We start from the raw sequence: 112,151 nt of genomic DNA on the forward strand, positions 1-112,151 counted from the left end.
TGGCGACCTTGTCCTTCAGCAGCAGCTGCCAGAGGTTGGCGCGACCCGACGAGCGGGCTCCGCGCGCCTTCTGCGTGAGGACGGTGACGGTCGATGCGTTGTCAGACATTCGTCAGCACCTCTGCCTTCGTGTCGGAGAGTGCCCCGGGACCGCGGCGGCGGGCCTTGGCTCCCGAGGTCGGCCGCACGCGGGGATCCAGCAGCGCGTAACCGAGGTCGATGATGATGTTGAGGGCGAAGATCGCCAGAGCGGTGATCAGAACCGCGGCCTGCAGCACCGCGAAATCGCGCTGCAGGATCGAGTCGATCATGAGCTTGCCGATGCCCGGCCAGCCGAAGATCGACTCCACCACGACCGCGCCGTTGATGAGGCCGACGGTCAGGTCGCCGGCGACGGTCAGGGCAGGTGCTGCGGCGTTGCGCAGCGCGTGCTTCGAGACGATGTGCATCTGGCCGGCGCCGCGACTGCGGGCGACCTGGATGTACGGCTGCCCGAGCACGGTCACCATCGACCCGCGGATCACCTGGGCGAGCACCCCGACCGGTCGCAGCATGAGCGTCGCGACCGGCAGGATCCAGACGAGAGCGCCGGAGGTTCCGGAGGTCGGCAGCCAGCCGAGGGTGATCGCGAAGATCCAGATGCCGAGGATCGCCACCCAGAAATCGGGCACGCTCGCCGCCGTCATCGAGAAGAAGCTCACGATGCGGTCGGCGATGCCGTTCGGCTTCAGCGACGCCCAGCTGCCGAGCACGATGGCGATGACGATCGCGAGGATCATCGTCACCGCGGCGAGCTGCAGGGTGGCGGGGAAGGCGCGCAGCGCCATCTCGGCGGCAGGTTCCCCGGTGCGCAGCGACTGACCGAAGTCCAGCTGCAGGACACCGAGGAAGTAGTCGCCCATCTGCTTCCACAGCGGCTGGTCGAAGCCGTTGCGGGCGGCGAAGTCCTCGCGCATCTGGTCGGTGGCGTTCAGCGGAAGGTACAGCTGCGACGGATCGCCGGTGAGACGGGCGAGCACGAAGACACCCAGTACGACGGCGATCAGCGGCAGCGCGCTCTGCAGGATCCGTTTTCTCAGGTAGGTCCACATGGTCGCCCGCCTCTCACTCTCGCTCGCGGTCAGCCCGCGAGCGAGACCTCCTTGATGCGCAGCTCGTCGCCGGTCGACGAGTTGGGCTCGTACGTCACGCGGTCGGCGAGACCGAGCATGACCGTCTGGTGCGCGATCGGGGCGAGGGCCACGACGTTCTCGCGCTCGTAGGCGAACACGTCCTCGTAGGCCGCCTGACGCTCATCGCCGGTCAGAGTGCGTGCCGTGTTGATGAGCTCGTCCAGACCCGGGTCGCCGAACTCGGCCTGCGCACCGCCCGTGAGCATGTACTGCTCGACCGTGAACTGCGCGTCACCCGCCTGGTTGCCGTGCTGGATGAGCATCGAGATGGGGCCCTCGTTCGTGACGAACGGGCTCAGTTGGTACTGCAGGTGCTGCGTGGTGTCGACCATGCGGAGCTCGACGTTGAGGCCGGCGGCGGCGAGCTGCTCGCGCAGGACCTCGCCGAGCTCGCTGACCTTCGGGAACTGCGCGGTGCGCACCGGCATGAGGATCTTCGTGTCCGTCGGGACGCCGTCAGCCGCAGCCTCCTCGACGAGGGCCTTCGCCTTCTCGGGGTCGTACTCCCAGGGCTCGAGATCGGAGTTGAAGCCGACGATGCCCTCGGGGATCAGCTGCGCGGCGACCACGTCGCCGTCGGGGTAGAGGGAGGAGACGATGCCCTCGCGGTCGATCGCGTAGTTGATCGCCTGGCGGATGCGGATGTCGTCGAGCGGCGCCGTCTGCCCGGAGAAGCGCAGTGCGATCGTCTCGTTGTTCGGGTAGCTCACGCCGAAGTCGCCGATGCCGTCCTCGGCGCTGAGGCCGAGGGCGATGTCTGCCTCGCCGCTGGTGATCATCGCGGCACGGACGGTGCCCTCCGACCGCCACTGGTACTCGACCTCGGCGAACTGCGGAGCGTCGCCCCAGTAGTCGTCGTTGCGGTCGAGGGTGAGCTTCGTGCCGGCCTGCCAGTCGCCGATCGCGTAGGGGCCGGTGCCGATGGGCTCGCGCACGAACTCGGTGTTCGAGGTCTCGGGGGAGACGATCTCGATGAACGAGAGCTTCAGCGGGAGGATCGGGTCGGGGCTCGGGGTGGTCACGGTGAGGGTGGTGGCATCGGTGGCGGCGACCTCGAGGTCGTCGTCACCGAAGATGTAGCCCTCGACGTTGCAGCCGAGGTCACCGTTCACGGCGCGGTCGATCGAGTAGGCGGCCGCTTCGGCGTCGAAGGGGGTGCCGTCCTGGAATGTGACGTCATCGCGGACGGTGAACGTCCACTCGGTGTCGCCGGTCTGCTCCCACTCGGTGGCGAGCAGCGGCTCGAGCTCTCCGGTCGACGGGTTGCGCTCGACGAGCGGTTCGGTCACCGTGCTGCGCACGACCACACCGGTCGAGGTGAGGTTCGCGTCGCACGCCTCGAGCGTGGGCGGCTCCTGCGTGAGCACGACGCGGAGGGTGTCTTCGGTGCCACCCTCGCCGCCGCCTTGCGACTCCGAGTTCGCGACCGAGCAGGATGCGAGCAGTGCGATCGACGCGATTCCAGCGGTGACGGCGGATGCGCGGGCCGCTCTGCGTCGGGGGGAAGAAAGCTTCATCGGTTCCTCCAGGTAGGGGACGGCCGAGGCCCAGAGTGGTCGTCGGCTCGTTCAGAATGTCGCAGACCGCTTCCCGAGCGTCAACCGATGCGCGGCACGCATCGGCGGGCGGAACCGGGGCTCGGCGCCCGGCAGCGGTGGAGCGACATGCGGCGATCCGCGGGATTCCGGCGTTCTCGCCCGATGAATACAGCGGACGCATCAATCCATGCAACTTCGCTTATGGAACTGCATCGTTGACGGGTCGTAGTCTCGCGCCATGACGAACATCATCGATGCCCCCTCGCCCGTCGCCCCCGGCTCCGTCGCCCAGGCGGGGCCACTGCTCGACTCTCTCGAGCGGACGCTTCAGGACGAGTACTCCGTGGTGCGTCTTCCCGACGACCTCTCGACCCTCGATCCCGCGGATGCCGCGAAGGTGCGCGCTGTCGTCACGAGCGGTCGCAACGGTGTCCCGTCCGCTCTGATGGCCGCGCTCCCGAACCTCGAGATCGTGACCAACTTCGGGGTGGGCTACGACACGACCGATGTGGCCCAGGCGGTCGCACGTGGCATCCAGGTCACCCACACGCCCGATGTGCTCACCGACTGCGTCGCCGATACGGCGCTCGGGCTCATGCTCGACGTGTTCCGACGGTTCGGGGCATCCGAGAGGTTCCTGCGCGAGGGCCGCTGGGAGTCCGGCGGCTTCCCGCTGACGCGTCGGTTCTCGGGCAGCACGGTCGGCGTGCTCGGCCTCGGCCGCATCGGGCAGGCGATCGCCCGGCGCGCGGCAGCATTCGACGCGACGATCCTCTACACGACCCGACGGCCCGTCGAGGAGGTGCCGTGGGAGCACGTGGCCTCCGCCGTCGAACTCGCACGCCGATCGGACGTGCTCGTCATCGCGGTTCCCGGCGGCGCGGCGACCGAGGGGCTCGTGGATGCCGAGGTCATCCGGGCGCTGGGGCCGGAGGGGTTCCTGGTCAACATCGCCCGCGGCTCGGTCGTCGACGAGGACGCGCTGATCGCCGTTCTCGAGGCCGGTGAGATCGCGGGGGCGGGTCTCGACGTGTTCGCTCATGAGCCGCACGTGCCCGAGCGGTTGATCCGCGACGATGTCACGCTGCTGCCCCACGTCGGCAGCGGAACGCACGAGACCCGGCGCGACATGCGAGACCTCACGCTGGCGAACCTGCGGGCGTACCTCGCAGGCGAGCCGCTCCCGACGCCGGTGCCGGAGATGTCTGCGCTTTGATGCAGGCGGCGCATTGATCTATCCACCATTTGGTTTGTAGGCGCATCGTTTCCCGCATAGCGTGACGATTGTTCAGATCCGAGCCGGACACCGGCGCGACACCCCAGGAGTGCACCGTGGCACGATTCACGCCCACCGAGCTGGCCGACCACCTTCGCGAAGGTCTCCTCTCGTTCCCCGCGACGGCATTCACGCCGGAGCTCGAGTTCGATGAGAAGCGCTACCGCGAGCACGTCGAGTGGCAGGCCGGATTCGGCGTCGCCGGTCTGTTCGCCGCCGGCGGCACCGGCGAGGGCTTCAGTCTCGATGCCGCAGAGTCGGCCGCGGTCGTCCGCGCGGCCGTGCAGGCATCCCGACCCGAGGTGCCGGTGCTCGCGTCGGCCGGAGGCTGGACCCGCAACGCGATCGCGAACGCTCGCGCAGCCGAGGAGGCCGGTGCCGAGGGCATCCTCGTGCTGCCCCCGTATCTCACCGAGTGCGACCAGCCGGGTCTCGTCGAGCATGTCTCGGCGATCGCCGCAGCGACCCGTCTCGCGATCATCGTCTACAACCGGGGCAACGCGATCTACTCGGCCGAGACGATGGCGATCCTCGCCGACCGACACGAGAACGTCATCGGCTTCAAGGATGCGACGGCCGACATCGAGCACCTCGCCTCGGTCTACGTCCGCAACGGCGAGCGGCTGTTCTACCTGGGCGGGCTGCCGACGGCGGAGACGTATGCGCTGCCGCTGCTGCAGATGGGCATGAGCACCTATTCGTCCGCGATGTTCAACTTCGTTCCCGAGTTCGCCCTCGAGTTCTACCGTGACGTGCGTGCCCAGGACCGAGTCGCGGTGACCGAGAAGCTGGGACGCTTCGTGCTGCCGTACATCGCGATCCGCGATCGGGGCCGCGGCTTCGGCGTCTCGATCGTCAAGGCTGGGCTGCGTCTCACCGGACACGGCGTCGGACCGGTCCGCCCGCCGCTGCACGACCTGTCGGAGCAGGATGACGCCGACCTCCTGCAGCTTCTCGACCGCGCCGGGCTGCTCGAGTCCGTCCCCGTCTGATCCTCACCATCCCGACCCTCGACTCAAGGAGAGTGACATGACCGTTCCCGTCCTCACCGGGCATTCCTCGATCGCCGGGCGCTCCGTCGCCGGCACCGGCTCGGCACTGCACGCCATCGCGCCCGACACCGACGAGCAGCTCGATCCGCCCTACTCGCAGATCGACGTCGACCAGCTCCGCGAGGCGACGGCGGCCGCCGCAGAGGCGTTCGTGACGTTCTCGCGCCTCGAGCCCGAGGCCCACGCGGCCTTCCTCGAGACGGTTGCGGAGGAGATCGAGGCGATCGGCGACACACTGATCGAACGGGCGATGCAGGAGACCGGGTTGCCGCAGGCGCGTCTTCTCGGCGAGCGTGCGCGCACCACCGGGCAGCTGCGGCTGTTCGCCGAGGTCATCCGAGCCGGCGAGCACCGAGGCGTGCGCATCGATCCGGCGCAGCCCGACCGCACGCCGGTGCCCCGCGTCGACATCCGTCAGCGCAAGATCCCTCTCGGGCCGGTGGCGGTGTTCGGGGCGTCGAACTTCCCGTTCGCGTTCTCCACCGCCGGGGGAGACACCGCATCCGCCCTCGCAGCCGGCTGCCCGGTCGTGTTCAAGGCGCACAGCTCGCACCCCGGCACGAGCGAGCTCGTGGCGACGGCGATCGCGCGTGCCATCGACGCCCATGGACTCCACCCGGGAGTGTTCTCGCACATCTTCGGCCCGGGCCGCAGCGTCGGACAGGCGCTCGTCTCCGACCCCGAGATCCAGGCCGTCGGGTTCACCGGCTCCCGCGAAGGCGGTCTCGCCCTCGTGCGCGCCTCGCAGGCGCGGCCGGTGCCGATCCCCGTCTACGCCGAGATGAGCTCGGTGAACCCCGTGTTCATCCTGCCCGGCGCTCTGCGCGGCGATGTCGGAGCACTCGCCGCGGGGTACGTGCAGAGCGCGACCGGATCCAGCGGGCAGCTGTGCACGCAGCCCGGAATCGTCTTCGTCCCGCGGGGCGAGCAGGGCGACGCCTTCCTGCAGGCCGTATCCGAGGCGCTGCGCGCGGCCACAGGGCAGACCATGCTCTCGCCGAGCATCGCCGCCGCGTGGCGCGAGGGCGTCGAGACGAGGGACGCCAACGCCGAGATCCTCGCGCGGGGATCCGACGGAGAGGGTCCGCATGCTCCCGCGCCGGTGATCCACGCCGCCGACCTCGGATCGTTCGAGGAGAACCACGTGCTGCACGAGGAGATCTTCGGTGCGGCATCGCTGGTGGTGCGGTACGGCGATGTCGCCGAGCTGGTGCAGGCGGCGTCGCGTCTCGAGGGGCAGCTGACGGCCACGCTGCAGCTCAGCGCGGACGACAAGGAGCTCGCCGCGGCGCTGCTGCCGGTGCTCGAGCGCAAGGTCGGACGCATCCTCGCGAACGGCTGGCCGACCGGGGTCGAGGTCGGGCACGCCATGGTTCATGGCGGACCGTTCCCGGCGACGAGCGACTCGCGCACCACGAGCGTCGGGACCCTCGCGATCGAGCGCTTCCTGCGGCCCGTCGCCTATCAGAACATCCCCGACGAGCTGCTGCCCGAGGCGCTGCGCGACGCCAACCCGTGGCACGTCCCGCGCTTCATCGACGGGCGGCGCGAGGCGTCCGCATGAGCGCCGTTCCCACCGTCGACAGAGTCGAGGTCGTTCCGGTCGCCGGCCACGACTCGATGTTGTTGAACCTCTCGGGCGCGCACGGGCCGTTCTTCACCCGCAACATCGTCATCGTGACGGATTCGGACGGACGCGAGGGTCTCGGCGAGGTCCCCGGCGGAGAGCCGATCCGCCGCACCATCACCGAGGCCGGCGAGATGCTCTCGGGTCAGCCGGTCGGCCGATACCGTTCGCTGCTGCGGTCGATCGCTACGCGCTTCGCCGATCGCGACGCCGGTGGCCGCGGGCTGCAGACATTCGACCTGCGCACCACCGTGCACGCCGTCACCGGCATCGAGTCGGCGCTTCTCGACCTCCATGCGCAGCACCTCGGCGTGCCGGTCGCCGAACTGCTCGGCGACGGTCAGCAGCGCGACAGCGTGCCGATGCTGGGCTATCTGTTCTTCGTCGGCGATGCCGACAGGACCGACCTCCCCTATCTGCGCGAGAGCGGCGACAGCTGGGAGAGCGTGCGACGCGAAGAGGCGATGACGGCCGAGGGCGTCGTGCGCCTGGCCGAAGCCGCCCAGCAGCGCTACGGATTCTCGGACTTCAAGCTCAAGGGCGGCGTGCTCGACGGAGAGATCGAGGCCGACGTCGTGACCGCCCTCTCCCAGCGCTTTCCCGAGGCGCGCATCACGCTCGACCCGAACGGCGGGTGGTTGCTGGAGGATGCGGTGCGCATCGGTCGACGACTGCGCGACGTGCTCGCCTACGCCGAGGACCCCTGCGGTGCCGAGGGCCGGTTCTCGGGCCGCGAGGTGATGGCGGAGTTCCGGCGGCGCACCGGACTGCGGACCGCGACGAACATGATCGCGACCGACTGGCGCGAGATGGCGCACGCGATCCGATCGGACGCCGTCGACATCCCGCTCGCTGACCCGCACTTCTGGACGATGGCAGGGTCGGTGCGCGTCGCGCAGCTGTGCAACGACTTCGACCTCACATGGGGCTCGCACTCGAACAACCACTTCGACATCTCGCTGGCGATGTTCACGCAGGTCGGTGCGGCCGCGCCCGGCGAGATCACGGCACTCGACACGCACTGGATCTGGCAGGACGGTCAGCAGCTGACGGTCGATGCGCCGCAGATCCGCGACGGCGCGGTGCGCGTGCCCGACCGGCCGGGGCTCGGTGTGACGATCGACCGCGTGCGGCTCGCCGAGGCCCACGAGCTGTATGTCGAGCACGGGCTCGGCGCCCGTGACGACGCGATCGGCATGCAGTACCTCGTGCCCGACTGGCAGTTCGACAGCAAGCGGCCCGCCCTCGTGCGCTGAGGCGCGTCCGGGTGGATCGCTACTCGAACCCGCCGGTCAACCGTCCCCGCATCCGCTGACTGCTCTCGTTCATCCCGACGATCTCGACGCTCTTGCCGAGCGCTGCGTACTTCGTCTCGATCGCATCCAGGGCGGCGACGGTCGACGCATCCCAGATGTGCGATCCCGAGAGGTCGATCACGACATGCTCGGGGTCGTCGGGGTACTCGAAGAGGGTGGTCAGGTCATTGCTCGAGGCGAAGAACAGCTCGCCGTTCACAACGTAGCGCGCGACGTCGCCCGAGACCGAGCGGTCGACCGAGCGCTCGACCGACACGAAGTGCGCCACCCGCCGCACGAACAGCACGGATGCGACCAGCACCCCGCCGACGACGCCGACCGCGAGGTTGTGGGTGAGGAGCACGAGCACGACGGTCGCCACCATCACGAAGGTCTCGCTCTTCGGCATCCGCTTGAGGGTCGACGGCTTCACGCTGTGCCAGTCGAAGGCGCCGATCGCGACCATGATCATCACGGCGACGAGGGCGGCCATGGGGATCGTGCCGACGAAGTCGCCGAACACGACGACCAGCAGGAACAGGAAGATGCCGGCGCAGAACGTCGAGATGCGGGTGCGCGCCCCGGACGCCTTGACGCCGATCATGGTCTGGCCGATCACCGCGCATCCGCCCATGCCTCCGAAGATTCCGGAGAGCATGTTCGCCACGCCCTGCGCCCACGACTCGCGCGTCTTGTTCGAGTGGGTGTCGGTGATCTCGTCGACGAGCTTGGCGGTGAGCAGTGACTCCATGAGCCCGACCAGCGCGACCCCGAGGGCGAACGGAGCGATGATCGTGAACGTCTCCCAGGTGAGCGGCACGTTCGGGATGAACAGCTCGGGAAGGCTCTTCGGCAGCTCGCCCTGATCGCCGACCGTCGGCACGGTGATCGCGAACGCCAGCACGACACCGGTCACGATGATCACCGACACGAGCGGCGCGGGCACGACCCTGGTGATCCTCGGCATCACGATCATCACGACGATCCCCAGTGCGACCAGCGGATACACCAGCCACGGCACGTCGATCAGCTGCGGGAACTGCGAGCTGAACACGAAGATCGCGAGCGCGTTCACGAACCCGACCATGACGCTGCGTGGGATGAATCGCATCAGCTTCGCGACGCCCAGCACCCCGAGGAGCACCTGGAAGATGCCCGCGAGGATCACGGTCGCGATGAAGTAGTCCATCCCGTAGGTCGGAGCGACCGGTGCGATCACGAGCGCGACGGCTCCGGTCGCCGCGGTCACCATCGCGGGGCGCCCGCCGAGGAACGCGATCGACACCGCCATGATGAACGACGAGAACAGCCCGACCTTCGGGTCGACGCCCGCGATCACCGAGAACGCGATCGCCTCGGGGATCAGCGCGAGACCCACGACCAGGCCCGCGAGCACCTCGCGCGTCAGCATCCGCGGACTCTTCAGCGCCTGGAGGACAGTGGGATTCGCCCGATAGCGGGCGCGATCGTCGACCGCGAGTGCAGACATGGGGATGCTCCAGAGAAGGTGCCCGGGGATGGGGCAGACGTTCCAGCGTAAGACCTCGGTCTCGATGCGGAGGATTTCTGCAGTACGGAGGGCGGATGCCGGGAATCGGCCCTCCGTATCGAGGATCCCCTCCCGACGGTGGTGTCGCGGGAGGGTGGCGAGATCGAGAGGTCATTGCGAGCAGGGTTCTGCCTGTTCTGCGCAGCAGAGTGACAAGGGCTGGGCGCGTTCGGATTGTCAGTATGCTCCGAGATTTTGCGCGTACCCGGTCTCGGGCGGATACTCATCCCATCCGCGCCGCCCTTCTCGGCCGGGGAATCGACATGCACAGCACCCCTGTTCTCGCCCCTGACACGACCATCGCCATCGTCGGCGCCGGTCGTCTCGGCGGCGTTCTCGCCCGGGCCCTGCGTGCAGCGGGCTTCGGCGTCCTCGGCCCGCTTCGTCGCGACGACCGGATGCCGGATGCCGATCTCGCGCTGCTCTGCGTTCCCGATTCGGCGATCGCAGCCGTGGCCTTCGCCGCGCGACCGCATGCTCGACTCGTCGCGCATGTCTCAGGTGCGACGCCGCTCGCCGACGTCGACTTCAGCATCCACCCGCTGCAGACCTTCACCGGCACCGAGACGCCCGAGGTCTTCCGCGGAATCGGCGTCGCGGTCGACGCCCGCACACCAGAGGCGCTCGCGGTGGCCGAGCAGCTCGCCACAGCGCTCGGTGCGACACCCTTCCGCGTCGACGACGCCCACCGCGCGGCGTATCACGCGGCCGCATCCTTCGCCTCGAACTTCGTGCTCACGGTGCTCGACGCCGCCGAGCGCCTCGCGGCTCCCTCCGGGCTGGATCGCGCCCACCTCGCACCGCTCGTGCAGCAGACGGTCGACAACTGGGTGGCGTCCGGCGCGGCATCCGCCCTCACCGGTCCGATCGCTCGCGGCGACGAGGCGACCGTCGCGCGGCAGCGCGCAGCATCCGCCGACGTCGCCGACCTCTTCGATGCACTCGCCACCGCCACCCGAGCGGTCGCCGACAGAAAGCCCCGGTCATGAGAATCCTCCGTACGATCGCCGAGGTGCGCACCGCGGTTCGAGACGCCCGCGCTGACGGCGGGACTGTCGGGCTCGTCCCGACCATGGGCGCCTTCCACGAGGGGCACCTCTCGCTCATGCGCGCGGCGAGGGCGCAGAACGACCTCGTCGTCGTCTCGCTCTTCGTCAATCCGACCCAGTTCGCCGCGAACGAAGACCTCAGCACCTACCCGCGCGACGAAGCGCGTGACGCCGCGCTCGCCGAAGCCGAGGGTGTCGACATCCTCTTCGCCCCCGAGCCGGCCGAGATCTACCCCGACGGCTTCGCCACGAACATTCACGTGGCGGGCATCACCGAGGTGCTCGACGGCGCGAGCCGCGGCCCCCACCACTTCGACGGCGTCGCGACCGTCGTCACGAAGCTGTTCGGCATCGTGCAGCCCGACGTCGCGTACTTCGGGCAGAAGGATGCGCAGCAGGTGCTCGTCGTCCGCCGGGTCGTGCGTGACCTGAACCTCGATGTGCGCATCGAGGCGTGCCCCATCGTCCGCGAACCCGACGGACTCGCCATGAGCTCGCGCAACGTGTACCTCGACGCGGATGCACGCGCCCAGGCGACCGCGCTGAACCGCGCGCTCGACGCGGCGGATGCCGCGCACCGTTCGGGCGACGGCGATGGCGACGGCGATGGCGATGGCATCCTGTCCGCTGCCCGGGATGTTCTCGCCGAGGCGGGAATCGACGTCGAGTACCTGGAACTCCGGGATGCCGAGACGCTTCAGCCCGTCACCCGCATCGACCGCGACGCCCTGCTGCTCGTCGCCGCCCGTGTCGGCGCCGCCCGATTGATCGACAACCATCTGCTGAGAGGGTTCACGCCATGAGCGCCCACGCCGCCCCGACGAAGCGACTGACCCTGCGCGATCTCGACGCCAAGAAGCATGCCGGCGAGCCGATCGTCATGGTCACCGCGTACGACTTCCCGAGTGCGCAGATCGTCGAGGAGGCCAGCGTCGACCTGGTGCTCGTCGGCGATTCGGCCGCGATGACCGTGCTCGGCTACGACAGCACCGTGCCCGTCACGATCGACGAGATGCTGATGCTGACGAAAGCCGTGCGGCGCGGACTCACGAAGCCACTGCTCGTCGGCGACCTGCCCTTCGGTTCGTACGAGGCGTCGGATGAGCTCGCCCTCGCGACCGCGCAGCGCTTCATCAAGGAGGCCGGCGTCGACCTGGTCAAGATCGAGCGCGGCGGCACCACGGTCGACCGTGCTCGAGCGCTCGTGAATGCCGGCATCCCCGTCGTCGGCCATGTCGGACTCACGCCGCAGACTGCGACCTCGCTCGGCGGATACCGCGCCCAGGGACGCACCGCCGAGGCGGCGCTCGCCGTGATCGACGACGCCCTCGCGCTGCAGGATGCCGGAGTCTCGCTGCTCGTGATCGAAGCAGTGCCGTCCGAGGTCGCCGCCGCTCTCGCGCCCCTGCTGCGCATTCCGCTGATCGGCATCGGAGCCGGAGCGGATGCCGACGGCCAGGTGCTCGTCTTCCACGACCTGCTCGGCATCTACGCCGGCGGGGCCGCCAAGTTCGTCAAGCGCTACGCCGATGTGCGCGGTGTGTCCATCGCGGGGGTCGCGGCCTATGCCGACGAGGTGCGAGGCGGGCAGTACCCGGCGCCCGAGCACGGCTACGGGATGCCCGAGGGCGAGGCCGCGCGACTGCGCGACCTGCTCGCGCGGCGGTAGGCGTCGGCCTCCCGGGGCTCGGCGTCCGGGGCTCGGCATCAGGCACTGCTGTCCTTCTCTTGCTGACCTCGTCGATGCGGAGGAGATCTGCGATGCGGAGGGCCGAATCGACGATCCCATCCTCCGGTGCGCTGTTCTCCTCCGCACCGTAGGAGTGCGATGGCTGCCGTGTCGAGGTCTCGAAGCGCGCGCATCACGCATTGTGAAGGAGAAATGCGCTTCCGAAGGAGAGAATCCCGGGATCAGGCCTTCCGAAGCGCAGAACTCCTCCGTTGCGTGCGCATCCGGCTCTGCTGTCTTTCTCGTGCTGGCCATCGTCGATGCGGAGGGCCCTATCGACGATCCCATCCTCCGGTGCGCTGTTCTCCTCCGCACCGCAGGTGCGCTGCGGCCGTCGTGGCGGGGTGCCGCAGCCGTGCGGCCCGCGCGCTGCGAAGGAGAAATGCGCTTCCGAAGGAGGGAATCCCGGGATCAGGCCTTCCGAGGCGCAGAACTCCTCCGTTGGGTGGGTGCGTGGTTGCGTGGGTGTGTGGGTGTGTGGGTGCGTGGGTGCCGCGACGAAAGAGGTCCCCTCACGCCTCCCAGCGCAGGATGTCGCCAGGCTGGCATTCCAGCACTTCGCACAGTGCGTCGAGGGTCGAGAACCGCACGGCTTTCGCCCGCCCGTTCTTCAGCACGGCCAGGTTCGTCGGCGTGATCCCGATGCGCTCGGCCAGCTCGCCGACACCCATCTTGCGTCGCGCCATCATCACGTCGATGTCGACGACGACGGGCATCAGATGACCTCGTTGTCGAGCTCGGACCGCAGCGCCTGCGCCTCGACATCGCGGTCGATCGCCTGCCGCAGCAGCGCCTTCATCACCACGACCAGCAGGGCGACGCCGGCGAGCACCACGCCGGCTCCGCCGATGAGCGCGACGAGACCCGGAGCTGCCGAGCCCGGAGCGAGGATCGCCGCGAGGATCCACAGGAGAGCCGCGGCCACGAGGATCGCGCCGATGATCACGTCGATGTAGCGGAACGACGAGGTCGAGAAGATCGATCCGCGACGCACCTTCGTGAGCAGCAGCCACACGCAGATGCCGAAGACCTGCAGAGTGCCGACCCCGAGGACGACGATCGACACGAAGGCGATCCGTCCCCACAGCTCTTCGTCGGCGAGGTCGAGCCACAGCAGCGGCACGATGAGCGCCTGCACGGCCACGGATCCGACCAGCGCCAGCGCGATCACGACCCGCAGCACGATGATCGTCGACTTCGCCATGACTCCACCTCTCATCGAACAACAGCAGAAATCTATCGTTAATCGTTCGATTGAGCAAGGTGGATGTGCGGGGCGCGTTCGATGCGGAGGAGATCTGCGGAAGGGAGGATCAACTTCGCGAGTTCGTCCTCCGGTGCGCAGATCTCCTCCGTTACGCAGATCTGCTCCGGATGCCGGGGCCGGGCGCGCTCGGAAGGAGATCGCGCCTAGCGAAGGAGATATCGGCGACATCCCTCCTTCGAGGCGAGAGATTTCCCTCGCAGTGGGGGTGGGTGCCGGCGCCGCGCGCTCGGAAGGAGATCGCGCATAACGAAGGAGGTGTCGGCGGCATCCGTCCTTCGGGGCGAGAGATCTCCTTCGTACTGGGGGTGGATGCGGGAGGGCAGCGCGCGCTCGGAAGGAGATCGCGGCTACCGAAGGAGGTGTCGCCGTCATACCTCCTTCGAGGCAAGAGATTTCGCTCGCGGTGGGGGTGGATGCCGGAGGGCAGCACGCGCTCGGAAGGAGATCGCGTCTACCGAAGGAGGTGTCGGCGGTATCTCTCCTTCGGAGTGAGAGATCTCCTTCGCAGGCACTGTGATGCCGGAGGCAGCGCGCGCTCGGAAGGAGATCGCGTCTACCGAAGGAGGTGTCGGCGGCATCTGTCCTTCGGCGCGAGAGATCCCCTTCGGCGCGAGAGATCCCCTTCGCAGTGAGAGACCTCCTCCGGCGCGAGAGATCTCCTCCACACAGAGAGCAGCTACTCCGCCCGACGCACCCGCAGCACCAGTGCGATGAGCGCGAGCGCGATGACCGCGACGCCGTACCCGACGCACACGGCGCCGAGTCCGAAGACTCCGACGAGGATCCCTGCGACGACTGCGGGCACGCCGAAGGCGAGGTAGGCGAGCAGGTAGATCACGGCGAACGTGTCGGCGCGGTCGGTCGGGGGGATGCGGGGTGCGAGTGAGGCGACGACTCCCGAGAAGGCGGTGCCGAATCCCATGCCGGTCACGGCGGTCGCGGCGAGGTAGAACGGAAGCGACCCGGTCGCGAGCGCCCAGAGCGACAGCGCGGTGCCGACGGCGAGGGCCGCGGTGCCGAAGATCACCGAGGTGCGTGGGCGCCGGTTGCGGAAGAGGAATGCGGTGACCGCGCCGACGCCGGCCAGCATCGCGACCGCGAGTCCCTGCCAGACGTGCGCCTCACCGCCGAGCTGGGTGCGCACGATGTTCGCGCCGAGTGAGAGGAAGAGCCCACCCGTCGCCCAGCCGGCGATGATCGCGGGGGCTCCGCGCCAGAAGTCCGAGCGGATGCCGGCCGGCACCGACAGTCGGAAGCTCAGCGACGCGAGTGCTCCCGGCCGCAGCGGAGCGGTCTCGGGTGCCAGGAAGAAGAGCCCCGCGAGCACGATGTGCACGGCGGTCAGGGGTGCGAAGACGTCGAGCAGCGGCTGTCCGGTCACGTCCAGTGCGATGCCCGAGACGAGCGCGCCGAGGGCGAGGCCGATTCCGGGGCTGAGCGCGTTCCACAGTGCGGCGACCCTCGAACGGCCACCGGGGGCGAGGTCGAGCGCGGCGGCCGAGAGGGCTGCGATGAGCACGCCACTCGCCGCACCCTGCAGGATGCGGGCGAGCATGAGCGTGGCGACCGTATCGGCATGCCAGAACAGCACCATGCTCGCGGCGAGCACCAGGAGACCGCCGATCGCGACCGGTCGCCGCCCGACATGGTCGGAGAGCGAGCCTGCGGTGAGCAGGGCGAGCAGCAGGGCGACCGCGTAGACGGCGAAGACGGCGCTGATGACGATCGCGTCGAATCCGATCTCTGCGGCGAGCACGGGGTAGAACGGCGATGGCGCACTCGCGCCCATCATCATCGCGATCTGCGTCACGACGGCCAGCGCGAAGCCGAAACGCGGGCGACGGATCCGAGATGCGGTCGCGGTCGTGTCGATCGGTGACGTGGTGGTCATGAGTGCTCCCGCGGTATCGGTTCGAGATTCATCGAACTATCGGAGCGTACTCGCGATCCCGCGATTGTTCAACTATTCTCGAACCATGCCTGGCGAACTCCCGCACCCCGAGCGATCCGAGATCCAGCTCACCGACGTGCTCTTCGCCCTCAGCGACCCCGAGCGTCTGGCGATCGCGCGACAGCTCGCCGACGGCCCGCTCGACATGGCGGAATGCCACGCGACCGACCCGAACCTGCCGAAGTCCACCAAGTCGCATTTCATGAAGGTGCTGCGCGAAGCGGGCGTGATCCGCAACGAGCCCAACGGCCGGCGACGGATGCTGACGCTGCGCCGCGCAGAGCTCGACGAGCTGTTCCCCGGCCTGCTGGAGTCCGTGCTGCGTTCGTGACCCGCAACAGCCCAGGCGAGAGCCCACCGCCTCAGCGGAAGTGCGACGCGCCGTTCAGGTCGAGCACCGTGCCCGATGCCCACACCGCGGTCGGCGAGGTGAGATAGGCGACGGCATCCGCGACCTCTTCGGGCGTGCCCACCCGGCCGAACGGACTCTGACCGCGGATGCTGTCGCCCTGCTCTCCCTCGAGCTTCGCCGTCTGCCGGTCTGTCGCCACCATTCCCGGAGCGACCGAGGTGACCGAGATGCCGTGGGGTGCGAGCACCAGCGCCATCGACTGCCCGAACGCCTGCAGTCCTGCCTTGGTCGCGGCGTACGCGGGGTGGTCGGCCTCTCCGCGGAACGCGCCGCGTGACCCGATGTTGACGATCGATCCGCCGCTGCCCCGCTCGATCATGTGCTGAGCGACGAGCATCGTGACGTTCGAAGCGCCGAGCAGGTTCACCGAGGCCATGGCAGACCAGGCGCGCTGCCACTCGGCATACGTCGTCGAGTCGACGCGATGCTCGTTCGCCGCGCTCGGGGCCACGGCTGCATTGTTCACCAGGATGTCGAGTGAACCCAGGGCTGTGATGCCCTCCTCGACCACGCGCTGCGCCTCCGCCGGATCCCCGAGGTCGCCGCCCACGATCGCATGGTCCGAGCCTTCGAGTGAGGCGAGGGTCTCTTCCGCGGACGCGCGATCACGGCCGTAGTGCACGACGACCCGGTCGCCCCGTCGGGCGAAGGCCTGCGCCACTGCGCGGCCGATGCCGCGCGAGCTGCCCGTGATCAGCGCATGCGCCATCTCAGGACGCGACCCGCGTGCGACCGACCGCATGCACCGCCGGCTCGATCTCGGACCACACCGAATCCAGCGAGAGGTGCAGCACGCCGGCGATCGCGGCGATGGTCGAGAAGGCGGGGGTCGCCACGCGACCCGACTCGATCTTGCGCAGGGTCTCGGGCGAGACTCCCGCCTCGAGGGCGACGCTCAGCATCGATCGCTCACCGCGCGCTCGCCGCAGCAGCGCGCCGAGGCGCTCGCCCCGCTCGACCTCGGCGGGAGTCAGGGGCATCCGAACCATCATGTGCCCATTGTAATACCGGGATAGTATTACCGGGATAGTTATTGGAACGACTGACGGCGAGCTGTGGAGAACCCCATGATCGAGATCCTGAACCGCGACGAACTGGCTCGTGCACGAGACGCGGGCGCCCTCGTCGGCGGCATCCTCCAGTCCCTCAAGGAGCGAGCCGCGGTCGGGGTGAACCTGCTCGACCTCGACCGCTGGACGAAGCAGATGATCGAGGATGCCGGTGCGCAGTCCTGCTACGTCGATTACGCCCCCTCCTTCGGCCGGGGGCCCTTCGGCCACTACGTCTGCACTGCCGTGAACGACGCGGTGCTGCACGGGATGCCGCACGACTACGCCCTCCTCGACGGCGACCTTCTCACTCTCGACCTCGCCGTCACGCTCCGGGGGATCTCAGCGGATGCCGCCGTCAGCTTCGTGGTCGGCGACGGTGCGGCATCCGCCGACCTCGACATGATCGACGCGACCGAGCGTGCGCTGGCCGCCGCGATCGCCGCAGCCCGACCCGGCGCGCGCATCGGCGACCTCTCCCACGCGATCGGCACGGTGCTCGGCGACGCGGGCTACCCGATCAATCTCGAGTTCGGCGGCCATGGCATCGGTTCGACGATGCACCAGGATCCGCACGTCGCGAACGACGGACGCCCCGGCCGCGGCTACAGACTGCGCCCCGGCCTGCTGCTCGCACTGGAACCGTGGGTGATGGCCGACACCGACCGGCTGGTCACCGACGACGACGGCTGGACGCTGCGCAGTGCGACCGGATGCCGCACAGCCCACACCGAGCACACCATCGCCATCACCGAGACCGGGGCCGAGGTGCTCACGCTGCCGCGCTGACCCTCGTCACTTCGTGCGCGAGCCGCTCCGCACCCGACGCACAGCGCGGCCGGCCAGGTCCTTGAGCCGGCCGCCGGGGTACTGCCTGCGCAGCTCGACGGCGCCGCCGCGTCCCGCGACCGGCGTGCACGTGCGCCCGGCGAGCAGGGGAGAGCGTCCCGCGGCGGCGAGCGTCGCAGCATCCGCTCGGAGGGGGACGTCGAAGGTCCACCCCGCCCGTCGCACGGTCACGAAGAGCTTCGCCCCGCGCGACTCGTCGTCGGGTCGGAACACCTTCAGCGGGTCGATCGCGATGCGGAGGGAGTCGAGGCTGCGCGGGTGCAGGTTCGCCACACGACGCTCGATCGCCGCGGCCTTGTCGCGCCACACCAGCTCGACGTGATCGTTGGACATCTCCCGCTTGGCTTCGAGAAGACCGGTCGGAAGGCCGTCCATCGCGATCGGCAGTGACGTCATGACGCCCGTGCCCGGCTCGAACTCGAGTGCGTCCTGCCCGTCGCGGGTGATCGAGACATCGACGGTGAGATACAGTCCGCCGCCCCGCGACCACCGTGCCGACGTCACCACCGCCCGGCAGGTGAGCTCGGCCTCGAACCGCGCGAACGTCAGCAGGTCGGCGCGTCGATCGGCTCGCAGCAGTGCGGCCCGGATGCGGTTCGGAAAGGCCAGCCCCCCGTCGACGCCGGGTCCGAAGCGCCGTCGCGCGAGCGGGATGACGACGTCGAGCAGGCGCTGGCGATACTCCTCGGGGTACCCGGCGTACTTCTTGCCCGACACCCGCTTGAGGATCTTGCCGCGGAACCAGTGCCGCAGCAGCCGGTCGCGCAGTCGCCCCGGTTCGGTGTACCGCTCGACGAGATCGAGCACGGCCTCGAGATGCGGGAAGTACGTCTCGGGTTCGATCCGCGACGAACTGGCACTGCCCGCGTGCTTGACCCACGCGTAGCAGGGGCGGCTGGCGAGGATCGAGATCGTCGACGCCTCGAAGTACGCCCTCATCACGAACAGATGGTCTTCGAGGCGCACCTTGCCGTCGGGGAATCGGATGCGCTTCTCGCGCAGGAACGAGGTGCGGAACATCTTGTGCGGCGTCAGCATCTCGAGCAGCGGATCCTCGCCGAGGCGCGCACGGGGGATGTCGCGGCGGAAGATGCGACTCGGAAGCCGCCGGCCGATGCCGACCTCCCTGCCGACCACGACATCGGATGCATGCTCGTCGGCGTAGTCGCAGAGCGCCTCGAGGGCGCCGTCGTAGAGCCAGTCGTCCTGATCGACGAACTGGATGTACGTGCCGCGCGCATCGTCGATCCCGTGGTTGCGCGGCGTTCCCGGCCACCCCGAATGCGGCAGATACGCGACGCGCACGTAGGGACGATCACGCGCGATCTCGACCAGTCGAGCCGCCGTCTCTTCACCGGAGCCGTCGTCGCAGAGCAGCACCTCGAACCGGCCGTGATCGAGCGTCTGCCGATCGAGAGACGCGATGAGCTCGTCGAATGCCGCTCCCGGACGGAACACGGGAACGACGACGCTCACTCTGATCGAAGTGGACGGTGGGGAAACGGCAGGGGAAGACGACATCGACGGCAGTCAAACATCGTCGGCTATGGAGCGCACGGGGCTTGCTTTCAGCGCCGTGTGCGTGCAGTGCGTGCGGCGTGTGCGTGCTGTGCGTGTCAGTGGGATCGTGCGTGGACCGCCGCGCGGCCACGGAGGAAGCCGATGACGCCGTCGTCGTCGGCGAGCGCGATCGCCCGCGCGTAGGCCTCACCGGCATCCTGTCCGGCCTCGGCGAGCAGCCCCGCTCGAGCCGCCCAGTACGGCTGGAATCCCTCTGCATGGGCCGGGAGCGCGGCGAGGCCCGCCTCCGCTCCGTCGATGCGCGCGGTGACGACGGCGGCCGCGACCCGGGCACCGAGGGTCGGAGCGACCGCGAGAAGCGCGGCGTACAGCATCCGCAGCGAGTCCCAATCGGTTGCCCCGTGCGCAGCCGGTCGCAGTGCACCGCCTGGATCGCCGCCTCGAGTTGGAATCGTCCCGGCGCACCGGTCGGCCGCGCTCGCCGCAGGTACGCCTCGCCCTCGGCGATCAGGGCCGCATCCCAGGTCTGAGGATCCTGCTCGTCGAGGGGGATGAACTCGCGAGAGCGCCGCGCGAGAGTCAGCGTCGTGAGGGCGGCCAGCCCCCACGCCTCGGGCTCGTCCTCGAGAAGACCCGCCAGAGTGGCGGCCAGGTACTGCGCCTCGCCCGCCATCGACTCGGCGTCGCCGCGCCAGGTGAGCGCGGCGCATCCGTAGACCGCCTCCAGCACAGCGGGCAATCGTTCGGGCATCGAGCGGCGGTCCGGAATCGCGAACGGGATGCGGGCATCTCTGATGCGTCGCTTCGCCCGCACCAGGCGCTGTGCCATCGCCGTCGCCGGAACGGCGAACGCGCGCGCGACCTCGGCCGCCTCGAATCCGAGCACGGTCTGGAGCATGAGCGGGGCGCGCACGGCCGGGTCGATCGCCGGATGCGCGCACACGAACAGCAGCTCGAGTCGCTTGTCGCCGATCGCGAGCGGATCGTGGTCGGCGAGCGGATCGACGCGAGCGCTCTCCTCGGCGAGGGGAGCGGATGCCGTCGCCGCGGCCGACTTCCACATATCGCGCAGCCTGTTCCTCGCCACGGTCATCAACCACCCTTCCGGGTTGTCGGGCACTCCGGCATCCGGCCAGCGCCGCAGCGCCTCTTCGAACGCTCCCGCAAGGGAGTCCTCGGCGAGTGCGAGGTCGCCGGACCGCGCCGCGAGCAGCGCGACCAGCCGGCCGTAGGAGGTCCGCGCCGCACTCTCTGCAGCGGCCCGGACCCCCTCGGGGATCATCGGTTCGGAGTCCAGACGCCGTCGACCGTGAACACGGCACCCGGGCGGATCTCGACCGCACCCCAGAACGCCGGCGGGGCCTGGCGGGCGAATCCGATCGCGGCATCCAGGTCGGGCACGTCGATGACGACCGTGCCGCCGAGCTGCTCTTTCGTGTCGGCGAACGGGCCGTCCTGCACCTGCAGCGCGTCATCGCGCACGCGAACGGTGGTGCTGACGGCCGACGGCTGCAGGACCTCGGCCGAGACGAGCACCCCTGCCGACTGCAGGGTGGTGGCGTAGCTCGCGAATGCGGCCTGGCCCTCTGCGAGCGCCTCGGCGCCCAGAGTCTCGGCATCGAGCTCTTCGTAGTGCAACAGCAGTGTGTAGCGCATGTCTCTTCCTCACTGTTCGACGGTCAGCGTACAGAGAGATGACGATCGAGCAGCAGGTCGATCGACACATCCGCCGAAGTTCGCCTTCCGCGCCGAGACTCCCACCCCACATTCAGCCTTAACGATATATCGTTGACTATCGCTCACCACTTCCGGGAGGTCATCATGAACAACGCATTCCCCTCGAACCCGTTCGGCGGATCCGGCTTCGGCTCGGGCCAGGGCGGACCCGCATCCGCGATCTTCGATGCCATGGAGCAGCTCCGCAAGTCCTTCGAGCAGCGCCCCAGCGGCGGCTCGCGCATGGCGAAGGGCGACGTCCGCACCGCGGTGCTGTCGCTGCTCACCGAGAAGCCGATGCACGGCTACCAGATCATCAACGAGATCGCCGATCGCAGCGGCGGATCGTGGAAGCCGAGCGCAGGCTCGGTCTACCCCACCCTGCAGCTGCTGGCCGACGAGGGCCTGATCGAGGCTCAGGAGCAGAACGGTCGCAAGACCTACTCGCTCACCGAGGCCGGCCGCGCCGTCGCCGCCGAGCACACCGAGACCCCCGCTCCGTGGGAGTCGCAGTCGAAGAGCGAGGGCTCGCACGACAACCCCCGCTACAGCGCACTGCCCAAGGCGGGCGTCGACCTCGCGGCGGCAGCCGCGGCCGTCGGTCGCAGCGGCAGCACCGAGCAGGTGCAGCAGGCGGTCGAGATCCTCGACGAGGCCCGCCGTAGGCTGTACTCGATCCTCGCTCAGGACTGATCGCACACGACACAGGGACGACACATGACGGATGCTGCGGCGCAGGGCGCCCATCGTGCCCGGTACCGCCGCATCCTGTCGTTCGCGGCGCGCGAGTTCCTCAAGGTCTGGTGGTTCGAGCTCGTGCTGCCGCGCTTCGGCATGAGCTCGATCGCCGAGCGCACCCGGGCGCCGCGCATGCAGCGCTTCGCGAAGCGGTTCCACGTGCTCGCGGTCGAACTCGGCGGCCTCATGATCAAGGTCGGGCAGTTCATGTCGTCACGCCTCGACGTGCTGCCGCCCGAGATCACGAAGGAGCTCGAGGGACTGCAGGACGAGGTCCCGGCCGTGCCGTTCGCCGACATCCGCGCGGCCGCCGAGGCCGAACTCGGCCGTCCGCTCGCGGAGGCCTACGCCTGGTTCGATGAGACGCCGGTGGCTGCGGCATCCCTCGGCCAGGCGCACCGGGCCCGCCTCTCCGCACAGGATGCCGTCGACACCGGTCTCGGCGACGTCGTCGTCAAGGTGCAGCGCCCCGGCATCGACGAGATCGTCGCGGTCGACCTCGCGGCACTCCGCCGCGTCGCCCGCTGGGCGATGCGCGTCCGACTGGTCGCCGATCGGGTCGACGCTCCCGGCCTCGTCGAGGAGTTCGCGCAGACCAGCCTCGAGGAGATCGACTACCTGCACGAGGCCGCCAGCGCCGAGCGCTTTCGTGAGAACTTCGCCGGCGACCCGCGCGTCAGCGCCCCCGAGATCGTCTGGGAGCGGTCGACCCGGCGCGTGCTCACGCTCTCGGACGTCACCGCGATCAAGATCAACGACACGGATGCTCTGCGGGCAGCCGGCATCGATCCGGCCGAGGTCGCCGATGTGTTCGCCGAGGTCATGTTCGACCAGGTGTTCACGCACAGCTTCGTGCACGCCGACCCGCACCCGGGCAACATCTTCGTGACACCGGAGGCCGACTCGACGACCGGCCGCAACTTCCGCCTCACCTTCATCGACTTCGGGATGATGGCCGAGGTGCCCGACAACCTCCGCGACGGTCTGCGCACCCTGCTGATCGCGGTCGCCGGTCGCGACAGTCGAGGCCTGGTCACAGCGGCCCAGGAGATCGGCGTGCTGCTGCCCTCCGCCGACACCGCCGAGCTCGAGCGGGCGCTCCGCGCGCTGTTCGCCCGCTTCGGCGGCATGGGCTTCGCAGAGCTCAGCAAGGTCGACCCTCGGGAGTTCACCGACTTCGCCGACGAGTTCGGCGACATGGTGCGCTCGCTTCCGCTCCAGCTGCCCGAGAACATGCTGCTGCTCATCCGTGCGGTGTCGCTGACTTCGGGCATGTGCTCGAGCCTCGACCCGTCGTTCAACGTGTGGGACGCCGCCGAGCCCTACGCCGGCCGCCTGCTGCGCGACGAGTCGGGCAACCTCATGCAGGACATGGCGCAGCAGGCCATGGAGACCGCCGCCGTCACCTACCGCCTGCCGAAGCGGATCGACGCGATCATCACCCGCGTCGACGACGGCAACGTCACCTTCGACACCTCGGCCCTCGAGCGCCGCCTCGACCGGCTCGAGGGCATCGCCCGCCGCATCGGATCGGGCGTGCTGTTCGCCGCGATGCTCGTCGGAGGCGCGCTGCTCGTCACGCCGCTGCCGCCGCTCGGCATCACCCTCATCTGCGTCTCGGCGCTGCCCCTGCTGCACTCGGTGTTCGGCGGTCGTCGCTCGCGCTGATGCGCCCGGAGTGCTCGCGCTGATGCGCCCTGGTGCTCGCGCTGACGCGTCCTGGTGCTCGCGCTGATGCGCCCGGAGAACCCGGAGCATCCGGCATCCGCCCGGCGTGTACGGCCCCGGAGCGCCGCGGATCGACCCGTTCATCTGGCCTTTCCGTCCAGGTCGCAGAATGCCGGCATGGGAGAATGGGTTCTCATGGACACTCCGGACGAGAAGACGCCCACGAGGAACGACCCTCCGAAGACCTCCACCGCCGCGATCAGGCAGGCCGCGAAGGCCACCGAGACCGCGCAGAAGATCGTGCGCGACATCGCCGCGGTTCCGCCGCGCGGCGTTCACCCGGCGCTCGTGCCCGGCGTCTCGGTCGAAGAGACCGGACGCACCTACCGCACCGATCCGCTCGTCTTCGGCATCGCCGTCGCGCTGACCCTCGCGTTCATCGCGTGGGGCGTGTTCGCGGGTGACAACCTCTCGGGCACGACCTCGACCGTGCTCGGGTGGGTCGTCGAGTACTTCGGCTTCTTCTTCACTACGATCGCCACCGTCATCCTGGTCTTCATGCTCTTCGTCGGCTTCAGCCGCTACGGACGCATTCCCCTGGGCCGCGACGACGAAGAGCCCGAATTCTCGATGTTCTCGTGGATCTCGATGCTCTTCGCCGCCGGAATGGGCATCGGTCTCGTCTTCTGGGGCGCCGCCGAGCCGCTCACCTTCTTCGAGAACCCGCCGCCCGGAACGGTCGAGGCGAACACCCTCGAGGCCATGCACACGGCGCAGGCGCAGGTGCTCTACCACTGGGGCCCGCAGGCGTGGGCCTTCTACGCGCTGGTCGGCGGCGCGATCGCGTACGGGGCGTTCCGTCGTGGCCGCACGCCCCTGATCTCGTCGATCTTCGCGCCGCTGCTCGGCGAGGGCCGCACCACCGGACCCCTCGGTCGCACGATCGACATCTTCTCGATCATCGTCACCCTCTTCGGCACCGCCGCGTCACTCGGCCTGGGAGCCCTGCAGATCGGCCACGGCGTCGAGATCGTCAGCGGCATCGGCGAGCTCGGCAACGGCGTGCTCATCGCGGCCATCGCCGTGCTCACCGCCTGCTTCATCGCCTCGGCGGTCTCGGGCGTCTCGAAGGGCATCCGCGCGCTGTCGAACATCAACGCGGTCGTCGCGCTGCTGCTCGCATTCTTCGTCTTCTTCGTCGGACCGACGCTGCTGATCCTCAACGTCATCCCCTCGGTCGCCGTGCAGTTCCTCGGTGACCTGCCCGAGATGGTCGCGCGGTCGGCGTCGCAGGGCGACGAGGCGCAGATGTTCCTGTCGAGCTGGACGATCTTCTACTGGGCATGGTGGATCTCCTGGTCGCCGTTCGTGGGCATGTTCATCGCCAAGATCTCGCGGGGCCGCACGCTGCGCCAGTTCGTCTCCGTCGTCATCCTGGTTCCGGCCGCGATCTCGCTCATCTGGTTCGCGATCTTCGGAACCACGGCGATCCAGCAGCAGATGAACGGGGCAGGGCTCACGGTCGACCCGCCCGAAGAGGTGCTCTTCGGCGTGCTCGAGAACCTGCCGTTCCCGCTGATCACCAGCATCGTGCTCATCCTGCTGATCTCGATCTTCTTCATCACCGGCGCCGATTCGGCCTCGCTCGTCATGGGGACGCTCTCGCAGCAGGGCCGCCCCGAGCCGTCGCGCTGGGTCGCCGTCGTCTGGGGAGTCCTGGTCGGAGTGATCGCGGCGGTGCTGCTCGTCACCGGCGAAGAGGGCAGCGGCCTGAAGTCGCTGCAGAACGTCACGATCATCGCGGCGCTGCCGTTCGCGGTGATCATGGCCTTCATGATGGTCGCGTTCATGAAGGATCTGCGACGCGACCCCATGATCCTGCGCGAGCGCTATGCCCGCATGGCCGTTCGCCACAGCGTCATGGCCGGACTCGAGGAGTACGGCGACGACTTCGCGCTCGTGCCTGTCGAGTACGACCACTCCGAAGACGACCTCGCCTGGATCGATGAGGCCGACGTCGACGACAGCCTCGCCGAGGTCTACGCGACCGCGACCGAGGCGATCGACATCATCCCCAACGCCGGTGGTGGCGCTGCGGATGCCGATGCCGATGCCGGCGACGCGAGTGCGGCCGGCGATGCGAGTGCGACCGGCGACGCGAGTGCGGCCGGCGATGCGAGTGCGGGTGCGGCCGCGGACGCCGGGTCGGATGACGGGGGCGACCCTGCGGGCCTCGCCGAGCGTCCTTCCTGACGTCAGTCGCATTGTTGACCCCGCCCGCGCCGCCCCGGCCCGGTGCGGGGTCAGTAACGCATCCGAATCGGCCGTTTCCGCTGCGAAAGTGCCCCGCACGTGAGCCCCGGTGCCGAAGTGGCCCCGCCATGTGGGTGGGGAGTGAGGTTGCCCCTACCCGCGGGTTCCATCGCGGTGCGGGGTCAGTAGCGCATCCGAATCGACCGTTTCCGCTGCGAAAGTGGCCCCGCACGTGAGTCCCGGTGTCGAAGTGGCCCCGCATACACCTCGCGCGTGGGTCCGGGTGCCGAATTGGCCCCGCACGCACCTCGCGCGTGGGTCCGGATGCCAAAGTGGCCCCGCCACGCGGGCTGGGGGAGTGAGGTTGCCCCTACCCGCGGGTTCCATCGCGGTGCGGGGTCAGTAGCGCATCCGAATCGGCCGCTTCCGCTGCGAAAGTGGCCCCGCACGTGAGTCCCGGTGTCGAAGTGGCCCCGCATACACCTCGCGCGTGGGCCCAGAGGCTCAGGCGACGGGGGCCGTCTCAGTCGGGGCCGCCTCGCCGACACCCGCCTCGCCGACACCGGGCGCGACCGTCTCGCCGGGGACGGATGCCGCGGCGGTGATCTTCGCCGCCATGCCCGCGAAGATGAAACCGTGGAACGGCAGCACGGCCAGCCAGTACAGCCGTCCCGCGAGCCCGCGGGGGAAGAAGACCGCCCGCTGCTCGTAGCGGGATCCGTCGCCGTCGGGCAGTGCGCGCAGCTCGAGCCAGGCCTCGCCCGGCACCTTCATCTCGGCGCGCAACCGCAGCAGTCCGCCGCTCGCGGGCGATGAGTCGGTCTTGCGGCCGGGCTCCTCGACGGCTTCGACGCGCCAGAAGTCGATCGCATCACCGACCCGCGCCTCGGCCTTGCTGCGGCGTCCGCGGCGGAGCCCGACTCCGCCGACGAGCCGGTCCATCCAGCCGCGCACCGCCCAGAGGAACTTCGACGAATACCAGCCGTTCGACCCGCCGATGCCGATGATCACCCGCCACAGTCCGTCGACCGGGGCCGACGTCTTCAGCTTGCGGGTGTCGGTGAAGACGGTGCGTCCCGCCCAGTCCGGGTCGCTGGGCAGCGGGTCGCTCGGGGCGCCCGAGACCTCGGCATCCTGCCAGCTCGTCTCGATGGTGTCGGCGTCGAGGCGGCCCAGCGCCATCGAGACGGCGGTCCGATACGGGGTCAGCCCGCCGTCCGGGCGGGGGATCAGGTCATCGATCGCGCGATCCTTCACGATGCACTCGTTCTGCAGCGACGCGACGAGCGGGCGCGCGATCGATCGCGGAACCGGGGTCACCAGGTTCACCCAGTGCGATGCGAGTCCCGGAGTGAGCACCGGCAGGGCGGCGATCGCGCGCTGGCGCAGACCCGCCTCGAGCGCATAGCCGTTCATCATCTGGCCGTAGCGCAGCACGTCGGGTCCGCCGATGTCGGCGGCGCGGTTGACGCTGTCATCGACGCGCGCGGCGCCCAGCAGGTAGTGCAGCACGTCGCGCACCGCGATCGGCTGGATGCGGTTGCGCACCCATTTCGGCGCCGGCATGTACGGCAGCACGTCGGTCAGGTGCCGGATCATCTCGAACGATGCGGAACCGGAGCCGATCACGACGCCCGCCTGCAGCACGAGCGTCGGAACGCCCGACTCGAGGAAGATCTCGCCCACCCGCACCCGGGAGCGCAGATGAGGCGAGAGCTTCACGTCGTCGGGATGCAGTCCGCCGAGATACACGATGCGGCGCACGCCGGCCTTCGCCGCGGCATCCGCCACCGTGGTGGCCGCTCGTTCGTCGCTCTCCTCGAACCCCTTGCCCGCCGTCATCGAGTGGATCAGGTAGTAGACCACGTCGACATCGCGCATGGCCTCGGCCACGGCGTCCGCGTCGTCAGCCGAGCCCTCGACGATCTCGCAGTCGGCACCCCATGGGAAGGATGCCGCGCGCGCGGCGTCCCGGGCCAGTGCGCGCACCCGGTATCCGGCGTTCAGCAGACGAGGCGTCAGCCGCCCGCCGATGTATCCCGTGGCGCCGAGCACCAACGCGCGAGGCGCCGATCCGTCTTCGCGGGGGAGGGCGCGCAGGGCCTCTTCGTGCCCGGTGGGCTGGGTGAGCTCGGTCATGTGTCGAGCGTAGGCGTGATGACCGGAAATTTCACTAGGCTGGCGATTGACTAGTTCATCTAGTAATCTTTTGGCGGAGGAAGGTGATCACATGTCGACAGCCACGCAGTACCCCACCCGTCGTGAGCTCCGGTCTCGGCGAATCCTGCCGAACGGTCCTGTCGACGTCGCCCCGCTGTCGGCACGTGCTGCTGTCGGCCGCTCCACCGGGCTCCGCAGCGGCCCGCTCCCCGCATCGCGCACGCCGTTCTGGAAGTCCGCCGGAGTCGTCGGCCTCATCGCGGTCATCGCCGCCGGCACTCTGCCGCTGGCGGCATCCGCCCTCGACATCCCCCTGTGACCCCACGGCGCGGGCGCTCGACCACAGACCACCGCTGATAAGAGAGAGGAGCCCCCATGGGACTCGATGACAAGATCAAGAACACCGCTCAGGACCTCGCCGGCAAGGCGAAGGAGGCCGTCGGCAAGGTGACCGACAACGAGAAGCTCGAGGCGGAGGGCCGCGCCGACCAGGCGAAGGCCGACGTCAAGAAGGCCGGAGAGAACGTGAAGGACGCGTTCAACAACTGACACCGGTGAGCAACGGCGGGGAGGTGGCGCGAGCCACCTCCCCGCCTTCTGTGCGGCCCGACCTGCGATGGTCGTGCGGCGAGAGAGAGGGAGACAGCATGTCCGACCGCCTGAACAATGACACGCCGAACCTGTGGCAGCGCCTGCTGCGACGGCTGCGTCCCGCCGCGGCAGAGCCTCGTCGGCTCACGGTTGAGGACGTCACCGTCGTCGACCGCCCGATGCTCCGCCGCGCGGTCGCCGGCACCGTGGTCGGCAATCTCATGGAGTGGTACGACATCGGCGTCTACGGTTATCTCGCGGTGATCATCGGGCGGGCGTTCCTGCCGGACGCATCCGCCGGGGCGCAGTCGCTCTTCTCGCTCGGCGTCTTCGCGGTGACCTTCGTCGCCCGTCCGCTCGGCGGCATCGTGCTCGGCCAGCTCGGCGATCGACTCGGCCGTCAGCGCGTGCTGGCCTTCACGCTGATCATGATGGCCGCGGCCACATTCCTCATCGGCGTGCTCCCCGACTTCTCGGTCATCGGCGTCTGGGCGCCGATCCTGCTGATCGTGCTCAAGCTCGCGCAGGGCTTCTCGACCGGCGGCGAGTACGCGGGCGCCACGACCTTCATCACCGAGTACGCGCCCGACCGGCGCCGCGGCTTCTATGCCTCCCTGCTCGACCTCGGCTCGTACATGGGCTTCGCCATCGGCGCCGCCTTCGTCTCGATCCTGCAGCTGACGCTGTCGGCCGAGGTCATGCAGGGCTTCGCCTGGCGCATCCCGTTCCTCGTCGCGCTTCCGCTCGGACTGATCGCGATCTACTTCCGGCTGAAGATCGAGGACACCCCGGCATTCCAGGAGGCACAGGACTCGGCGAAGCGCGCGGCCGACGACGCACAGGCGTCGGCGGATGCGCCCAAGGGCGTGCTCGCATTGATCCGCGCATACTGGCGCGAGCTGCTGACGGCGTTCGTGCTCGTCGCCGCCGCCAACACCGTGGGCTACGCCCTCACCTCCTACATGCCCACGTACCTCACCGGAACCCTGGGCTACGACGAGGTGCACGGCACTCTGCTCACCCTTCCCGTGCTCGTGGCGATGGCGCTCTGCATCCCGCTGACCGGAAAGCTCTCCGACCGCATCGGGCGCCGCAAGGTGCTGTTCATCGGCTCGATCTCGGCGATCGTGCTGGCCGTGCCATCGTTCCTGTTCATGATGCACGGGGAGATCTGGTCGACGCTCCTCGGCCTGGTGCTGCTCGCCTTCCCCGTGACCTTCTATGTGGCCAACCTCGCCTCGTCTCTGCCCGCGCTCTTCCCGACGTCGTCGCGCTACGGCGGCATGGGCATCTCGTACAACCTCGCCGTCGCCCTGTTCGCGGGCACGGCTCCGGTCGTGATGGAGGCGCTCGTGCAGATGACCGGATCGTCGCTGGCTCCGGCGTTCTACGTGATCGGCACCTCGATCGCCGGCTTCATCGCCGTGGTGGTGCTCAAGGAGTCGGCGCGCAGGCCGCTGCCGGGTGCGATGCCGAGCGTGCAGACGATCGAGGAGGCCGTGGAACTGGTCGAGACGCAGGAGGAGAACCCCGACCTCGACCTCGACGAGCTGTTCCCCGAACGCCTCGAGAACGCCGTGGACGACGACGGAGAAGCCGGCGCTCGGGTCGAGGATCAGGTCGAGAAGGCCTGACCCGCGGCGGAGGGATCACTCGCCGGAGGGCTCGGACTCCTCGTGCGAGCGGATGACGTCGCGCAGCTCCTGATCGAGATCCGACGCCTCTTCGATGGCCGAGGTCATGCCGGCGAGGAATCGCGTCACGATGCCACGCTCGCGGTCGCTCATCTCGTCGACGAGCGACAGCATCCGCCGGTGCATCGCGCCGAGGGTCTCGCGCACCTCGTCGTCGCTGCTGACGGTGGGCACGACGACCCCGGCGCGGCGATCGGTCGGGTGCGGCTCGCGCTTCGCGTGCCCGCCCTTCTCGAGACGGTCGATGAGGGTCGTCGTCGACGCCGTGGAGATGTCGAGCATGCGGGCGATGTCGATCGGGCGCACGATGCGGCCGGCCCGCTGCTCGCGCAGCAGGAATCGCAGCGCGACCAGGTCGGTCTCGTTCATGCCCATCGACGCCCTGGTGCGGGCTCGCATGGCGGTCTCGGCCGAGCGGTAGCGGCGGAGCATGTTGAGCACGTCGACCGTGCTCGCGCTGTCGGAGTCGGGGTACCAGTACCCCGATCGGCCGAATTCTTCAGAGCGCTCCATCACGCCACCTCGCCGTCATCGCTCAGGGATCCCTCGTTCTCTCCATGCTCGCGCGCGAGCATCTCGATCGCGCCGGCTTCGACCTCGGCAGGGACGATCCGCAGCAGTCCGCCCGTGATGGCGTCGTGCTCGGCGGCCACGATCTGGTCGAGCCGCCAGGCGGGAACCGACGGGAACCGCGCTCGCAGGCGATCGAGCATGTCGGCGTACATGATGTACCCCGCATCCCCGAGTGTGAATCGCTCGACCATGACGTCCCTTTCCTGCCCGTGTTCTATCTTCGCACCCGATCAGAGTCCCTGGTGGCATTGGAATTCGCTAGGCCACCTCGTTACCTGTCTTTCGAGTAGCATGGAGGGGTCAGGGGGTGACACATGGCCAGCAGGACCGACATCAGAACGACGTCGACCGATCTCGTCGCTCGGGTCGACGAACTCCGTCGCGCCGAGGCGCAGCTGGGCCGTCGTCTCGCCGCGCTGCGCGCGCCCAATGACACCGATCGTGAGGCCATGAGGTACATCACGGAGGCGCCGGCGGATGCTCCCGCGACCCCGGGAGGACTCGCTGCGCACCTGAACGTGAGCACGGCCGCGATCACGAGCCTGCTGCGCCGTTTGCAGGAGCGCGGCCAGATCGTCGTCGCCCCGCATCCGGCTGACGCGCGATCGAAGGTTCTGCGACCCTCTCTGCGCGATCTCCACTCGCCCGGCGACGAGCTCACGCAGCGCATCGCCGCCCTCGCCGACGAGTTCACGCCCGAGCAGACCGATGCGATCTCACGGTTCCTGCACCGCTTGACGGAAGAGATCGGCGACCTTCCCTGACGTCCGACTGGGATTTAGCTAGGTAACCTAGTAATCTATTTCTCAAGCCAGTCTGAGCGTGAGGGAGAGAACATGGGTTACCTGACCTACGGAAGCACCGCCGCACCGATCGAGATCGACGACGAGCTGCTGACTCACCTGCGGCTGGTGATCGTGACCAAGCTGCGGCGCAACGAGTCCTTCCCCCTGACCCTCTCGATCGGCGACGGCGCCGTCGAGACGCTCTGGGTGCACGCCTCCATCCCCCTCCGGTTCGCCATGGACGAGGAGCCGAGCATCGACCGCTCGCTGGTGGTCTCGATGATGAACGCGGCGAACTCGGCCGGCGGGCTCGACCTCACCCGAGGTGACTTCGCTCCGGCGCTCACGGGGTCGCGTGTGCTGCACGCGATGACTGCGTGAGCCATGTCCGTACGAATCAGAAATGCCGCGAAGGCGGCGACGAGCGCGCGGGTGCGAGGCGCCTCGCGGACGCGAGGGCTGTGGGTCGAGGTCGATCCCGGCTTCCACGTCGGCAATGACCGGCGCCAGTTCCTCGGATCGATCACGGGGACGCCGCGTGAGGGCTTTCGGGCTTTCGGAGCGCAGTCCGACTTCATCGGCCAGTTCGACGACCTGGATGCCGCCAAGGCAGCGGTCGCTGCGGCATCCGTGATCGCCGAAGAGATCGCACAGGGCGAACCGCAGCTCCACTGAGGTCGATCGCGATCGCCGCACGGGTGGCATACGCGACGCGGAAGGCGATTTTCGACGGCGTCCCTCGACGGCGTCCTTCGACGTGTACGGTCGTTGCTATGACTTCGATCGAATCGATTCGACGGCCTGCTGTCGACCAGGCGTCGCGCCGAGCGCGCATCGCGGTCTCGGCGCTGTTCCTCACGAACGGCGCACTGTTCGCCAACATCCTGCCCCGCTACCCCGAGATCAAGGCTGCTCTGGGGCTCGACAACGCCGGGTACGGCCTCGCGATCGCGGCCTTCCCTGCCGGCGCGATCGCCGCGGGTCTTCTCGCCGCCGTGCTGATCCGTCGATTCGGCTCGGCGCGGATCGCCGTGTTCGGCACGATCGCCACGGGGCTCGGCCTGCTCGCGGCCGCACTGGCGCCCTCCGGCATCCTCTTCGCCGTCGCCCTTCTGCTCGGCGGGGCATCCGACGCGATCACGGACGTCGCCCAGAACGCGCACGGTCTGCGCGTGCAGCGGCGATACGGCCGCTCGATCATCAACTCGTTCCACGCCATCTGGTCGATCGGCGCGGTTCTCGGCGGAGGCATGGCCGCGGCCGCGATCGCCCTGCAGCTGCCGCTCGGCGTGCATCTCGGCATCTCGACCGCGGTGTTCGCGGCCGTCGCCTTCACCGCGCTCTGGTTCTGCCTGCCCGGACGCGATGAGGAGGCGGATGCGGAGGCGACGGCCGAGCCGGTCGAGCTGGGCGGCGCCGTGCGCCGCGGAGTCAGCCCTCGCACCGTGATGATCATCATCGCGCTCACGCTCATCGCGATGGCGGGTGCCGTGGCCGAAGACGCCGGCAACTCGTGGGCGACTCTCTATCTGAGTGAATCGCTCGGCGCCGCGGCCGCCATCGCGCCGCTCGGATTCATCGCGCTCGTCGGCGCACAGTTCATCGGCCGGATGCTGGGCGACGGCATGACCGACCGGTTCGGGCAGCGCGCGGTGGCCCGCGTCGGAGGACTGATCGCCGCAGCGGGCATGACACTCGCGCTCATCTTCCCGAGCGTGCCGGGAACCATCGCCGGATTCGCCGCCGTCGGCTTCGGCATCGCGACGCTCATCCCCGCCGCCATGCATGCGGCGGACGAACTGCCCGGCCTGCGACCGGGAGTGGGGCTCACGGTCGTGTCGTGGCTGCTGCGGCTCGGCTTCCTGCTCTCACCGCCGATCGTCGGGTTCATCGCCGACACCGAGAGCCTGCGGGCCGGGTTGATCGTGGCCCCGGCTGCGGCTCTGGTCGCGGTGCTTCTCGCCGGCGTGCTCGAGAAGCGCAGGGTTCGGGAGTAGCAGTTCGGGTCGGCCACGCCCGAGCTCGCGCACGCCGTGCAGGTGATCTCGGACTCCGAGGGCATGGCCGCGCACAGCGCCACGGCGACCCTGCGGTTGGACCGTCTCGGGTGACGGAGGGGCGTCGGGTGGCCTGATCCGGTGCCGACGGGTAGGTCGGTGCCGGATGCAGGACAGAAGCGCGGATGCAGGGCGAGATGGTCGATCTCGCCCTGCATCCGTGTTTTCGTCCTGCAAACGGCGCGGCGCGGACAGCGGCGCGTGGCGACTGAGCCTCAGGGGGCGGTGTAGCCGCCGTCGACGAGGTGGTAGCTGCCGGTGATGAAGCTGGCGGCGTCGCTGGCGAGGAAGGCGATGAGGTTCGCGACCTCGTCGGGCTGGCCGAGGCGACCGATCGGGTGCTTGCTCACGAGGAACGCCTTGGCCTCGTCGCCCATGGTGGCGAGCAGGGGGGTGTCGATGAAGCCGGGGCCGACCGAGTTCACGCGCACGCCCTGGGCGGAGTACTCGAGGGCGGCCGACTTGGTCATGCCCACGACGGCGTGCTTGGCGGCGACGTAGGCGGGGGAGTTCGCGAAGCCGACGCTGCCGAGGATCGACGCGATGTTGACGACGGAGCCGCCGCCGTTCGCGAGGATCGAGGGGATCTGCGCCTTCATGTTGCGGAACACGGCGTTGAGGTTGATCGAGATGACCTTGTCCCACGCGGCGTCGTCGTACTCGGCAGTGGGAGCGGATGCGCCGCCGATGCCGGCGTTGTTCACGCCGATGCGCAGCGGGGCGAGCGTGTTCGCGAGCTCGACCGAGCTGGCGATCCAGTCGGTGTCCGTCGCGTCTCCGACGGATGCCTCGGCGATGCCGCCGGCGGCGCGGATCTCCTCGACGACCGCGTTCGCGTTGTCCGCGTTCAGGTCGTTGACGACGACGGAGGCGCCGTTCTGGGCGAGCAGCAGAGCGGTCGAGCGTCCGATTCCGCTGCCTGCTCCCGTCACGATCGCCGAGCGGTTCGAGACGTCGTACTGAGCCACGAGTGACTCCTCTTCCGGACGGTCACGGTGCCGGGAGATCTTCTCGGACGGTCCGTCCTAGGTCTCCAGCCTATGCCTGTCTCAGGGAGATGGATGCACGTGAATGGATCCGTGCCGTCAGCTCACGCGGCGGATCGACGCCCGCTCGATGACCGGCATGGGGATCAGCACGGCGTCGAGCGGCCGCTCGCCGAGCAGCATCTCGACCGCTGTGCGACCCATCACGTCGTACGGGAGCCGGGCGGTCGTGAGCCCCGGCCGCTGGAAGCTGGCGAGCTCCTCGTCGTCGAAGGAGGCGACCGAGATGTCGTCCGGCACCCTCAGCCCTCGCTCGGCGATCGCCTGGTACGTGCCGAACGCCACGCCGTCGTTGCCCGCCAGGATCGCCGTGAGGTCAGGGTGCGCGTCGAGCATCTGCAGGGTCCGCGTGTATCCGATGTCGGGGTTCCACTCGGGGACGTCGATGATGAGCGGATCGACGCCCGCCTCGGCGAACGCGGCGCGGATGCCGTCGAATCGCGAGCCGATGGTCACGGAGTACACGGGGGACGAGACCGCACGGGGATTGTTGCCGATCACGCCGACACGGCGATGCCCGGCATCGGTGAGCAGGCGCGCCATCGCGTGGCCCGCGACGCGCTCGTCGGGCAGGACCGAGGGGTGACCCGTCGTCGACGTGCCGTTGACGATCACGACGGGGACGTCTGCGGGCGTCTCGGGCACCTCGATCATGCGGGCGCCGAGGAGGCCGATCAGGATGCCGTCGACCCGGCGGTCGATCATCGCCTGGATCTCGTCGGCGATGGTCGCGTCGTCGCCCTCGGTCTCGGCGATGAGGACGGTGTGGCCGTGCTCCTTCGCCGCTGACAGCAGGCCGCGGATCATCTCGGAGGCGTAGCGGGTGACGGTGATCTGGTCGGAGATGAAACCCAGCGTCTTCGTCTTGCCCAGGCGCAGGCTCTGAGCCGCGGGATTCGGGCGATAGCCCAGCTCCTCGGCGGCGGCCTTGACCCGTCGCGCCGCGTCGACGGAGAGTCGCGAACCCGGTCGATCGTTGAGGATCATACTCACCGAGGCCTTCGACATGCCCGAGAGCGCCGCGACGTCGGCGAGCGTCGGTCTGCGATCCACTCTCTTCGGCATCGGCGTCCTCCAGTCGCTGCGATCCAGCATAGGCAGTGGATGCCGAGCCCCGAAACCACCCGTGTTGAATTGATTTAGCAAAATCATTGCGACCGCGATTCGACGGTGCTACTCTCGGCGATGCTGAATCAATTTAGCATCGCAGCCCGGGACTCTCGATCCGTGCCGCGAAGTCATCACACAGGAGAGAACATCGTGGTTGATCTCACTCGCAGGGCTCTGTTCGGCGCGATCGGACTGGGCATCGTCGGCACCGTCGTCTCGTGGCCGAGGCTCACCGGATCGGACATCCCCGGGCGCGGCAAGGACACTCTGACGGTCGCCCTCTTCGGCACCGCGCAGGATGCGCTGGCTCGTCAGTCGCTGATCGACGGCTTCCAGCGCAAGCACCCCGGCGTCGAGGTGCGCATCGTCGCCATCCAGGGTCAGGACTGGAGCGAGTACTTCGCGAAGATCCTCACGATGATCGCCGCGGGCACGCCACCCGATGTCGTCACCGTCGCGACCGAGGGGGCGCAGCTCTTCGCCTCGCGCCTCGCGCACCCGCTCGACGACTTCGTGCGTCGTGACGCGTCCGAGATGCAGGAGTACTTCGATGACGTGAACCCCACCCTCATCGAGGCGTTCATGTATCAGGGCAGCCTCTTCCAGATGCCCGACAACTTCAACGCCGCCAACGTGTTCTACAGCACGACGGCCATGGAGCGCGCGGGGCTGGAGCGTCCCGCGGACAACTGGACGCTGGAGGACTTCCTCGGCACCGCCCGCGCGATGAAGAAGAGCGCCTCGGGGCAGTTCCTGCCGTACTTCTGGAACAACCGGCTGTGGGGCGGAGTGGTGCCCTGGCTGTATGTGAACAACACCAGCTTCCTGCATGAGGAGAAGGCGACCGGCGGCGACTGGCTCTGGGACCGCTTCTATCCGGATCAGCCGGCCCGCAGCGGAGGCTACGTGTGGAAGCAGGCCGACGCGCTCAACGAGCATGCGGTCGAGAGCTTCTCGGTGCTCGAGCGCATGGTCTCGGAACGGCTCGCGGCGAACCCGGCGCAGGGCGGCGGCAACGAGCTGGTCTCCCTGTTCTCCACCGGCTCCGTCGGGATGACCCCGGCCGGCGGCTTCTGGGTGCGCGGCCTCGAGGAGGCCGGCGTCGCGAACGACGCCTACGACGTCACCTACTTCCCGAGGATGGCGGGGCAGCGGCACCAGTTCGGCGCGGGCGGCTACGCGATCATGGAGACCTCGCCGCGCAAGGACGAGGCGTGGGAGTGGCTCAAGTACTGTGTCTCGGTCGAGGGCATGACGATCGCGCACTCGAAACCCGACTCGTCGCTCCCCCGTCGCTCACTCAACGCCAAGCTCTACGGCGCGGGAGTCGGGCCGGCGCACTGGGACGTCTTCTACGACACGCTCGACAAGTTCCCCGACACGGGTCCGATGCCGGCACCGCCCCAGCAGGCCGCCGTCGAATCCGCCCTGCTGAAGAACGTGGTGTCGACCATCACGAACGGTCCGTCCGGCGTCCGCCGAGGACTCGAGACCATGCAGCGAGATCTCGAGCTCGCATTGGGGGGCAACTGATGTCCGAGAGCAGCACCCGCACCGTCACGGTGCCCGCGAAGCTGCGTCGGGAGACCGGCACGGTCGCCCGATCGGGGCGCGTCTTCACCTGGGTCTTCCTCGCGCCGACGCTGATCGGGCTCGGCCTGTTCAACTTCGTGCCGATCATCGGATCGTTCGTCCTGGCGTTCTTCCGCTGGGACATCATCTCCGACCCGGTGTTCGTCGGGTTCGACAACTTCGTCGACCTCGCCGCGAACCCGACCGTGAGCGTCTCGTTCCTGAACACCATCGGCTTCGTCGTCGTCGCTGTCATCCTGCAGCTGTCGGTGGCTCTGGTGCTGGCGGTGCTGGTCCAGTCCAGGATGCCGAACTGGCTGCGCACGTTCTTCCGGTCGGCGCTGTTCTTCCCGCTGATCCTGTCGGCGGCATCCGTCTCGCTGATCATGGCGTACCTGTTCAATCAGGAGTTCGGGCTCGTCAATCAGACGCTCAACCTGATCGGCATCGCGGACGTCGGCTGGTTGACGACCGGCCTCGGTGCCAAGGTCGTGGTGCTGCTGGTCTACGTGTGGCAGAACTTCGGGTTCACGTTCCTGCTCTTCATCGGAGGTCTCGCGGCGATCCCGAGTGAGGTCTACGAGGCGTCCTCCCTCGACGGCGCGGCCGGGTGGACCCAGTTCCGCATGATCACGCTGCCCTTGGTGAGCCCGACCCTGCTCGTCGCATCCGTGATGGCGATCATCAACGCGCTGCAGATCTTCGACCAGCCGTGGGTGCTGACCCGAGGGGGTCCCGGCGACGAGACCCGCACCGCGGTGATGGTGATCTACGAGTCCGCGTTCCGACAGCTCGACTTCGGCGGCGCATCGGCCATCGGCATCGTGCTGACCCTTCTCATCATGCTCGTCACGGCCATCCAGTTCCGGCTGAGCCGCCGATTCGTCTTCTACGGGTGAGGCCCATCATGACCACGACAGTGTCTTCGAAGCGTTCCTGGCTCTACACCCTCGGCACCGGCGGAAAGTTCGCCCTTCTCGGGCTCGCCGCCCTGCTTACCATCGGTCCCGTCGTCTGGACCCTGATCACGGCGCTCTCGCCGACCGACCCCGTGACCCAGGAGGTCAGCGTCGGGTTCGATGCGTTCGCCGACGTCTTCGCCAAGATCCCGATCTGGCTCTACGCATGGAACAGCGCGCTGGTGGTGGTGCTGGTCGCCGCCGGTCAGATGCTCTCGGCCGCGATGGCCGGGTATGTGTTCGCGAAGTTCGAGTTCCGCAGCAAGAAGCTGCTGTTCGCCCTGATCCTCGCGACGATGATGGTGCCGCTGCAGGTGACGATCGTCCCCGTGTTCATGCTCGTGAGGGGCATGGGCCTCGCCGACACGCTGCTCGCGCTCATCGTCCCCGCGCTCCCGACGGCATTCGGCACTTTCCTGATGCGGCAGTACTTCATGGGCATCCCGACCGAGCTGGGAGAGGCCGCCCAGCTCGACGGAGCGGGCCCCTGGCGCACGTTCTTCGGCGTCTACCTGCCGCTCGCGACCCCGGGTCTCGCGATCGTCGGCATCCTCGCCTTCAACTACCACTGGAACGAGTTCTTCCGTCCGCTGATCATGACGATCAGCGAGCAGAACTTCACGTTGCCGCTCGGTCTGGTCACGTTGCAGGGCAACCTCGGCACGGGCAGCGTGTCGACGGTGCTCGCCGGAGTGATCCTCTCGATGATCCCCGCACTCCTGGTGTTCTTCTTCGGGCAGAAGCCGCTGCGCGAGGGACTCACCGCCGGCGTCGGCAAGTGACGCACGCCCCCCATCACAGAGAAAGACGACTACCCCGGTGACCCCCACTGACTCTCCTCCGGTCCGCACCACGAGCCCGCGCACGCACTTCGCACCGCGGAACAACTGGATGAACGATCCGAACGGACTCGTCTTCCACGACGGCATCCACCACCTGTACTTCCAGTGCAACCCGCACGGGATCTCGCACTCGAACGTGAGCTGGGGGCATGCGACGAGCACGGATCTCGCGCGGTGGACCGAGCACGAGCCGGCCATCCTCTCGGACGACGCGGCGCAGATCTACTCCGGCTCCGTCGTGGTCGATCACGGCAACACCTCGGGATTCGGCACCGCCGAGGAGCCGGCCCTGGTCGCCCTCTACACGGCGGCCGCTGCAGGGCATCAGGCCCAGGCCCTCGCGTACAGCACCGACGGCGGATACGTCTGGACGAAGTACGAGGGCAACCCGGTGCTCGACCGTGGCACCAGCGACTTCCGCGACCCCAAGGTGTTCCGCTACGACGACGCCGACGGCGGGTACTGGGTCATGGTCGCGGTCGAAGCCCACGACCGGCAGGTGCTGTTCCACCGGTCCGACGATCTCACGACCTGGACGTATCTCTCGTCGTACGGCCCCGCGGGACCCGTCGGCGGGGTCTGGGAGTGCCCCGACATGTTCCGGCTCGCCGTCGACGGCGATGAGACCGACTCGCGGTGGGTGCTGCTCATCAGCCTCAACCCCGGGGGCATCGCGGGGGGATCGGGAACCCACTACGTCGTGGGGGAGTTCGACGGCACGACGTTCCGCGCGAGCGCACCGCATCCGACTCCCTCGCGGCGGCTGATGGTCGACCGCAGTCAATCACGAGACGAGCTCGAGGCGTACGGCTGGATCGACTTCGGCCCGGACTGCTACGCCGGTGTCACCTTCGACGGCCTCGCCGAGAGCGAGCGGACGCTGATCGCGTGGATGGACAACTGGGAGTACGCCGGCCGCATCCCCCAGGACGAGTCGTCCGAGTACCGCACCGCGATGACTCTCCCTCGACGGCTCTCGCTCACCCGCGACCGCAGTGGCGTGGTGCGTCTGCGCCAGGCGCCGGCGGTCGACGCCGCGCCCGTCGAGTTCACCGAGCTCGGCTCGATGACGGGCCCGACCACGGTGTCCGAGCAGCTGCCGGACACCGCGCGGATCAGGGTCTCGGCGGCGTTCGGAGACGCGCGAGGAGTCGAACTGCGCCTCGAGGGCGCGGATGCGGGTGGGGTCGTGATCCGTCAGGACCGCGCGAGCGGGTGCATCGACGTCGTCCGCCCCGAGCTGATCCCTCCCGCCGGGGTCGGCGGGTCGATGTCGATGCCCGCCACTCGCCCGGACGAGATCGACTGGGAGATCTGGATCGATCGGCTGAACGACAGGGTGTCGTCTCTCGAGCTCTTCGCGGAGGACGGCGTTCGGGTGCTCACGGCGCTGATCCCTGCAGCTGCGCATCGCTCATGCGTGCTGGAGGCCTCGGGGGGAGCGCTCCTCGACGCCCGTGTCGCCGTCGCCGAGCTGACGTGCTGACGACTGCACGGTGCCTCGTCGTGGGGGAGGCGCTCGTCGACGTCGTCGGCGGTGTGCCCCACCCCGGCGGATCGCCGATGAACGTGGCGGTGGGGCTCTCTCGTCTCGGGCTCGCGACGAGACTGCTCACGCGGATCGGTGACGACCCGCACGGACGGATGCTGGGCGAGCACCTCGCCCGGGAGGGGGTCGCCGTCGTGCCGACGAGCATGAGAGCAGGGGAGCGCACGTCCCGCGCCGTCGCCGTGATCGGGGCCGACGGGGCTGCGGCCTACGACTTCGACATCGAGTGGGATGTGTCAGCGGAGGTCGCGATCGCAGAGGCCGCCGGCGTCGACGTGGTGCATGTCGGCTCGCTCGGCGCGGTGCTCGACCCCGGGGCGGATGCCGTCCGCGCGATGATCGACGCGGTGCCCGACGGCATTCTGCGCACCTACGATCCCAACATCCGGGGCGAGCTTCTCGGGCCGCGCGCGGCCACGACCGAGCGTGTCGAGGCGATCATGGCGGCGTCGCACATCGTGAAGCTCAGCGATGAGGATGCCGAGTGGCTGTATCCCGGATGCCCGATCGATGACGTGCTCGCGCGGGTGATCGCGCTGGGTGCGCGGCTCGCCGTCGTCACCCGCGGAGGCGACGGGTGCGTCTCGCTCATCGAGGGGGGAACGGGGCCGGTCGAGAGAGAGGCGCCGCCGGTCCAGGTGGTCGACACGATCGGTGCGGGCGATTCCTTCATGTCGGGCCTCATCCACGGCGTGGTCTCCGGCGGGCTGGCGCCGGCGCTCGCCGGCGACGCGTTCCATCCCGACGCTCGCGATCTGACGCAGTTCGAACGCGTGACCGAGGCCGCGCTCGCCGGCGCGGCCGTCACCGTGTCCCGGCGCGGCGCGAACCCGCCGCGCCTGAGTGACCTGGCGATCTCCTCGCGCTGACGCGCCAGCACTCCCACGCACCGCACGCACCGCACGGCCGGTTCGTGCGGTGCGATTTTCGTGCGCCCATCGTGGAATACCCGGAGAGGGTATACGCTTGTGTCTAATACCCCCCTGGGGTACTAGAACGAAGACAAGGAGACATGATGACGAAGAACGAGTTCCAGGTGACGGGCATGACGTGCGGCCACTGCGAGATGTCGGTCCGCGAAGAGGTCTCCGGAGTTCCCGGCGTCGAAGACGTCCAGGTGAGCGCTCTGAACGGCACGCTCGTCGTCACCGGATCCGCCCCGATCGACGAGACGCGGATCCTCGCAGCCGTCGCCGAGGCGGGCTATTCGGCGGTGCGGACGTCATGAACTCCGGCGCACGGCTCGGCCTCTTCGGGGCCGGCCTGGTGGTGGCGTTCGGCGCGGCCTTCGGCCTCGCTGGCGTCATCGTCCCCGCGAGTGCCGTGAGTGACTGGACGAAGGGTGCGGAGATGGACGAACACGACACTCACGATGCGAGTGCCGCCGGTTCCGGCGAGGGCGAGAGTGCTCCGGCGGACGACCTGAAGGGGCTCTCCCTCGGCCTCGACGGCTACACGATGTCGCCGGTCGAGGCCCCGACATCGACGGGAGAACCCGGTGAGCTGGCGTTCCGGATCGACGACGCAGACGGCATCCCGGTGACGGCGTATGCCACCGCGCACGAGAAGCAGCTCCACCTGATCGTCGTGCGCTCCGACGGAAGCCAGTACCGCCACGTGCATCCGGTGCTCGATGAGTCGACCGGCACCTGGTCGCTGCCGTGGGAGTGGACGGATGCCGGCGCATACCGCGTCTTCGCGGACTTCACGCCGGCGGGCGCCGATGCGCCGTCGCTCACTCTCGCGCGCACCGTCGAGGTGGCGGGCGAGTTCGCACCCGTCGCGCCGCAGCCGACGCAGGTCGCCGAGGTCGCCGGCTATACGGTCTCGGTCGACGGGGCTCTCGAGGCCGGGGCGGTGAGCGACCTGACGTTCACCGTGACCCGCGACGGCCGGCCGGTCATCGCTCTGCAGCCGTATCTCGGGGCGTTCGGGCATCTCGTGGCACTCCGGGACGGAGACCTCGCCTACCTGCACGTGCACGCCGCGGGCGCCGAACCCGAACCGGGCGAGACGTCGGGGCCGGAGATCGCGTTCGCCGCCGAGGCTCGGACTGCCGGGCGCTACCTGCTGTACCTGGACTTCCAGGTCGACGGCGCCGTGCACACCGCCGCGTTCGTGCTCGATGCCGCTCCGGCTGACGGCGCGCCCGAATCCGACGGCGACTCGCACGACGACGCGCACTGACCGTCGCCCATCGCCCCCACCGCGGCTGCCCGCTGCGACCCACAACGACATCGCACAGAAGGAACGAACATGAGCACGTCAGCACCCTCGACCACGGGGACAGGTCTCGAGCTGGAGATCGGCGGGATGACCTGCGCGTCCTGCGCGATGCGGATCGAGAAGAAGCTGAACAGGCTCGAGGGCGTCGTGGCGACCGTCAACTATGCGACCGAGAAGGCGAAGGTCACCGTTCCCGAGGGGTACGACCCGGCCGCGCTGATCGCCGAGGTCGAGAAGACCGGCTACTCGGCGTCGCTGCCTGCCCCGAAGGGGGCGGTGCGTGACGCCGGAGATCCGGACGCCGAGGACCCGGAGCTTCGCTCGCTGCGCACTCGCCTGAGCGGTGCGGTCGTGCTGACCGTGCCGGTGATCGCGATGGCGATGATCCCCGCGCTGCAGTTCACGTACTGGCAGTGGGCGTCGCTGGCGCTGGCCGCTCCCGTGATCCTCTGGGCGGCCTGGCCGTTCCACCGGGCGGCCTGGATGAACCTCCGCCACGGCACTGCGACGATGGACACGCTCATCTCCCTGGGCACATCGGCCGCCTTCCTCTGGTCGTTGTATGCGCTGTTCTTCGGCACGGCCGGCACGCCGGGCATGACCCACCCCTTCGAGTTCGCGCTCGCTCCGTCCGATGGAGCGGCGAACATCTACCTCGAGGTGGGTGCCGGTGTCACGATGTTCATCCTCGCCGGGCGCTATTTCGAGAAGCGGTCGAAGAAGCAGGCCGGCGCGGCGCTGCGTGCGCTGCTCGAGCTCGGCGCGAAGGACGTCGCCGTGCTGCGCGGTGGGGTCGAGGCCAAGATCCCGGTCGAGGACCTGCAGGTGGGAGACGAATTCGTCGTGCGGCCCGGTGAGAAGATCGCGACCGACGGCATCGTGGTGTCGGGCACGTCGGCCGTCGACGCGTCGATGCTCACGGGCGAGGCCGTGCCGGTCGAGGTCGCCGAGGGCGACGCCGTCACGGGCGCCACGGCGAACGTCGGTGGGCGGCTCGTGGTTCGCGCCACCCGGATCGGTTCCGACACGCAATTGGCGCAGATGGCCCAGCTCGTCGAGGACGCCCAGACGGGGAAGGCGGAGGTGCAGCGCCTCGCCGACCGCATCTCGGGTGTCTTCGTGCCGATCGTGATCGTGATCGCCGTCGTCACGCTGGGCGGCTGGCTCGGCGCCGGGTTCCCCATGACGGCGGCGTTCACCGCGGCGGTCGCCGTGCTCGTGATCGCGTGCCCCTGCGCGCTCGGCCTCGCGACGCCCACCGCGCTGCTCGTCGGCACGGGCCGCGGTGCGCAGATGGGAGTGCTCATCAAGGGGCCGGAGGTCCTGGAGTCCACTCGCACGGTCGACACCGTGGTGCTCGACAAGACGGGAACCGTCACCACCGGCAGGATGACGCTCGTCGACGTGTTCGTCGAGCCGGGCACCGACCGTTCGGATCTCCTGCGGCTGGCCGGTGCGCTGGAGGATGCCTCCGAGCACCCGATCGCGCAGGCGATCGCCAAGGGCGCGACCCAGGAGATCGGCGCCCTGCCCGCACCAAAGGACTTCGCGAACATCGAGGGCAAGGGCGTGCAGGGCGTCGTCGACGGCCACACCGTCATCGTCGGCCGGGATTCGCTCCTCGCCGAGTGGGCGCAGGCGCTGAGCCCCGAGCTCGCCGCCACGAAGGGCCGCGCCGAGGGCGAGGGCAAGACGGTCGTCGCGGTCGGCTGGGACGGCCTGGCTCGCGGCATCTTGGTCGTCGCCGACACCGTGAAGCCGAGCAGCGCCGAGGCGATCGCCCGGTTCAGGGCGATCGGGCTGACGCCCATCCTGCTCACCGGCGACAACGAGGCCGTCGCCCGGCGGATCGCCGCGGAGGTCGGCATCGACGAGGTCATCGCCGAAGTCCTCCCGGCAGACAAGGTCGCGGTCATCACCCGACTGCAGGGTGAGGGGAAGACGGTCGCGATGATCGGCGACGGCGTCAACGACGCACCCGCACTCGCCCAGGCCGACCTCGGCCTGGCCATGGGCACCGGAGCGGATGTCGCGATCGAGGCGTCCGACATCACCCTGGTGCGCGGTGATCTGCGCAGCGCGGTCGACGCGATCCGGCTCTCGCGGGCGACGCTCTCGACCATCAAGACCAACCTGTTCTGGGCCTTCGCTTACAACGTCGCGGCCATCCCGGTCGCGGCGCTGGGAATGCTCAACCCGATGCTGGCCGGTGCGGCGATGGCGCTGTCGAGCGTCTTCGTCGTGGGCAACAGCCTGCGTCTGCGCGGGTTCCGCAGCATCGCCACGCGGTGACCCCTAGGCTCTCGGCGACCGCCGAGACACACTGAGAACGACACCCGATACGGGAGGACGGGACCCATGACTGCACACGACGCGCACGGAACCCCCGGGGGAGGCCACCAGGTCTCGCACGACGATCACGCTCGGAACGCGGACGGGGCTCACAGCGAGCACGCGGACCACGGCGAGCACGCGGACCACGGCGGGCACGGTGGACATGGCGGGCACGGTGACCACGTCGGTCAGTTCCGTCGCCTGTTCTGGGTCAATCTCCTGCTCGCCGTGCCGGTGGTGGCGTTCTCGCCGATGTTCGCGATGATCTTCGGCTACGACGTCGCCGGAGGTGCCCGGTTCATCTCGCCCGTGCTCGGCACCGTCATGTATCTCTGGGGCGGATGGCCGTTCCTCACCGGGGCGATCAGCGAGCTGAAGGCCCGCAAGCCCGGGATGATGCTGCTGATCGCCCTCGCGATCACGGTCGCGTTCTTCGCCTCATGGGGCGCGACGCTCGGCATCCTCCATCACGAGCTCGAGTTCTGGTGGGAGCTCGCACTGCTCATCGTCATCATGCTGCTGGGCCACTGGATCGAGATGAGGTCCCTCGCGCAGACGACGTCGGCGCTCGACTCCCTCGCGGCGCTGTTGCCCGACGAGGCCGAACGGGTCGAGGGAGACGAGATCGTCACGGTCGCACCCGCCGATCTCGTCGTCGGCGACGTGGTCGTCATCCGTCCCGGGGCGAGCGTTCCGGCGGATGGGCGCATCATCGACGGCACAGCCGCCATGGACGAGTCCATGGTGACCGGCGAGTCCCGCCCGGTCACCCGTGCGACCGGTGACACCGTGACCGCGGGCACGGTCGCGACCGACTCCGGTCTGCGGGTCGAGATCACCGCGACCGGGGATGACACCGCGCTCGCCGGCATCCAGCGGCTGGTGACCGATGCGCAGAACTCCTCGTCGCGGGCGCAGCGCATCGCCGACCGCGCAGCCGCCCTGCTGTTCTGGTTCGCGCTGCTCTCGGCCGCTCTGACCGCGCTGGTGTGGACCCTCGTCGGGGATCCGGATGCTGCGGTCGTGCGCAGCATCACCGTGCTCGTCATCGCCTGCCCGCACGCGCTCGGCCTCGCGATCCCGCTGGTCGTGTCGATCGCGACCGAGCGCGCAGCCCGGGGCGGGGTGCTCGTCAAGGATCGCCTCGCGCTCGAGAGCATGCGCACCGTCGACGCCGTGCTGTTCGACAAGACGGGCACGTTGACGAAGGGCGCGCCGACCGTGACCGCCGTCGAGCCGACCGGTGACATCGACGCCGATCGTCTGCTGGCGCTCGCCGCCTCGGCTGAGGCCGACAGTGAGCATCCGCTCGCTCGCGCGATCGTGCGCGCGGCGGAGGAGAGAGGGCTGACGCTCTCGAAGGCCTCCGGGTTCACGTCGTCGCCTGCCGTGGGCGTGACCGCCACGGTCGACGGCAGAGAGGTGCGCGTGGGCGGGCCGAAGCTCCTCGACGAGGTGGGCGGCCGAGAGATCTCCGCCGCAGACGGGTGGCGAGACGAGGGTGCCATCATCCTGCACGTGACCGTCGACGGACAGGTGGCCGGCGGGCTGAAGCTCGCCGACGAGGTGCGACCGGAATCTCAGCAGGCGGTCGACGCGCTCCACCGCCTCGGCGTCGAGGTCGTCATGATCACCGGCGACGCCCAGGCGGTCGCCGAGTCCGTCGCGGCGCAGCTCGGCATCGACCGGGTGTTCGCGGGGGTGCGTCCCGAAGACAAGTCAGCCAAGGTGAAGGAGCTGCAGGCAGAGGGCAAGAAGGTCGCGATGGTCGGCGACGGCGTCAACGACGCCCCCGCCCTCGCTCAGGCCGACGTCGGCATCGCGATCGGCGCCGGGACCGATGTCGCCATCGCCTCGGCCGGGGTGATCCTCGCGAGCTCCGACCCGCGTTCGGTGATCTCGGTCATCGAGCTCTCCCGCGCCGCATACCGCAAGATGCGGCAGAACCTGTGGTGGGCGGCCGGATACAACCTGCTGTCGGTGCCGCTCGCCGCCGGCATCCTGGCACCCGTCGGGTTCGTGCTGCCGATGTCGGTCGGAGCGGTGCTGATGTCGCTCTCGACGATCGTCGTCGCGCTCAATGCGCAGCTGCTCCGGCGCATCGACCTCTCGCCGGAGGCGAGTGTGCGGGGTGTGCTCGGGCGGTCCTGACGCGGGATCGCCTCGGTGATCCCGCGAACACCGAGATCTCACCGGCGCTTCAGCGCGGTGACGGCGCTCGATCGGCGGTGCAGACAGCAGCGGCCGCCCCGCCTGTGAGACGGAGCGGCCGCTGTGCGAAAGCGTCGTCTACGGGACGATGACTGCGCGGCCGCGGATGCTGTTCGAGGCGAGATCCTCGTACGCCTTCGGGCCGTCGTCGAGCGAGTACGTCTCGGTCTGCACGTGGATCTTTCCCGCGCGCGCGAGATCGAGCACCTCGATCAGTTCCGAGCGCGATCCCCAGTAGGGGATTCGCACGGCGGCGTCGTAGGCGATCGCGCCGAAGCCGAGCGACATGGTTCCGCCGCCGATGCCGACGATCGTCACGTCCGAATCGAGTGCGGCGACACTCTGCGCCAGAGCCATCGTCGGGTTCGCGCCCACGAAGTCGAACACGGCGTTGGCGCCCAGACCGCCGGTGATCTCGCGGATCGTGTCGGCGGCGGATGCATCGCTGATCAGGACGTGGTCTGCGCCCACTTCGGTGGCGAGCTCGAGCTTCGTGTCGTTCACGTCGAGGGCGATGACGGTGGCGCCCGAGATCGCCTTCAGGATCTGGATGCCGACATGGCCGAGCCCGCCGGTGCCGATGACGACGGCGAAGGTGCCGGCGCCGAGCTTGGGGAGTGAGCGCTTGATCGCGTGGTACGGGGTGAGGCCGGCGTCGGTCAGCGAGACGTTCTGCACGGGGTCGAGGTCGCCGAGCGGCACGAGGTGGCGGGCATCATCGACGATCATGTACTCGGCCATCGAACCCTGGCTGCCCAGGCCGGGAGGGCGGATGCCCTCAGCCGCGGCGTTGGTGCAGTAGTTCTCCATGCCCTGTGAGCAGTTGTGGCAGCGGCCACAGCCCCACGGACCGTAGACCGCCACGGCGTCGCCGACCTTCAGCGTCGAGTCGACGCCCTCTCCGATCTCGTGCACGATGCCTGCGCCCTCATGGCCGAGCGTCAGGGGCAGCGGATAGCTCTGCTCGAGGTAGTCCTTCTCAGGAAGGCCCATGACGTAGTCGTCGGAATGGCAGACGCCGCCCGCAGTGATCTTGAGCAGAACCTGACCGGGGCCGGGCTGAGGAATCGGGATGTCGACGACGACAGGGGGCTTGCCGATCTCGACGTAACGGAGAGCTTTCATGTGCTTCTTCTTCCTGGCGCCCGAGCGGTCTGCCGCGCGGTGCGGAGGCGTGGGCGCTCGAGGCCGTCTCTTCCAGTATCCGGATCCGGTACCGATCGTGGGCCCTCGGCCATGCCGCACTCGGCCGAGGACCCACGCGGCGTCACTCCTCGATTCCGTCGATCACGATCGCCGAAGTGCGCGCGTTGGCCCATCGGTATTCGCGCAACGGCGCGTACTCCGGCGACTCGTAGAACCGAGTGAATGCCTCTTTGTCATCGAAACGGATGATCACGGCGATGTGCGGGTCGCGATCGCCCTCCGGCGTGAGTGCGTTTTCGTCGCGGGCGATGACCGTGGCGTTGTATTTCTGCAGGATGGGCGGCATCTGCGCTTCGTAGGTGCGAATGGCGTCGTGGTCCTCCGGCGAGAGATCGATGCTCAGGTATGCGGGCATGACAGGTCCTTCCTCCACAATTCGTGTTTTATCGAACTGATGAGCAATGCTAGCAACGGTTCGTATATAGTCGAATCGTGTCTGACCTGACCCACCCTCCCGCTGAAGACTTCGACCTTGCCTCGGTTCTTGCAGCGCTGGGGAATCCGATTCGTCTCGATATCGTGAGGCGGCTCGCGGCAGGGGAAGCGCTGACGTGCTCATCGGCGATCCCCGATATGCCCCGATCCACCGCGAGTCACCACTGGAGGGTGATGCGCGAGAGCGGGGTGCTGCACCAGCAGAAGGTTGGCAAGTACATCCACATGGCTCTCCGCCAGGATGACCTGAACGCCCGTTTCCCGGGGCTGCTCGACTCCCTGCTGCACGCCTTCGGTCAGCAGCCCACGCAGCGATAATGATCGTCGCGGCTCCTGCCAGTGCAAGGCGCAGCCGTCACTCCGTGTCGTCAGCTCGGAACAGCACGAGATGCTCGTGGTACAGCACGCCCTCGATGACGTCGCCGGTCGCGGTGAAACCTGCATCGTCGAAGTAGTCGATGTGGGCGCCGTCCACGGTATACCTGCCGGTGTACGCCTTCGGGCGCCCGTCTCGCTCTTCTTCGTACCGGCCGCCAGGCAGGAGGTTCTGCCGGATGTCTTCGTCAGCAGTGACCCACATCCCCACGATGGTGTCGGCCGTGTCCGTTTCGAAGGATGCGTCGCTCTGCGCCATGGTGTCTGCCCTTTCGTCGCTGGTTACCTCGCATGAGTGGATCGTCCACGCGGGATCAAGTTCAATTCGTCGCCCGGGATCAGGTCGAGGCCGCGCTGTGACTAGCAGTAGCGGGGCTACCCGGGGCGGGGCATGAGCGTGGAAGCGGTTCACACTCTTGAGTACCCTGGAGTGCCATGGGATCCGATTCAGGTCAGCTCGGCAAGTTCCTTCGAGCGAAGCGGTCGACGGCGTCGATCGAATCGCTGCCCTTTCGCTCTTCAGGTGTTCGGAGGGTTCCGGGGTTGCGTCGGGATGAGGTGGCGATGCTCGCCGGTGTGAGTATCGACTACTACACGCGGCTCGAACAAGGTCGCGAGACGAACCCGTCTGCGCAGGTGATCGACGCCCTCGCGCATGCCCTTGAGTTCGATCTCAGTGAGCACCGTTATGCGTACAGCCTCGCTCGGATCGCATGGCAACCAGAGCTGACGGACCTTCCCGCCGCAGTCTCGGCTCCACTCGCCCGCATGATCGACGCGTGGCCGGACGCGGCGTGCTTTGTCCTGGATCCGTTGCTCGACATGGTCGTGATGAACCGCCTTGCGCGAGCCCTCTTCGAGCCGTTCAGCTCGACGCGCAACCTTGTCGAGATGGTCTTCCTGGATCCCGTCGGCCGGACGTTCTACTCGGACTGGGAACGTGCGGCGGCTGGCTGTGTCGCCAATCTGCGCGCGACATCGGACCTCTACGCGGACCACCCTCGCCGGGCTGAGCTGATCGGCCGACTCGAGCACGGCTCCCCCCGCTTTGCCGAGCTCTGGGCAGCCCACCACGTCGAGCCGAAGACATACGATGAAAAGGTCCTCGCGCATCCCACGGTCGGAGAGCTCACTGTCGCGTTCCACGCGTTCGAGGTCTCCGCGATGCCGGGGCATCAGCTCGTCGTGTACCAGGCAGAACCGGCATCTCAGAGTGCCGAACGTCTGCAACTCCTCGCCGCGAGGCAACCGGCGGTCCTCGAGGACGCTTAGCTCCTGAGCCAGGGAGTCACACGGCCAGGCTGGTGCCGCGCACGGCCTCTAGCGTGCTGGAGTGACCAGTGAATCGACACAGGGCGACTCGACGCCGAGGCGCCCTGCGATGCACGCCGCGATTCCTGCTCTCCCCGAGCACGATCCCGCCGTGGTCCTCACGTCGAGGCTCGATGTCGTGCACGCGAACCGGCGCTGGAGCGCGCTGCACGAACCGTTGATCGAGGATCGTAACATCGCGCGGATGGTGTTCCTCGATCCTCTTGCATCGCGGTTCTTCGTGCACCGGCGACACGAGCAGAGCGATGTCGTGGCCGCGCTGAATGACGCGGCCAGTGACGCGGCGCGAAGGGCCGAGATGCAGTCCCTCGTCGAAGATCTCGATGCGGGGAACCCCGACTTCCGCCGCCTCTATGCAGGTCCCGGGCTGCGTCCGCTCCGCCGCGACCGCTACATCGTCCGGCACCCACAGATCGGCCCGCTGCGCTTCGTCCGCCGCACTCGCCAAGTGGGACCGTATCTGCTCCGAGTGTGCACGCCCACCTCGGAAACGGACCGCTCGCTCGCCCTGCTCGATCTTCTGTGACCGGGTGCCCCGACTGGTCCTGTCATTGCTAGGCGGAGGACGGCCTGGTCCGTTTTCGGACGCCTCGGAAGGCTGGAGTCACTGAGCGGCTCATCCCGCCGCTCCCGGAAGAAGGAGAGTACGACATGAGCACCACCATCGTCCCCGGAACCCTCGACGGTCGCGTCGCTGTCATCACTGGAGCATCGAGCGGAATCGGCGAGGCCACGGCCGAACGGCTCGCTGATCTCGGCGCCAAGGTCGCCGTTCTCGCACGGCGGTCGGATCGCCTCGACGCGGTCGTCTCACGCATCACCGCCGCCGGAGGCACAGCACTCGCCGTACCGACGGACGTGACAGACCGGGGGCAGGTCACTGCCGCCGCCGAGCGGATCACCGCCGAACTCGGCCGCCCGGACCTCGTCTTCGCCAACGCCGGAGTGCAGCTCATCTCCTCGATCACCGACGGCAAGGTCGAGGACTGGGACGCGCAGATCGACCTCAACATCAAGGGCGTCATGAATACGATCAACGCCTTCGTGCCCTCGCTCGAGGACGCGGCGGCGGCCGGGGGACCGGCCGACCTGATCACCACGTCGTCGATCGCGGCGACTCGCATCCTGGAGAAGTTCCAGGTGTACTCCGGCACGAAGGCCTACGTGAGCCACATCACCCGCCTGCTGCGCACGGAGCTCGGCCGGAAGAACATCCGCGTCTCGACCCTCGAGCCCGGAATGGTCGACACTGAACTGCCGGACCACGTGACCGACCCGGATGCCAGCACGCTGATGGCCGACCTCATCCAGCAGATCGACGTCCTGCAGTCGGCTGATGTCGCCGAGACCGTCGCGTTCGTCGCTTCCGTGCCGAAGCACGTCAACCTGACCGAGATCACCATCCTGCCCACCCAGCAGATCATCTAAGGAGATCGCGATGCCCGGAAGGTTCGTCGAATACCCGCTCGACCGCGTTCATCGGCTGTTCGAGCCGGGGCCCATCGTGCTGGTGTCGACCGCGGACGACGAGCGCGCGAACCTGATGACCAACGGGTTCAACATGCCCGTGCGGCACTCCGCGAACCTGGCACTCGTGATCGGCCGCTGGGACTACTCGTTCACGGCGCTCCGCGAGACCGGCGAGTGCGTCATCGCGCTCCCTGACCGCGGTCTGCTCGAGACGACGGTCGACATCGGCAATGTGTCGGGCGCCGAAGTCGACAAGTGGGACCGATTCGGTCTGACACCGCTGCCCGCCGAGGTGGTGCGTCCACCGCTCGTGTCGGAGTGTTTCGCGAACGTCGAGTGCACCGTCGCCGACGACCGACTCGTCGCCGACTACGACCTGTGGGTCCTCCGTGTCGAGAAAGCATGGATCGACCCGGAGGCTGCAGATGCCGCCGAGGTCCACCATCGCGGTGACGGGACGTTCTCGACGAACGGCGAACGGATCGATCTCCGCAACCGGATGCGGAAGTGGGAGTCGCTCACCCGCGACTAGACCATCGCTGGCGATCCTCGTGTCCCGGTGGCCCTGAAAGGGCCACCGGGACACGCCGTCCCCGCGTTGTTCCGGCGCTGCGCGTCGCGCAGGATGACAACAGATCGCCGGCCCTGATCGCCGCGGCACCGTCTTTCACCCGAGGAATCGCGCCATGCCCACACACCCGTACGACCGTCCGCGTGAACTCGGCGCGTTCCTCCGTTCGCGTCGGAATGCCATCCGGGCCGCGCGGCCCGACGCGGCCGGCCGCACACGTCGGGTGCCGGGGCTGCGCCGCGAGGAGGTGTCGACACGCGCCGGAATCAGCGTGGATTACTACACCCGACTCGAGCAGGGTCGGGAACCGAACCCGTCACCCCAGGTCGTGGAGGCGCTTGCCCGAGCCTTACGTCTCGACTCCGCGCAGCGCCGCTACGTCTACACGCTCGCGGGTCTCGCCGTACCGCCTTCCCCAATCCCACATGACGAGCCGCTGCCCACGGCATTCCTCGCGCTCGTCGAGGACCAGCGCATCCCGGCGTTCGTGCTCGGACCTCAGCTCGACATCGTCGCCTCGAGTGCGCCTTCCCGGCGCCTGTTCGACCGATTCGCCTCGCAGAACTTCCTCGAGATGATCTTCCTTGATCCGAAGGCCCCGGACTTCTTCCTCGATTGGCGGGGCTGTGCACGCTGGGCGGTTGCGCTCCTGCGCGTGCTGTCAGCCGATGCCACGCCCACAGAGGAAGGCCTCGCTCTCTTGCGGCGGCTGACCGCAGAGAGCTCGACGTTCGCCGAGCTGTGGGCGGTGCACGCAGTTGACGTCGCGTCGACGCATCGCGTTGGCCTGCGGCATGACGAACTCGGCGACCTATTCCTGCACGTTTTCGCCCTCGAGCTCGCGGATCACCCCGGCCGGCGGCTCGTCCTGTGTCGACCGACCGCTGAGCTGGCTTGGCAGCACCCAGCGCAGTATGACGCGAGCGCGATGGCAGTGGCCGCGATCAACCCGGTCGACCTGCTCTCACCCGGATCCGATCAAGCACCTCTCGTCCCGACGATCCTCCCGGAGCCGACCATACGTTGAGGAAACGCGTCGGAGAACTCGACAGAGTGATGTAGTCGTAGTCCAGCAGGACTGGCTCTTCCCCCAGAAGGGTGATCGTCAGAGTGCCGGAGCCCGGGACGTCGAAGTCGAAGACATCCAGATACTCGGCGAGCAGCGGGCTGCGTCTGCGCCACTCGGCGACGAATCCAGCGAGGTCAGCGTCGTTCGGATTCCAGGTCATGAGGCGGTTGAGGTTTGCGGCCATGCGTCGCATGCCCGTCTCCCAGTCCTCGCCGTACACGATCCGGCTGGAATCGTGCTCGACCATCCACTCGATCCAGCTGCGCTCAGAGCGACCGAAGAGGCCGAGCTCGTGAAGGACGGTCCACCCCGCACGGTTGGACCCCCGCACCCGGGTGCGCTCGTCGATGACGAAGACAGGGTCGAGCATGCCCCGGAGGATCTGGCTCTGACGCTGCGACGGTGGGGCTACCGGCCACTGTGGGAAGTGGCTGCGTTCGTTCGCGATCACGGTCAGGTGCGCCTGCTCGTCGGCACTCAGCGCGAGAGCGCGACCGATCGCGTGCAGGACGGCGCTCGAGGGGATGCCGACGCGACCCTGCTCGAGGCGCTTGTAATAGTCGAAGCTCACGCCCGACGACGACGCAACTTCGCGCCGCCCACGTCCGGAGCGCCCGCGCCAGTGTTGCAGCAGGGAACCGAGAGTGGGGTTGGCCATAGCGGAAGTATCCCGCACGTGAGTTTCGGCAGTGTTTCTGGGTCGCGCGAGGCAGGACTCCTCCACCTTCCCTGGCCGTGAGACACCTAGTCTCGACCCGGCCTCCCGCCCCGCTCCGTCTCGCTCGAAAGTGGATGTATCGCAACGAGCGCACCGGAGGTGGACATGGAACTGGATGGCAGGACGATCGTCCTCACAGGAGCGACGAGCGGGATCGGGCGGGCCGCCGCCCGACTCTTCGCCGCGCACGCCGCGGTTCTCGTGGTGCAGGGGCCGGAGAGCGATAGCGATGTTGTCGGCCTGCTTGAGGAGCTCCGAGAGATTGGCCGTGCACGTGTCGAGTACATCGAGGCCGACTTCACACGCCTCGACGAGGTCCGCCGCGCAGCAGATGACATCCGCGCGGTCACCCCATCGATCGACATCCTCGTGAACAACGCGGGGGTGCCCGGGGCGCCCTTGCGTCAGCTCACCGATGATGGCTTCGAACGCACGCTTCAAGTCAACTTCTTCGCACTTGCACTCCTCACCGAGCGGCTCAGCGCTTCGATCGTCGACGATGGTCGGATCGTCAACGTCGGATCCACGACCCACCGGATGACGTCGTTCGATTTCGATGATCCCGACCTTCGCGACGGCTATGACCCGGTGCGTGCCTACGCCCAGTCCAAGCTGGCGATCGTCACGTACACCACGTGGCTCGCAGAGCGACTGCCGCGCGGGATCCGCGTCGTGAGCATCAGCCCGGGCGTCATCAGCACGACGCTGCTGCATTCGATGTTCGGAGCAGGGGGCGCCTCCGTCGATCACGGTGGTCGACGCGTCGTCGAAGCGGCAGCGGCCGAGGTCCCGAGCGGCTCCTATATCGACGATGGTGAGCTCGTCGCCGCAAGCGACGACGCGCTCGACGAGCGCAACCAGAAGGCCCTCGCGGCATTGACGCGCGAACGCATCTCCTGACCTCACTGACCGGGAGCTCACGCTCTCGTCTCGAAAACACAACGAACGAAAGGGCACACCAATGGGAAAGCTGGACGGGAAAGTCGCCATCATCACGGGTGGCGCGCGGGGGATGGGCGCAGCCCACGCCCGTCTCTTCGTCACCGAGGGCGCTCGCGTCGTCCTGGCCGACGTGCTGGAGAAGGAGGGGCGCGCCGTCGCTGAGGAGCTTGGCGATGCCGCTCGATTCGTGCCCCTCGACGTGCGCGATCGGGATCAGTGGGGTGTGGTCGTCGAGACGGCGGTACGCGAGTTCGGCCGTGTCGATGTACTCGTCAACAACGCCGGCATCTTCCGTCGCGAACCGATCGAGACCCACAGTCACGAGATGTGGGATGAAGTGATCGGGGTCAACCTCACCGGTGTCTGGAACGGAACGAAGGCCGTCATCGACGCGATGCGCCAGTCGGGCGGCGGCTCCATCATCAACATCTCGTCAACCGCCGGCATCACCGGGTACTCGTTCCTCCCCGCCTACTCCGCCTCGAAGTGGGCACTGCGCGGCCTGACGAAGGCGACGGCACTGGACCTCGGCGGCTTCGGCATCCGTGCGAACACCGTCCACCCGGGCTTTGTCCGCACACCGATGACAGACGAGCTCGGCGACAACACGGCGAACGTCGCGCTACATCGGCAGGCGGAGGACACGGAGATCTCTCCGCTGGTTCTGTTCCTCGCCAGCGACGACTCGGCGTTCTCGACCGGCGGTGAGTTCATCGCCGACGGCGGTGAATCCGCCGGCATCCCCGCACGCTGACGTCGCGTCCGCCGCGGCTCCGCCCCACACGCCTTCCCGGCACATGAAAGGACCAATTATTATGACGACCGCGATCTTCGGTGGTCTTCACGGGCGCTCGGCTGTCGTCCTCGGCGCCACCGGCACGATCGGGACGGGCGTGGCCCGCACCCTCGTCGAGTCCGGGGCCCGCGTCGCACTGATCGCCCTCGAGCCGGGCCCGCTCGACGATCTCGCACGATCCCTCGACGCCGACGACCGAGTGATGACGGTGGCGGCCGACATCACTGACACCGCGCAGCTCGCGGACGCCCGGGACGCGGTCCTTGACCGGTTCGGGGAGGTGAATATCGTCGTGGTGAGCGTCGGAGTCATGCTCGGCGCACCATTCGAGGACGCGGTGCCTGCCGACTGGGCGCGAATGATCGACACGAACCTCAGCGGCGTGCTCCTTGCGGCGCAGACCTTCTCAGCGGATCTGCTCGCCGCCGCCGAACGCAAAGAACGCAGCGATCTCATTTTCGTCGGCGCGATCGCAGCACATGTCCTGTACCCCTACTTCGCCGTGTATGGCGCTGTGTCGGCGGCGATCGCGCACCTGACGCGCACACTGCGCGCCGAGTACGGCCCGCGCGGCCTTCGCGTGCACAACATCGAGCCCGGGTTTGTCGAGGAGAGCTTCGGGCGGCACCTCAACGACGGTGCCGCCGTCGATCTGTGGCAGGACGTCGCACGCAGCATCGAGCATCCGATCACCCCCGATCACGTCGGCCAGCTCATCGCGATGACGTGTGGCCTCCCGTTCGGAATGAACGTTGCCGAGATGGTCCTCCTCCCGACAGAGCAGGGGTGATGCGGCGGTGACTTCGCTCCACCTCCTGGGTATTTTCGGACCGCACCGCACGCGATCTCCGCGCCGCTCGACGCCCGCGCCGGAGGCCGTCGCCGCTGCGCTCCTCGTGATCGCGACCATTGTCGCGCTGCTCTGGGCCAACATGGACGATTCGACCTACCAGAGCGTCTGGCACACCTGGCTCGGCGTCGAGATCGGCGACCTGCAGTGGGGGATGGACCTTCGTCACCTCATCAACGACGGTCTCATGACATTCTTCTTCGCCCTCATCACACTCGAGGTTCGTCGAGAACTCGAGTTCGGGGAGCTGCACGATTGGCGAAAGGCCGCAGTGCCCGTGGCTGCAGCCGCAGCCGGCATCCTGGTCCCCGCGGCGATCTATCTCACCGTGACCGCCGGGACGCCGGAAGCCTCGGGGTGGGGGACGGTCGTCTCAACCGATACCGCTTTCGTTCTCGGCCTGCTCGCGCTCCTTGGGCGGGGTCTGCCGCCGGCTGTGCGCGTCTTCCTCGTGACCTTGGCAGTCGCCGACGACATCGGCGCACTGGCCGTGATCGCCGTCGCCTACACCGACGAGCTCTCGATCAGCGCGCTCGTGATCGCCATGCTCGGTCTCGGCGCGATCGCGGCGTGCCGGTGGTGGGGCGTGTGGCGCGGAGCCCCTTACCTCGTGCTCTCCGTCGTCGTCTGGCTGGCAACGCTTGCCTCGGGCGTGCACGCGACCCTCGCAGGTGTCGCGATAGCGCTGCTGCTGCCCGTGTTCGAGGCACGTGACGATCGTGTCGGGGAGGCGAGGCGCTTGATGACCGCGTTCGCGCAGTCACCGTCAGCCGCATACGCGCGCGATGCGGAGGAAGGGCTGCAGCGCGCCATCTCCGTGAACGACCGCGCCCACCGCCTCCTCTCCCCGTATGTGAACCTCGCGGTCCTCCCCCTCTTCGCGCTCGCGAACGCGGGCGTTCGGGTGGATGCAACAACCATCGCAGAGGCCGCACGGTCGCCGTTGACGTGGGGCATCGTCGCCGCACTGGTCCTCGGCAAACCCATTGCCGTGATCGGAACGGTTTTCGCCATCTCGCGCATCCGACCGGGTCTTCTCCCCGCCGGGGTCGCGATGCGTCATGTCGTCGCAGTCGGACTTCTGTCAGGCGTCGGCTTCACACTCTCGCTGTTCATCGCCGAACTCGCGTTCGCCGACGCGGACACGTTGCAGCTCGCACATCTCGCCATTCTCGTCGCTTCCCTCGTCGCGGTGATCGCGGGCGGCACGACGCTGGTCGTGCTCGAACGCATGCAACGGCGCGGACCGTCGAGCGAGACGGTGCTCCCGCGCGCCGTCGATGCCGACAGGGAACACACAATAGGACCTGACGACGCGCCACTCTCGCTCGTGGAGTACGGCGATCTCTCCGCCGACTTCGACATCGCTCGAACCGGTGTTCTCGCTGAACTCCGGGCCCGATTCGGAGAAGAGCTGCAATACACCTTCCGCCACGCCTCATCAGTGGTTGACGGCACCATCGGGTATGACGCCGCACTCGCGTCAGAAGCAGCGGCACGCCAGGGACGCTTCGGACCTTTCCGTGAGGCCCTGTCGGCAGCGTCCACGCCCGTCACCGCGCAGGACATCCGGAACGCCGCATCGCACGCGGGCGTGAACATCCGCCTCTTCGATCAGGAGAGGGTGCAGACGCCGGCACGAGAGCGCGTCCGCCGTGATGTCGATGAGGCGCGGCGGGCGGACCTTCGCCGCGTTCCCACGCTGTTCATCGGCGGCCGGCTCTACCAGGGATCGACCGACGCGCGTTCACTCATCGACGCACTCGAACGCAGCGAACCGAACCGGCGAACCGCTGACGGCCGGATGACGTGGTCTTCCGCGTCACTCGAGTGGATCCGCGTCGAAGAGACGCAGTGATCCGCGGGCCTCGTGGGCGACCGAGATCACTGACCCGCGCATCATCCCCCTCTCCATTCCTATTGCATCACCACAGATCAGGACGGTCGACATGAAATCCTCCCGCCACGCTGCTCCCACCCGGCCCGAACGCTCCGTAGATGACACCGCGACCGCTGCGCTCACCCTCGGCGGTATCGCGAAGACATATGGGACCGACGGCTCGGCCGTCCGTGCGGTCGACGGCGTCGACCTCTCGTTCCCTCGTGGATCCTGGACAGCCATCATGGGAGCATCCGGGTCGGGGAAGTCGACGCTGCTGCACATCGCTGCGGGCCTCGAGCGCGCGGACGAAGGACGGGTCCTCCTCGGCGGCACCGACATCACCGACGCGAGCGACGACGAGCTGACGGCGCTCCGCCGCTCACGGATCGGCTTCGTCTTCCAGAGCTTCAACCTCGTGTCGGCGCTCACGGCGGAGCAGAACGTCGCGCTCCCTCTCCGCCTTGCCGGGGAAGGACCATCTCGGGACCGTGTGCGCTCCGCACTCGCGGCCGTCGGACTCGCTGAGCGCACCGGACACAAGCCGCGTCAACTGTCCGGTGGCCAGCAGCAGAGGGTCGCCATCGCGCGGGCCATGGTCACGACGCCCGAGGTCCTCTTCGCAGATGAACCGACCGGCGCCCTCGACACCGCCGCAGCCCGTACCGTGCTCGATCTCCTGCGGGGCATGGCCGACGCCGGTCAGACGATCATCATGGTCACCCACGACCCTGCTGCGGCCGCACGCGCCGATTCCACGGTCTTCCTCCGAGACGGACGGATCGTCCGACGGCTCGTCGCGCCGGACGTCGCCGCCGTCGCTGCCCAGATCGTCGCACTGGAGTCCTGACATGCTCGCCCTCAGCCGCGCCACCGTCACTGAACGATGGCCACTCTTCATCGGCGCCGTCCTGTCCGTCGCTCTCGGCGTCGCCCTCGTGCAGTCCTCGCTCCTGCTGCTCCTCACCGCCGCGACAACTCCCGCTCCCGCCGGTGCGTCCGCTATCGAGGCCACCGCCCATACGGCATCGACGACCGTCGCCGTCACGGTGCTTGCCGTCACGCTTGCCTTCGCGGCGTTCCTTGCGTTCTTCATCATCGGAACCACGTTCGCCTTCACCGTCGACCAGCGCAGCCGCGACATCGCTCTGCTGCGCCTTGTCGGAGCGAGCAGACGACAGGTGCGCCGTCTCCTGGTGAACGAAGCTGCGCTGCTCGGAATCGCCGGTGCCCTGGTCGGGGTGCCGCTCGGAGTTGCAGTCATGACGGTCCACGCCGACCTGCTTACGCGGCTCGGATTCGTGCCTGAGGGCTTCGCCGCACGGTGGCAAGTGTGGGTCCTCGGTGCGTCCGCGGCCACGGGCATCGCTCTCGCCGTCGGGGGCGTCTTGCTGGCGGCGCGCCGTGCCGCCGGTATCGCTCCGCTGTCGGCGCTCCGCGATGGCGAGGACGCGTCGCCCGTCATGACGCGAGGACGTTGGATTATCGCGGCGCTGTTCGGAGCCGGTGCCCTCGCCCTGCTCGCGCTCGCTCCGGTCGGTGGAGCAGCCGGTGGGCAGGCGATGGCGATGAACGTGTCGATCGCTGCGGCCATCGCTCTCACAGCCGCCGCTCCACTCCTCGTCCCGCTGGCCGCACGCTTGGTACCGGTGGGCTCGCGCGGCATCTCACCCCTCCTCGCCCGCGCGAGCCTTCGTGACAATGTGCGCAGAAGTGCGTCCACCGCAGCGCCGCTCGTGGTCCTCGTCGGCATCCTCGTCGGTCAGTCGACGGCTCTCCTGTCGTTCGCGGACGCCGGGGCGACTGCGCAGCGGGCCTCCACCGTGGCGGACGTCGTCGTGATCTCCGTCGTCGGCGACAGAACCTCGGATCCGTGGGGTGATCGCGGGATCGCGTCAGTCGAAGGTGTCGCCGCAGTGTCGTCTGAGGTGACCCTCCCTGCCGCCATCACCACAGGAGAAGGTGCACTCGCGTTCACCGAGGTCGGCACCATCACTGTCATTGAGGGAGAAGCGTACGCAGCCGCCCACCCAACGGCCCCGACCGCGTCACTTGATGACGGATCCGCGATTGCGGGACCTGGCTCCATCGGGGTCGGTGCGGGCGACCGGGTTGGCGTGCGCGTCGGTGACGTCGAGCTCCCCGCGCTCGAAGTCACCGGTGTCGCGGAACCGTCGATAGCTGCGGGTCCGACGCTGTACCTCTCCCGATCATCTCTCCCCGACGACGTCCTCGCCGGAGCGGAGACCGTGAGCTTCGTGGCCTTCGACGAAGACACAGACCTGTCCGCAATCGCGGGCGAACTCGATCGTTACGGTGGCGTCGTTCTGGCCGACCAATGGTTCGAGCAGAATGCGGCGGCATCCTCTGGAACAGCGACGTCGATCCTCATCGTGGTGCTGGGGCTCGGCGCGCTGTACGCGCTCATCGGCGTAGTCAACTCGATCGTGATTGCCTCCGCTTCGAGGTCGAGAGAGTTCGCAGTCGCGCGCGTGTCCGGCCTCACCCGCTCGCTGGTCCTCCGCACCGCCCTCCTCGAGTCCCTCATCGTCACGTCTGTGGGCCTTGTCCTGGGGCTGCTCGCCGCCGCAGGAACTGTGCTGGCGGTCGTCATCGTCACGGCCACCGTCACAGGGTCCGCATCCATGGCTGTCCCATGGGCGCTCGTAGCGACAGTCATCATCGGCGCCTACGCCGTCGCGGGCACGACCACTCTTCTGACGTCCTCGGCCGCCATGAGACCAGCACCCGTGACGCTCGTGCGCGGGAGGGAGTGAGCACGCCAGGATCCATCGGCGGTGCGGACCGCTCTGTTTGCCCCTCTTCTGAAGAAAGCGCGAATCATGAACCACATCAACCCCGAAGTGCCGCCCAGTGGTGACAGCTGCGTCGAGTGCGACTCGATCGGATCCTGGTGGGTGCACCTTCGCCGGTGCGCCGCCTGTGGTCACATCGGCTGCTGCAACGACTCACTGAACCGGCACTCCACAGCCCATGCAGAAGCGACCGGCCATGCGATCATCCAAAGCTTCGAGCCAGGCGAGGACTGGTTCTGGGACTTCCGGACCAACAAGTTCGGCGCGGGACCCGAACTCGCCCCACCCCACAGTCACCCCGAGGATCAACCCGCTCCGGGCCCCGCCGACCGCCTCCCGGAGGACTGGCTGTTGATCCTCAGTTCACGCTCCCGCACAGCGAATTGACCCACACCTCGCTTCACGCACACCTATCGAAAGGCAGAACATGGCCGTGATCGCCATCATCGGAGCAGGAAACATCGGTTCCCAGGTAGCGCGCCTCGCAGTGAAAGCCGGGCACCAGGTGGTGCTCGCCAACTCTCGCGGCGGCGAGGGACTCGAGCCCCTCGTCGACGAACTGGGCGCAAACGCACGACCTGCGGTGACGGTCGCCGACGCGACCGAGCGCGCTGACGTCGTCGTCGTCGCCATGCCGATCCACTCGTACGTCGCGCTGCCCGCCGACGCCTTCGGGGGAAAGATCGTCATTGACACAGGCAACTATTACCCCGGCTGGAACGGGAACATCGCCGAGCTCGACAACGAGTCGACGACCACGGCCGAGATCTTGCAGCGACTGCTGCCGGGCGCATCCGTGGTCAAGGCCCTCAACCACGTCGTCGCGGCCGAGCTGACTTCCACGGGAAGCCCCGCGGGCAGCGAGGACCGTCGGGCACTGGCGATGGCAGGAGACGACACCGACGCGAAGCGCGTTGTGCAGAGCCTCCTCGACAGCTTCGGGTTTGATGTCGTCGACGTCGGCCCGCTGTCTGAGGGGTGGCGGTTCCAGCGCGACCTCCCCGCTTACGCGGTTCGCCTCGACGCCGCCGAGATGCGCGACGCTCTCGCTGGTGCCGTCCGCTACCGCGACCTCCCTCGCAATTGAGCCCATCCAGACACGCAGGTCGAGGACCAGACATGTGGGAAAGGAAGCAACCGTGAGCGGGGCATCGCCCGCTGTTCAGGTCGCCACCGGAAATGACGACTCGAGAGTGCTGCGTGTCTACGGCCGCCGAAATAGTCGCGAAGCGTACGCGCTGCGGGACTTCCTCACTCGCAGTGTCGTGTCTTTCGAGTGGTCGGAGATAGAAAGTGATCACGACTCCGTGCAGCTCACCGGTCACTCCCTCGACGACGCGGCGCTGCCCGTTGTCGATCTTCCGGACGGGTCGCGGCTCGTGCAGCCCACGCCTGCGCAAGTAGCAGACCGTCTGGGGTGGGTTACTCGTCCCCGGTACAGGGAGTATGACCTCTCGATCTACGGGGCAGGGCCGGCCGGCCTTTCCGCCGCGGTCTACGCCGCCTCTGAAGGGCTGAAGGTCGTCCTCCTCGAGCGAGAGGCCGTCGGGGGCCAGGCCGGGTACAGCAGCCTCATCGAGAACTATCTCGGCTTCCCGCAAGGGGTGCGCGGCAGCGACTTGGCGGAGCGCGCGCGGCAGCAAGCGGTCGCATTCGGGGCGGAACTGCTCCTGATGCGTGGCGGCGTCCGCGGGGAGTTCCGCGCGCAGCAGATGATTGCCACCCTGAACGATGGGACCACGATGGTCGCACGCTCCAACATCTGCGCCACCGGCGTGAAGTGGCGCCGTCTCGGAGTCGCCCGCGAGGAGGACCTACTAGGGAGGGGCGTGTTCTACGGTGCGGGGACGAGTGAGGCGGCGTACTGCGTCGGAGAAGACGTGATCGTCGTCGGCGGAGGAAACTCCGCCGGGCAGGCGGTCCTCAACCTCTCTGCCTACGCCCGTTCCGTCACCATGGTCGTCCGAGGCCCCGACCTCTCTGCGACCCTGTCGTCCTACCTGGCATCACGGATCAAAGATCGCCCCAACGTCGAGATCGAGCTCAACACCTCGGTGACTGAACTGATAGGTGACACCGCACTCGAATCCGTGGGGACACGCAACACCCGATCGGGGCATCTGCGCCACCGGGATGCCCGCCGCCTGTTCGTCTGTATCGGCGGCGCACCGGATACCGACTGGGCGAAAGACACAGCAATCGAGCGCGACAGCCTCGGCTACCTCGTGACCGGTCCTGACTTGACAGACGCGCACCTGGAGGAGCACTGGCCGCTGGAACGTGCACCGTTCTACCTCGAAACCAGTGTCCCCGGCTGTTTCGCCGCGGGAGATGTCCGCCGGAACTCTGTGAAGCGGGTTGCGTCTTGTGTCGGCGAAGGGGCGATGGCCGTGACCTTCGTGCACCGTTTCCTCACCGAACACTTCAGCTGAAAGGCAGGCGACGGCGCGGACGTTCGGGTCTCGCCAACTCCGGAGCTATCGGGCTGCCACCTCGCGCAGGCCTGAGCGACCTCTCACGATGCGCGGGAGTTGTTCCTGGCGGCTCACTCTCTCCGCCCGAACGCTGGATCCCAGCGGGCTTTATCGCCACTCCCAGGGGCGCGATCCACATCGAACCCTTGACATCCGCTCTTGCCCGGGTCTAACGTACAACCAAATGGTTGCACAAAGAGAACTGAGCGAAGTGGAGGTCGACCGTGTGTTCCACGCATTGGCGACGTCGACCCGACGCGACATCCTGCGTCGGACGATCGAGCGGGAGCAGTCCGTCTCGACCCTCGCCTCCGAATACGAGATGTCGTTCGCCGCGGTGCAGAAGCACGTGGCCGTGCTCGAAGCGGCGAATCTCATCGTCAAGCGCGCCGAGGGACGCGAGCGGCTCGTCCGCGCGAACCCCGAGATGATCGCCCGCGCCAGGGCGCTCCTCGCCCGATACGAAGAGCTGTGGCGGTCGCGCATCGCCCGGCTCGACGAGCTGCTGGCCGAGACGCCGGCATCCCGCACCGATACGACCGACACCACCGATGTTCCACGAACCGAAGAAGGAGACTGACATGCCCGTCACGGATGTCACCACCGATGCCGACAACCTCACCATGACCGTCGTCGCCGATTTCGCGGCGCCGATCGAGCGGGTCTGGGCCGCATACAGCGACCCGCGCCAGCTCGAGCGCTTCTGGGGCCCTCCCGGATGGCCGGCCACCTTCACCGCCTGGGACCACACGGTCGGCGGACGTGCGCAGTATTCGATGAGCGGGCCGCGCGGCGAGAAGTCGTCGGGGTCGTGGGAGTTCCTCTCGATCGATGCCCCGCACAGCTTCGAGGTGCTCGACTCGTTCGTCGACGATGAGGGCAATCCTCTCGACGGCTTCCCCGCGCAGCGGATGTCGTTCGCGTTCGAGTCCACCGCCGACGGCACCCGCATGGTCACGACCAGTCACTTCGACTCGGTCGAGGCGATCGAGCAGGTCGTCGAGATGGGCCAGATCGAGGGTCTGAAGCTGGCGATGAGCCAGCTCGACGCCGTGCTGCAGGATCTGCGCGACTACGCGCAGGGCAAGGGCACGCAGGTCGAGCTGCTCGACGACACCCACGTGCGCATCACGCGTCTCGTCGAGGGACCGCGCGAACTGGTCTGGCGTGCGCACAACGACCCCGAGCTCATGAAGCAGTGGCTGCTCGGACCCGACGGGTGGGAGATGACCGAGTGCGTGGTTGCCACCGAGGTCGGTCAGACCTATCGCAACTCGTGGGCGCCCGTGGGCGACACCGAGGGGCAGCCGTTCGGATTCGAGGGCGAGGCGCTACTGATCGACGCACCGCGGCGGTCGGTGCAGACCGAGCGGATGATCGGGATGCCGGTCGAGACGCTGAACGACCTGAACCTCTACGAAGAGGACGGGGCGACGCTCATCACGCTCTACATCGAGTACCCCGACAAGGAGACGCGCGACATGATCCTCGCCACCGGCATGGCCGACGGCATGGAGACCTCGTACGCCCGCCTCGAGCGGGAGCTGCTCGCGGTCTGAGCTCCACGACTCCGGAAGGCCGGTCGCATCCTCGGGGAACGGCCGGTCTTCCGCCGTTCCGGTGCGGAGCTCCGGAGTTAGGGAGCGGCGGGAGCGGAGCCGGCCGCGTCGCGGCGCGGGCGGCGCGTCGACCAGATGGCCAGGGCGATCAGCACGGGCTGGAAGAACAGGCGCACGAATCGCTTCATGTCGGTGTCGAGGCCGAAGCCGTCGCGGTGATGCGTCCACTGCGCGATGTTGCCGGGGAAGACCGCGACGAAGAACAGTGCGGTGATCACGCCGACCAGTCCGCGGTGCTTGCGCGCGACGAGCAGCGCGGTGCCGAGTCCGATCTCGACGACACCCGAGGCGAGCACGGTCACGTCCGGGTCGATGGGCACCCACTCCGGCACCTGCGCCTGGAACTCCTCGCGCGCGAACGTCAGATGCGAGACGCCCGCGAAGACGAGCGAGGAACCCAGGAAGACCCGGCCGATGGTGCGTGCGACATTCTTCGCCATGGTGCGAGTGTACGCGGGGCCCTCAGGGGTGAGGGTCGTCAGATCAGGCGGCGGAGCGCCTCTTCGAGCGTGACGCCCTGTGCCTCGGCGCGATCGCGCAGGCGGGCGTGCTCGTCGCTCGACAGCGCGAGTCGCACCTCGATCGGATCGTCGACCGGCGCATAGAGGCTGTCGAGCAGGTCGGATGGCTCGGCCCACAGGGGTTCGGCGAGAGACGTCGCGACGGCCGGGGATGCCGCAGCATCCTGCTCGCCGCGTGTCGCTGCGGCGGCGATCGGGGCGGATGCTGCGGCAGCGGCCCCGGCATCCGTCGCCATGGTGAACCCGGGCCCGCGGCGCGGCTCCTGCTGTGCCTGGTAGGCCTTCGCTGCGGCGTTCGCGCGCTCGTCGGCCGCCTCGTTCAGGGGGTGCCCGGCGTGGCCCTTGACCCACGAGAACTCGACGTCGCGCCCGCGGATCGCCTCGTCGATGCCCTCGAGCAGGTCGCGGTTGAGCACGGGCCCGCCGTCCGACTTACGCCAGCCCTTGCGCTTCCAGCCCGGCATCCACTTGGTCACCGAATCGATCACGTAGCGGCTGTCGCACTCGATCATCAGCTTCTCGGAGATGCCGGCCGTCGCCTGCAGCAGTTCGAGCACGGCCCGCAGCTCACCCTGGTTGTTCGTGCCGTGCGGGGAGCCGCCCGCGGCCCAGTTGGCGTCGTCGATGTACCAGGCCCAGCCGTTCGGGCCGGGGTTGCCCAGGGCGGAGCCGTCTGCGGCGGCGGTGATCGTCATCCCTCAACCGTAGCCGCGCGCGGCGACACTCCTTGCGCGGCCTCGTGCGTTCGCCTCCGCCCGCCGCGGGACATAGTGTGGATCGATGCCTACCGACTTCTCCTGGGATTCCTGGGTCGGCACCGCCGCGTCGATCGCCATCCTCACGGTGATCTCTGCCGCCGCACTCGCGGTGCTGGCGCTCGCCGCCTCGCTGATCAGCCGTCGCGTGCCATGGGTGCGCGATCTCGCCAGACGCGTGCGCAACGCGATGATCGCGACGACCGCTGTGGTCGCGATCTGGATCGCGGGTGCGATCTCAGAGCCGGCGACACAGGAATGGTGGCCGGTGGTGTCCCGGCTGTTCCTGATCGCCACGATCCTCACCGGCTCGTGGTTGCTCGGCGCATCGATCTCATTCGGCTTCGAGCGATTGATGGCCAGAGAGGAGACGCTGCTCGTCGGTCCGGAAGCCCGCCGCCGTCGCACGCAGCTGCTCGTCATCCACCGGCTCGTTCTGGTCACGATCGCCGTGCTGTCTCTGGGCGCCGTGCTCTTCAGCTTCCCCGAGATGAGGGCCGTCGGCACCAGCCTGCTGGCCTCGGCCGGCATCGTCAGCATCATCGCCGGGCTCGCTGCGCAGTCGATCCTCGGCAACCTCATCGCAGGGGTGCAGGTCGCTTTCACCGATGCGATCCGAGTCGGCGACGTGGTCGTCGTCGAAGGCGAATGGGGGCGGGTCGGCGAGATCAACCTGTCCTACGTGGTCGTCTACATCTGGGACGAGCGCCGCCTGGTCATTCCGTGCAGCTACTTCACGACGACACCGATCGAGACCTGGACGCGACGTTCCGACAAGATCCTCGGCACGGTCTACCTCGATCTCGACTGGCGAGTGCCGATGGATGAGCTGCGGCAGGAGTTCCAGCGCATCGTCGAGGCGTCACCCGCCTGGGACGGCCGTTCCTACGACTCCGCGGTGACGGAGGCACAGGGCGGTTACGTAACGGTGCGCCTGGTGATGTCGGCCAAGGACTCGGGCGATCAGTGGACACTGCGCTGCGAGGTACGGGAGAAGATGATCGGCTGGCTGCAGCGTGAGCATCCCGAGGCGCTTCCCCGGACGCGAGTCGACCTGGGTGCCCCGCAGCTCGCGGACTGAGAAGGCGGGTCAGCCTTCGGGCTCGCGGTCTTCGGGCTCGCGGTCTTCGATCGAGAATGCCGCGGGAGCGGGTGGTGCGACGGGGAAGGCGACGGAGCTGATCGATGCGCCGGCACCGAGGCCGAGTCCGATGGCCAGCGGGTCGACCGCCGGTGCGGCGTCGAGCACCTCGGTCTCCGACCGCTCGAGCGGCTCGGAGGGCAGAGTCCACTGATTCTCTTCGTCATCGGAGCGCTGCTGGAAAAGTCCCATGGGTCCCATTCTCGACCCGCCTCGCGACGGGACGGCCGGATTCACACCGGATTGATCGGGTCAGGCCTCAGCCGGCTGGCGCCGACGGAAAGTGAAGTACCCCTCGACAGCGCCGTGATTGACGACGCCGGTGCCGGTGCTGAGCATGCGCGCCGAGGTGGTCGCCCCGGACTCGACGAACGTGTACCCCGTGTGATCGAGCCGCCAGCCCACGCGTTCGACCTCGCTCAGGAAATAGCCGATGCTGTCATCGCTCATGAATCCGTTCTGCGCGGATCCCCAGGTCGAGGCCTCGCCGGTGAGTCGGCTGACCTCGACGTTGAGGTGCAGCAACGCGTCACCGCGGTCGTAGGCGTCTCGGGCCAGCTGCAGCAGCCGGGCGGCCTCTTCGGTCGTCACGGGGTTGTGCCTCTCGTCGTCTGTGGATCGTTCGGGTCAGGCTGCGGCCTCGCGGACCGCATCGACGAGTTCTCGCCACGGCCCGTCGAGTGCGGAGTCGGGGAGCTCGCGTTCGCGTTCCTCCGACGGTGTGCGCACGCGGATCAGCCACACGAAGCGGTCTGCGCCAGAATCGGCATCGCTGTCGGCATCCCACGGGCAGCTGTCGATCATCGCGATCCAGTGGTGCGTCTCGGTCGGGTCTGGTTCCACCCGCCACTTGCGACGGATGCCGGCGATGCCGCCCGTCCGCACCACCGCGATGACGACCGGCGCGTCACTCGACTCTGGGGACTCGCTCATCCTCATAGACTCCCACGGTCGCCCACGCACGTCGAGCGGCTGCGGCAGTCGCGTCGTCGATGGCGGATGCCGCGGCGAGGGTCGCGTCGGCGAACTCCGTGAAACTCGCAGTGCTCGACAGGCCGCCGGTGAGCGCGCGGTACCAGACCGTTCCGGCGGTCTCCCAGGCGTTGCCGCCGAGGTCGATCGCGAAGAGGGCGAAGGCCCGGTTGGGGATGCCCGAGTTGATGTGCACGCCGCCGTTGTCTTCTGTCGTGCGCACGAATCCGCTCATGTGATCGGGCTGCGGGTCTTTGCCGAGCTCGTCGTCGTCGTAGGCCGTGCCCGGGGCGATCATCGACCGCAGTGCACTGCCCTGCACGGCATCCGTGAAGATCTCCGCCCCGATGAGCCAGGTGGCATCTGCGGCGGTCTGCCCGAGGAGGTACTGCTCGGTGAGCGCGCCGAAGACATCGGCGATCGACTCGTTCAGCGCGCCGGGCTGACCTTGGTACTCGAGGTTCGCGGTGTACTGCACCACACCGTGCGCGAGTTCGTGGCCGATCACGGTGGTCGATGAGGTGAAGCCGACGAACACCTCGCCGTCGCCGTCGCCGAACACCATGCGCTCGCCGTCCCAGAAGGCGTTGTCGTAGTCGATGCCGTAGTGCACGGTGGCGTCGAGAGGGGCGCCGGCGTCGTTGAGCGAGTTGCGCCCGAAGGCGGAGAGCAGCATCTCGAACGTCGCCCCGAGTCCGTCGAACGCCTCGTTGACCGACGGGTCGGCCACCGGCTCGTCGTCTTCGGCGCGGACGATCGCCCCGGGGAGGTTCTGGGTGTTGCCGGCGTCGCTGATCGTGCGGTTCGGCGCGTCCGACAGCTCGGCGACCAGGTCTCCGTTCTCGTCGATCGACAGATCGATGCGCGCACGGAACGGCGGTCTGCCCGCCGTCAGCGTCTGCCGTGCGGCGGCGGCCGCACGGGGATAGCGGCCCGACTCGGCCAGGCGCGCGAGCAGGTAGGACGGAACGACTCCGGGGATCTCGGTGTGGCTGCTCATGTTCAGACCCTACGCCGGGGGTCCGACGTTCGGGCGAGGGCTGGCGGGGCCGTGCGGAGTCGCCGTACGTGCGCCTCGGTCGGCCGGATGCGCCTGCATCGGCCGGATTCCGGGCCTCTGGCCGAGGGAAGCATGTGTCACCGAGCCGGCGCACACGAACGATGTCGGAACGACACGACGATGACCGGAAATGGGCCCGACTTGATATTGAGAATCGTTATCAATAAAGTGGGGTCCTGTGACCCCCTCTCCCCGCGCCGGCCGCACTCTCCTGTTCGTGTCATTGCTCGCGGCCACGCTGACGGTGACCTCGTGCGCAGCATCCGATGCCCCGGCTCCTGCATCGAGTGCGAGCATTCCGCCGAACGACGGGGTCGACGGCGGGGGAGCGGCCGAGGTCGCATCGCCGGCTCTCGCGCTCGTCGTCGCCGACGCGGACGGCCAGCTGACCCTGCTCGACCTCGAGACCGAAGAACGCTCGACGCTCGCAGAGGGGGACGCGGATGCGGATGCCGTGCTCGGCGTCGGCCGCTTCGCCCACGTGATCCATGTCGAGGGAGACCGCACGGTCGTCGACGTGATCGACTCCGGCCGCTGGACGGTGCCGCACGGCGACCACTCGCACTCCTTCTTCGGCGACGCGGGGGTGCTCGGAACCATCGATGGAGAGGGCCCTGTCGACATCCGAGTCGGTGACAGTGCGACCGCCATCCGCTTCGGCAGCGACGTCGCCCTCATCGACCACGAGAAGCTCGCCGATCTCGACGACGCGCCTCACCTCACACTCCCCGTCGACCCGGCCGGACCCGTCATCCCGTTCTCCGGGCACCTCCTCGCCGCCACCGACGAGGCGATCGAGACCCTCGACGCGGAAGGCACCGCGACCGGCATCGCCGTGCCCTGCACGAACGCGACCGACGTCGACCTCACCCGTGTCGGCGCCGTCTTCGCGTGCGACGCCGGTGCCGTGCTCGTGACCCGCCAAGTCGGCGGAGCGCTCGTCGCCGAGTCGATCCCCTACCCCGCGGGCGCCGTCGCGGCTCCGGTTCTCGCCGGACGCGCGGACCGCCCGGATCTCGCAGGCGTCGCCGGCGACAGAGGCGCCTGGCTGCTCGACTCCCGGGCCCGCGAATGGATGCTGCTCGCCGCGGAGACCCCGCTGCTGCGCGCCGCGGCCATCGGCGACGACGACAGCCGCACCGTCGTGATCGCGGCGGACGGCACCGTGCGAGTGCTGGCCGCCGACGGCTCGGAACTCGTCCGGACGAGCGCCCTGCTCGCCGCATCCGTCGCGGACCCTGCCCTGCGCGACCTCGTGCACCTCGTCATCGACGCCGATCACGCGTACGTCTCCGACCCGGCCACAGGCGCGGTGCACGAGATCGACCACGGCGACGGCACCGTCACCCGCACTTTCGACGGCCTCGATCCGCAGTACCTCCAGCTCGTCGGCTGACACCGGACTCATCGACGGCATCCGTCGTCACGCGCACCCGCGCACCCCCCAGAAGAAGGAGACACCCATGCATCGACCCGCCCGCAGCCGCCTCGCGGCCGGCGCGATCGCCACGCTCGCCGTGGTCGCACTCGCCGGATGCGCGACCGCCGCGCCCTCGGCATCCGGAAAGCCCGAGTCGTCGTCGGACCACGAAGGCGACACCAGAGTCGCCATCGCCTATGACGGCGGCATCACCGTGCTCGACGGCGAGACCCTCGAGACCGTCGACTCCGCCGAGCTGGACGGCTTCCTGCGCGTCAACCCGGCCGGCGACCACGACGGACACGTCTTCGTCACCGCGGCCGACGGATTCCACGTGCTCGACACCGGCCTCGCCTCGGACACCGTTGAGTTCACCGGCGAGATCTTCGACGCCGTCACCCCGGGCCACGCCACCCCGCATGCCGGGCGCACTGCTCTGTTCGACGACGGCACCGGAGACGTGACGCTCTTCGACACGGATGCCGTCGGCACCGGCACCCTGCCGGACTCGCGCACCGTCGCATCGGAGGCCGCTCATCACGGAGTCGCGATCGAGCTGTCCGACGGCACGCTGCTGTCGACCATCGGCACGTCGGAGTCGCGCAGCGGCGCCCGCCTGCTCGCGGAGGACGGCGGCGAGCTCGCCCGTAACGAGCAGTGCCCCGGGGTGCACGGCGAAGGTGCGCTCAAGGGCGAGACCATCGTGTTCGGCTGCGAAGACGGCGTGCTGGTGTTCGCCGACGGAGCGTTCACCAAGCTCGAGGCGCCTGACGACTTCGGTCGCTCGGGCAACGCGTACGTGACCGAGACGAGTGCGATCGCCGCCCTGGACTACAAGTCCGACCCCGATCAGGAGGGCTACCTGCTGTCGCAGCTCGCGCTCGTCGACACCGACGCGCAGAGCCTGTCGGTGGTCGACCTCCCGGAGGGCGTCGAGTACACGTGGCGCGGAGTCGGCCGCGACGGGCACGACAACATCATCGTGCTCGCATCCGACGGCACCCTGAACCTGCTCGACGAGACCGGCGCGGTGGTCGACTCGTGGGATGTCATCGAGCCGTGGGAGAGCCCCGACGAATGGCAGCAGCCGCACCCGGGACTCCGCGTGGTCGGCGACGTCGCCTACGTGACCGAGCCGGCAGAGAACCGCATCGTCGCCGTCGATCTGCACACCGGCGAGGTCGCGGCCGAGGCGACGCTCGACGTCGTGCCCGGCGAGTTCGTCGTGGTCGGCGCCGCCGGCCACTGACCGGCGCGAGGTACCGCTCCACAACTCCGGAGATCCACGTGGCTCTCGTTCCCCGTTGTGCGCCGTTCCGGGGAGCGCGAACCCGGTGGTGCGCGCGTCTCCGGAGTTGTGGAGGTCGAGCCCCGGCGCCCCGCCCGCGCTCCCAGGAAGACACCCCGAGAAGTCGCGTAAAATCGGCACAATGACCGATGCACCCGACGCCGCCTCCGACCTGGGTGCCGGTATCGACCCCGAGGATCTCGCCACCACCCTGCGAGTCCTGTCGGAGCTGCACCAGATCGACAACGAGCACCCCGACTTCGTGGCCGTGCGTCATGCGACGGCGGCGATGTTCAAGGCGGTCAAGCGCGTGCGTCGCAAGGAGATCCGCGACGCGATCGCCGACGCCGACAAGGCGGTCGTCGCCCGCACGGCGACCGGCGCTCCCGACCGCATCGACGATGAGACGCGCGGGCACGACCTCGCCACCAGCGTCGTCGACGCCCCGATCGCCGGCGAGCTGCTCAAGCCGCGCAACTGCTACATCTGCAAGCAGCCCTACACGGTGGTCGACGCGTTCTATCACCAGCTCTGCCCGGACTGCGCCCGCTTCAGTCACGGCAAGCGAAACGCCCGCACCGATCTGACCGGCAAGCGCGCGCTTCTGACCGGCGGCCGCGCGAAGATCGGCATGCACATCGCCCTGCGACTGCTGCGCGACGGCGCGCACACGACGATCACCACACGATTCCCCCGCGACGCGGTTCGTCGGTTCTCGGCGCTGCCGGACTCGGCCGACTGGCTGCACCGCCTGCGCGTGGTCGGCATCGACCTGCGCGACCCCGCTCAGGTGATCGGCCTCGCCGACTCTGTCGCGGCTCAGGGGCCGCTCGACATCCTGATCAACAACGCCGCGCAGACGGTGCGACGCTCACCGGGGTCATACTCTCTCCTGGCGGATGCCGAGCTGCAGCCGCTTCCCGACGGACCGCTGCCCGAGATGGAGACGTTCGGACACACCGCCGATCCGCATCCGCAGGCGCTGCAGGCTTCGGTCGATGCGCATCCGCTGCTGTCCGTCGCGGCGCTCGGCGGCACCGTCGCCGAGCAGGGCGGCCAGGCGCTGACAGCCGAAGACCTCGCACGACTCGCGATGGCCCCCGGATCGTCGTCGCTCGAGAAGCACGCCGACGGCACCGCCATCGACGCAGGCGGACTCGTGCCCGACGTCAACCGCACGAACAGCTGGGTGCAGTCGATCGATCAGGTCGATCCGCTCGAGATGCTCGAGGTGCAGCTGGCCAACACGACGGCGCCGTTCCTGTTGATCAGTCGCCTGCGCGCCTCGATGGCGGCCTCGTCGGCGAACCGCAAGTACGTGGTCAACGTCTCGGCGATGGAGGGGCAGTTCTCGCGCCGGTACAAGGGTCCCGGTCACCCGCACACGAACATGGCCAAGGCGGCGCTGAACATGCTGACGCGCACGAGCGCCGGCGAGATGCTCGAGACCGACGGCATCCTCATGACCGCCGTCGACACCGGTTGGATCACCGACGAGCGCCCCCACTTCACCAAGGTGCGCCTGGCCGAGGAGGGCTTCCACGCCCCGCTCGACCTCGTTGACGGAGCGGCCCGCGTGTACGACCCGATCGTGCGCGGCGAGGCCGGCGAAGACATCCACGGCGTGTTCCTGAAGGACTACGAGCCCAGCCCCTGGTGAGTCGGCGGCCTCTGAGCTGCGGGCTGCCGTGACTGCACCGCCGGACCCATGCCGTCTGCAGGATGGGATCCCGTCTGCAGGAGGGGACGGGGAATCTGGTCCTGCGTCCGTGCTTCGGTCCTGCGAACGGTGTGCTGGTCGCCACCCTGGGCCGCGCGCGACGGTCAGTGCGAGCGGATCTCGAGGTTCTCGGACGCCCAGGTGCCGAGCTGATCGAGGATGGGCAGCAGCCCACGTCCGCTGTCGGTCAGTGAGTACGAGACCGTGACAGGCGGACCGGCGTCGACCGCGCGGGCCACGAGCCCGGCCTCGGCGAGCTCTGCCAGCCGGTCGGAGAGCACGGTGTCGCTGATGCCGGACACCCCGCGGCGCAGCGCGACGAACGTCGAAGGACCGCCGCCGAGCGACGAGACGATCATGCCGTTCCAGCGTTTGCCGAGCACACTGAAGGCCAGTGTGACGGCGGCGTCGCAGACGTGACGCTCTTCGTCGATCTCGGCCATGCGCCCATCATACCTGTGCTACGTTAACGCGAGTCGCTAAGAAAAACAGAGTCACTACGAAAAACGAAAGGCACTTCTCATGTCCCTGTTCCGCCTGGATGCCAGCATCCTGCCCGCGTCGTCCGCCAGCCGTTCGCTCGCCGACCTCGTCGAAGCCGAGTGGACCGCCTCGCACCCGGACTCCACGGTCACCCGCCGCGACCTCGCCGCCGACCCCGTGCCCGCGACGGCATGGGCGGATGCCGTGACCGGCGGATTCGTCGACGACGCCGAGCGCACCGACGCTCAGCGCGCAGCGCGCGCCCTCGCCACCACCTTCGCCGACGAGCTGATCGGCGCCGACGCGCTGCTCTTCGCCGTGCCGCTCTACAACTACGGCGTCTCGCAGCACTTCAAGACCTGGTTCGACCTGGCCTACACCGACCCGCGCATCGACCCGCAGGGCACCGCATTGCGCGGCAAGCCGGCGACCCTCGTCACCGTGCTCGGCGGCAACTACGCCCCCGGAACGCCCAAGGAGGGCTGGGACCACTCCACCGGATGGCTGCGCCGCGTGCTCGAGGACGTCTGGGGCCTCGACCTGCGCATCGTCGAGCGTCCGTTCACCCTGGTCGGCGTGAACCCCGCTCTCGACGCCTTCGCCGACACCGCCCGCGAGCTCAAGGAGAACGCCGAGGAGTCGGCGCGCACGTACGGCCGCGAGCTCGCCGCACTGCGGGGCGACCAGGTCGCCTGACCCGGCATCCTGAGCGGTCCCGCCCCTCCAGGCATCCCGTCTGGTCCCGCCCCTCCAGGCGTCCCGTCTGCAGGATCAGGGCACGGATGCAAGGCCAGAACACGGTTTCTGGTCCTGCATCCGTGCCTCGGTCCTGCAGACGGCACAGGAACCGGACCTCCGGGCAGGACCCGGACCTCCAGACGACCGACCGCCGCCTCAGGCGAGCGGCCGGGGGAACGGATGCGGCAGCCACACCGTCACGTTCAGACCCCCGCCATGCCGAGCGGTGAGCACGAGGGATCCGTCATGCGCCTGGGCGATGCGCTGCACGATGGCGAGGCCCAGGCCGACACCGCCGTGATCCTCGCCGCGCGTGCGGTCGGCACCTCTCTGGAACGGTTCCGCGAGCGTCGCGACGAGATGGGCGGGCAGCACGTCGCTCGTGTTCTCGACCACCAACGCCACAGCCTGCGGCAGAACATGCGTCCGCACGATGACCGTGCCGCCCGCGGGCAGGTTGTGAACGATCGCGTTGTGCACCAGGTTCGTGATCAGCTGCTGGAGCAGGGCGGGGGATCCGAGCACGTTCGCGGTGTCACCGCCGACGTCGATGGACACACCACGTCGCTCGGCCGACGGCAGAAGCGTCTCGGTCGACTCCTCGGCGAGCAGTGACAGGTCGACCGGCTCGCGGGTGAACGCGCGGCGCTCGGCACGGCTCAGCATCAGCAGGGCCTCGGTCAGCTCGATCGCGCGCGCATTGACCTCGTGCAGTCGGTCGATCAGCGCGTCGACGTCGCGGTCGGGGTCGTTGCGGGCGACCTCCAGCATCGCCTGCGAGATCGCGAGCGGGGTACGCAGCTCGTGCGAGGCGTTGGCGGCGAACCGCTGCTGCTCGCCCATGTGCGCCTCGAGCTGCTCGAGCATCGAGTCGAAGACATCGGCCAGATCACGGAACTCGTCGCGCGGTCCCTCGAGGGCGACCCGGTGCGACAGCGACCCCTGCGCGGCGAGCTGCGCTGCCCGTCCGATGCGGTCGAGGGGGGCCAGCATCCGTCCGGCGATGATCCATCCGCCGCCGATTCCGATCGCGAGCAGCACGAGCATCATCACGATCGCAGCCGGAATGAATGCGCGGATCAGGTCCGAGCGGTTCGGCACGAAGCGGTCGGCGATGATCGCGGCATCCGGTACATACCGCAGCAGGTATACGGCGACGGCCGCGAGCAGACCGATGCCTGACACGACCACGACGCCCGCATAGCTCAGCGTGAGCTTCCAGCGGGCGCTCATGCCTCGGCGCCTCACGGGCCGAACGGGATCAGCCATCGGCATCCGTTCCGATGCGGTAGCCGACGCCGGGGACGGTGAGGATCAGCCACGGCTCGCCCAGTCGCTTGCGCAGCGACGAGACCGTGATGCGCACGGCGTTCGTGAACGGGTCGGCGTTCTCATCCCACGCGCGCTCGAGCAGCTGCTCGGCGCTCACGACTCCGCCGCCCGCATCGACGAGCACCTCGAGCACCGCGAACTGCTTGCGCGTCAGGGCCACGTACTTGCCGTCGCGGAAGACCTCGCGGCGGAACGGGTCGAGACGCAACCCTGCGACTTCGAGCACGGGCGGCCTGGCGCGGTGGCGACGACGGTCGAGCGCCCGCAGGCGCAGCACGAGCTCGCGCAGCTCGAAGGGCTTGGTGAGATAGTCGTCGGCGCCGATCTCGAAACCCGACTCCTTGTCGTCGAGGCGATCGGCCGCGGTGAGCATGAGGATCGGGATGCCGCTGCCCGAGGCCACGATCGACCTCGCCACATCGTCTCCCGATGGACCGGGGATGTCGCGGTCGAGTACCGCGAGATCGTAGGAGTTGATGCTGAGCAGCTCGAGGGCCGTGTCGCCGTCGCCGGCGATGTCCGCCGCGATCGCCTCGAGCCTCAGGCCGTCTCGCACAGCCTCCGCGAGATAGGGCTCGTCCTCGACGATCAGCACACGCACGACACAGCTCCCATGTGCTCAGAGCTTACGCACCCGGACATATCGGGAGCATATGAGAAATCGCATACGTCGTCGCAACACGCCTCCTTCTTGACTGAGGACATGAACACTCGCTCCACCTCCTCACGGCGACGCCTCACCGCGATCGTCGGTGCCGCCCTGCTCGCCGTCGCTCTCACGGTCTCGGTCGTGCTGATCGGTCAGCAGTCTCTGGCGTCGGCATCCGTCGTGCCGACCGTCGCGCCGTCGTCCCTCAGCGAGGCGGACGGGATGATCCGCGAGGAGGGCGCGGTCTCGGTGTTCGACGACACGCCCGCCGTGACGAATCTCGACTCCGACCTGCTCGCCGCCGTGCGCGCTGCCGCATCCGCTGCCGAGCACGACGGCGTGCGGATGCATGTGAACAGCGGCTGGCGGTCGGCCGACTACCAGCAGGTGCTGCGTCAGGATGCGGTCGTCGAGTACGGCTCCGAAGAGGAGGCCGCGCGCTGGGTCGCCACCCCCGAGAACTCCGAGCACGTATCGGGAGACGCGGTCGACCTCGGCCCTCTCGCCGCTCAGGACTGGCTGGCACGCCACGGCGCGGACTTCGGCCTCTGCCAGATCTACGCGAATGAGCGCTGGCACTTCGAGCTGCGGCCGGCGGCCCCGGCGAACGGGTGCCCGCTGATGTACGACGACCCGACCACCGATCCCAGGACGCAGCGATGACCACGGCGCTCACCACTCCACGCCGCACCCTCTCGCGCGTTCACCCGCCGACATTGCACACGATCCCTGACGCGATCGGAGCGAACGTCGAGCGGATCCGATCGGCCACGGATGCCCGCATCATGGCGGTCGTCAAGGCCGACGGCTACGGCCTCGGCGCCGTGACCGTCGCTCTCGCGGCGATCGCGGCCGGGGCCGAGTGGCTCGGGATCACGGATGCCGAGGATGCCGCCCCGCTGCGTGCGGCGGGTGTCGAGGTGCCGATCCTCGCCTGGCTCAACCCCGCCGGGGTCGACGTCGCGCAGGTCGTCGCGGATCGCGTCGATCTGGCTGTCGGCTCGGTCGAGGAGCTGCGGCAGCTGATCGCGGATGCGTCGGCGCTGCCGAACGGGTGCGTTCGCGTGCATCTGCACATGGACACGGGCATGTCGCGGGGCGGCGTACCGCTCGAGGACTGGGCCGAGCTGCTGCGGGTGGCTCGCACGGGCCGCGACTCGGGTCGTGCACGCATCGACGTCGTCGGGGTGATGGGGCACCTGCCAGACGCCGACGCCGCCGACCCGGCGAAGAACGCGCCCGCTGTGCTCCGGATGCGACAGGCGAGGGATGCCGTGCTGCGTGCCGGATTCGGTCCTCTGCTCGTGCATCTCGCGGCGACGTCCGGGACGCTGACGGATGCCGCCACGCACTTCGACATGGTCAGGGTCGGCGCCGGGCTGGTCGGCATCGATCCGTCGGAGACGGTGCCGCTGCAGGGGGCGGCGCGGCTGACGGCATCGGTCGTGCACAGCAGTGTCGTGCCGGCGGGCACCGCGATCGGCTACGGCGGCGCGTATGCGACGACGCGCACCTCGCATCTGAGCGTGATCGGGGTCGGGTATGCCGACGGCATCCCGCGGGAGCTCGGTGCGGGCGCAGGGGTGGCGGTCGACGGCATCCGGTGCCCGATCGTCGGTCGCGTGTCGATGGATCAGATCGTGATCGACACGGGTGACCTCTCGATGCCGAGGGGTACCACGGCCGTGGTCTTCGGACCCGAGGGGGGCGCGGTGCCGAGTATGCAGGAGTGGGCGCGGTGGGCGGGGAGCATCCCGCACACCGTCGTGACGGGCATCGGCTCCCGCGTCGAGAGGGCCATCGCATGAGAGTGCTGGTGATCGGGGGAGGGCAGAACGCCGAGCACGAGGTGTCGCTCGCCTCGGCGGCAGCGGTCGCAGAGGCCCTGCGGCTCGGGGGATACGACGTGAGCACGGTGACGATCTCGCGGCAGGGCGTGTGGGAGGTGGCGGGCGTCTCGGAGGGTGCCACCGCCGCCGGATCCCTCGCTCTCGCGATGCCGCTCCTCGCCGACTGCGACGTCGTATTCCCCGCCGTGCATGGACCCCTGGGAGAGGACGGAGCACTCGCGGCACTGTGCGGTCTCGCAGGGGTGCGCGTGGTCGGATCGGGTCCGCGGGCCGGCGCCATCGGCATGGACAAGTGGGCCACCAAGCTCGTCGCCGAAGCGGCAGGGCTGCGCACGGCACGGGGACGCGTCGTCGATGCGGCGGACTGCGGCGATGCCGAGTTCGAGGGGCCCGTGGTGGTGAAGCCGGTGTCGGCCGGTTCGAGCTACGGTGTCTCGCTCGTGCGGGGAGAGCATGAACTGGGGCCGGCGCTCCGCGAGGCGGCGCGGTTCGACCGCCGCATCCTCATCGAAGAGGTCGTGCAGGGGAGGGAGATCGATGTCGCCGTCCTGCGCGAAGCCGGTGGCGTCCGCTGGGCGGCGCCGCCGCTCGAGATCCACGCCGCCGGCCTCTTCGACACCGCCACGAAGTACGACGGCAGCGCGCGATTCACCGTGCCCGCGCAGCTGTCGACGGCCGAGTCGACCTCGCTCACGCGTGCGGCGCTGACCATGTTCGACGCCCTCGGATGCGCCGGGGTCGCCAGGATGGACTTCTTCCTCACCGCCGAGGGCCCGGTGCTGAACGAGGTCAACACGATGCCGGGGCTCACCGCGGCCTCGCAGGCGCCGCGCATGTTCGCGGCGGCCGATGTGTCGTACGTCGACCTCGTGTCGCGCCTCGTGCGAGCCGCTGAGGTGCCAGGCGGTGACGGTGCGCGCCGGAGGGCCGGCCTCGAGCGGGTCGCCTAGAGGCGGTCGATGCCCGTCACGGTGACCACGGCCGCGCCCTCTTCGTCGGAGGCGGCGAGGTCGACGGTGGCCGAGATGCCCCAGTCGTGGTCGCCCGCCGGGTCGTCGAGGATCTGACGGACGGTCCACTCCGTCGCACCCTCGGTCAGGAGCAGCAGCTGAGAGCTGCGGGCGTTCGCGCCCGTGAGGATCTCGTCGTGATCGGCGAAGTATCCGTCGAGCGCATCCGACCAGGCGTCGGCGCCGAAGGTCGGGTCGAGTTCGGCGAGGGCGGCGACGTCCTCGCGGGCGGCCAGCTGCACTCGACGGAACAGCTCGTTGCGCACGAGAGTGCGGAAGGCGCGGACGTTCGATGTCAGTCTCTTCGGCGCCGGCGGAACGATCGGCTCGTCGTCCGGGCCGTGGAGCACGCCGTTGACCAGCTCCTCCCACTCGTCGAGCAGGCTCGAATCCACCTGGCGCACCAGCTCGCCCAACCACTCGATCAGGTCGCGGAGATCCTCGTCCTTCGCCTCTTCGGGGATGGTCTGCGAGGCCGCCCGATAGGCGTCGGAGAGGTAGCGCAGCACGACGCCCTCCGACCGCGCGATCTTGTAGTACGCGACATATTCCCCGAACGACATGGCTCGCTCGTACATGTCGCGGACGACGGATTTCGGATGCAGCTCGAAGTCGCGGATCCACGGCTGCGCGGCGCTGAACGTCTCGAACGCGGCGGTCAGCAGCTCGTCGAGAGGCTTCGGATATGTGATCTCCTCGAGCAGCTCCATGCGCTCGTCGTACTCGATGCCCTCGCGCTTCATGACGGCGACGGCCTCGCCCCGTGCCAGGAACTCCTGCTGTCCGAGGATCGCACGCGGATCATCGAGCGTCGACTCGACGATCGAGATCATGTCCAGGGCGTACGACCCGGTTCCGGTGCCGGCAGCCGGGTCGCGGTCGAGCAGTTCGAAGGCGGCGAGAGCGAACGGAGACAGCGGCTGGTTCAGGGCGAAGTTCGGCTGCAGATCGACGGTCAGGCGGATCTCGCCGTCGGCCGTCTGCTCGACGACGCCCGATTCGAGCAGCGTGCGGTAGATGCCGATGGCGCGCAGAGCGAGTTCGCGCTGTCGTTTGCGAGGTTCGTGGTTGTCGTAGACGAGTGCGCGCATGTTGCCGAAGACGTCGCCGCCGCGCCCGATCACGTTGAGCATCATGGCGCTCGTGATCTGCATGTGCGAGGTGAGGGTCTCGGGCTCGGCGTCGATCAGCTTGCGGAACGACGGCTCGCCCCACGAGACGAAGCCATCGGGAGCCTTCTTGCGCACGATCTTGCGCTTCTTCTTCGGGTCGTCGCCGGCCTTCTTGATCGCGGCGACGTTCTCGCTCTCGTGCTCCGGAGCCTGGGCGACGACGGTGCCGGCCGTGTCGAAGCCCGCGCGGCCCGCCCGCCCGGCGATCTGGTGGAACTCGCGGGCGCTGAGCTGCCGCATCCGGGTGCCGTCGAACTTGGTCAGAGCGGTCAGCAGCACCGTGCGGATCGGGACGTTGATGCCGACGCCGAGCGTGTCGGTGCCGCAGATCACGCGCAGCAGACCTCGCTGGGCGAGCTGCTCGACCAGGCGTCGGTACTTCGGGAGCATCCCGGCATGGTGCACGCCGATGCCGGCGCGGAGGAACCGGGAGAGGGTCTTGCCGAAGGCGGTCGTGAAGCGGAAACCGCCGATCAGGGCCGCGATCTCGTCGCGCTGCTCACGCGTGGCGACCTTCGTGCTCGACAAGGCCTGGGCCCGCTCCATCGCAGCGGCCTGCGAGAAGTGCACGACGTAGATCGGCGCCTGGCCCGTGCTCAGCAGGTCGTCGATCGTCTCGTGGATCGGCGTCGTCTCATAGAAGTAGTGCAGCGGAACCGGGCGCTCGACGCCGGTGACGGATGCCGTGTCACGGCCGGTCCTGCGGGTGAGGTCGCTCGACAGCTGCGACACGTCGCCCAGGGTGGCCGACATGAGGATGAACTGCGCCTGCGGCAGCTCGAGCAGCGGTACCTGCCAGGCCCATCCGCGGTCGGGGTCGGCATAGAAATGGAACTCGTCCATGACGACCTGATGCACCGCAGCGTCCGTGCCCTGGCGCAGCGCGAGGTTCGCGAGGATCTCGGCCGTGCAGCAGATGATCGGGGCATCCGGGTTGACCGAGGAGTCGCCCGTGATCATGCCGACGTTCGAGGCGCCGAAGACGTCGACGAGGGAGAAGAACTTCTCGCTCACGAGCGCCTTGATCGGGGCGGTGTAGAACGAGCGGCGCCCCTCGACCAGCGCGGCGAAATGCGCGCCGACCGCGACGAGCGACTTGCCGGTGCCGGTGGGCGTCGACAGGATCAGGTTGTTGCCCGAGACGATCTCGATGACCGCCTCGTCCTGGGCGGGGTAGAGGCTGATGCCGGTCGACTCGGCCCATTCGACGAACGCCGTGTAGACGGCATCCGCATCGGATCCGTCGGTCAGCGTCGTGTGGTCGAGGATCGCAGGCATGGTCTGTCGATCATCCCACCTCCGGCAGGGCACCTCCTGCGAAGGGGAACACATGCTGTGCAGGAGCGGATGCTGGATGCGGTCCTTCGCAGCGTGAGATCTCCTTCGCTGCAAGGGAGCGAGCGAGCGAGCGAGCCTGCAAGCGAGCGCGCCGGCCGGCCCGCAACGACTCAGACGGACGTCGCGGCGCGCAGCGCGATGCGGATCATGTCGCCGAAGGTCTGCTCGCGCTCCTGAGCGGTGGTCTGCTCGCCGGTGACGATGTGATCCGACACCGTGCAGATGGCCAGAGCGCGACGCCCGTGGTACGCGGCGAGGGTGTACAGCCCCGCGGCCTCCATCTCGACACCGAGGGCGCCGTGCTGCACGAACGGCTCGGTCAGCTCGGGTCGGGTGCTGTAGAACTGGTCGCTCGAGAACAGCAGACCGACGTGGACGGCCGAGTCCAGGGCCTCGGCCTCGCTCGCCTCGACCGCCGCGCGCAGCAGTCCGAAGTCCGCGACAGGTGCGTAGTCGAGTCCGTGGAAGCGCACCCTGTTGATGCCCGAATCGGTGCAGGCGCCGTTCGCGATGATGATGTCCCGCACCTGCAGCTTCTCGGTCAGCGCCCCGCACGATCCGACGCGCACGATCGTCTTTACGTCGTACTCCTCGAACAGCTCGGTCGCATAGATGGCCATCGACGGCTGACCCATGCCCGAACCCTGCACCGAGACGCGGTGGCCCTCCCAGGTGCCGGTGAAGCCCAGCATCCCGCGGGTCTCGGAGTACAGCTCGGCGTCGTCGAGGAAGGTCTCGGCGATCCACTTCGCCCGCAGCGGATCGCCGGGGAACAGGACGACGGGGGCGATCTGACCGGGCTGTGCGGCGATGTGCGTGCTCATGGCTTCAGCGTAACCAGCGGTCTCTGCGTGGCGCGCCCGGACCACAGCGTCCGCCTTGAGATCATCGGTACCGAGCGGTGATCGGCACCGCGGAAAAGGGACGACGATGTCCGATCAGATCTTCTTGTATGGGGCGCTCGGGCTGTACTTCGCCGGCATGCTGCTCATCGGATACTTCGCCTACAAGCGCACCTCCGACCATGAGGACTACATGCTCGGCGGACGCAACCTGCCGTCGTGGGTCGCCGCGATCAGCGCCGGTGCGGCCGACATGTCGGGCTGGCTCGTGATGGGTCTTCCCGGCGCGATCTACGCCGCTGGACTGATCGAGGCCTGGATCGCGATCGGGCTGACGATCGGCGCCTACCTCAACTGGCTGCTGGTGGCGCCACGGCTTCGCGCCTACACCGAGGTGTCGCGCAACTCGATCACGATCCCGAGCTTCTTCGAGAACCGGCTCCGCGACACCAGCCGGTCGCTGCGCATCGCCTCGGGGCTCATCATCCTGGTGTTCTTCACGCTGTACATCTCGTCGGGCATGGTCGCCGCCGGCGTCTTCTTCGAGAGCTCGTTCAACGGCGACTACCTGTTCGGGATGCTGCTGGTCGGCGGCATCACCCTGCTGTACACGCTCTTCGGCGGATTCCTCGGGGCCTCCCTCACCGACGTCGTGCAGGGGCTGATGATGGTGATCGCGCTGATCGTCGTGCCGGTCGCCGCCGTCATCGCGATCGGCGGACTCGAGGAGACGTCGACGCTCATCACCGAGAACGCCGGAGAGGGATTCCTGTCGCTGCTCGGCGGAGGGGCCGTCACCGGCGGCACCTTCCTCGCCATCGCCTCGGCCCTGGCGTGGGGCCTCGGGTACTTCGGGCAGCCGCACATCATCGTGCGCTTCATGGCGCTGCGCTCGCCGCAGGAGGCGAAGAGCGCGCGTCGCATCGGCATCTCCTGGATGGTCGTCTCGATGTTCGGCGCGATCATCTCGGGCCTCGTCGGCATCGCCTACATGGCGCAGCAGGGCATCACCCTCGACAACCCCGAGACCGTGGTGCTGCTGATGTCGCAGACGCTGCTGCATCCGTTCGTCGCCGGACTCGTGCTGGCGGCCGTGCTCGCGGCGATCATGAGCACCGTGTCGAGCCAGCTGGTCGTGTGCTCGTCTGCGCTGGTCGAGGACCTCTACAAGGTGGTGCGCAAGACCCCGCCGTCCGACAAGCGGCTGGTGCTGCTGGGCCGCCTGGCGGTGCTCGTCGTCGCGATCATCGCGATCATCCTCGCGATCACGCCGAACGACTCGATCCTCGGGCTCGTGTCGTTCGCCTGGGCGGGATTCGGCGCCGCGTTCGGCCCGATCGTCCTGCTCAGCCTGTTCTGGCGCAAGCTCACGAACTGGGGTGCTCTCGCGGGCATGTTCATCGGAGCGGTCACGGTGTTCGTCTGGAAGGCCCTCGACACCGACCTGTACGAGCTGCTCCCCGCGTTCGTGTTCGCGTTCGTCGCGGCCGTCGTGGTGAGCCTCGTCACCTACACGCGCAACGACGACATCGAGAAGGAGTTCACCGACGCCGAAGCGATGCTGACGGCACCGCGGGCCGCAGTCGGCAGCGCTCGCTGACGGACGCAGGGCTGAGTCGCGGGACGCAGGGCTGAGTCGCCGGATGCGGGGATCAGCCCTCGCGTCGGGTCTCAGCCCTCGCGCCGCCGCACGATCTCGCCGATCCAGATCGGCGCGAACGGCGAGGTGCAGCCGGGCGCGGTGGGGTAGTCGGCGAGCACCTGCAGGCGCTCACCGATCTCGAGCGCCCTGGACCGCAGCTCCGGGTGGAAGATGCCGATGTTGGCGAGCGTCTCGTTCATCGCCCACTGCAACCGCGAGGGCGCGTTCTGCAGATCGCGCTCGATCAGATCGAGCAGGTGATCGAGGTCGAGGCCCTCGGCATCCTTCGCGACGCGCACCGTCGTGAGCGACCATGCGGCCGCGGCGACGGTCGGGTCGGAGTCGTCGAACCAGCGCAGCCGCAGCTCCTCCGCGAGGGGGGTCTTCTTCGCGACGTAGTTCACGAACCAGTCGTTGACCTTGGGGGCCTGAGTCTGTCGCAGCATCGCGTCGAGCTCGTCGGCGGTGAACGCGCGCGGCGTGCAGATCAGCAGCGCCAGCAGCCGGGCGGCGGTGTCGCCGGTCGCCCACAGCTCTTTCGCCAGGGGCTGGTCTGTCTTGATGCGCTTCGCGAGGGTGCGCATGCGGCTGAGATTGATGCCGTGGTCGTCGCCGCGCTTCTCGTTCGCGGCGCGCATCTTCGGATCCTCGAGGGCGGCGAGCTCGGCCAGAGCCTCGGGAACGGTCATGTCGGACATGTCACCAGGGTAGGCCCGGAGCGCTTGTCAAGGCCCGGGCTTTCTGCGGGCATGCGGCCCTAACCTCGCAGGAGATCGAACTCCGACGAAGGGAAAATGCCATGACTCGCGACAGCGACGACATCAGCACCGACCGCAACGACATCTCCTCGGAGCCGTCGCCCGGCCCCGAGGAGAACGACAACCTCGGCGCCGAGGCCAACAAGGGAGAGCCGCCGACGGTCGTCCCCTCCGGCTCGGGCGACGAGAGCGACGACGACGACGGCGACGTGCTCGCCGACGACCCCGAGCAGGACTGACCGGCGCCGCCGCGTCGCCCTGTCATTCCTCGTCGACGAGCTCCGCGCGGATGCGCCTGAGGTCCTCCATCAGCGACCCGATGAGGATCCAGTGCGTCGACGAGGGCGGCCGGATGACGAGAGGCGCGGTCAGTGCCGGGATCGCCGAGGTCAGGGCCTCGGGCTCCGGGGACACGGCGGCGATCTGCACAGCCAGTCGCACATCGTGTCCTGCGCGCCGCAGCTGCTCCGCGATGGCCGTGACGGCCGGCTCCTCACCGATGGAGTCGTCGTAGTGGTCGAAGTAGGCGCGCGTCATCCCGATGGTCTGCGTCACGATGGGCGTCAGCCGTTCGAGCAGTGCGCGCATCTCGACGAGCTCTTCACGGTGCGTCGACCGGCGCGGGTTCAGAGTGAGGGATTCCTCACCCGCAGCGATGGATGCCTCTGCCGCGTCCTTCATCGGGCGCAGCAGTCTGGCTTCGAGCATGAGCTGATGCAGCGTGGCGGGAGTCTGGGGTTCGGGCAGCGCATCGGCGAGTCGGTCGAGGCTCGAGGCGAGCTCGCTGCCCAGCAGCCCGAGATCGCGTCGGGCCGGGGCGACCAGCACGGGCGGCACGATCAGGGCGTTCACGACGATGCCGATGACCACGCCGATCAGGGTCTCGAAGATGCGCGCTATCGCATAGTCGGGAGTCGAGCCCAGCGCGAGCACGAGCATCGCCGAGATGGCCACCTGGTTGCCGGTGCCGGGCGTCGCCCGGAAGGCCCACGCGACGAGCATTGCCACCACGATGGCGAGCAGCACGATCCAGCTCGGCGACCCCAGAAGAAGGCCCAGGGCGACCGCGATCACCACGCCGGCGATCACGCCGATGCTGCGTTCGAGCGCCTTCGACAGCGACTGGTTGACGCTGGGCTGCACGACGAGCAGAGCGGCGATCGCGGCGAAGACGGGGAGCTGTCCCGGAACCACCCATCCCGCGAGCATCCATGCGGCGATCGTCGCCGCGGCGGACTTCACCACCTGCAGCAGGGGTGAGCGCTTCGAGGCGCGGATCGCGGCGTGGATGCGCATGCCTGCAACGCTACTCGGCTAGCGAGTGCCGTCAGGGGAGATGTCAACCCCGTCGCCAAGAGTCGTCGAACGCCGCTGAATGGGATGACACGACCGACGAACAGTGAGGATCATCACATGGTGCAGATCATCGAGACCATCGACGTACACGTTCCCATCGACGTGGCGTACAACCAGTGGACGCAGTTCGAGAGCTTCCCGCAGTTCCTCGACGAGGTGGAGTCGATCGTCCAGCTGGACGACACGCACACCCGCTGGAAGGTGAACGTGGGCGGCGCGACGCGCGAGTTCGACGCGGAGATCACCGAGCAGCACCCCGACGAGCGAGTCGCGTGGAACAGCATCGGCGGTGAGACCGAGCATGCGGGCGTCGTGACGTTCCACAAGCTCGAAGACCTCACGACCCGCGTGACCGTGCAGATCGACTGGGAGCCCGAGGGGCTTCTCGAGAAGGTCGGCTCGCTCGTGGGCGCGGGCTCGCACGCGGTGAAGAAGGATCTCCAGAACTTCAAGGAGTTCATGGAGAAGCGCGGCACCGAGACCGGTGCGTGGCGCGGCGACGTCGACGCCTGATCGACCCCTGAGCTGAGGTCCGAGCGGTGGTGCCCCCATCACCGCTCGGACCTCTTTCGCTGCCCGGAGGACGGCACGCCCGGCGTCGACTAGGGAACTCACGAACGGAAGATAGGGCATCCTCCCGATGTCGTCGGGGTGACTCAGAGCGGATTCTGAGGACATCGCACACCGAGGAGATGTCATGTTCGAGCACCCGTATCTCGCCTACAGATCGACCGAGTTCGACCAGGAGCAGCTCGCTCGCGCGGCAGAACGCCGTCGCGTCATCGAGGAGCGCAGCGATCAGCTGGTCCGCAGACAGCCCGGCCCGGTCCGGCGTCTGGCCGGCCGGCTGCTGCACGCGACCGACGCATCGCGCGACGCGGCGACGGATGCTGCACGGCAGCCCGAGCGCCGCGCATCCGCGGGCCGCGAACCGGCACCCGCCCGGTGATCGTCGCTCCGCTGCGGGCAGACGGCAGCGCGACGCCGGATGTCGGAGGGGAGTGGCACGATGAATTCATGCCCCCGTCCGCCCCCAGCGCCGCGATGGTCGGCCGAGAGACCGAGCTCGCGACCATCCGCGAGCTGTTCCGGCGAGCGGTCGACGGGGTCCCGGTGGCCGCGCTCATCGAGGGCGAGGCGGGCATCGGCAAGTCCCGACTGCTGCGCGAGTTCAGCGCCGAGGTGGCGAACCGCGCAGACGTGCATGTCGGCTGGTGCCTCGATCTCGGGGCGTCGCGCACGCCCTTCGGGCCGCTCGCCGGCATCCTCCGGTCGATCGTCGCGAGCATGGGCGCCGACCGGGTGCGGGAGGAGATCGGCGTCGGCGTCGAGGCGCTGGGCATGCTGCTGCCCGAGCTCAACCCCACCGAGCGATCGCAGACCAGCCCTGACCGCCTGCGCGATGCGATCGCGGCGCTCATCGAGGCGGCCGCCGAACACGCGCCGCAGGTGCTCGTCGTCGAAGACCTGCACTGGGCTGACGAGTCGACCCTGGCGCTGCTCTCCTTCCTGCTGCGCACCCTCGGGCACGGCCGCATCCTCCTGATCCTGACCTGCCGCTCCGACGACGTGCGACGCGGCGATGCCGTGAGCCGCTTCATCGGCGAGTCCACCCGCGCGCGTCTGCTCGAGAGGGTCGCGATCGATCGGCTCGACACCTCGGCTGTCCGTGCGCTCGTCGAATCGCTCACCGGGCAGCCCGTGACAGACGCGGCGCTCGATCGCATCCACGATCGAGCCGAGGGCGTGCCCTTCTTCGTCGAAGAGCTCGCCGGGTGCTCGACCGGTCCCCTGCCCGGCAGTCTGCGCGACCTGCTGCTCGCCCGATTCGACCGTCTCAGCGATGACGCCCGGCGGGTGGTGCAGGTCGTCTCGGGAGCCGAGCGTCCGCTGACCCACCCGCTCGTCACCCGCCTCGCGGGCCTGCCCGAAGCCCGCCTCGACGAGGCGATCCGCGAGGCGACGCTCAGCGGCATCCTCGTCGTGGTCGACGACGACTACCGGTTCCGGCATGCGCTGCTGCGCGAAGCCGTGCACGACGATCTGCTCCCGGGCGAGAGAGCGCGGCTGCACCGGGCGTATGCCGAGGCGCTCGAGGAGAACTGCTCAGGGGCCGAAACCGCCGACTCCGCCGCGCTCGCCTATCACTGGCAGCTCGCGCAAGACGACCGGCGAGCGCTCGCCGCGGCCGTCACCGCGATGGCCGACGCCAAGTCGCGGTTCGCCTTCGCGAGCGCTGCCCGCTTCGGCGAGCTCGCCCTCGACCTGTGGATCCAGGTGCCGGATGCCGAGGCCGTCGTGGGTGTGGCGCGCCTCGAGGTGCTGCGCACTCTCGGTTCCGTGCTGCGCAACGCGGGAGACGGAGAACGGGCGCTCGCCGTGGTCGACCTCGCGCTCGCCGAGGTCGATCCGACGACGGTCGACCCCCGCATGCACGCCCGGCTGCTGCGCGACAAGGCGTACTACACGATGAACCTCGGCCGCGCCGGCGCGGTCCCGCTGCTGCAGCAGGCGCTCGAGATCCTCGAGGCGGGCGTCGACGACGGCCGGCTGCGCGCCTCGGTGCTGAACCAGCTCGCCAGTCGCTACATGATCTCGGGGCGACTCGACGAGGCGATCGCGTTGGCCGCGGAGGCGGGCGAGCGGGCCGCGCGCGCCGGGTCGGACGACGAGGCATCGATCGCCGCGAACGTCCGGGGCGGAGCCCGCGCGCACCTCGGCGACCTCGACGCGGGGCACCGCGAGTACGCGCTCGCCCTGCAGCTCGCCAAAGGCACGAACGCCGAGATGAGATACCGGGTCAACTATTCGGATCTGCTCGGCCTGCTGGGGCGCTATCGCGATGCCGTCAGGGTCGCCGAAGAGGGGCTCGCGCCCGCGCGCGCTTTCGGCGTCGAGCGCACCACGGGCGCGCTGATGACGCAGAACATGGCCGTGCCACTGCTCGAGATGGGCGAGATCGAACGGGTCGAGGGGATGCTGGCGCGCGAGCTCGCTCAGCGGACCCTGCGCATCTCGCACATGTACTCCACGATGACGCGCGTGCGGGTGCTCTCCTGGCGAGGCAGACACGAGGAGGCGGCCGAGATCCTTCGCGAGTGGCACCCCGCATTCGAGGAGACCGGTCGGGTCGAACGTCAGATCTGGTACGACGAGGTCATGATGCGCGTGGCCGTCGCCGAGGGGCGGGGCGACCTCGCGGGTGCTCTCGGTGAGGTCAGGGCGATGCTCGCCGATCAGGGGCCGGTGTCCCTGCATCAGCGTCGACTGCTGCTCGAGGCGGCATGGTTCATCGCCGAGCTGCGGGCATCCGGCGTCGAGGTCGAGGCGGCGGTCGCAGACGTGCGCGACGCGTGGCGCGCCCAACCTTCGCAGCTGCGAGGCGACAGGTGGGAGACGATCCTCGAGGCATTCCTCTTCCCGTCCGTCGCAGCCCTGCGCCAGGCGGTCGAGCACGCAGACGACCGCGATGTGCCCGTGACGTTCGCGGTGACCACGCGTCTCGCTCTCGCTCGCGCACTCGTCGACGCAGGAGACCGAGGGGAGGCGAGCGCCGTGCTCTCGGCCGCGATGCGCCAGGCGGAGCGCCTCGGCCACGTTCCCCTGGGGCGGATCGTCGGTGGTTTCCAAGCGGCGGCTGGCCTCGCCGCAGCATCCGGCACCGCATCCGGCACTGCGGCATCCGGCACCGCCGGCGTCGAACCGGATGCCGACCCGCTCACCGCCCGCGAGCGGCAGGTGCTCGAGCTGATCGCCGAGGGTCTGAGCAACCGCCAGATCGGGGAGCGGCTCTTCATCAGCGTCAAGACGGTGAGCGTCCACGTGTCGGCCGTGCTGCGCAAACTCGGGGTGAGCACCCGCACCGAGGCGGCTGTTCTTCAGAAGAATCCGAACTTCCGGGACACCGGTCAGCCTGCCGTGGTACGTTGAGCAGGCGCGTATGTCGGACGTTCCGTCACGGCGCGGGCCGCGCGAGCGGCCGTTTGAAAACAGAAAGTAGAAAACACATGGCCACTGGCACTGTGAAATGGTTCAACGCGGAAAAGGGCTTCGGCTTCATCGCTCCCGATGACGGCACGGACGACCTCTTCGCCCACTACTCGGCAATCACCGGCTCCGGTTTCAAGGAGCTTCGTGAGAACCAGAAGGTCGAATTCGACGCTGAGCGTGGCCCCAAGGGCATGCAGGCTGCGAACATCCGCGCTCTCTGAGCGCGCATAGGCTTCCTGAAGCCGGTCGGATCCTCACGGATCCGGCCGGCTTTCTGCATGTCCGGGTGCTTTCTGCCCGTGCCCGTGCCCGTGCCCGTGCCCGTGCCCGTGCCCGTGCCCGTGCCCCTCCACATCGGGCGGATGCGGTGCGATGTCGACCCCGCGCGAGAGGCGAGGATGACGCCCGGGCCAGGGACCCAAGATGAGGCTTGCCTAACTTTCTGTTAGATTAGGCCAGGCTTACCAAAGCCTTGGCGCCCCTCCGCGCCGCACCCCCTCATCCCAACCCGAAGGGAACGCCTGTGCGCACCTCTCGTCTCATCGCCGCCGGTGTCGCCGCGGCTCTGGCCGTCGGCCTCACGGCCTGCGCGACGTCGTCGACCGACTCGAACTCCGACTCCGCCGGCGGCAACCCCGCCGATGACGGTGCCTTCCCCGTCACGATCGAGCACGTGTTCGGCGAGACCACGATCGAGGAGAAGCCCGAGCGCGTCGCGACGATCGCATGGGCGAACCACGAGGTTCCCCTCGCTCTCGGCATCGTCCCGGTCGGCATGAGCAAGGCCACGTGGGGCGACGACGACGACAACGGCATCCTGCCCTGGGTCGAGGACAAGCTCGACGAGCTCGGCGGCGAAGAGCCCGTGCTGTTCGACGAGTCCGACGGCATCGACTACGAGGCCGTCGCCGACACGCAGCCCGACGTCATCCTCGCGGCGTACTCGGGTCTGACGCAGGAGGAGTACGACCAGCTCTCGAAGATCGCTCCGGTCGTCGCCTACCCCGAGGTCGCCTGGGGCACCCCGGTCGACGACATGATCGAGATGAACTCGAAGGCGCTCGGCCTCGAGGAGGAGGGCGACGCCCTCATCGAAGAGCTGCACGCCGACGCCGAGGCCGCCCTCGAGGAGAACAGCGCCCTCAAGGACAAGAAGGTGCTGTTCGCGTACGTCGACCCGAGCGACCTGAGCCAGGTCGGCTACTACACCGCGATCGACACGCGCCCCGGCTACCTGCACGACGACCTGGGTCTCCCGCTTCCGTCGATCGTCGAGGAGAACGCAGACAGCAAGGAGTTCTACCTCTCGGTGAGCTCCGAAGAGGCTGACACCTTCGACGACGTCGATGTCTTCGTGACCTACGGCGACGACTCGCTCATCGCCACCATGCAGGCCGACCCGCTGCTGTCGAAGATCCCCGCGATCGCCGCCGGCAACATCGTGATCCTGCCCGACTCCACCCCCATCGCGGCGTCGGCGAACCCGTCGCCGCTGTCGATCCAGTGGGGCCTGTCCGACTACCTCGGCCTGCTGGCAGCACCGCTCGCCGCGAAGTGACCGTCGGCGTCACCTTCGCACACTGAATTCCCGTGACCGCTGTCACCGTTCCCCTGCCGGGCGTCGCAGATCTGCGACGCCCGGCATGGGCGCGCACGCTCTGGCTGCTCGTCGGCCTGGGAGTGCTGTTCGTGCTCTGCATCCTGTCGATCTGCTTCGGCGTGCGCTCCGTGAGCATCGACGACATCTTCGCCGCCCTCGCCGGGCAGGATGACACCCTCGCCCAGGCGGCGATCATCAAGCGCCTTCCGCGCACGGTGCTCGCGATCCTCGTCGGTGCAGCGCTCGCACTCTCCGGCGCGACGATGCAGGCGGTCACCCGCAACCCGATCGCCGACCCCGGCATCCTCGGCGTCTCGAACGGCGCTTCGCTCGCCGTCGTCTTCGGCCTCGCCTTCCTCGGTCTCACCGACGCTTACAGCCAGATGGCGCTCGCGATCATCGGCGCCGCCCTGGCCGCGGCGTTCGTCTACACCGTCGGCTCGCTCGGACGCGGCGGTGCCACGCCCCTCAAGCTCGCGCTCGCCGGTGCCGCCACCTCGGCCGCCTTCGCCTCGCTCATCAGCGCCGTCATGCTGCCGCGCGTCGACCTGCTGCAGGCGTTCCAGTCGTGGCAGATCGGCGGAGTGGGCGGTGCCGAGTGGCCGCGCATCGCGATCACCGCCCCGGTGCTCGCGCTCGGCGCATTGATCTGCTTCGCCAGCGCCCGGGGCATGAACTCCCTCGCTCTCGGCGACGACATGGCGAAGGGGCTCGGCGAGCACGTCTTCCGCACGCGCCTCATGTCGGCGGTCGGCGCCGTGATCCTCGCCGGAGCAGCCACAGCGATCGCCGGGCCCATCGGATTCGTCGGTCTCGTGATCCCGCATGTCTGCCGAATGCTGATCGGCACCGACCACCGCTGGCTGCTGCCGTTCTCGGCCATGGCCGGCGCCGCCCTGCTGCTCGCGAGTGACATCGTCGGCCGCGTCATCGCGCCGACCTCGGAGGAGATCCAGGTCGGCATCATCACCGCCATCATCGGCGCCCCGTTCTTCATCTGGATCGTCCGTCGTCAGAAGGTGCGTGAACTGTGAGCACCATCGACCGGGCTGCCGCCCACACCCCCGCAGCATCCGACCGCACCCGCGACGAGGTCGCCGCGCTCGTCGCGGGCCGCCGTTCGCGCCACCGCCGCCACGCCACGGCCACGATCGTGCTCGGTGCGCTGCTGCTCGTGCTGTTCGCCGTGGCGCTCATGATCGGCAACACGTTCTATCCGCTCGACGAGGTGATCCGCGTGATCCTCGGCGAGACCGTGCCGGGGGCGTCGTTCACCGTCGGCGAGCTGCGCCTGCCCCGCGCGGTGCTCGCGATCCTCGCGGGTTTCGCGTTCGGCATCGCCGGCGTCTCGTTCCAGACGCTGCTGCGCAACCCGCTCGCCTCGCCCGACATCATCGGCATCTCGAACGGCGCCGGCGCCGCAGCGGTGTTCGGCATCATCGTGCTGTCGCTCAACGGGCCGATCGTCTCGCTGCTCGCGCTCGGCGGTGCGATCGTCACAGCAGGAGTCATCTACCTGCTGTCGATCAAGAACGGCTTCGCGGGCACTCGACTGATCCTGATCGGCATCGGTGTCGCGGCGATGCTGCAGAGCATCATCTCGTACATGCTGTCGAGGGCGGCGAACTGGGACATCCAGACCGCGATGCAGTGGCTCACCGGAAGCCTGAACAACGCCTCGTGGGAACGCGTGATGCCGCTCGCGATCGCCGCCGTCATCATCGTGCCGCTGCTGCTCCTGCAGGGCAGGGCGCTCGGGGCGATGCAGCTCGGCGACGATTCGGCATCCGGTCTCGGGGTGCGGGTCAACACGACTCGTCTGCTCTTCATCCTCGGCGCCGTCGCCCTGCTGGCGTTCGCCACCGCCGCGACCGGCCCCATCGCGTTCGTGGCGTTCATGGCGGGTCCGATCGCGGCCCGCATCACGGGGCCGGGAGCGAACCTGCTCGTCCCCAGCGCATTCATCGGAGCCGTGCTCGTGCTCGGAGGCGACCTGATCGGTCAGTTCGCGTTCGGCGAGCGCTACCCGGTCGGCGTGATCACCGGCGTGCTCGGCGCTCCGTACCTCATCTACCTGCTCATCCGCACGAACCGCTCGGGAGGCTCCCTATGACCGAGGCGCACACTCTGACGGCGGAGTCCGTCACTCTCGCCTACGGCGACCGGACGATCATCGACGGCCTCGACCTCGCGATCGCGCCGGGCAAGATCACCACGATCGTCGGCGCGAACGGATGCGGCAAGTCGACCCTGCTGCGTTCGCTCGCGCGTCTGCTCTCGCCGACGGCGGGTCAGGTCGTGCTCGACGGCAAGTCGGTGCACGCGCGCCCCACCAAGGAGGTCGCGCGCATCCTCGGCCTCCTGCCGCAGTCGCCCGTCGCGCCCGAGGGCATCGCCGTCGCGGATCTCGTCGGCCGCGGTCGGCATCCGCATCAGAAGATGCTGGCTCGCTGGAGCGCTCACGACTACGAGGTCGTCGCGGATGCTCTGGCCGCCACCGGCACCACGGAACTCGCCGACCGCAGCGTCGACGAGCTCTCGGGCGGCCAGCGTCAGCGCGTGTGGATCGCCATGGCGCTCGCGCAGGAGACCGACATCCTGCTGCTCGACGAGCCGACCACGTTCCTCGACGTCGCTCACCAGGTCGAGGTCCTCGATCTGCTCACCGACCTCAGCGTCTCGCGCGGCACCACGATCGTGATGGTGCTGCATGACCTCAACCTCGCCGCGAGGTATTCCGACGAGCTCGTCGCGATGAAGGAGGGCAGGGTGCACGCCACCGGCGCTCCGCAGGATGTCGTGACCGCCCAGCTCGTCGAAGAGGTCTTCGACCTCGCGAACCAGATCACCATCGACCCGGTCTCCGGGAAGCCGATGGTCACCCCGATCGGAAGGCATCATGTCCGCTGAGACCACGACCGAACGCCCCACCTACGTGCTCGCTCGCGCCGAGGTGCGCGGAGTCGAACGGGTGTCGCCGAACTTCGTGCGGATCACGTTCGGCGGCGACGACCTTCTCGAGTTCGGCACGCCGGGTGACGTCTTCGACTCCCGGATCAAGATCGTGTTCCCGCCGGCATCCGGCATCCTCCCCGATCTCGATCGCGAGACCGACGACTGGTGGGGTTCCTTCCTCGCCGTCCCCGAGGAGGACCGCGGATCCATGCGCACCTACTCGGTGCGTGACCTGCGGGTGACAGATGCGGGCACCGAGCTCGATGTCGATTTCGTGCTGCACCTGGCGCCCGGACTCACGGGCCCGGCGTCGCGCTGGGCCGATGCGGCGGCGGTCGGCAAGGAGCTCTTCATCGTCGGACCGCGTCGAGGCGTCGCCGCGGCCGCACACGGCGGCGCCGAGTACGAGCCGGGCACCGCGACGTCGGTCGTCCTCGCCGGTGACGAGACGGCGGCTCCTGCGATCGCGCGCATCCTCGAAGACGCCCCCAGCGACCTTCGAGGCTGCGCCTTCATCGAGGTGCCGTCCCCGGCCGACGTCCTGCGCATCGACGCGCCTGCCGGGGTCGAGATGCACTGGCTGCCTCGCGATGCGGGTGAGCCCCACGGTGTGCGGCTGATTCCCGCCGTGCTGGAGTACCTCGGAGATGCGGATGCCGCCGACGAGATCGACGTGAAGGACATCGACACGGAGGCCCTGCTCTGGGAGACCCCCGACTACTCGGGTCTCGGCGAGGAGATCGCGGAGGCGGATGCTCCCGCCGAGCGCTACTTCTGGATCGCCGGCGAGAGCGGCGTCGTCACGACGCTGCGGCGCCACCTGGTCAAGGATCTCGGCATCGACCGCTCGCAGGTCGCCTTCATGGGCTACTGGCGTCGCGGCGTCGCCATGCGCGGCTGACGCCAGTCGGTTCGGGGGGCCGTTCTCGTTCGCGTTCGCGTTCGCGTTCGCGCTCGCGCATCGCAGGAGATCTCACGCAACGAAGGAGCGGATCCGGCATCCGATCCTTCGCCGAGCGAGATCTCCTTCACGGGATGCGGTCGGCTGAGACGGGGTGCGGTCGGCTGTCACGGGATGCGGTCGACTGACACGGGATGCGGTCGGCTGACAGGGGATGCGGTCGGCTGAGACGGGGTGCGGTCGGCTGTCACGAAGAAGTGTCGAAGCGCTGGCGCCAGCGGATGCCGCGCCGTAGCATCCCAGTGGAATCGTTCGACGCCGAGGAGGCCACCCGATGACGCAGCACACCCTCGAGCTCCCGGACGTCGACCTCGTCTACGACGTGCATGGGCCACTCCCGACGAAGGATGGCCGCCCTCCGTTGATGATGATCGGCCAGCCGATGGATGCGAGCGGCTTCCAGGCGCAGGTGAAGCTGTTCGGCGATCGCACCGTCGTGACCTACGACCCACGAGGGTTGGGCCGCAGCGTGCGCAAGGACGGCGGAGTCACGAACGAGCCCGATGTCCAGGCCGAGGATGTCCACGCGATCATCGAGGCGCTCGGTGCAGGCCCTGTCGACATGTTCGCGAGCAGCGGTGGAGCCGTGAGCGCACTCGCTCTGGTCACTGCGCACCCTCAGGACGTGGTGACTCTGGTCGCCCACGAGCCGCCGATCGACAGCGTGCTGCCTGATGCCGAAGCGGTGCATCGAGCGCGAATCGCCTATACCCGGGCATATCAGGAGCGAGGATGGGGTGCCGGAATGGCGGCGTTCGTCGCGATGACGTCGTGGGAGGGCGAGGTCACCGAGGAGTTCCTCGCCCAACCGGCCCCCGACCCCGCGGCATTCGGGATGCCGACGGAGGACGACGGCTCGCGGGATGATCCACTGCTGTCCGAACTCTCGTGGGCGGTGCCGCTCTACGAGCCGGATCTCGAAGCGCTGAAGGCATCCCCGACTCGGATCGTCGTCGCTGTCGGGGAGGAGTCGCTGAAGGGCTACACCGGCCGCACCGCGCTCGCCCTGGCCGAGAAGCTCGGACAGCAGGCGACGGTCTTCCCCAGTCACCACGGCGGCTTCATGGGTGGCGAGTTCGGCTATGCCGGGCAGCCCGAGGCCTTCGCCGCCACGCTCCGCGAAGTGCTCGACCGGTCGTAAGGGGGCGAGCGAGACCTCGTCGACGCGTCCTGTCATCAGCCGTCGCACGCACCGAAGGAGATCTCGCGCTGCGAAGGACCTCACGCGGCCTTCGGCCCTTCGCTGCGAGAGATCACCTTCGCAGCGTGCGCACGAGTCGCAGCGCGCGCGAGCGGGAGCGGGAGCGCGAGCGGGAGCGGGAGCGGGGGCGGCAGCGGGAGCGGAGCGAATGCCGCCTACGCGGTCGCGCGCACCACGAGCTCGGTGTCGAGGATGACCGAGCGGGGGGATGCCCCGGCGATGACCTCGAGCAGCACGGAGACCATCTTCGCGCTGATCTGATCCCACGGCTGGCGCATGGTCGTGATGGGGGGCTCGTGCGTCGCGGCGAGGCCTGAGTCGTCGAAGCCGGCGATCGCGATGTCCTCGGGCACGCGGCGCCCTGCGCGGCGGGCGGCGGCGATGGCTCCGGCCGCCATCCGGTCGGATGCCGCGAACACCGCGTCGACGTCGTGCTCGAGCATCCGCGTCATGGCGGCGAGTCCTGACTCGTACGAGTAGTCGCCGCGCTCGACCAGCGATTCGTCGTAGAGGTCGCCGAGCTCTTCGCGGAAGCCGACCAGGCGATAGCGACCACCGGGGGTGTCGTCGGGGCCGGCGATCATGCCGATGCGGCGGTGTCCCTGCGTCACGAGGTGCGCGGCCATGGTGCGGGCGGAGGCGATCTCGTCGACGGAGATCGTCGAGAGCTCGCGTTCGTGCCCGAGCGGCACGCCGCAGCACACAGTCGGGATGCCGACCTCGATCAGCTGATCGAGCAGCGGGTCGGACTCGTGCGACGAGATCAGCATGACGCCGTCGACGTGTCCCGCGCTGAGGAACTGGGCGACGCTCTCGCGCTCGGCGGGGGTCCCGGCGACGAGCAGCACGAGGGTCATGGCCCGCTGGGCGAGCGCTTCGGCGGCCCCGCGCAGCAGCAGCGCGAAGGTCGGATCGTCGAACAGCAGCTGCTGCGGCTCGGTCAGAAGGAAGGCGAGCGATCCGGCGCGGCCGGTGGCGAGGCTGCGGGCATGGTGGTTGGCGGTGTAGCCGGTGGCGAGGATCGCCTCTTCGACGGCCTGCCTGGCGTCGGGGGACACCCAGTGCCCGCCGTTGATCACTCGCGAGACCGTGCTGCGGGACACCCCCGCCTGCGCCGCGATCTGGCGGATCGTCGGCTTGCGCTTCGCGCTGACATCACTCATCGCCTGTGACTCTACCCACAGCATCCCGTCCAGCGGTAGTCCAACCTGGGACCGGTCTCAGTTCGGTAACGGCGGTTGTGGTCGACGCCGAACCTGGGGTAGAACTGAGACCGGTCCCAGTCATGTCCCCGTGACAACCTGAGACCGGTCCCAGTCGAATGAGCGACAGCACGTCGGGACCCGCACCACGACCACACCGACCCGATGGAGTGCCGATGACCTCGCCCCACGCCTGGCCCGACCTGCGCGGAATCGCCTACGGCGGCGACTACAACCCCGAGCAGTGGTCGCCCGAGACGTGGCGCGAAGACGTCATCCTGATGCGCGAGGCCGGGGTGAACCTGGTCAGTGTCGGCATCTTCTCGTGGGCGCTCATCGAGGTCTCCGAGGGCGAGTTCGACTTCGCCTGGCTCGACGAGCTGCTCGACCTCCTGCACGAGAACGACATCAGGGTCGACCTCGGCACCCCGACGGCCTCGCCGCCCGCCTGGTTCTTCGCGAGCAACCCCGACGCGCACGTCATCGACCGCGAGGGCCGCACGATGGGCTTCGGCTCGCGCGGCATGGCCTCGCACTCGTCGCCGGCCTACCGCGAGGCGATCGTGCGGATCGCGGATGCTCTCGCGGTGCGTTACGCACAGCATCCTTCCGTCGTGCTGTGGCACGTGCACAACGAGTACGGCGTTCCCGTCGGCGAGGACTATTCGCAGAACGCGGTCGCCGCCTTCCGGCTCTGGCTCCAGGAGAAGTACGGCTCGCTCGACGCACTGAACAGCGCGTGGGGCACCGCCTTCTGGGGCCAGCACTACTCGGCATGGGAGCACGTCGGCGCCCCGGCCATCGCCCCGAGCGTCGTGAACCCCGCCCAGCGCCTGGACTTCGCGCGCTTCACCGATCACCAGCTGCGCGCGTGCTTCATCGCCGAGCGCGACGCGATCCGCGCGCACGCCGCCCAGCCCATCACGACCAACTTCATGGCGAACCAGAGCTGGACCACGGACCTCTGGGCGTGGGGCCGCGAGGTCGACATCGTCTCGGACGACCACTACCTGTGGGCCGCCGATGAAGACGCTCACATCGGCCTGGCGATCGCCGCCGACCTCAGCCGCTCGGTGGGCGGCGGCAAGCCGTGGATCCTCATGGAGCACTCGACCTCGGCCGTGAACTGGCAGCCGCGCAACATCGCGAAGCGCCGGGGAGAGATGAAGCGCAACTCGCTCACGCACCTCGGTCGCGGGGCCGACGGCATCCTGTTCTTCCAGTGGCGCGCCGGGCGCTCCGGTGCGGAGAAGTTCCACTCGGCGATGCTGCCGCACGCCGGCACCGAGTCGCGGGTCTTCCGCGAGGTCGTCGATCTGGGTGCAGCACTCGGCCGCCTCGACGAGGTGCAGGGCAGCGTCGTGAAGGCCGACGTCGCGATCCTCTGGGACTTCGAATCGTTCTGGGCGCAGGACCTCGAGTGGCGCCCGTCCGAAGACGTCACGCACGCCGCCCAGGTGCGCCGCTTCTACGAGCAGCTCTGGCGTGACGGCATCACGGTCGACTTCGCCCTGCCCGGCCAGGACCTCTCGGGCTACCGCCTGGTCGTCGCTCCGGCGCAGTATCTGCTGAGCACGGCGGATGCCGCCAACCTCACCGCCTACGTCAACGACGGCGGCACCCTGCTCGTGTCGTTCTTCTCGGCGATCGTCGACGAGAACGACGCCGTGCACGCCGGTGGCTTCGTCGCGCCGTTGCGCGAGGCGCTCGGCCTCACGGTCGAGGAGTTCCTGCCGCTGCGCGAGGGCGAGAGCCACGGCCTCGACTGGGTCGACCACGAGGGCATCGTCGCCGACGTCTGGCAGGAGGACATCGCGCTCGAAGGCGCCGAGGTCGTCGCGAACTTCTCGGGCGGACCCGGCGAGGGCGAGCCGGCGATCACCCGCAACGCGCATGGCGCCGGGACCGGCTGGTACGTCGGCACCCGTCTGGATGCCGCGGGCATGCGCGCCCTTCTCCACGAGGTCTACGCGGATGCCGACATCACCCCGTCGGGTGTCGCCGACGGCCTCGAGGTCATCACGCGTCACGGCGCCGACGCGGTCTACCGGATCGCCGTGAACCACCGTGACGACGACGTCGAGCTCGATGCCTCGGGCATCGAGCTCCTCAGCGGCGCCGAGGTCTCGGGCGCCCTGACCATCGCGGCGGGCGGCGTCGCCGTCATCCGCACCTCCCACTGACCGCACGAACCGCACGAACCGCACGAACCGCTTCACCCCGCACCACCCGCTTCACCCAGCACCACCCACTCACCGGTCGCGATGACGCGCAGCGCATCGTCGGCCACGACAGATAGGAAAACGCATGCGCAAGCACATCGGAGTCGGCGCACTCGCTCTGGCCGCGGCCGTGGTCCTCGCGGGCTGCTCCGCCGGCGCACCCGAAGGCGGCGACGACGCCGCATCCGGCGACGGCGCGGAACTCGTCATCTGGACGGACGCCGAGCGCGAAGCCGCGATCACCGCCGCCGCAGAGGCGTTCGAGGAGGAGACCGGCGCGAAGGTCACCCTCGTGCAGAAGAACTTCGAGGACCTCCGCAACGACTTCATCGCACAGGTCCCGACCGGAGAGGGCCCCGACATCACGGTCGGCGCCCACGACTGGCTCGGCGCGCTCGTCGCGGCCGGTGTCGTCGACACGATCGACCTGGGCGACAAGGCGTCGGAGTTCGAGCAGGTCGCGCTCGACGCCATGACGTACGACGGTCAGCTGTATGCGATGCCGTACTCGCTCGAGACCATCGCCCTCGTGCAGAACGTCGACCTGGTCGGCGCGGAGGCTCCCGCCAGCTGGGACGACATGATCGCCAAGGGCGTCGCCGCCGGCACCGAGCGCCCGTTCGTCATCAACACGGGTGGCGAGACCGGCGACGGATACACGATGTACGGACTGCAGACCTCGTTCGGCGCCCCCGTCTTCGTGCAGGACGACACCGGCTCGTACACGAGCGAGGTCGGCATGGGCGGCGCGCCCGGCGAGGCGTTCGCCACGTGGCTCGGAGCCAACGGGTCGAACGGCACCGGCTACATCTCGACCACGGTCGACTACGACATCAACAACGAGCTGTTCGCGTCGGGCAAGGCCCCGTACACGATCCAGGGCCCGTGGGCCATCAGCGCGTTCGAGGGCGTCAACGTCGCCGTGAACCCGATCCCATCTGCGGGTGGCGAGACCGCTGCGCCGTTCGTCGGCGTGCAGGGCTTCTACCTCTCCAGCAAGAGCAAGAACGCGCTGCTCGCGCAGGAGTTCCTCGTGAACTACCTCGGCACCGAAGACGCGCAGCGCGCGCTGTACGAGGCCGACCCGCGCATCCCGGCGTGGACCACGCTCGCCGAAGAGGTGTCGTCCGACCCGATCACGGCCGGATTCGTGGCCTCGGCGCAGACCGGCGTCCCGATGCCGTCGATCCCCGAGATGGGCTCCGTCTGGGACCTGTGGAACGCCGCGCAGGCGCAGATCATCAACGGCGCCGACCCGGTGTCGACGTGGAACACCATGGTCGCCGACCTCGAGACGACCCTCGCCGGCTGACCCCGCCGGACGGGGAGGGGCCCGAACCCCTCCCCGTCCTGCGATCCTCAGACAGGACGCACACATGACGATCCAGGCACCGCCCGCCGAGGCGCCCACTCCCGTGGTGAAGCCCTCGCGCGAGTCCCATGCCCGCCGCTTCCGCGGCCTCGGCTGGGGCTTCCTCATCAAGCTCGCGCTCATGGCGCTGGTCAACGCCTTCGGCATCATGACGGCCATCTCGGCCTGGAGCGCCGAGTCGTGGATCGTGCTCGGCGTCGTCGTGCTGCTGGTGATCATCGCCGACTGGGTGTACTTCACCCGCAGGGCGCTGCCGCTGAAGTACCTGCTGCCCGGGCTGATCTTCCTGCTCGTCTTCCAGATCTTCATCTTCGGCTACACGGCCTACATCGCCTTCACGAACTACGGCACCGGTCACGTCGGCACCCAGGAGCAGGCGGTCGAGGCCGCACTGATCCAGGGCGAGCGCCGCATCGAGGGCTCGTCCGACTACCCGCTGTCGATCGTGCAGCGCGGCGCAGAGCTCGGCTTCGCGATCGTCGATGACGACGGCGACGTGCAGGTCGGCTCGGCCACCGAGCCGCTGACCACCGCATCCGGTGCCGAGATCGGCGCGACCGGCGCCCCCAGCGAGGTGCCCGGGTGGGAGGTCGTCCCGAGGGCGACCGTGCTGACCGATCCGGCACTCGGCGCGACCATCAAGGACCTCAGGGTGCCCGTGTCGGACGACCCGAACGACGGCTCCATCCGCACACGGGAGGGCTCGACCGGCTCGGTGTACGAACCGACGCTGGTGTGGGATGCCGAGGCGCAGACCATCACGGACACGCAGTCGGGCACGGTCTACACCGCCACAGAACTCGGGGCGTTCGTGGCCGAGGACGGCACGGCGCTGCCGACGGGCTGGTCGGTCAACGTCGGCTTCGCCAACTTCCTGAAGCTCTTCACCGACGCGAATCTCGCGGGCACTCTGCTGAGCGTGACCGTCTGGACCTTCGCGTTCGCGATCCTCTCGGTCGTCCTCAGCTTCGCCGTGGGGCTCGGCCTCGCGATCGTCTACAACGACCCGCGGGTCAAGGGTCGCCGGTTCCTGCGAGCGCTGTTCATCCTGCCCTACGCGTTTCCCGCGTTCATGGCCGCGCTGCTGTTCCGCGGCATGTTCAACGCCGAGTTCGGCGTCATCAACGACCTGTTCTTCTTCGGGTCGCAGATCAACTGGCTCGGCGACCCATGGCTGACCCGGGCGGCGGTGATCTTCGTCAACGTCTGGCTGAGCTACCCCTACTGGTTCCTCGTCTGCACCGGAGCCCTGCAGTCGCTCCCCGGTGAGACGCTCGAGGCCGCCGAGATCGACGGGGCCAACAAGCTGCAGCGCTTCCGCGCCATCGTGCTGCCGCTGCTGCTCGTCTCGACCGCTCCGCTGCTGATCGCCTCGTTCGCGGTGGCGTTCAACAACTTCACCGTCATCTACACCTTCAACAACGGCGGGCCGGCGATCGCCGGAGCGCCCTACGCACTGGGTTCGACCGACATCCTCGTCTCGGCCATCTACGACGTCTCAGGCGTCTCGGGTGGTGCGGCCGACTACGGCCTCGCGAGTGCGCTGTCGATCATCGCCTTCATCGTGGTCGGTCTCATCTCAGCGCTGAGCTTCCGACAGACCCGCAAGCTCGAGGAGTACCAGTGATGAGTGAGACCAGAGTCATCGTGACCGGTTCATCGAAGGATGCCGAGGCCGCGCGCGCGGGCGCACGTCGGCGTCGCTGGTGGGGCGAGGTCGGCTGGAAGTACATCCTCGCCGCCGGCGTGCTGTTCTTCGCCGCGTTCCCGCTCGTCTACGTCCTCTCGGCCTCGCTCAACCCGAACGGCAGCCTTGCGGCATCCAGTGCACTGTTCAGCGCGTTCGACCCGGCGAACTACATCGCTCTGGGTGAATCCCGCTACTGGGTCTGGTTCGGCAACACCCTGCTGATCGGCGGCGTCACCGCAGTCGGCTCGGTGCTCATGGGCGCCTGCGGCGCGTACGCGTTCTCCCGGTTCCGGTTCAGCGGACGACGCGCCAGCCTCACCACCCTGCTCGTGCTGCAGATGTTCCCGCAGGCGCTCGCGTTCATCGCGATCTTCCTGATGCTGCAGACGATCGGCGACGTCGTGCCGGCGCTCGGCATCAACTCGAAGATCGCCCTGATCTGCGTGTACCTCGGTGGCGCGCTCGGCGCGAACACCTTCCTGATGTACGGGTTCTTCAACACGATCCCCGTCGAGATCGACGAGTCGGCGAAGATCGACGGGGCCAGCCACGCGCAGATCTTCTGGCGGCTCATCATGCCGCTGGTCGTGCCGATCCTCGCGGTCGTCGCCCTGCTCGCGTTCCTCGCGGCGTTCGGCGACTTCATCCTGTCGAAGATCATCCTCACGTCCGAGGACAACTGGACCCTCGCCGTCGGCATGTACCAGTGGGTCTCGAACCAGCTGACCTCACGCTGGGGGCTCTTCGCCGCCGGCGTCGTGGTCGCCGCCGTGCCCGTGCTCGCGCTGTTCTTCTCGCTGCAGAAGTACATCGTGGGCGGGCTCACCCAGGGATCCGTCAAGGGCTGATCCGCACCTCCACCGCTCGAAAGGCCGTCATGCACCGTCGCACGCGTTCCCTTCTCTCCACCGCCCTGGCCACGGTCACCGCCGTCGCCCTGATCGGCGTCGCGCTGCCGGCGTCGGCCGCCTCGCCGGCGGCATCCGCTCTCGCTCCTGCGGCTGTCTCGGTCGACGGGCCGGTGAATGCCACCATCACCGTCCCCCGGGTCGAGAACCTGCCGGACCACTTCATCGGCGGCGTCGACGTCTCGTCGGTGCTGTCGCTCGAGGAATCGGGCGTGGTGTTCCGCGACGCCCAGGGCGCGCCGGGCGACCTGTTCGAGATCCTCGCGGACGCCGGGGTCACCGACGTGCGCGTGCGCGTCTGGAACGACCCGTTCGACGCGAACGGCAACGGCTACGGCGGGGGCGATGTCGACGTCGATCGGGCGATCGAGATCTCGCAGCGAGCGACGGATGCCGGCCTCGGCGTGCTCGTCGACTTCCACTACTCCGACTTCTGGGCCGACCCCGCGAAGCAGCAGGCGCCCAAGGCGTGGGAGGGGATGACCGCCGACCAGGTGGCGACCGAGGTGGGTGCCTTCACGCGCGATGCGGTGCGTCGCCTGGTCGATGCGGGTGTCGACCTCCGCATGGTGCAGGTCGGCAATGAGACGAACGGCGGAGTCGCCGGAGTGCGCGGCTGGGATGACATGGCGAAGGTGTTCTCGGCCGGTTCCGCCGCCGTGCGGGCCGAGGCGCCGGACACGCTCGTCGCCCTGCACTTCACCAACCCCGAGCGCGCCGGGTTCTACGCCGACGTCGCCGCGCAGCTCGATCGCCGCGACGTCGACTACGACGTGTTCGCGTCGTCGTACTACCCGTTCTGGCACGGGACTCCCGAGAACCTCACGGCCGTGCTCTCGCACGTCGCCGAGACCTACGGCAAGAAGGTCATGGTCGCCGAGACCTCGTGGGCGTTCACGCTCGACGACGGAGACGGTCACGGCAACGTCGTCGACCTGGCGTCCGAGGCGACGCAGTACCCGGTGAGCGTGCAGGGTCAGGCCGATGCCGTGCGCGCGGTCGTGCAGGCCGTCGCCGACGTGGGTGAGGCGGGGCTCGGCGTCTACTACTGGGAGCCCGCATGGCTGCCGGTGGGTCCGCCCGCACAGCTCGAGCAGAACAGAACGCTGTGGGAGCGCGACGGATCGGGCTGGGCGTCGAGCTTCGCCGGCGAGTACGAGCCCGAGGACGCGGGGCACTGGTTCGGCGGATCCGCGTGGGACAACCAGGCGCTGTTCGGCTTCGACGGCACGGCATCCGATGCGCTGAACGTCTTCTCGTACGTGCGCACCGGCGCCCAGGCCCCGCGGGCCGTCGAGTCGGTGCAGGCGGTCGCGCTGCAGGTGACCGAGGGCGATGTCGTCGAGCTGCCCGACGAGGTCACGGTGCTCTACAACGACGGGTCGTCGGAGCAGCAGCCCGTCACCTGGTCGTCGGCGGCCGGATTCATCGAGGGCGCCGGCGAGTACGTGATCTCGGGCGCGACGGATGCCGGCTTAGCGGCGTCGGCCACCGTCACCGTCTCGGCGCGCAACTACCTGCGCAACCCCGGATTCGAGGACGCGGACACGAGCATGTGGAGCGTCACCGGATCGGGACTCACGCTGCGCGCGTGGGACGACCCTCGGAGCGGCACGCACTCGGCGCACTTCTATGCGGGTGCCGGATACTCGTTCGGCCTCTCGCAGACGGTCTCCGGACTGCCCGCGGGGTCGTATGTCGCACGGGCATCGCTGCAGGGCGACGGGGAGGGTGCCGACGGGGGTGCGTCGCTGTCGCTGTCGTCTGCGTCCGTCACCGGCGCCGCTGCGGCGTTCGGCTTCGACGGCTGGCGCGTGTGGTCGACGCCGATGACCGAAGCGCTGCAGGTGGGCCCTGACGGCACGGCTGTCGTGCGAGTCTCCGCGGCGCTTCCGGCGGGGGCGTGGGGGACGATCGACGATCTCGAACTCGTGCGCGCACCGGTGCCCGGTGCCGACACCTCGCAGCTGCGAGAGCGGCGCGATGCGGCCGCGGCTCTCGACCTCGATGCCTATGTCGAGTCGTCGACCGTCGCGTTGCCCGGAGCGGTCGCTCGCGCCGACATCGTGCTGGCTGCCGCGAGTCCGAGTGCGTCAGCGGTCACGGGGGCGCTGGACGCACTGGCTGCCGCAGTCGACGCGCTCCTGCTTCAGGATGCGGCGACCACCGCGCCCGCTCGCGGAGTGCTGTCGCACGACAACGGTCACGATACGGGGCTGCTCGACGGCGACTTCACGCTCACCATGAACCTGTGGTGGGGGCAGAACGCCACGAAGCTGCGGGTGTTCGAGAACGGTGTGCTGGTCAAGACCGTGCCGCTCACCTTCGGGGGAACCTCCGCGCAGAGCGCGCAGATCGCCGTGACCGGCAAGGCGAATGGCTCGTACGTCTACAGTGGCGAACTGGTCAATTCGCGCGGCGTGACGGCGGTGAAGCCCGTGACGGTGACGGTGAAGGATGCCGCGCCCGGCACGCCCGTGCTCTCGGCCGACAACTGGGACGGCGACGGCTCATACACTCTCACCGCCGACATGTGGTGGGGCACCAATGCGACCTCGTATCGCCTGTATGAGGACGGCATGCTGATCTCCGAGGGCGACATGGTCGCGAACAGCCCCGCCGCGCAACGGGTGACGGTGCCGGTCGCTGATCGCGCGGTGGGGAAGCACACCTACCGCGTCGAGTTCGTGAACGCGGCCGGGAGCACCCAGAGCAAGACGCTCACGGTGGCGGTCAAGCGCTGACGTCAACACGTCCGAGAGCCCGACATCCTGAGGCGGATGCCGGGCTCTCGGGCCGTTCGCGGACTACTTGCTGAGGAAGTCCTTCAGCGCGGCGTTGACCTCGTCGGCGTGGGTCCAGAGCAGGCCGTGCGGGGCGCCCTCGACCTCGACGTAGGTCGCCGCGGGCACTGCCTGGTGGAACCGGCGGGCGGTGGCGTCGATCGGCAGGATGTTGTCCTTCGTGCCGTGCAGGATCAGGGTGGGCTTGCCGGCGTCGCGCACGGCGTCGACGTCGCCGCGGAAGTCCTCGATCCAGCTCGGGACGACCGCGTAGGCCGCGACCGGGGCGCTGGTGACCGAGAGGTTCCAGTTGGCGTCGACGACCTGCTGGCTGATGCGGCTGCCGAGGTTCTCGTCGAGGTTGTAGAAGTTGTTGTAGAAGTCGGTGAACCACGCGTAGCGGTCGCCCTTGGCTGCAGCCTCGATGCCGTCGAAGACCTCCTGCGGCACGCCCTCGGGGTTGTCATCGCGCTGCACGAGGAACGGCTCGAGCGAGGCGAGGAAGGCGAGCTTGGCGACGCGGTCGTGGCCATACGTGGCGACGTAGCGGGCGAGCTCGCCGGTGCCCATCGAGAAGCCGACGAGCACGACGTCGCGCAGGTCGAGGGTCTCGAGCACCGTGTTGAGGTCGGCGGCGAAGGTGTCGTAGTCGTATCCGGTGCCGACCTTCGAGGACTGGCCGAAACCGCGGCGGTCGTAGGTGATGACGCGGTAGCCCTGAGCGAGCAGCTCACGGGTCTGGCGCTCCCAGCTGTGGCCGTTCAGCGGGTACCCGTGGATCAGGACGACGGGCTCACCCGATCCCTGGTCTTCGTAGTAGAGCTCGATCGGGGTGCTGTTCTCGTTTCCGACGGTGATGTAGCCCATGGTCCTGATCCTTTTCGGTCCGGTGAGAACGGTCGTTCTCGCTGATGTCTTCACTGTAGAGAACGATCGTTCTCATGTCAAGTACACTGGGGTGATGACCGACGACACAGTGCGTGAACAGATCCTCGCGGCGGCCGACGAGCTCTACTACCGCAAGGGATACGCGGCCGTCGGCATGGATGAGCTGCGGGCTGCGGCCGGCGTGTCGCTGCGTCGCCTCTATGCCCTGTTCCCATCCAAGACCGACATCGTCACGGCCGTCCTCGCGCGCAAGCACCGAGAGTGGGAGTCGGGACTCACGGGAGCCGTGGCGGATGCCGGGGCAGACCCCCGCGAACGCCTGCTCGCCGTCTACGGGTACCTCGAGGACTGGTTCTGCACTGACGACTTCCGTGGCTGCGCGTTCATCAACGCGTTCGGCGAGCTCGGTGGCACGAACCCCGAGGTGGCCGAGATCGTGCGCGATCACAAGGCGTCGTTCCAGGCGTACATGGCCGACCTCGTCGTGGCGGCCGGAGCGCCGGCATCCCTCGCCGCGCAGCTGTCGATCCTCGCCGAGGGTGCGCAGAGCACCGCGGCGATCGCCGCCGACCCGCAGGTCGCCGTGCAGGCGCGCAACGCCGCCGAAGTGCTGATCGGCGCCGCCGTCGCCGCCTGACCGCAACGGGAGAGCAGATTTAGCTAGCTTGGCTAGCGTTTATGCATCCCGGTGTCAAGGCTGGTGCGTTTGCGCCCTCGCGCGCGTATGTTGCGAGCATGGACTCCCGGACGCAGGACATCGCCCGCCAGACGATCATCATCGCCTCGGCCACCTTCATGCTCATCGCAGCGGCCGTCGGATCCGGTGCCTTCGGTGGCACCTCGGTCAGCGAGCTGCAGGATGGAGCGCTCTCGGCGCAGGGCTCATACCTCGCGCCGGCCGGCCCCGCCTTCTCGATCTGGTCGCTGATCTACATCGGCCTCATCGCCTACACGGTGTGGCAGGCGCTCCCGGCGCAGCGGGCGGATGAGCGCCAGCGAGCTGTCGGCGGATGGATCGCCGCGTCGATGATCCTCAACGGGCTCTGGCTCGTGACGGCGCAGTTCCTGTCGCTGCCGCTGACGGTCATCGTGATCGCCCTGCTGCTCGCGACCCTCGCTCGCGTCATCGTGATCCTCGGCCGCAGCCGTGCCCGCACCTGGCCCGAGCGCATCGTCGTCGACGGCGCGAACGGCCTGCACTTCGGCTGGGTCACCATCGCGACCGTCGCGAACACCACTGCCTGGCTCACGCAGATCGCGCCCGAGAGCTGGGCTGATCAGGCCGAGATCTGGGCGGTCGCCGTGCTCGCCGTCGTGCTCGTGATCGGGGTTGCCAGCGCCCTCGTCACCAAGCGCATCGCCCCTGCCCTCGCGACCGCATGGGGTCTCGGATGGCTCGCCGTCGGTCGTCTGACCGGCGAACCCGAGAGCACCGTGACCGCGATCGCCGCGATCATCGTCGCGGTCGCCCTCGTCGCCGCGGGTGTCTGGGGAGTGCTGCGCCGCCCTCGCGCCGACATCGCGCTCTGATTCAGCGCTCGGTCGGCGTTCACAACTCAGCACAGATCGTGCGTGCGACGAGGTGAACCCGCCGATTCCGTCGGTTGACAGCAGCTCATGCTGAGTTGTGAACCGAGAATGACGAGAACGGCAGACCTGGCTCAGAGCACGAGACGGTAGCCCATGCCCGACTCCGTGAGCAGGTGCACCGGTGCGCTCGGCTCGGCCTCGAGCTTCTTGCGCAACTGCGACATGTACAGCCGCAGGTAGCCCGAGTCGGACACCTGTTCGCTGCCCCAGATCTCCTTGAGCAGGTCCTGCCGGGTGACCAGGGCTCCGGGATGCCGGGCGAGGTGCTCGAGCATGCGCCATTCGGTCGGTGTCAGGTGCACGCGCGCACCCGCCCGGGTGACCGTCTTCGTCGCGAGGTCGACCACCACATCGCCGAATCCGACGGTGGATTCCCCGCCCGCGGGCACCGCCCGACGAGACAGCGCCCGCAGCCGCGCGAGCAGCTCGTCGACCTGGAAGGGCTTGGTGACGAAGTCGTCGGCTCCGGCATCCAGGGCCTCGACCTTGTCGGCGGACCCGGTGCGACCCGACACGACGATGATCGGCACGGTCGTCCAGCCGCGCAGCGCCTGGATCACCTCGATGCCGTCGAGCCGCGGCATGCCGAGGTCGAGCATGATGAGGTCGGGGTGAGTCTGTGCGGCGACGGCCACGGCGGCCGCGCCGTCGGGCGCGACCACCACCTCGTACCCGTGGGCGGCGAGGGTGATGCGCAGTGCGCGCACCATCTGCGGGTCGTCGTCGGCGATGAGGAGCTTCACTCCGTCTCCTCCTGCATGATGTCGGGC

General features: G+C 68.7%; 110 protein-coding genes and 1 pseudogene (2 of these 111 only partly in view). 72 read left to right on the forward strand and 39 right to left on the reverse strand.

The genetic code is table 11. The features are described from left to right. The 3 genes in view from BMW26_RS01105 to BMW26_RS01115 are tightly spaced (at most 29 nt apart) and all read right to left on the reverse strand, a layout consistent with a single transcriptional unit that may run on beyond the window. A protein-coding gene (locus BMW26_RS01105; RefSeq protein ID WP_053098433.1) for an ABC transporter permease crosses the window boundary here: on the reverse strand, positions 1–109 show its 5' portion. Its footprint begins 857 nt before the window's first position; only the first 109 of its 966 coding nucleotides appear in the window; its start codon is at positions 107–109; its stop codon lies beyond the left edge, outside the window. Continuing rightward, entirely contained in the window at positions 102–1,091 is a 990-nt protein-coding gene (locus tag BMW26_RS01110) for an ABC transporter permease (RefSeq protein ID WP_053098434.1), read from the reverse strand. Before BMW26_RS01110 ends, BMW26_RS01105 begins: the two co-directional genes overlap by 8 nt. Positions 1,092–1,120: 29 nt before the next feature. Continuing rightward, positions 1,121–2,689, reverse strand: a complete 1,569-nt coding sequence (locus tag BMW26_RS01115) for an ABC transporter substrate-binding protein (RefSeq protein ID WP_053098435.1) — start codon at positions 2,687–2,689, stop codon at positions 1,121–1,123. Positions 2,690–2,948: 259 nt separating this feature from the next. On the opposite strand from BMW26_RS01115, the gene BMW26_RS01120 reads away from it, so the two are divergent. The 4 genes from BMW26_RS01120 (at position 2,949) to BMW26_RS01135 (ending at position 7,921) form a co-directional block, all read left to right on the forward strand. Continuing rightward, on the forward strand, positions 2,949–3,926 hold the full coding sequence (locus BMW26_RS01120; protein ID WP_072590518.1) for a 2-hydroxyacid dehydrogenase: 978 nt from the start codon (positions 2,949–2,951) through the stop codon (positions 3,924–3,926). Between the two features lie 116 nt (positions 3,927–4,042). Further along, positions 4,043–4,978, forward strand: a complete 936-nt coding sequence (locus BMW26_RS01125; protein ID WP_053098437.1) for a 5-dehydro-4-deoxyglucarate dehydratase — start codon at positions 4,043–4,045, stop codon at positions 4,976–4,978. A 37-nt stretch (positions 4,979–5,015) separates the two neighbouring features. Continuing rightward, positions 5,016–6,602, forward strand: a complete 1,587-nt coding sequence (locus BMW26_RS01130) for an aldehyde dehydrogenase (NADP(+)) (protein ID WP_072590519.1) — start codon at positions 5,016–5,018, stop codon at positions 6,600–6,602. Beyond that, positions 6,599–7,921 carry an enolase C-terminal domain-like protein gene (locus tag BMW26_RS01135; RefSeq protein WP_056512772.1) on the forward strand — a complete coding sequence of 441 codons (1,323 nt, stop codon included), beginning with the start codon at positions 6,599–6,601 and terminating at the stop codon, positions 7,919–7,921. The genes BMW26_RS01130 and BMW26_RS01135 overlap by 4 nt, the downstream gene beginning before the upstream one ends. 19 nt (positions 7,922–7,940) lie before the next feature. Here the strand turns inward: BMW26_RS01135 and BMW26_RS01140 are convergent, their stop codons facing one another. Beyond that, a complete protein-coding gene (locus BMW26_RS01140; RefSeq protein ID WP_072590520.1) occupies positions 7,941–9,449 on the reverse strand; it encodes a SulP family inorganic anion transporter in 1,509 nt (502 codons plus the stop codon). Between the two features lie 323 nt (positions 9,450–9,772). Between BMW26_RS01140 and BMW26_RS01145 the strand changes: the two genes are divergently transcribed. The 3 genes from BMW26_RS01145 to panB are packed head-to-tail and all read left to right on the forward strand — an operon-like array spanning position 9,773 to position 12,227. Further along, on the forward strand, positions 9,773–10,498 hold the full coding sequence (locus tag BMW26_RS01145) for a DUF2520 domain-containing protein (protein WP_072590521.1): 726 nt from the start codon (positions 9,773–9,775) through the stop codon (positions 10,496–10,498). After that, the gene (panC, locus tag BMW26_RS01150; RefSeq protein ID WP_072590522.1) at positions 10,495–11,361 is read left to right on the forward strand and encodes a pantoate--beta-alanine ligase; all 867 of its coding nucleotides are present in this window, start codon (positions 10,495–10,497) and stop codon (positions 11,359–11,361) included. Before BMW26_RS01145 ends, panC begins: the two co-directional genes overlap by 4 nt. Continuing rightward, positions 11,358–12,227, forward strand: coding sequence for a 3-methyl-2-oxobutanoate hydroxymethyltransferase (gene panB / locus BMW26_RS01155; protein WP_072590523.1), 870 nt, complete (start codon positions 11,358–11,360; stop codon positions 12,225–12,227). The genes panC and panB overlap by 4 nt, the downstream gene beginning before the upstream one ends. Before the next feature lie 572 nt (positions 12,228–12,799). On the opposite strand, the gene BMW26_RS01160 is transcribed toward panB, so the two are convergent. The 3 genes from BMW26_RS01160 to BMW26_RS01170 form a co-directional block, all read right to left on the reverse strand. Further along, positions 12,800–13,003, reverse strand: a complete 204-nt coding sequence (locus BMW26_RS01160) for a helix-turn-helix domain-containing protein (protein ID WP_042540715.1) — start codon at positions 13,001–13,003, stop codon at positions 12,800–12,802. Then, the gene (locus tag BMW26_RS01165; RefSeq protein ID WP_053098445.1) at positions 13,003–13,491 is read right to left on the reverse strand and encodes a DUF2975 domain-containing protein; all 489 of its coding nucleotides are present in this window, start codon (positions 13,489–13,491) and stop codon (positions 13,003–13,005) included. Before BMW26_RS01165 ends, BMW26_RS01160 begins: the two co-directional genes overlap by 1 nt. Positions 13,492–14,230: 739 nt before the next feature. Continuing rightward, a complete protein-coding gene (locus BMW26_RS01170) occupies positions 14,231–15,445 on the reverse strand; it encodes an MFS transporter (RefSeq protein WP_072590524.1) in 1,215 nt (404 codons plus the stop codon). An 85-nt stretch (positions 15,446–15,530) separates the two neighbouring features. On the opposite strand from BMW26_RS01170, the gene BMW26_RS01175 reads away from it, so the two are divergent. Beyond that, a complete protein-coding gene (locus BMW26_RS01175) occupies positions 15,531–15,836 on the forward strand; it encodes an ArsR/SmtB family transcription factor (RefSeq protein ID WP_053098447.1) in 306 nt (101 codons plus the stop codon). A gap of 31 nt (positions 15,837–15,867) precedes the next feature. Here BMW26_RS01175 and BMW26_RS01180 read toward each other — a convergent pair whose 3' ends face one another. Together BMW26_RS01180 and BMW26_RS01185 are read right to left on the reverse strand one after the other, a co-directional pair. After that, positions 15,868–16,626, reverse strand: coding sequence for an SDR family NAD(P)-dependent oxidoreductase (locus BMW26_RS01180; protein ID WP_198032362.1), 759 nt, complete (start codon positions 16,624–16,626; stop codon positions 15,868–15,870). 1 nt (position 16,627) lies between these two features. Continuing rightward, positions 16,628–16,906 carry a helix-turn-helix domain-containing protein gene (locus tag BMW26_RS01185; RefSeq protein ID WP_072592179.1) on the reverse strand — a complete coding sequence of 93 codons (279 nt, stop codon included), beginning with the start codon at positions 16,904–16,906 and terminating at the stop codon, positions 16,628–16,630. A gap of 78 nt (positions 16,907–16,984) precedes the next feature. On the opposite strand from BMW26_RS01185, the gene map reads away from it, so the two are divergent. Further along, positions 16,985–17,755 carry a type I methionyl aminopeptidase gene (gene map, locus BMW26_RS01190; RefSeq protein WP_072590525.1) on the forward strand — a complete coding sequence of 257 codons (771 nt, stop codon included), beginning with the start codon at positions 16,985–16,987 and terminating at the stop codon, positions 17,753–17,755. 6 nt (positions 17,756–17,761) lie between these two features. On the opposite strand, the gene BMW26_RS01195 is transcribed toward map, so the two are convergent. From BMW26_RS01195 to BMW26_RS01205, 4 genes and pseudogenes are all read right to left on the reverse strand, one after another. Next, the gene (locus BMW26_RS01195) at positions 17,762–19,291 is read right to left on the reverse strand and encodes a glycosyltransferase family 2 protein (RefSeq protein WP_053098449.1); all 1,530 of its coding nucleotides are present in this window, start codon (positions 19,289–19,291) and stop codon (positions 17,762–17,764) included. A gap of 140 nt (positions 19,292–19,431) precedes the next feature. Continuing rightward, complete coding sequence (locus tag BMW26_RS17850; RefSeq protein ID WP_232224576.1) at positions 19,432–19,710, reverse strand: hypothetical protein; 279 nt, start codon at positions 19,708–19,710, stop codon at positions 19,432–19,434. A 161-nt stretch (positions 19,711–19,871) separates the two neighbouring features. Further along, a pseudogene (locus tag BMW26_RS18070) lies at positions 19,872–20,618 on the reverse strand (DUF6596 domain-containing protein); the annotation flags it as partial. Continuing rightward, positions 20,615–20,992: a YciI family protein gene (locus BMW26_RS01205; protein WP_072590526.1), complete on the reverse strand. Its 378-nt coding sequence runs from the start codon at positions 20,990–20,992 to the stop codon at positions 20,615–20,617. The pseudogene BMW26_RS18070 and the gene BMW26_RS01205, both read right to left, overlap by 4 nt. 165 nt (positions 20,993–21,157) lie before the next feature. Here BMW26_RS01205 and BMW26_RS01210 point away from each other — a divergent pair, with 165 nt between their 5' ends. From BMW26_RS01210 to BMW26_RS01220, 3 genes are all read left to right on the forward strand, one after another. Then, positions 21,158–21,745, forward strand: a complete 588-nt coding sequence (locus tag BMW26_RS01210) for a PadR family transcriptional regulator (RefSeq protein ID WP_053098452.1) — start codon at positions 21,158–21,160, stop codon at positions 21,743–21,745. Positions 21,746–21,769: 24 nt separating this feature from the next. Beyond that, positions 21,770–23,458, forward strand: a complete 1,689-nt coding sequence (locus BMW26_RS01215) for an ABC1 kinase family protein (protein WP_053098453.1) — start codon at positions 21,770–21,772, stop codon at positions 23,456–23,458. Between the two features lie 177 nt (positions 23,459–23,635). Continuing rightward, entirely contained in the window at positions 23,636–25,711 is a 2,076-nt protein-coding gene (locus BMW26_RS01220) for a BCCT family transporter (RefSeq protein WP_232224520.1), read from the forward strand. A gap of 504 nt (positions 25,712–26,215) precedes the next feature. On the opposite strand, the gene BMW26_RS01225 is transcribed toward BMW26_RS01220, so the two are convergent. Beyond that, positions 26,216–27,850 (reverse strand): SDR family oxidoreductase, encoded by a 1,635-nt coding sequence (locus tag BMW26_RS01225; protein ID WP_072590527.1) that lies wholly within the window; start codon positions 27,848–27,850, stop codon positions 26,216–26,218. 91 nt (positions 27,851–27,941) lie between these two features. On the opposite strand from BMW26_RS01225, the gene BMW26_RS01230 reads away from it, so the two are divergent. From BMW26_RS01230 to BMW26_RS01240, 3 genes are all read left to right on the forward strand, one after another. Then, positions 27,942–28,190 carry a hypothetical protein gene (locus BMW26_RS01230; protein WP_056276194.1) on the forward strand — a complete coding sequence of 83 codons (249 nt, stop codon included), beginning with the start codon at positions 27,942–27,944 and terminating at the stop codon, positions 28,188–28,190. A 56-nt stretch (positions 28,191–28,246) separates the two neighbouring features. After that, positions 28,247–28,420: a CsbD family protein gene (locus tag BMW26_RS01235; RefSeq protein WP_072590528.1), complete on the forward strand. Its 174-nt coding sequence runs from the start codon at positions 28,247–28,249 to the stop codon at positions 28,418–28,420. Positions 28,421–28,518: 98 nt separating this feature from the next. After that, positions 28,519–30,096: an MFS transporter gene (locus BMW26_RS01240; RefSeq protein WP_072590529.1), complete on the forward strand. Its 1,578-nt coding sequence runs from the start codon at positions 28,519–28,521 to the stop codon at positions 30,094–30,096. Between the two features lie 15 nt (positions 30,097–30,111). Here BMW26_RS01240 and BMW26_RS01245 read toward each other — a convergent pair whose 3' ends face one another. After that, positions 30,112–30,669 carry a MarR family winged helix-turn-helix transcriptional regulator gene (locus BMW26_RS01245; RefSeq protein ID WP_053098456.1) on the reverse strand — a complete coding sequence of 186 codons (558 nt, stop codon included), beginning with the start codon at positions 30,667–30,669 and terminating at the stop codon, positions 30,112–30,114. Further along, entirely contained in the window at positions 30,669–30,920 is a 252-nt protein-coding gene (locus BMW26_RS01250; RefSeq protein WP_053098457.1) for a hypothetical protein, read from the reverse strand. The genes BMW26_RS01245 and BMW26_RS01250 overlap by 1 nt, the downstream gene beginning before the upstream one ends. 123 nt (positions 30,921–31,043) lie before the next feature. Between BMW26_RS01250 and BMW26_RS01255 the strand changes: the two genes are divergently transcribed. The 4 genes from BMW26_RS01255 to BMW26_RS01270 all read left to right on the forward strand — a co-directional run bounded on the left by BMW26_RS01255 (position 31,044) and on the right by BMW26_RS01270 (position 33,511). Beyond that, positions 31,044–31,493 (forward strand): MarR family winged helix-turn-helix transcriptional regulator, encoded by a 450-nt coding sequence (locus BMW26_RS01255; RefSeq protein WP_056276197.1) that lies wholly within the window; start codon positions 31,044–31,046, stop codon positions 31,491–31,493. A gap of 72 nt (positions 31,494–31,565) precedes the next feature. After that, entirely contained in the window at positions 31,566–31,895 is a 330-nt protein-coding gene (locus BMW26_RS01260; RefSeq protein WP_056276200.1) for a DUF7882 family protein, read from the forward strand. Between the two features lie 3 nt (positions 31,896–31,898). After that, on the forward strand, positions 31,899–32,189 hold the full coding sequence (locus tag BMW26_RS01265) for a hypothetical protein (RefSeq protein WP_157557383.1): 291 nt from the start codon (positions 31,899–31,901) through the stop codon (positions 32,187–32,189). A gap of 98 nt (positions 32,190–32,287) precedes the next feature. Beyond that, positions 32,288–33,511 (forward strand): MFS transporter, encoded by a 1,224-nt coding sequence (locus BMW26_RS01270; RefSeq protein ID WP_072590531.1) that lies wholly within the window; start codon positions 32,288–32,290, stop codon positions 33,509–33,511. A 275-nt stretch (positions 33,512–33,786) separates the two neighbouring features. Here the strand turns inward: BMW26_RS01270 and BMW26_RS01275 are convergent, their stop codons facing one another. Both BMW26_RS01275 and BMW26_RS01280 read right to left on the reverse strand, forming a co-directional pair. Next, a complete protein-coding gene (locus BMW26_RS01275) occupies positions 33,787–34,539 on the reverse strand; it encodes an SDR family NAD(P)-dependent oxidoreductase (RefSeq protein WP_053098474.1) in 753 nt (250 codons plus the stop codon). Between the two features lie 117 nt (positions 34,540–34,656). Further along, positions 34,657–35,682 carry a LacI family DNA-binding transcriptional regulator gene (locus tag BMW26_RS01280; protein WP_053098481.1) on the reverse strand — a complete coding sequence of 342 codons (1,026 nt, stop codon included), beginning with the start codon at positions 35,680–35,682 and terminating at the stop codon, positions 34,657–34,659. Between the two features lie 195 nt (positions 35,683–35,877). Here BMW26_RS01280 and BMW26_RS01285 point away from each other — a divergent pair, with 195 nt between their 5' ends. The 9 genes from BMW26_RS01285 (at position 35,878) to BMW26_RS01325 (ending at position 47,360) form a co-directional block, all read left to right on the forward strand. After that, the gene (locus tag BMW26_RS01285) at positions 35,878–37,260 is read left to right on the forward strand and encodes an extracellular solute-binding protein (RefSeq protein WP_072590532.1); all 1,383 of its coding nucleotides are present in this window, start codon (positions 35,878–35,880) and stop codon (positions 37,258–37,260) included. Next, positions 37,260–38,198 (forward strand): carbohydrate ABC transporter permease, encoded by a 939-nt coding sequence (locus tag BMW26_RS01290; protein ID WP_198032363.1) that lies wholly within the window; start codon positions 37,260–37,262, stop codon positions 38,196–38,198. Before BMW26_RS01285 ends, BMW26_RS01290 begins: the two co-directional genes overlap by 1 nt. A gap of 8 nt (positions 38,199–38,206) precedes the next feature. Next, positions 38,207–39,040 carry a carbohydrate ABC transporter permease gene (locus BMW26_RS01295; protein WP_056276257.1) on the forward strand — a complete coding sequence of 278 codons (834 nt, stop codon included), beginning with the start codon at positions 38,207–38,209 and terminating at the stop codon, positions 39,038–39,040. 37 nt (positions 39,041–39,077) lie between these two features. After that, a complete protein-coding gene (locus tag BMW26_RS01300) occupies positions 39,078–40,586 on the forward strand; it encodes a glycoside hydrolase family 32 protein (RefSeq protein WP_072590533.1) in 1,509 nt (502 codons plus the stop codon). After that, positions 40,580–41,518 (forward strand): carbohydrate kinase family protein, encoded by a 939-nt coding sequence (locus tag BMW26_RS01305; RefSeq protein ID WP_072590534.1) that lies wholly within the window; start codon positions 40,580–40,582, stop codon positions 41,516–41,518. Before BMW26_RS01300 ends, BMW26_RS01305 begins: the two co-directional genes overlap by 7 nt. A 146-nt stretch (positions 41,519–41,664) precedes the next feature. Next, positions 41,665–41,877, forward strand: coding sequence for a heavy-metal-associated domain-containing protein (locus BMW26_RS01310; protein ID WP_072592181.1), 213 nt, complete (start codon positions 41,665–41,667; stop codon positions 41,875–41,877). Continuing rightward, on the forward strand, positions 41,874–42,836 hold the full coding sequence (locus tag BMW26_RS01315) for a heavy metal-binding domain-containing protein (protein WP_072590535.1): 963 nt from the start codon (positions 41,874–41,876) through the stop codon (positions 42,834–42,836). Before BMW26_RS01310 ends, BMW26_RS01315 begins: the two co-directional genes overlap by 4 nt. 69 nt (positions 42,837–42,905) lie before the next feature. Continuing rightward, a complete protein-coding gene (locus tag BMW26_RS01320) occupies positions 42,906–45,167 on the forward strand; it encodes a heavy metal translocating P-type ATPase (protein WP_072590536.1) in 2,262 nt (753 codons plus the stop codon). A gap of 66 nt (positions 45,168–45,233) precedes the next feature. Then, positions 45,234–47,360 (forward strand): heavy metal translocating P-type ATPase, encoded by a 2,127-nt coding sequence (locus tag BMW26_RS01325; RefSeq protein WP_072590537.1) that lies wholly within the window; start codon positions 45,234–45,236, stop codon positions 47,358–47,360. A 138-nt stretch (positions 47,361–47,498) separates the two neighbouring features. On the opposite strand, the gene BMW26_RS01330 is transcribed toward BMW26_RS01325, so the two are convergent. Both BMW26_RS01330 and BMW26_RS01335 read right to left on the reverse strand, forming a co-directional pair. Then, positions 47,499–48,545 carry an NAD(P)-dependent alcohol dehydrogenase gene (locus BMW26_RS01330; protein WP_072590538.1) on the reverse strand — a complete coding sequence of 349 codons (1,047 nt, stop codon included), beginning with the start codon at positions 48,543–48,545 and terminating at the stop codon, positions 47,499–47,501. 142 nt (positions 48,546–48,687) lie between these two features. Next, positions 48,688–48,981, reverse strand: coding sequence for a DUF1330 domain-containing protein (locus tag BMW26_RS01335; RefSeq protein ID WP_072590539.1), 294 nt, complete (start codon positions 48,979–48,981; stop codon positions 48,688–48,690). A 77-nt stretch (positions 48,982–49,058) separates the two neighbouring features. Between BMW26_RS01335 and BMW26_RS01340 the strand changes: the two genes are divergently transcribed. Then, on the forward strand, positions 49,059–49,379 hold the full coding sequence (locus BMW26_RS01340) for an ArsR/SmtB family transcription factor (RefSeq protein ID WP_072590540.1): 321 nt from the start codon (positions 49,059–49,061) through the stop codon (positions 49,377–49,379). Positions 49,380–49,416: 37 nt separating this feature from the next. On the opposite strand, the gene BMW26_RS01345 is transcribed toward BMW26_RS01340, so the two are convergent. Then, the gene (locus BMW26_RS01345) at positions 49,417–49,695 is read right to left on the reverse strand and encodes an Atu4866 domain-containing protein (RefSeq protein ID WP_072590541.1); all 279 of its coding nucleotides are present in this window, start codon (positions 49,693–49,695) and stop codon (positions 49,417–49,419) included. A gap of 176 nt (positions 49,696–49,871) precedes the next feature. On the opposite strand from BMW26_RS01345, the gene BMW26_RS01350 reads away from it, so the two are divergent. The 5 genes from BMW26_RS01350 (at position 49,872) to BMW26_RS01370 (ending at position 53,836) form a co-directional block, all read left to right on the forward strand. Next, on the forward strand, positions 49,872–50,708 hold the full coding sequence (locus BMW26_RS01350; RefSeq protein WP_072590542.1) for a helix-turn-helix domain-containing protein: 837 nt from the start codon (positions 49,872–49,874) through the stop codon (positions 50,706–50,708). A 61-nt stretch (positions 50,709–50,769) separates the two neighbouring features. Then, entirely contained in the window at positions 50,770–51,294 is a 525-nt protein-coding gene (locus BMW26_RS01355) for an MmyB family transcriptional regulator (protein WP_157557384.1), read from the forward strand. A 125-nt stretch (positions 51,295–51,419) separates the two neighbouring features. Then, entirely contained in the window at positions 51,420–52,196 is a 777-nt protein-coding gene (locus BMW26_RS01360) for an SDR family oxidoreductase (protein ID WP_072590544.1), read from the forward strand. A 10-nt stretch (positions 52,197–52,206) separates the two neighbouring features. Then, a complete protein-coding gene (locus BMW26_RS01365; protein ID WP_072590545.1) occupies positions 52,207–52,770 on the forward strand; it encodes a flavin reductase family protein in 564 nt (187 codons plus the stop codon). A gap of 154 nt (positions 52,771–52,924) precedes the next feature. Beyond that, on the forward strand, positions 52,925–53,836 hold the full coding sequence (locus tag BMW26_RS01370) for a helix-turn-helix transcriptional regulator (RefSeq protein ID WP_072590546.1): 912 nt from the start codon (positions 52,925–52,927) through the stop codon (positions 53,834–53,836). Here BMW26_RS01370 and BMW26_RS01375 read toward each other — a convergent pair. Further along, entirely contained in the window at positions 53,754–54,536 is a 783-nt protein-coding gene (locus BMW26_RS01375; protein ID WP_072590547.1) for an MmyB family transcriptional regulator, read from the reverse strand. The genes BMW26_RS01370 and BMW26_RS01375 overlap by 83 nt on opposite strands. Positions 54,537–54,701: 165 nt before the next feature. On the opposite strand from BMW26_RS01375, the gene BMW26_RS01380 reads away from it, so the two are divergent. The 11 genes from BMW26_RS01380 to BMW26_RS01430 all read left to right on the forward strand — a co-directional run bounded on the left by BMW26_RS01380 (position 54,702) and on the right by BMW26_RS01430 (position 65,912). Beyond that, positions 54,702–55,496 carry an SDR family NAD(P)-dependent oxidoreductase gene (locus BMW26_RS01380; protein ID WP_072590548.1) on the forward strand — a complete coding sequence of 265 codons (795 nt, stop codon included), beginning with the start codon at positions 54,702–54,704 and terminating at the stop codon, positions 55,494–55,496. A 61-nt stretch (positions 55,497–55,557) separates the two neighbouring features. Continuing rightward, complete coding sequence (locus tag BMW26_RS01385) at positions 55,558–56,292, forward strand: glucose 1-dehydrogenase (protein ID WP_072590549.1); 735 nt, start codon at positions 55,558–55,560, stop codon at positions 56,290–56,292. 43 nt (positions 56,293–56,335) lie between these two features. Beyond that, entirely contained in the window at positions 56,336–57,124 is a 789-nt protein-coding gene (locus BMW26_RS01390) for an SDR family oxidoreductase (protein WP_072590550.1), read from the forward strand. Between the two features lie 7 nt (positions 57,125–57,131). Next, positions 57,132–59,042 carry a Na+/H+ antiporter NhaA gene (gene nhaA, locus BMW26_RS01395; protein WP_072590551.1) on the forward strand — a complete coding sequence of 637 codons (1,911 nt, stop codon included), beginning with the start codon at positions 57,132–57,134 and terminating at the stop codon, positions 59,040–59,042. A 91-nt stretch (positions 59,043–59,133) separates the two neighbouring features. After that, on the forward strand, positions 59,134–59,913 hold the full coding sequence (locus BMW26_RS01400; protein WP_072590552.1) for an ABC transporter ATP-binding protein: 780 nt from the start codon (positions 59,134–59,136) through the stop codon (positions 59,911–59,913). A 1-nt stretch (position 59,914) separates the two neighbouring features. Next, positions 59,915–61,840, forward strand: a complete 1,926-nt coding sequence (locus BMW26_RS01405) for an ABC transporter permease (protein ID WP_072590553.1) — start codon at positions 59,915–59,917, stop codon at positions 61,838–61,840. A gap of 66 nt (positions 61,841–61,906) precedes the next feature. Then, complete coding sequence (locus tag BMW26_RS01410; protein ID WP_072592182.1) at positions 61,907–62,266, forward strand: UBP-type zinc finger domain-containing protein; 360 nt, start codon at positions 61,907–61,909, stop codon at positions 62,264–62,266. Positions 62,267–62,306: 40 nt separating this feature from the next. Next, complete coding sequence (locus tag BMW26_RS01415) at positions 62,307–62,966, forward strand: NADPH-dependent F420 reductase (RefSeq protein ID WP_072590554.1); 660 nt, start codon at positions 62,307–62,309, stop codon at positions 62,964–62,966. Between the two features lie 52 nt (positions 62,967–63,018). Then, positions 63,019–64,311 carry an NAD(P)/FAD-dependent oxidoreductase gene (locus BMW26_RS01420; RefSeq protein ID WP_157557385.1) on the forward strand — a complete coding sequence of 431 codons (1,293 nt, stop codon included), beginning with the start codon at positions 63,019–63,021 and terminating at the stop codon, positions 64,309–64,311. Positions 64,312–64,537: 226 nt separating this feature from the next. Beyond that, the gene (locus BMW26_RS01425; RefSeq protein WP_072590555.1) at positions 64,538–64,933 is read left to right on the forward strand and encodes an ArsR/SmtB family transcription factor; all 396 of its coding nucleotides are present in this window, start codon (positions 64,538–64,540) and stop codon (positions 64,931–64,933) included. Between the two features lies 1 nt (position 64,934). After that, entirely contained in the window at positions 64,935–65,912 is a 978-nt protein-coding gene (locus BMW26_RS01430; RefSeq protein ID WP_072590556.1) for an SRPBCC family protein, read from the forward strand. A gap of 77 nt (positions 65,913–65,989) precedes the next feature. On the opposite strand, the gene BMW26_RS01435 is transcribed toward BMW26_RS01430, so the two are convergent. Both BMW26_RS01435 and BMW26_RS01440 read right to left on the reverse strand, forming a co-directional pair. Next, entirely contained in the window at positions 65,990–66,412 is a 423-nt protein-coding gene (locus tag BMW26_RS01435) for a DoxX family protein (protein ID WP_053098501.1), read from the reverse strand. A gap of 38 nt (positions 66,413–66,450) precedes the next feature. Further along, positions 66,451–67,188: a ribonuclease H family protein gene (locus BMW26_RS01440; RefSeq protein WP_053098502.1), complete on the reverse strand. Its 738-nt coding sequence runs from the start codon at positions 67,186–67,188 to the stop codon at positions 66,451–66,453. A gap of 85 nt (positions 67,189–67,273) precedes the next feature. On the opposite strand from BMW26_RS01440, the gene BMW26_RS01445 reads away from it, so the two are divergent. Continuing rightward, positions 67,274–68,329 (forward strand): mechanosensitive ion channel family protein, encoded by a 1,056-nt coding sequence (locus BMW26_RS01445; protein ID WP_056276280.1) that lies wholly within the window; start codon positions 67,274–67,276, stop codon positions 68,327–68,329. Positions 68,330–68,338: 9 nt separating this feature from the next. Here the strand turns inward: BMW26_RS01445 and BMW26_RS01450 are convergent, their stop codons facing one another. From BMW26_RS01450 to BMW26_RS01465, 4 genes are read right to left on the reverse strand one after another with little or no spacing between them, the layout of a single operon-like run. Continuing rightward, complete coding sequence (locus tag BMW26_RS01450; protein ID WP_053098504.1) at positions 68,339–68,581, reverse strand: hypothetical protein; 243 nt, start codon at positions 68,579–68,581, stop codon at positions 68,339–68,341. A 60-nt stretch (positions 68,582–68,641) separates the two neighbouring features. Beyond that, positions 68,642–68,980, reverse strand: coding sequence for a hypothetical protein (locus tag BMW26_RS01455; RefSeq protein ID WP_056276285.1), 339 nt, complete (start codon positions 68,978–68,980; stop codon positions 68,642–68,644). A 36-nt stretch (positions 68,981–69,016) separates the two neighbouring features. Next, positions 69,017–69,322, reverse strand: coding sequence for a protealysin inhibitor emfourin (locus tag BMW26_RS01460; RefSeq protein ID WP_053098506.1), 306 nt, complete (start codon positions 69,320–69,322; stop codon positions 69,017–69,019). Beyond that, complete coding sequence (locus BMW26_RS01465) at positions 69,297–70,361, reverse strand: M4 family metallopeptidase (protein ID WP_072590557.1); 1,065 nt, start codon at positions 70,359–70,361, stop codon at positions 69,297–69,299. Before BMW26_RS01465 ends, BMW26_RS01460 begins: the two co-directional genes overlap by 26 nt. 238 nt (positions 70,362–70,599) lie before the next feature. Here BMW26_RS01465 and BMW26_RS01470 point away from each other — a divergent pair, with 238 nt between their 5' ends. The 3 genes from BMW26_RS01470 (at position 70,600) to BMW26_RS01480 (ending at position 74,789) form a co-directional block, all read left to right on the forward strand. After that, positions 70,600–71,817, forward strand: coding sequence for a hypothetical protein (locus BMW26_RS01470; RefSeq protein ID WP_072590558.1), 1,218 nt, complete (start codon positions 70,600–70,602; stop codon positions 71,815–71,817). Positions 71,818–71,884: 67 nt separating this feature from the next. Beyond that, positions 71,885–73,090, forward strand: coding sequence for a hypothetical protein (locus BMW26_RS01475; protein WP_072590559.1), 1,206 nt, complete (start codon positions 71,885–71,887; stop codon positions 73,088–73,090). Between the two features lie 181 nt (positions 73,091–73,271). Continuing rightward, positions 73,272–74,789 (forward strand): SDR family NAD(P)-dependent oxidoreductase, encoded by a 1,518-nt coding sequence (locus BMW26_RS01480; RefSeq protein ID WP_053098510.1) that lies wholly within the window; start codon positions 73,272–73,274, stop codon positions 74,787–74,789. A 164-nt stretch (positions 74,790–74,953) separates the two neighbouring features. Here the strand turns inward: BMW26_RS01480 and BMW26_RS01485 are convergent, their stop codons facing one another. Beyond that, positions 74,954–75,292, reverse strand: a complete 339-nt coding sequence (locus BMW26_RS01485) for a winged helix-turn-helix transcriptional regulator (protein ID WP_072590560.1) — start codon at positions 75,290–75,292, stop codon at positions 74,954–74,956. 79 nt (positions 75,293–75,371) lie between these two features. Here BMW26_RS01485 and BMW26_RS01490 point away from each other — a divergent pair, with 79 nt between their 5' ends. Then, positions 75,372–76,028, forward strand: a complete 657-nt coding sequence (locus tag BMW26_RS01490) for an FMN-dependent NADH-azoreductase (protein WP_072590561.1) — start codon at positions 75,372–75,374, stop codon at positions 76,026–76,028. A gap of 198 nt (positions 76,029–76,226) precedes the next feature. Here the strand turns inward: BMW26_RS01490 and BMW26_RS01495 are convergent, their stop codons facing one another. Then, positions 76,227–77,303, reverse strand: coding sequence for a sensor histidine kinase (locus BMW26_RS01495; protein WP_072590562.1), 1,077 nt, complete (start codon positions 77,301–77,303; stop codon positions 76,227–76,229). A gap of 28 nt (positions 77,304–77,331) precedes the next feature. Next, positions 77,332–78,003, reverse strand: a complete 672-nt coding sequence (locus BMW26_RS01500; RefSeq protein ID WP_053098514.1) for a response regulator transcription factor — start codon at positions 78,001–78,003, stop codon at positions 77,332–77,334. Positions 78,004–78,105: 102 nt separating this feature from the next. Between BMW26_RS01500 and BMW26_RS01505 the strand changes: the two genes are divergently transcribed. The 3 genes from BMW26_RS01505 to BMW26_RS01515 are packed head-to-tail and all read left to right on the forward strand — an operon-like array spanning position 78,106 to position 80,851. Continuing rightward, a complete protein-coding gene (locus tag BMW26_RS01505) occupies positions 78,106–78,714 on the forward strand; it encodes a M15 family metallopeptidase (RefSeq protein ID WP_056276300.1) in 609 nt (202 codons plus the stop codon). Continuing rightward, complete coding sequence (gene alr, locus BMW26_RS01510; RefSeq protein ID WP_072590563.1) at positions 78,711–79,859, forward strand: alanine racemase; 1,149 nt, start codon at positions 78,711–78,713, stop codon at positions 79,857–79,859. The genes BMW26_RS01505 and alr overlap by 4 nt, the downstream gene beginning before the upstream one ends. Next, positions 79,856–80,851, forward strand: coding sequence for a D-alanine--D-alanine ligase family protein (locus tag BMW26_RS01515; RefSeq protein ID WP_072590564.1), 996 nt, complete (start codon positions 79,856–79,858; stop codon positions 80,849–80,851). The genes alr and BMW26_RS01515 overlap by 4 nt, the downstream gene beginning before the upstream one ends. Here BMW26_RS01515 and BMW26_RS01520 read toward each other — a convergent pair. Both BMW26_RS01520 and deoD read right to left on the reverse strand, forming a co-directional pair. Beyond that, entirely contained in the window at positions 80,848–83,361 is a 2,514-nt protein-coding gene (locus BMW26_RS01520; RefSeq protein WP_072590565.1) for a DEAD/DEAH box helicase, read from the reverse strand. The genes BMW26_RS01515 and BMW26_RS01520 overlap by 4 nt on opposite strands. Before the next feature lie 170 nt (positions 83,362–83,531). Beyond that, positions 83,532–84,245 carry a purine-nucleoside phosphorylase gene (deoD, locus tag BMW26_RS01525; RefSeq protein ID WP_072590566.1) on the reverse strand — a complete coding sequence of 238 codons (714 nt, stop codon included), beginning with the start codon at positions 84,243–84,245 and terminating at the stop codon, positions 83,532–83,534. 106 nt (positions 84,246–84,351) lie between these two features. Here deoD and putP point away from each other — a divergent pair, with 106 nt between their 5' ends. Next, positions 84,352–85,863, forward strand: coding sequence for a sodium/proline symporter PutP (gene putP, locus BMW26_RS01530; protein ID WP_072590567.1), 1,512 nt, complete (start codon positions 84,352–84,354; stop codon positions 85,861–85,863). Positions 85,864–85,934: 71 nt separating this feature from the next. On the opposite strand, the gene BMW26_RS01535 is transcribed toward putP, so the two are convergent. Then, a complete protein-coding gene (locus tag BMW26_RS01535; RefSeq protein WP_053098520.1) occupies positions 85,935–86,603 on the reverse strand; it encodes a DNA alkylation repair protein in 669 nt (222 codons plus the stop codon). A 101-nt stretch (positions 86,604–86,704) separates the two neighbouring features. On the opposite strand from BMW26_RS01535, the gene BMW26_RS01540 reads away from it, so the two are divergent. Further along, positions 86,705–86,902 carry a hypothetical protein gene (locus BMW26_RS01540; RefSeq protein WP_072590568.1) on the forward strand — a complete coding sequence of 66 codons (198 nt, stop codon included), beginning with the start codon at positions 86,705–86,707 and terminating at the stop codon, positions 86,900–86,902. Between the two features lie 22 nt (positions 86,903–86,924). Here BMW26_RS01540 and BMW26_RS01545 read toward each other — a convergent pair whose 3' ends face one another. Further along, positions 86,925–87,959, reverse strand: coding sequence for an FUSC family protein (locus BMW26_RS01545; RefSeq protein WP_072590569.1), 1,035 nt, complete (start codon positions 87,957–87,959; stop codon positions 86,925–86,927). Between the two features lie 117 nt (positions 87,960–88,076). On the opposite strand from BMW26_RS01545, the gene BMW26_RS01550 reads away from it, so the two are divergent. From BMW26_RS01550 to BMW26_RS01595, 10 genes are all read left to right on the forward strand, one after another. After that, on the forward strand, positions 88,077–88,532 hold the full coding sequence (locus tag BMW26_RS01550) for an SRPBCC family protein (RefSeq protein ID WP_053098523.1): 456 nt from the start codon (positions 88,077–88,079) through the stop codon (positions 88,530–88,532). A 184-nt stretch (positions 88,533–88,716) separates the two neighbouring features. Then, entirely contained in the window at positions 88,717–88,968 is a 252-nt protein-coding gene (locus BMW26_RS01555; RefSeq protein WP_072590570.1) for a hypothetical protein, read from the forward strand. Positions 88,969–89,036: 68 nt separating this feature from the next. Further along, positions 89,037–91,949: a helix-turn-helix transcriptional regulator gene (locus tag BMW26_RS01560; RefSeq protein ID WP_157557386.1), complete on the forward strand. Its 2,913-nt coding sequence runs from the start codon at positions 89,037–89,039 to the stop codon at positions 91,947–91,949. A 77-nt stretch (positions 91,950–92,026) separates the two neighbouring features. After that, entirely contained in the window at positions 92,027–92,230 is a 204-nt protein-coding gene (locus BMW26_RS01565; protein ID WP_042538190.1) for a cold-shock protein, read from the forward strand. Positions 92,231–92,532: 302 nt separating this feature from the next. Then, the gene (locus BMW26_RS01570) at positions 92,533–93,567 is read left to right on the forward strand and encodes an iron-siderophore ABC transporter substrate-binding protein (protein ID WP_053098526.1); all 1,035 of its coding nucleotides are present in this window, start codon (positions 92,533–92,535) and stop codon (positions 93,565–93,567) included. Positions 93,568–93,599: 32 nt separating this feature from the next. Next, a complete protein-coding gene (locus tag BMW26_RS01575) occupies positions 93,600–94,643 on the forward strand; it encodes a FecCD family ABC transporter permease (RefSeq protein WP_072590572.1) in 1,044 nt (347 codons plus the stop codon). Beyond that, positions 94,640–95,722, forward strand: a complete 1,083-nt coding sequence (locus BMW26_RS01580) for a FecCD family ABC transporter permease (protein ID WP_083569254.1) — start codon at positions 94,640–94,642, stop codon at positions 95,720–95,722. The genes BMW26_RS01575 and BMW26_RS01580 overlap by 4 nt, the downstream gene beginning before the upstream one ends. Continuing rightward, on the forward strand, positions 95,719–96,519 hold the full coding sequence (locus BMW26_RS01585; RefSeq protein WP_053098527.1) for an ABC transporter ATP-binding protein: 801 nt from the start codon (positions 95,719–95,721) through the stop codon (positions 96,517–96,519). The genes BMW26_RS01580 and BMW26_RS01585 overlap by 4 nt, the downstream gene beginning before the upstream one ends. Further along, positions 96,509–97,465 (forward strand): siderophore-interacting protein, encoded by a 957-nt coding sequence (locus BMW26_RS01590; RefSeq protein WP_072590573.1) that lies wholly within the window; start codon positions 96,509–96,511, stop codon positions 97,463–97,465. Before BMW26_RS01585 ends, BMW26_RS01590 begins: the two co-directional genes overlap by 11 nt. Positions 97,466–97,799: 334 nt before the next feature. Next, positions 97,800–98,666, forward strand: a complete 867-nt coding sequence (locus BMW26_RS01595) for an alpha/beta fold hydrolase (protein WP_072590574.1) — start codon at positions 97,800–97,802, stop codon at positions 98,664–98,666. A gap of 215 nt (positions 98,667–98,881) precedes the next feature. Here the strand turns inward: BMW26_RS01595 and BMW26_RS01600 are convergent, their stop codons facing one another. Beyond that, entirely contained in the window at positions 98,882–99,889 is a 1,008-nt protein-coding gene (locus tag BMW26_RS01600; RefSeq protein ID WP_072590575.1) for a LacI family DNA-binding transcriptional regulator, read from the reverse strand. A gap of 215 nt (positions 99,890–100,104) precedes the next feature. Between BMW26_RS01600 and BMW26_RS01605 the strand changes: the two genes are divergently transcribed. The 5 genes from BMW26_RS01605 (at position 100,105) to BMW26_RS01625 (ending at position 108,864) form a co-directional block, all read left to right on the forward strand. Next, on the forward strand, positions 100,105–102,111 hold the full coding sequence (locus BMW26_RS01605; RefSeq protein WP_072590576.1) for a beta-galactosidase: 2,007 nt from the start codon (positions 100,105–100,107) through the stop codon (positions 102,109–102,111). Positions 102,112–102,235: 124 nt separating this feature from the next. Further along, positions 102,236–103,462, forward strand: a complete 1,227-nt coding sequence (locus BMW26_RS01610; protein WP_056276340.1) for a sugar ABC transporter substrate-binding protein — start codon at positions 102,236–102,238, stop codon at positions 103,460–103,462. Between the two features lie 64 nt (positions 103,463–103,526). Further along, positions 103,527–105,149 (forward strand): ABC transporter permease subunit, encoded by a 1,623-nt coding sequence (locus tag BMW26_RS01615; RefSeq protein WP_072590577.1) that lies wholly within the window; start codon positions 103,527–103,529, stop codon positions 105,147–105,149. Beyond that, positions 105,149–106,060: a sugar ABC transporter permease gene (locus BMW26_RS01620; RefSeq protein WP_053098533.1), complete on the forward strand. Its 912-nt coding sequence runs from the start codon at positions 105,149–105,151 to the stop codon at positions 106,058–106,060. Before BMW26_RS01615 ends, BMW26_RS01620 begins: the two co-directional genes overlap by 1 nt. Positions 106,061–106,089: 29 nt before the next feature. After that, positions 106,090–108,864 carry a glycosyl hydrolase 53 family protein gene (locus tag BMW26_RS01625; RefSeq protein ID WP_072590578.1) on the forward strand — a complete coding sequence of 925 codons (2,775 nt, stop codon included), beginning with the start codon at positions 106,090–106,092 and terminating at the stop codon, positions 108,862–108,864. 63 nt (positions 108,865–108,927) lie between these two features. Here BMW26_RS01625 and BMW26_RS01630 read toward each other — a convergent pair whose 3' ends face one another. Further along, complete coding sequence (locus BMW26_RS01630) at positions 108,928–109,770, reverse strand: alpha/beta fold hydrolase (protein WP_072590579.1); 843 nt, start codon at positions 109,768–109,770, stop codon at positions 108,928–108,930. A 94-nt stretch (positions 109,771–109,864) separates the two neighbouring features. Between BMW26_RS01630 and BMW26_RS01635 the strand changes: the two genes are divergently transcribed. Together BMW26_RS01635 and BMW26_RS01640 are read left to right on the forward strand one after the other, a co-directional pair. Continuing rightward, the gene (locus BMW26_RS01635) at positions 109,865–110,428 is read left to right on the forward strand and encodes a TetR/AcrR family transcriptional regulator (protein ID WP_072592185.1); all 564 of its coding nucleotides are present in this window, start codon (positions 109,865–109,867) and stop codon (positions 110,426–110,428) included. 98 nt (positions 110,429–110,526) lie between these two features. Continuing rightward, positions 110,527–111,321 carry a TspO/MBR family protein gene (locus tag BMW26_RS01640; protein ID WP_072590580.1) on the forward strand — a complete coding sequence of 265 codons (795 nt, stop codon included), beginning with the start codon at positions 110,527–110,529 and terminating at the stop codon, positions 111,319–111,321. Between the two features lie 131 nt (positions 111,322–111,452). On the opposite strand, the gene BMW26_RS01645 is transcribed toward BMW26_RS01640, so the two are convergent. After that, positions 111,453–112,124, reverse strand: coding sequence for a response regulator (locus BMW26_RS01645; RefSeq protein WP_053098537.1), 672 nt, complete (start codon positions 112,122–112,124; stop codon positions 111,453–111,455). Then, on the reverse strand, positions 112,121–112,151 hold the 3' end of the coding sequence (locus tag BMW26_RS01650) for an ATP-binding protein (protein WP_072592186.1). It continues 2,492 nt past the right edge of the window; only the last 31 of its 2,523 coding nucleotides appear in the window; the start codon falls outside the window, past its right edge; its stop codon occupies positions 112,121–112,123. The genes BMW26_RS01645 and BMW26_RS01650 overlap by 4 nt, the downstream gene beginning before the upstream one ends.

Source organism: Microbacterium sp. 1.5R, from assembly GCF_001889265.1.
GTDB lineage: Bacteria > Actinomycetota > Actinomycetes > Actinomycetales > Microbacteriaceae > Microbacterium.

Excerpts from the sequence above, each read along its gene's own strand:
- BMW26_RS01565 (WP_042538190.1), top strand. The coding sequence starts at position 92,027 with ATGGCCACTGGCACTGTGAAATGGTTCAACGCGGAAAAGGGCTTCGGC.
- BMW26_RS01405 (WP_072590553.1), top strand. The coding sequence starts at position 59,915 with ATGCTCGCCCTCAGCCGCGCCACCGTCACTGAACGATGGCCACTCTTC.
- BMW26_RS01330 (WP_072590538.1), bottom strand. The coding sequence starts at position 48,545 with ATGAAAGCTCTCCGTTACGTCGAGATCGGCAAGCCCCCTGTCGTCGTC.
- BMW26_RS01230 (WP_056276194.1), top strand. The coding sequence starts at position 27,942 with ATGTCGACAGCCACGCAGTACCCCACCCGTCGTGAGCTCCGGTCTCGG.
- BMW26_RS01520 (WP_072590565.1), bottom strand. The coding sequence starts at position 83,361 with ATGCCTGCGATCCTCGACCACACGACGCTGACCGACGGATCCGATGCG.
- BMW26_RS01205 (WP_072590526.1), bottom strand. The coding sequence starts at position 20,992 with ATGCGCTACACACTGCTGTTGCACTACGAAGAGCTCGATGCCGAGACT.
- BMW26_RS01480 (WP_053098510.1), top strand. The coding sequence starts at position 73,272 with ATGACCGATGCACCCGACGCCGCCTCCGACCTGGGTGCCGGTATCGAC.
- BMW26_RS01555 (WP_072590570.1), top strand. The coding sequence starts at position 88,717 with ATGTTCGAGCACCCGTATCTCGCCTACAGATCGACCGAGTTCGACCAG.
- BMW26_RS01365 (WP_072590545.1), top strand. The coding sequence starts at position 52,207 with ATGCCCGGAAGGTTCGTCGAATACCCGCTCGACCGCGTTCATCGGCTG.
- BMW26_RS01280 (WP_053098481.1), bottom strand. The coding sequence starts at position 35,682 with ATGCCGAAGAGAGTGGATCGCAGACCGACGCTCGCCGACGTCGCGGCG.
- BMW26_RS01260 (WP_056276200.1), top strand. The coding sequence starts at position 31,566 with ATGGGTTACCTGACCTACGGAAGCACCGCCGCACCGATCGAGATCGAC.
- BMW26_RS01295 (WP_056276257.1), top strand. The coding sequence starts at position 38,207 with ATGACCACGACAGTGTCTTCGAAGCGTTCCTGGCTCTACACCCTCGGC.
- BMW26_RS01540 (WP_072590568.1), top strand. The coding sequence starts at position 86,705 with ATGACTCGCGACAGCGACGACATCAGCACCGACCGCAACGACATCTCC.
- BMW26_RS01400 (WP_072590552.1), top strand. The coding sequence starts at position 59,134 with ATGAAATCCTCCCGCCACGCTGCTCCCACCCGGCCCGAACGCTCCGTA.
- BMW26_RS01390 (WP_072590550.1), top strand. The coding sequence starts at position 56,336 with ATGAAAGGACCAATTATTATGACGACCGCGATCTTCGGTGGTCTTCAC.
- BMW26_RS01485 (WP_072590560.1), bottom strand. The coding sequence starts at position 75,292 with ATGGCCGAGATCGACGAAGAGCGTCACGTCTGCGACGCCGCCGTCACA.
- BMW26_RS01175 (WP_053098447.1), top strand. The coding sequence starts at position 15,531 with ATGCCTGGCGAACTCCCGCACCCCGAGCGATCCGAGATCCAGCTCACC.
- BMW26_RS17850 (WP_232224576.1), bottom strand. The coding sequence starts at position 19,710 with ATGCTGTACGCCGCGCTTCTCGCGGTCGCTCCGACCCTCGGTGCCCGG.
- BMW26_RS01345 (WP_072590541.1), bottom strand. The coding sequence starts at position 49,695 with ATGGCGCAGAGCGACGCATCCTTCGAAACGGACACGGCCGACACCATC.
- BMW26_RS01225 (WP_072590527.1), bottom strand. The coding sequence starts at position 27,850 with ATGACCGAGCTCACCCAGCCCACCGGGCACGAAGAGGCCCTGCGCGCC.
- BMW26_RS01375 (WP_072590547.1), bottom strand. The coding sequence starts at position 54,536 with ATGGCCAACCCCACTCTCGGTTCCCTGCTGCAACACTGGCGCGGGCGC.
- BMW26_RS01130 (WP_072590519.1), top strand. The coding sequence starts at position 5,016 with ATGACCGTTCCCGTCCTCACCGGGCATTCCTCGATCGCCGGGCGCTCC.
- panB (WP_072590523.1), top strand. The coding sequence starts at position 11,358 with ATGAGCGCCCACGCCGCCCCGACGAAGCGACTGACCCTGCGCGATCTC.
- BMW26_RS01315 (WP_072590535.1), top strand. The coding sequence starts at position 41,874 with ATGAACTCCGGCGCACGGCTCGGCCTCTTCGGGGCCGGCCTGGTGGTG.
- BMW26_RS01245 (WP_053098456.1), bottom strand. The coding sequence starts at position 30,669 with ATGGAGCGCTCTGAAGAATTCGGCCGATCGGGGTACTGGTACCCCGAC.
- BMW26_RS01595 (WP_072590574.1), top strand. The coding sequence starts at position 97,800 with ATGACGCAGCACACCCTCGAGCTCCCGGACGTCGACCTCGTCTACGAC.
- BMW26_RS01350 (WP_072590542.1), top strand. The coding sequence starts at position 49,872 with ATGGGATCCGATTCAGGTCAGCTCGGCAAGTTCCTTCGAGCGAAGCGG.
- BMW26_RS01475 (WP_072590559.1), top strand. The coding sequence starts at position 71,885 with ATGCATCGACCCGCCCGCAGCCGCCTCGCGGCCGGCGCGATCGCCACG.
- BMW26_RS01430 (WP_072590556.1), top strand. The coding sequence starts at position 64,935 with ATGCCCGTCACGGATGTCACCACCGATGCCGACAACCTCACCATGACC.
- map (WP_072590525.1), top strand. The coding sequence starts at position 16,985 with ATGATCGAGATCCTGAACCGCGACGAACTGGCTCGTGCACGAGACGCG.
- BMW26_RS01490 (WP_072590561.1), top strand. The coding sequence starts at position 75,372 with ATGTCCCTGTTCCGCCTGGATGCCAGCATCCTGCCCGCGTCGTCCGCC.
- BMW26_RS01325 (WP_072590537.1), top strand. The coding sequence starts at position 45,234 with ATGACTGCACACGACGCGCACGGAACCCCCGGGGGAGGCCACCAGGTC.
- BMW26_RS01165 (WP_053098445.1), bottom strand. The coding sequence starts at position 13,491 with ATGGCGAAGTCGACGATCATCGTGCTGCGGGTCGTGATCGCGCTGGCG.
- BMW26_RS01535 (WP_053098520.1), bottom strand. The coding sequence starts at position 86,603 with ATGTCCGACATGACCGTTCCCGAGGCTCTGGCCGAGCTCGCCGCCCTC.
- BMW26_RS01240 (WP_072590529.1), top strand. The coding sequence starts at position 28,519 with ATGTCCGACCGCCTGAACAATGACACGCCGAACCTGTGGCAGCGCCTG.
- BMW26_RS01435 (WP_053098501.1), bottom strand. The coding sequence starts at position 66,412 with ATGGCGAAGAATGTCGCACGCACCATCGGCCGGGTCTTCCTGGGTTCC.
- BMW26_RS01585 (WP_053098527.1), top strand. The coding sequence starts at position 95,719 with ATGACCGAGGCGCACACTCTGACGGCGGAGTCCGTCACTCTCGCCTAC.
- BMW26_RS01110 (WP_053098434.1), bottom strand. The coding sequence starts at position 1,091 with ATGTGGACCTACCTGAGAAAACGGATCCTGCAGAGCGCGCTGCCGCTG.
- BMW26_RS01290 (WP_198032363.1), top strand. The coding sequence starts at position 37,260 with ATGTCCGAGAGCAGCACCCGCACCGTCACGGTGCCCGCGAAGCTGCGT.
- BMW26_RS01135 (WP_056512772.1), top strand. The coding sequence starts at position 6,599 with ATGAGCGCCGTTCCCACCGTCGACAGAGTCGAGGTCGTTCCGGTCGCC.
- BMW26_RS01590 (WP_072590573.1), top strand. The coding sequence starts at position 96,509 with ATGTCCGCTGAGACCACGACCGAACGCCCCACCTACGTGCTCGCTCGC.
- BMW26_RS01335 (WP_072590539.1), bottom strand. The coding sequence starts at position 48,981 with ATGCCCGCATACCTGAGCATCGATCTCTCGCCGGAGGACCACGACGCC.
- BMW26_RS01380 (WP_072590548.1), top strand. The coding sequence starts at position 54,702 with ATGGAACTGGATGGCAGGACGATCGTCCTCACAGGAGCGACGAGCGGG.
- BMW26_RS01115 (WP_053098435.1), bottom strand. The coding sequence starts at position 2,689 with ATGAAGCTTTCTTCCCCCCGACGCAGAGCGGCCCGCGCATCCGCCGTC.
- BMW26_RS01180 (WP_198032362.1), bottom strand. The coding sequence starts at position 16,626 with ATGGCGCATGCGCTGATCACGGGCAGCTCGCGCGGCATCGGCCGCGCA.
- BMW26_RS01615 (WP_072590577.1), top strand. The coding sequence starts at position 103,527 with ATGACGATCCAGGCACCGCCCGCCGAGGCGCCCACTCCCGTGGTGAAG.
- BMW26_RS01265 (WP_157557383.1), top strand. The coding sequence starts at position 31,899 with ATGTCCGTACGAATCAGAAATGCCGCGAAGGCGGCGACGAGCGCGCGG.
- BMW26_RS01255 (WP_056276197.1), top strand. The coding sequence starts at position 31,044 with ATGGCCAGCAGGACCGACATCAGAACGACGTCGACCGATCTCGTCGCT.
- BMW26_RS01320 (WP_072590536.1), top strand. The coding sequence starts at position 42,906 with ATGAGCACGTCAGCACCCTCGACCACGGGGACAGGTCTCGAGCTGGAG.
- BMW26_RS01440 (WP_053098502.1), bottom strand. The coding sequence starts at position 67,188 with ATGACGATCACCGCCGCCGCAGACGGCTCCGCCCTGGGCAACCCCGGC.
- BMW26_RS01515 (WP_072590564.1), top strand. The coding sequence starts at position 79,856 with ATGAGAGTGCTGGTGATCGGGGGAGGGCAGAACGCCGAGCACGAGGTG.
- BMW26_RS01385 (WP_072590549.1), top strand. The coding sequence starts at position 55,558 with ATGGGAAAGCTGGACGGGAAAGTCGCCATCATCACGGGTGGCGCGCGG.
- BMW26_RS01550 (WP_053098523.1), top strand. The coding sequence starts at position 88,077 with ATGGTGCAGATCATCGAGACCATCGACGTACACGTTCCCATCGACGTG.
- alr (WP_072590563.1), top strand. The coding sequence starts at position 78,711 with ATGACCACGGCGCTCACCACTCCACGCCGCACCCTCTCGCGCGTTCAC.
- BMW26_RS01495 (WP_072590562.1), bottom strand. The coding sequence starts at position 77,303 with ATGAGCGCCCGCTGGAAGCTCACGCTGAGCTATGCGGGCGTCGTGGTC.
- BMW26_RS01160 (WP_042540715.1), bottom strand. The coding sequence starts at position 13,003 with ATGCCCGTCGTCGTCGACATCGACGTGATGATGGCGCGACGCAAGATG.
- BMW26_RS01220 (WP_232224520.1), top strand. The coding sequence starts at position 23,636 with ATGGGAGAATGGGTTCTCATGGACACTCCGGACGAGAAGACGCCCACG.
- BMW26_RS01445 (WP_056276280.1), top strand. The coding sequence starts at position 67,274 with ATGCCTACCGACTTCTCCTGGGATTCCTGGGTCGGCACCGCCGCGTCG.
- BMW26_RS01370 (WP_072590546.1), top strand. The coding sequence starts at position 52,925 with ATGCCCACACACCCGTACGACCGTCCGCGTGAACTCGGCGCGTTCCTC.
- BMW26_RS01560 (WP_157557386.1), top strand. The coding sequence starts at position 89,037 with ATGCCCCCGTCCGCCCCCAGCGCCGCGATGGTCGGCCGAGAGACCGAG.
- BMW26_RS01310 (WP_072592181.1), top strand. The coding sequence starts at position 41,665 with ATGACGAAGAACGAGTTCCAGGTGACGGGCATGACGTGCGGCCACTGC.
- BMW26_RS01120 (WP_072590518.1), top strand. The coding sequence starts at position 2,949 with ATGACGAACATCATCGATGCCCCCTCGCCCGTCGCCCCCGGCTCCGTC.
- BMW26_RS01640 (WP_072590580.1), top strand. The coding sequence starts at position 110,527 with ATGGACTCCCGGACGCAGGACATCGCCCGCCAGACGATCATCATCGCC.
- BMW26_RS01215 (WP_053098453.1), top strand. The coding sequence starts at position 21,770 with ATGACGGATGCTGCGGCGCAGGGCGCCCATCGTGCCCGGTACCGCCGC.
- BMW26_RS01630 (WP_072590579.1), bottom strand. The coding sequence starts at position 109,770 with ATGGGCTACATCACCGTCGGAAACGAGAACAGCACCCCGATCGAGCTC.
- BMW26_RS01270 (WP_072590531.1), top strand. The coding sequence starts at position 32,288 with ATGACTTCGATCGAATCGATTCGACGGCCTGCTGTCGACCAGGCGTCG.
- panC (WP_072590522.1), top strand. The coding sequence starts at position 10,495 with ATGAGAATCCTCCGTACGATCGCCGAGGTGCGCACCGCGGTTCGAGAC.
- BMW26_RS01610 (WP_056276340.1), top strand. The coding sequence starts at position 102,236 with ATGCGCAAGCACATCGGAGTCGGCGCACTCGCTCTGGCCGCGGCCGTG.
- BMW26_RS01465 (WP_072590557.1), bottom strand. The coding sequence starts at position 70,361 with ATGAGCAGCCACACCGAGATCCCCGGAGTCGTTCCGTCCTACCTGCTC.
- BMW26_RS01170 (WP_072590524.1), bottom strand. The coding sequence starts at position 15,445 with ATGACCACCACGTCACCGATCGACACGACCGCGACCGCATCTCGGATC.
- BMW26_RS01635 (WP_072592185.1), top strand. The coding sequence starts at position 109,865 with ATGACCGACGACACAGTGCGTGAACAGATCCTCGCGGCGGCCGACGAG.
- BMW26_RS01505 (WP_056276300.1), top strand. The coding sequence starts at position 78,106 with ATGAACACTCGCTCCACCTCCTCACGGCGACGCCTCACCGCGATCGTC.
- BMW26_RS01410 (WP_072592182.1), top strand. The coding sequence starts at position 61,907 with ATGAACCACATCAACCCCGAAGTGCCGCCCAGTGGTGACAGCTGCGTC.
- BMW26_RS01600 (WP_072590575.1), bottom strand. The coding sequence starts at position 99,889 with ATGAGTGATGTCAGCGCGAAGCGCAAGCCGACGATCCGCCAGATCGCG.
- deoD (WP_072590566.1), bottom strand. The coding sequence starts at position 84,245 with ATGAGCACGCACATCGCCGCACAGCCCGGTCAGATCGCCCCCGTCGTC.
- BMW26_RS01425 (WP_072590555.1), top strand. The coding sequence starts at position 64,538 with ATGGTTGCACAAAGAGAACTGAGCGAAGTGGAGGTCGACCGTGTGTTC.
- BMW26_RS01360 (WP_072590544.1), top strand. The coding sequence starts at position 51,420 with ATGAGCACCACCATCGTCCCCGGAACCCTCGACGGTCGCGTCGCTGTC.
- BMW26_RS01235 (WP_072590528.1), top strand. The coding sequence starts at position 28,247 with ATGGGACTCGATGACAAGATCAAGAACACCGCTCAGGACCTCGCCGGC.
- BMW26_RS01145 (WP_072590521.1), top strand. The coding sequence starts at position 9,773 with ATGCACAGCACCCCTGTTCTCGCCCCTGACACGACCATCGCCATCGTC.
- putP (WP_072590567.1), top strand. The coding sequence starts at position 84,352 with ATGTCCGATCAGATCTTCTTGTATGGGGCGCTCGGGCTGTACTTCGCC.
- BMW26_RS01210 (WP_053098452.1), top strand. The coding sequence starts at position 21,158 with ATGAACAACGCATTCCCCTCGAACCCGTTCGGCGGATCCGGCTTCGGC.
- BMW26_RS01450 (WP_053098504.1), bottom strand. The coding sequence starts at position 68,581 with ATGGGACTTTTCCAGCAGCGCTCCGATGACGAAGAGAATCAGTGGACT.
- BMW26_RS01460 (WP_053098506.1), bottom strand. The coding sequence starts at position 69,322 with ATGAGCGAGTCCCCAGAGTCGAGTGACGCGCCGGTCGTCATCGCGGTG.
- BMW26_RS01250 (WP_053098457.1), bottom strand. The coding sequence starts at position 30,920 with ATGGTCGAGCGATTCACACTCGGGGATGCGGGGTACATCATGTACGCC.
- BMW26_RS01545 (WP_072590569.1), bottom strand. The coding sequence starts at position 87,959 with ATGCGCATCCACGCCGCGATCCGCGCCTCGAAGCGCTCACCCCTGCTG.
- BMW26_RS01620 (WP_053098533.1), top strand. The coding sequence starts at position 105,149 with ATGAGTGAGACCAGAGTCATCGTGACCGGTTCATCGAAGGATGCCGAG.
- BMW26_RS01415 (WP_072590554.1), top strand. The coding sequence starts at position 62,307 with ATGGCCGTGATCGCCATCATCGGAGCAGGAAACATCGGTTCCCAGGTA.
- BMW26_RS01140 (WP_072590520.1), bottom strand. The coding sequence starts at position 9,449 with ATGTCTGCACTCGCGGTCGACGATCGCGCCCGCTATCGGGCGAATCCC.
- BMW26_RS01605 (WP_072590576.1), top strand. The coding sequence starts at position 100,105 with ATGACCTCGCCCCACGCCTGGCCCGACCTGCGCGGAATCGCCTACGGC.
- BMW26_RS01625 (WP_072590578.1), top strand. The coding sequence starts at position 106,090 with ATGCACCGTCGCACGCGTTCCCTTCTCTCCACCGCCCTGGCCACGGTC.
- BMW26_RS01185 (WP_072592179.1), bottom strand. The coding sequence starts at position 16,906 with ATGGTTCGGATGCCCCTGACTCCCGCCGAGGTCGAGCGGGGCGAGCGC.